Below are 111,719 nucleotides of genomic sequence, written 5' to 3'. Positions count from 1 at the left end.
GGCCGAGGTGCTCGGCGGTGGCGATGTCGGCCTTGTGGACGCCCTCGGGGCCCTGGTCGTTGTGGGTCTGGGCGGCGGCGCCGGAGAAGAAGCCGAGGCGGTTGAGGTCGTTCTCCGAGGCGTCGGTGGTGTTCCAGCCGGGCTTGAGGCCCAGGTTCACCCAGGTCATGCCGTGCTGGCCGGCGAGGGTCTGGAAGAACTGCAGGGTGTGCAGCTTGTCGCCGCTCTTGGAGCCGGAGTTGGTGAAGCCGGCGGCGAGCTTGTCCAGCCAGGCGTCGGAGAACCAGCGCTTCGAGGAGGCCTCGGCGAACTGGTGGAAGGCGCCGGAGGCGGTGCCCATGTAGGTCGGGGAACCGAAGACGATCGCGTCGGAGGCGTCGAGCAGCTCCCACTGGGCGTCGGTGATTCCGTCGACGTTGATCACGTGGACGGTGGCGCCCGTGTCGGCGGCACCCGCGCGGACGGCCTCGGCCAGGACGGCGGTGTGGCCGTAGCCGGAGTGGTAGGCGATGGAGACGACGGGGGTGGTCACAAGGGGCTCCTCGGTCGAACGGGTCAGCAGGGCAACGACCAGAAGTAGAGCACTAACTTTTGGAAAGCGCAAGCGTTCGGTTAGCGCCCTCATGGCAGTAAGCGCTGCGCGGGAGTACGGTGGGGGGCATGACTGACGACCTCGCCTACGACGTGTTCGCGCGCGCCTGCCCTTCGCGCGGCACGCTGGAACACGTGACGGGCCGCTGGGGCAGCCTGACGCTGACCGCCCTCCACGAGGGGACGTTCCGCTTCAACGAGCTGCGTCGCAAGGTCGACGGCGTGAGCGAGAAGATGCTGTCGCAGACCCTGCACGCCCTGGAGCGCGACGGTCTGGTCCACCGCGAGGCGCAGCCCACAAACCCGCCCCGGGTCGAGTACCGCCTCACCTCGCTCGGCCGCGAGATCGCCGACCACCTCATCGGCCTGATCCACCTGCTCGAAGGGCGCATGTCCCAGGTCGAGGCCGCCCGCGAGGACTACGACGCCCAGCGCGCGGCCACCCCGACCGCCTGACCCCCCGGCTGCTCAGCCGCTCGTCAGGCCGTCGCGCGCGGCGGGCGCTGGCAGCGCGGGCAGAAGTAGCTGGAGCGGTTCATCCAGGCGCGGCGGCGCATCGGCGTCCCGCAGCGGTGACAGGGCTCGTCCTCGCGCCCGTAGGCGTCGAGGGAGCGGTCGAAGTAGCCGGACTCGCCGTTGACGTTCACGTACAGGCTGTCGAAGCTGGTGCCGCCGACGGCGAGCGCCGCGTTCATCACGTCCCTGACGTGCCCGAGGAGCTCGGCCGAGCGCGGCCGGGTGAGGGTCGCGGTGGGCCGGTCGTAGTGCAGCCGGGACCGCCAGAGCGCCTCGTCCGCGTAGATGTTGCCGACGCCGCTGATCAGCGACTGGTCGAGGAGCGCGCGCTTCACGGTCGTACGGCGCAGCCGCAGCGCCGCATGGAAGGCGGCGTCGTCGAACTCGGGGTCCAGCGGGTCGCGGGCGATGTGCCCGATGACGTCGGGCAGCCCGTCGGGGGTCTGGTCGTGGAGCGAGAGCCCGCCGAAGGTGCGCTGGTCGACGAAGCGGAGCTCGGTGCCGGCCGAGTCGTCGAAGCGGACCCTGATGCGCAGGTGCTTCTCGTCCGGGGCGTCCTCCGGCTGCACGAGCAGCTGACCGCTCATGCCGAGGTGCCCGAGCACGGAGGTGCCGGTGCCGGCCAGCGGCACCCAGAGGTACTTGCCGCGCCGCTTCGCGACCTCGAACCGCTGCCCCGTCAGCCGGGCCGCGAAATCCGCCCCGCCCGCCGGATGCCGTCGTACGGCCCTGGGGTGCAGCACCTCGACCCCGGCCACGGTCCGCCCGGCGACCCAGCGCTCCAGACCGCGCCGTACGACCTCGACCTCGGGCAGCTCGGGCACGGGACTCCTCCGGAGGGGGTGCTGGGATGGTGCCGCCAGCCTACCGGCCCGGCAAGGTCCGGAAACGGCTCCGCCCGCCCCCGGTGGAGGCGGGCGGGAGGACTCCGCTGAAGGAGTGCGGGGGCCGCGGTCAGGCGGTGGCCGGGGTGACCCCGTCCTTCTCCTGCTCGCCGGCGGTGCCGGCATCGGCCGCGGCCTTCGCCGCCGCCAGGCGCTCGTCCGCCGCCGCGCGGATCTCACGCCACGCGGACTCGGCGGCCTGCTGCTCCGCTTCCTTCTTGCTGCGGCCGGTGCCGGTGCCGTACGAGACACCACCGACGCGGGCGGCAGCAGTGAAGACCTTCTCGTGGTCCGGGCCCTCTTCGGAGACGAGGTACTCCGGCACACCCAGGCCCTCGGCCGCGGTGAGCTCCTGGAGACTGGTCTTCCAGTCCAGGCCGGCACCGAGGTTCGAGGACTTCTCGATCAGCGGGTCGAAGAGCCGGTGCACCAGCTCGGACGCCGCTTCGAGACCCTGGTCGAGATAGACCGCGCCGATCACCGCTTCGAGGGTGTCGGCGAGAATGGACGCCTTGTCCCGGCCGCCCGTGCCCTCTTCGCCCCGGCCGAGCCGGATGAAGGAGCCGAGTTCGAGGCCGCGACCGACCTCCGCAAGCGCACGCGAGTTGACCACCGCGGCCCGCAGTTTGGCCAGCTGGCCTTCCGGCAGGTCGGGATGGGTGCGGTACAGCGTGTCGGTGACCACCAGGCCGAGCACCGAGTCCCCGAGGAACTCGAGCCGCTCGTTGGTGGGCAGACCGCCGTTCTCGTACGCGTACGAGCGGTGCGTCAGCGCACGCACCAGAAGGGCGGACTCGAGCTGATACCCGAGCCGCCCTTCCAGAAGCGTGTGGGACGAGGCTGCGCTGATGTTCTCAGACATCGTGCCTCTCACCAGCCTCAGACCGAGAGGACCTGGCGCTTGTTGTAGGTGCCGCAGCTCGGGCACGCGATGTGCTGCAGCTTCGGCTCCTGGCAACGCTCACACGAAACCAGGGTGGGGACCGCAGCCTTCCACTGCGACCGGCGGTGGCGCGTGTTGCTGCGCGACATCTTCCGCTTCGGAACAGCCACGGCTACTTCTCCTGCTTCTCGGCGGCGCTTCGGACGTCCCCGTCAGAGGCTTTGCCGCTCATGTTGTCCTTCTCATCGGTTCCCAGCGAACCGGCGAGTCCCTGCAATGCCGCCCAACGGATGTCGACGGCGTCATGGTGGTGGTCCGGGTTCTCGTTCAGGTTGGCTCCGCATTCGGAACACAGACCCGCACAGTCCTCCCGGCACACCGGCTGCATCGGCAGTGCGAGCACCACCGCATCACGCAGCAAGGGTTCGAGGTCGAACATGCCGTCCTCGAGGGGGATCATGTCCTCGTCGTCCTCGGCTTCGTCGTCCGCGGCCGCCTTGGAGCGGCCCCGGTCGTCGGAGTCGGGGTACGAGAACATCTCCTGGAAGTCCACGTCGAGCTCGAGCTCGACGGGCTCCAGACACCTTACGCACTCCCCCTCGGCCGATGCACGGGCGGTGCCTGTGACAAGCACCCCTTCCATGACCGACTCAAGACGGAGATCGATTTCCACCGGAGAGCCCTCGGGCACTCCGATGACCCCTTCGACGCCGAAGGCGGCGGAACCACCGGGCGCCTCGACCGAACGCGAGATCCGCTGGAGGGCACCAGGACGCCGCCCCAGCTCGTGCGTGTCGAACACGAGGGGGTTGCGGTGGTCGAGGCGCGTGCTCAGGGCTCTTCCTGCTTTCGGATCGTACGAATCGTGAGGGGGGCTGCCGGACGTGGGCAGCAGAGATCGCGGAATACGCGCGACCGAAGAGCCAGGATACTGGACGCTTCGCTCAGGGCCCAATCCGGGGCTAGTGCCCCTGTTCGTACCGGCGCAGCTGCTCCAGGTCGATCATGCTCGTGTCGAAGAAGCTGGTCTCGTCGAGCGCGGCGGCCTGCTGCGGCTGGGCCTGGGGGACGTACGCCTGCTGCTCGTAGCCGTACTGACCCTGGTACGCGTAGGGGTCGGGCTGCTGCTGGTACGCGTAGGGGTCCTGCTGCTGATAGCCGTACCCGGGGTCCTGCTGCGGCTGCTGCTGGTAGGCGTAGGGGTCCTGCTGGGCGGCGACCGGGGCGGGGGTCTGCGGGGGGAGCTGCGCGGGGATCTGCGGCTGCGGGTCGGCGAGCTCGGCGAGGCCCGCCAGGTAGTCGGCGTCGCTGGTGTGCACCGCGCCGCCGAGACCGTCCTGGGCGGCCATGTGCTCGCCGAGGTCGTCGGTGGCGATCCGGCCGTGCAGCTTCTGCCGGCCCCGGCCGACCGCCTCCAGGGTCTTGCTGAGCACCGCCTCGAACGCGCCGAGCTTGGCGTCCACGTACTCGTCGGCCCGCTGGATCAGGGTCTGCGGGTCGGCGCTGTACTCGGGGGCGTCCTCGTCCGGGTAGCCGTCCTGGTCGAGGCCCGGGCCGCGGCCGAGGAGCTTCTCGCGGCCGCGGTCGACGGAGCCGATGGTCTTGTTGAGGACGACCTCGAAGTTGGCGAGCTTGGAGTCGACGTAGTCGTCGGCCTCGGCGCGGACCTCCTCGGCCTCCCGGCGGGCCTCGGCGAGGATCCGGTCGGCCTCCTCCTGCGACTGCCGGGCGACCTGGGTGTCGGAGACGATCGAGCCGCGCTCGGCGTGAGCGGCCTCGATGATCCGGTCGGCCTCCTGGCGGGCCTGCTCGACCACCTGCTCGCGGCCGCCGATCAGCTCCTGCGCCTGGGCGAGGGAGCCCGGCAGGGCGTCCCGCACCTCTTCGAGCAGGGCGAGCAGCTCGGCCCGGTTGACCACGCAGGATGCCGACATGGGCATGGAGCGGGCGCCCTGCACGGTCGCGACGATCTGGTCGAGCTTCTTCTGCACGTCCACCGGTGCTCGCCACTCTCTACAGCTGGATGGAGACGGACGGGACGACTTTAAGGGCAGTCGGCTCCCGTCCGACACCAGGTGACGGAGCGTCAGCGGTGGTGGCCGCGTGTCACTTCGGCGCCTACCGCTGCGCGAGCCGCTCGGTCAGCCGGGGGAGGACGGTCGGCGGGACCAGGTGGGAGACGTCGCCGCCCCAGGCCGCGACCTCCTTGACCAGCGAGGAGGAGAGGAAGCTGTACGTCGGGTTGGTGGGGACGAACAGCGTCTCCACGCCCGTGAGGCCGTTGTTCATCTGGGCCATCTGCAGCTCGTAGTCGAAGTCGCTGACGGCGCGCAGGCCCTTGACGATGGCGGGGATGTCGCGCTGCTTGCAGAAGTCGACGAGGAGGCCGTGGAAGGACTCCACCTCGACGTTGCCGAAGTCGGCGGTGACCTCGCGGATCAGCTCGATCCGCTCGTCGACCGTGAAGAGGCCCTTCTTCGACTGGTTGATCATCACCGCGACGTGCACGACGTCGTACAGCTTGGAGGCGCGGGCGATGATGTCGAGATGTCCGTTGGTGATGGGGTCGAATGACCCCGGACAGACGGCGCGGCGCAACGTGGGTCCCTCGCTCTCCGGTCCGGTCATCGTGCGTCTTCGCACGTAGAGGCGGCGCGACCGTACCAAAACGTTCCCTCGCCGTAGCGACGGGACCGCAGGGGTGCGAAGCCGGCCGGCCAGCCGAATTCACCGCCTCTGGTGCTGCGCTCCACGGTGACGAGGGCATCCTCGCTCAGCCAGCCCCCAGAGCGCAGTGTGAGGAGAATCTCGCGGAGATCGGCGTCCTCGACGGCGTACGGCGGGTCGAGGAAGACCAGGTCGTACGGCTCGGCGGGGGCGGGTCCCGTCACGATCTGTTCGGCCTTGCCGGTACGGAGTTCGGCGCCGGGCAGGCCGAGCGAGGCGATGTTCTCGCGGACCGTCTTCGCGGCGCGGGGCTCGGCCTCGACGAGGAGGGCGTGGGCGGCGCCGCGGGAGAGCGCTTCGAGGCCGACGGCGCCTGAGCCCGCGTACAGGTCGGCGACCCGGGCTCCGTCGAGGCCGTGGAACGCCTCCCAGGTGGAGAAGAGGCCTTCCCGTGCCCGGTCGGAGGTGGGGCGGGTGCCGTTGCCTGGCGGCACGGCCAGGCGGCGCCCGCCGGCCGTGCCGGCGATCACGCGGGTCATCGGTGTCCTCGTCCTGCGTCGTTGTCCTGTACCTGTTGCGTGCGCAACAGCTACCAGGATAGGGCGGCCGCTCTCGCTCAGCCCTTCTCCAGGTACTCCTCCCGTTCCTCGCTGAGCAGGGCGTCGAGCGCGGTGCGCAGCCCCGGGTGGGCGGTGAGGTCGGGGTCGGCGAGGACGAGGCCGGTGGCCTCCTCGCGGGCGGCGGTGATGACCTCCTCGTCGTCGATGACGGTGAGCATCCGCAGCGAGGAGCGGACGCCGGACTGGGCCTGTCCGAGGACGTCTCCCTCGCGCCGCTGTTCGAGGTCGATGCGGGAGAGCTCGAAGCCGTCGAGGGTGGCGGCGACCGCGTTGAGCCGCTGTCGGGCGGGGCTGGCCTCGGGCATCTCGCTGACGAGCAGGCAGAGCCCGGCGGCGGAGCCGCGGCCGACGCGGCCGCGGAGCTGGTGGAGCTGGGAGACGCCGAAGCGGTCGGCGTCCATGATCACCATGGCGGTGGCGTTCGGCACGTTGACGCCGACCTCGATGACGGTGGTGGCGACGAGGACGTCGAGATCGCCGGCGGCGAAGCGGCGCATGACGTCGTCCTTGTCGTCGGGGTGCATCCGGCCGTGCAGGACGGCGATCCGCAGCCCGGCGAGCGGGCCCTTGCCGAGCTGTTCGGCGACCTCGAGGACGGCGAGCGGCGGGCGCTTCTCGGCCTCGTCCTCGGCGGAGGCCTTGGACTTCTTCTTCTGGTCCTCCTCGTCGCCGATGCGCGGGCAGACCACGTACGCCTGGTGCCCGTTCCCGACCTCCTCGCGGACCCGTTCCCAGGCGCGGGCGAGGAAGTGCGGTTTGTCGGCGGCGGGGACGACATGGCTGGCGATCGGCGAGCGGCCGGCGGGCAGCTGGTCGAGGACGGAGGTCTCCAGGTCGCCGAAGACGGTCATGGCGACCGTGCGCGGGATGGGCGTGGCGGTCATCACCAGGAGGTGCGGCGGCTGCTTGCCCTTCCCCCGCAGGGCGTCGCGCTGTTCGACGCCGAACCGGTGCTGCTCGTCGACGACGACCAGGCCCAGGTCGTGGAACTGGACCTTGTCCTCGATCAGCGCGTGCGTCCCGATGACGAGCCCGGCCTCGCCGGTGACCAGGTCGAGCAGGGCCTGCCGGCGGGCGGCCGTCCCCATGGAGCCGGTGAGCAGCACCACCTTGGTGGCCCGCTCGGCGCCGCCCAGCATCCCTCCCTCGGCGAGCTCGCCCATCATCTCGGTGACCGAGCGGTGGTGCTGCTGGGCGAGGACCTCGGTGGGCGCGAGCATCGCGGCCTGCCCCCCGGCGTCGACGACGGCGAGCATGGCGCGCAGGGCCACCATCGTCTTGCCGCTGCCGACCTCGCCCTGGAGGAGGCGGTGCATGGGGTGGTCGGTGGCGAGGTCGTCGAAGATCTCCCGGGAGACCTTCCGCTGGCCTTCGGTGAGGGTGAAGGGGAGCTTGGCGTCGAAGGCGGCGAGGATGCCGTCGGGGGTGGGGCGGCGGGGGACGGCGGGGAGCTGGGTGTCGGCGTGGCGGCGGCGGGCGAGGGCGACCTGGAGGACGAAGGCCTCGTCCCACTTGAGGCGTTCGCGGGCGTCGGCGATGTCGGCCTTGGTGCGGGGGCGGTGGATCTTCCGCAGGGCGTCGGGCAGGTCGGTGAGGCCGCGGCCCTCGCGCAGGGCGGGCGGGAGGGGGTCGACGGCGTCGCCTGCGCTGGGCAGGACGGCGTCGACGGCCTTGGCGATCTTCCAGGACTCCAGTTTGGTGGTGGCCGGGTAGATCGGCAGGAGGGCCCCGGCCCAGCTGCCGATGCTGTCGGCGGCCTCCTCGCCGTCGGCGCGGAGGAGTTCGTACGCGGGGTGGGCGAGCTGGAGGCGCCGGTTGAAGAGCGACACCTTGCCGGCGAACATCGCGCGGGTGCCGGGCAGCAGGTCCTTGTGCGGCTTGTGGACGCCCTTGCCGAAGAAGACCAGTTGCAGCCGGCCGCTGCCGTCGGTGATGGTCACTTCGAGGCGCTGGCCGCGCCCCTTGGAGCCGTTGAAGGTGAGCACACGGGCGTCCGCGACCTGGGCGACCACCGTGACGTGCTCGTCGAGCGGCAGGTCGGCGAGGGTGGTCAGCTCCCCGCGCTCGGCGTACCGGCGGGGGTAGTGGTGGAGCAGGTCGCCGATGGTGTGCAGGTCGAGCGCCTCGGCCATCACCTTGGCGGTGGCGGGACCGAGGGCCTTCTTGAGTGGTTCGTCGAGCGCGGGCACGCGTTCCATTCCACACCAAGGGACCGACACTCGCGGCGAAGGCTGTGGACAACCGCCCGGAACGGGCCCTATTCCACCCCGATGAGCAGCGGCGGTGCCCCCGCGCCCGCGTGGTACGTGGTGGTGTCGACGGCCAGGTAGCCGCGGCGGACGTGCCGTTCCAGGTCGGGGGCGAGGTCCGGCGGGGTGTCGTCGGCGACGACGAGGGTGACGAGTTCGCCGCCTGCCGAGAGCATCCGGTCGAGGACGGTGCGGGCGGTCTCGGTGAGGTCGGTGCCGATGACGGCGACGTCGCCCTCGATGAGGCCGAGGACATCGCCGGCCTGGCAGACGCCGGCCGAGGTGAAGGACTGGCGTTCGGCGACGGCGAGTTCGGCGTAGCGGGTGGCTCCGGCGGCGGCGGTCATGGCGACGACGTCCTCGTCGAAGCGCCGGTCGGGTTCGTGGACGGCGAGGGCGGCGATGCCCTGGACGGCGGCCCGGGTGGGGATGAGGGCGACGCGGATGCCTTCGGCCCTGGCGCGTTCGGCGGCGGCCGCGGCGGTCTGCCGCAGCTCGGTGTCGTTGGGCAGCAGGACCACCTCGCGCGCGTGGGCCCGCCTGATGGCGTCGACGAGTTCGTCTCCGGCGGGCTGTTCGCCGGGCCGGGTCTGGACGGTGGTCGCGCCGGCCTCGGCGCAGAGTCCGGCGAGGCCCTCGCCGGGGACGACGGCGACGACGGCCCGCTGGGCGCGTTCGCCGCGTCCGGTGGCCGCGGCGCTGTCGGCGGCGAAGTGGGTGATGCGGATCCGGTGCGGCCGGCCGGCCTCGACGCCGGCCTCGACGGCGGCGCCCGCGTCGTCGACGTGCACGTGGACGTTCCAGAGCCCGTCGCCGCCGACGACGACCAGGGACTCCCCCAGGGCGTCGAGTCGCCCGCGGAGCAGCTCCACGGCGCTGTCGTCGGCCTCCAGGAGGTAGATCACCTCGTAGGCGGGTCCGCCGTCGCCGGTCTCGCACTCCTCGCCGGGGTGGGGCGCGGCGGGGCGGCGGGGGGCGGTGGCGGGGTCGGGCGGGGTCTGGCCGGTGACGGTCTCCAGGAGGGCGCCGAGGACGGTCACGAGGCCCCGTCCGCCGGCGTCCACGACTCCGGCGCGTTCGAGCACGGCCAGTTGCCCGGGGGTGGCGGTCAGCGCGGTCCTGGCGCCCTCGTAGGCGTTCCTGGCCACCTCCACGAGCGGGCCGCCGGTGGCGCAGGCCCCTGCGGCGGCGGCCGCGACGGTGAGGATGGTGCCCTCGACGGGGTGGGCGACGGCCTGGCGGGCCGAGGTGGCGGCCTCGGCGAGGGCGCGGGCGAGGTGATCACCGTCACATCCCTCGGCGAGGACGCCGGCCATGCCGCGGAGCAGCTGGGAGAGGATGGTCCCGGAGTTGCCGCGGGCGCCGAGCAGGGCGCCGTGGGCCATGGCCCGTACGGTCTCGGCGGTGTCGGGCGCGGAGGCGGCGAAGACCGCTTCGACGGCCTGATGGGCGGCTTCCGCCGTCAGGTAGAGGTTGGTGCCGGTGTCCCCGTCGGCGACCGGGTAGACGTTGATCGCGTCGATGTCCTCGCGCTCCCGGCCGAGGGCGTCCAGGGCCCGTGCGCACCAGGTCCTGAGCGCTTCCGCGTCGAGCTCGACGAGCTCCTCGAAAGGGGGAAGGGCTCGCGACAACGGGGGTCCTCCTTCTGCGGTGAGCTCACCGCAGGGTAGACCCGGGGTGTCCGGCCCGTGACCTGGGCCCGGGGCGAGGTCGGCGGAGACCATGGTAGTTTCGTTCCACCGAGGCAGGCGTTGTATGCTGCTTCGGTTGCCCGGTCCACGCCGGGCCGTTCCCCGGCAAGCCACTTCAGACTCCTGATTCCGGTGCGCCGGATTTCACTGTAATTCTGAAGTCTTTGGAGTGACCCGTGGCTGCCAACTGCGACGTCTGCGGCAAGGGGCCGGGCTTCGGCAACAACATTTCGCACTCGCACCGCCGTACGTCCCGTCGCTGGAACCCGAACATCCAGCGCGTGCGTGCCGTGGTCGGTCGGACGCCGAAGCGGCTCAACGTCTGCACCTCGTGCATCAAGGCCGGCAAGGTCTCGCGCTAATTGCGGCGCGAGTTCTGTCGTAGCGCAGCCCCTGCGGTTGCCTTGAAAGGTCGGTTCACCTAGGTGAACCGACCTTTTGCCTTTCCTGGGGCGGTCACTCGGGGCCCGTACGCGACTACGCGTACGGGCCCTCGCGCGTTCAGGTCCTGAAGCGCCAGCCGTGGTCCACCGGGCCGATGCCGGTGCCGAGCGAGAAGCCCGCGGCGATGGCCCCGGTCACGTACCCCTTCGCCTGCCGTACGGCCTCCGGCACGCTCAGCCCCTTCGCGAGCCCGGACGCGATGGCCGAGGCGAGCGTGCAGCCGGTGCCGTGGGTGTGGCGGTTGTCGTGCCGGGGGGCGCGGAGCCAGTACTCCTCGGTGCCGTCGGTGAGCAGGTCGACGGCCTCGCCCGGCCCCGTGGGCAGGTGCCCGCCCTTGATGAGGGCCCATTCCGGTCCGTACGACAGGATCGCCTCGGCCGCGATCCGCATGTCGGACTCGTGGACGACGTGGACCTCCGTGAGCTGCGCCACTTCGTCGAGGTTGGGCGTGGCGACGGTCGCCGTCGGGAGCAGCTTCGTCCGGACGGAGTCGAGGGCCGAGGCGGCGAGCAGCGGGTCGCCGTGCTTGGAGACGCCGACGGGGTCGACGACCACCGGCGCGTCCGTGCCGGCGAGGAGCTCGGCGACGGTCTCGACGAGCGCGGCGGAGGAGAGCATCCCGGTCTTCACGGCCTGGACGCCGATGTCGTCGACGACCGCCCGGTACTGGGCCCGTACGGCCTCCTCCGGCAGCTCCCACGCGCCCTGGACGCCCCGCGAGTTCTGCGCGGTGACGGCGGTGAGCACGCTCATGCCGTGGACGCCGAGGGCGAGCATCGTCTTCAGGTCCGCCTGGATGCCGGCGCCGCCGCCGGAATCGGATCCGGCGACGGTCAGCACCAGCGGAGGGGTCACTCGGTCTCCCCGAAGTGGTCCCAGCCGCCCGCGCTGTGCCAGGGCGCCCCGTCGACGGTGACCTGGGGCAGCGCCGAGGGGTTGAGGACCTCGCCGATGACCTTCCAGCGGGCCGGGAGCTTCACGTCGGGCGGGAAGGTGGCCACGATGGCGTGGTCCTCTCCCCCGGTGAGCACCCACTGCATGGGGTCGACGCCGACGGCCTGGCCGATGTCGTTCATCTGCGTGGGGATGTCGATGAGGCCGGAGCGCAGGTCGATGCGGACCTTGCTGGCCTCGGCGATGTGACCGAGGTCGGCGATGAGGCCGTCGCTGACGTCGCACATGGCGGTGGCGCCGAGTCCGGCGGCCGCGGGGCCCGCGTGGTACGGCGGTTCGGGCCTGCGGTGGGCCTCGACGAAGGCGCGCGGGGACCGGAAGCCGCGGGAGAGGACCGCGTATCCGGCGGCGGACCAGCCGAGCCAGCCGGTGTAGGCGACGACGTCGCCGGGCTGGGCGCCGCCCCGGGTGACCGGGTCGTGGTTGCGCAGATCGCCGAGCGCGGTGATGGAGACCATGATCGTGTCGCCGCGCACGACGTCGCCGCCGACCACCGCGGCGCCCGCGACCTGACATTCGTCGCGCAGTCCGTCCATGAGTTCGGTGGCCCAGGTGACGGGGAGTTCGGCGGGTACGACGAGGCCGAGGAGGAGCGCGGTGGGGACCGCGCCCATGGCGGCGATGTCGGCGAGGTTCTGCGCGGCGGCCTTGCGGCCGACGTCGTACGCCGTCGACCAGTCGCGGCGGAAGTGACGTCCTTCGAGGAGGATGTCCGTGCTGGCCACCACGCGCCGGTCGGGGGCGGAGACGACCGCGGCGTCGTCGCCGGGCCCGATCCGCACCGCCGGGGTGGAGGTGAGCCGGGACGTGAGCTCCCTGATGAGCCCGAACTCGCCCAGTTCTCCGACTGTGCCCTTCACCGCGTCTCACCTCGTGTCTTCGTGCCGGCCGGCGGGCGGGGGCGCGTCCGTGCGCGCCGCGGGTCGCGGGCCGTCACCGTGCTGGGTACCGTCAAGTAGACCGTCAACTTCTGTCCTGCGTGCGCCACGCCCCGGGTGCCCCGGGACGCGCGGGTCTCCCCGCGGCCCGCGGCGACGCGGTACCGTGGCGTCCCTTTCTCCCACAAGATCCTCGTGGTCGCCCTGGAGGTTCCGTGGTTCAGGCGTACATCCTCATCCAGACCGAGGTGGGCAAGGCGTCGACCGTCGCCGACACCATCTCCAAGATCCCGGGGGTGCTCCAGGCGGAAGACGTGACCGGTCCGTACGACGTCATCGTGCGCGCGCAGGCGGACACGGTCGACGAGCTCGGCCGCATGGTGGTCGCCAAGGTCCAGCAAGTGGACGGCATCACGCGCACCCTCACCTGCCCGGTCGTTCATCTGTAGCCCCCGTCTACCCTTGGCCGGTGATGTCTGCCCACCGGCCCTTCGGCCTGCCCGCCGCCGCGTCGGCCGCCGTACTGCTGCTGGCCGTCGCCGGCTGCTCCTCGACGGGCGCCGCGGCGTCCGTCGAGGTTCCCAGCCCCCCGGTGGCGGAGGCCGCCCTCTGCCAGGCCTTGGCGAAGGAGCTTCCCGACACCGTGGCGGGGCTGGCGCGGAGTGATCCGGAGCCCGGTTCCGAGCTGACCGCCGGGTGGGGTGACGGAGCGATCGTACTGCGCTGCGGGGTCCCCCGGCCCGAAAAGATGAGCGACCCGAAGTCACAGGCCGTCTCGGCGAACGGCGTCCGCTGGATGCTGGAGGTCACCGAGGGCGGCGGCCCCCGTTTCACCTCGGTGTACCGCAGGACCTATGTCGAGGTCAGCCTCGACGAGCGGTACGCGCACGATGTCGGCCCGCTCACGGATCTGGCCGCCCCCGTGGCCAGGACGATCCCCTGCGCCCTGGACCCGGAGTGCGGCTGAGCCGCACTCCGGTCCGCGTGCTCCGCCGGTTCTAGCGCAGGCCGGTGGAGCGGGTCAGCGCGGCCTGGATGAGCCGGTCGACGAGCTCGGGGTAGCTCACGCCGCTCTCCTGCCACATGCGCGGGTACATGGAGATCGGGGTGAAGCCCGGCATGGTGTTGATCTCGTTGATGACGAACTCGCCGTCCTCGGTGAGGAAGAAGTCGGCGCGGACCAGGCCCTCGCAGGACACCGCCTCGTAGGCGGCGACGGCCAGGCGCTGGACCTCGGCGGTGGCCTCGTCCCCGATCGGGGCGGGCACGATGCCGGAGGCCGAGTCGATGTACTTGGCCTCGAAGTCGTAGAAGTCGTGGTCGGTGACCGGCGGGATCTCGGCGGGCACGCTGGCGCGCGGGCCGTCCTCGAACTCCAGGACGCCGCACTCGATCTCGCGGCCGCGCAGCAGCGACTCGACGAGGATCTTGGGGTCGTGGCGGCGGGCCTCCTCGACGGCCTCGTCCAGGCCCGAGAGGTCGTCGACCTTGGTGATGCCCATCGAGGAGCCGCCGCGGGCCGGCTTCACGAAGAGCGGCCAGCCGTGCTCGGCGGCGAACTCGACGATCTTCTTGCGGGCGGCTGCCGGGTTCTGCTCCCACTCGCGCGGCCGGATGACCTCGTAGGGGCCGACCGGAAGGCCGAAGGAGACGAAGACCCGCTTCATGTACTCCTTGTCCTGGCCGACGGCGGAGGCGAGGACGCCCGCGCCGACGTAGGGGACGCCGGAGAGCTCCAGGAGGCCCTGGAGGGTGCCGTCCTCGCCGTACGGGCCGTGGAGCATGGGGAAGACCACGTCGACCTCGCCGAGGGCCTTCGGCACGGCGCCGGGCTCGCTGAGGACGACCTCGCGGTTGGCGGGGTCGACGGAGAGGACGACGCCGCCCTCCTCGGACTCGGCCAGGTCGGCGACGTTCGGCAGGGTCCGGTCGGCGATGGCCATGCGCTCGGGGGCGTCGGCGGTGAGCGCCCAGCGCCCGTCCGTCGTGATGCCGATGGGCAGCACGTCGTACTTGTCCCGGTCGATGGCGCTCAGGACGGCGCCCGCCGTGACGACGGAGATGGCGTGCTCGGAGCTGCGTCCGCCGAAGACGACGGCCACGCGCGGCTTGCGGGGGCTCTGGGTGTTCTCGCTCATATCGCGATGAGCGTACCTTGCGGTGCCCGAACTCCTGAGCGCCCCGCTGCCGCCTTGCGCGTACGGGTCAACCGGGCCGGCTCAGCGGCGTTCGGGCTTGGCCGAGCGCGACATCAGTTCCTTGAGGGCGACGATCGGCGGCTTGCCGTCGTGGACGATGGAGACGACGGTCTCGGTGATCGGCATGTCGACGCCGTGGCGGCGGCCGAGGTCGAGCACCGACTCGCAGGACTTGACGCCCTCGGCGGTCTGCTTGGTGGCCGCGATGGTCTCCTGGAGGGTCATCCCGCGGCCGAGGTTGGTGCCGAAGGTGTTGTTCCGGGAGAGCGGCGAGGAGCAGGTGGCGACGAGGTCGCCGAGGCCGGCGAGACCGGAGAAGGTCAGCGGGTCGGCGCCCATGGCGAGGCCGAGGCGGGTGGTCTCGGCGAGGCCGCGGGTGATGAGCGTGGCCTTGGAGTTGTCACCGAGGCCCATGCCGTTGGCGATGCCGACGGCGAGGCCGATGACGTTCTTGACGGCGCCGCCGAGTTCGCAGCCCACCACGTCGGTGTTGGTGTACGGGCGGAAGTACGGGGTCATGCAGGCGGCCTGGAGCCGCTGGGCGACCGTCTCGTCGACGCAGGCGGCGACGGCGGCGGCGGGCTGCCTGGCGGCGATCTCCTTGGCCAGGTTGGGGCCGGTGAGGACGGCCACGCGCTCGGCGGGCACGTCCGCGACCTCGGTGATGACCTCGCTCATCCGCTTCGCGGTGCCGAGTTCGACGCCCTTCATGAGGGAGACGAGGACGGTGTCCGGGGCGAGCATCGGCTTCCAGGCCGCGAGGTTGCCGCGCAGGGTCTGGGAGGGGACGACGAGGACGGTGAAGTCGGCGTCGCCGGCGGCCTCGGCCGGGTCGGCGGTGGCGGTGATGGACGCGGGGAGTTCGACGCCCGGCAGGTAGTCCGGATTGGTCCGGGTGGCGTTGATCTCCTTGGCGAGTTCGGCGCGGCGGCCCCAGAGGCTCACCTCGCAGCCCGCGTCGGCGAGCACCATGGCGAAGGCGGTGCCCCAGGATCCGTTGCCGAAGACGGCTGCCTTGGTCACTTGGTGCCCTCCCCGGCGGCCTTGCGCCGCTGTTCAAGGCGGGCCCTGCGGTGGTCGTACGGCTCGGCGGGCGCCTGCTCGCCGCGGACCTCCTCCAGGAGGGCGGTGATGGCGGCCATGATGACCTCGGTGGCCTCGCGGAGCACCTCGGGCGTCGGTTCGAGGCCGTCGAAGCGGGAGAGGTCGACGGGCGGACCGGCCTGCACGATCAGCGTCTTGCGGGGGAACAGGCGGAGCTTGTTCTCCTTGGCGTACGGCGGCATCGCGAGGTTGGCGCCCCACTGGGCCACCGGGATGACGGGGGCCTTGGTGAGCAGCGCGACGCGGGCGGCGCCGGTCTTGCCGGCCATGGGCCACATGTCGGGGTCGCGGGTGAGGGTGCCCTCCGGGTAGAAGGCGACGCACTCGCCCCGCTCGATGGCGTCGACGGCGGCGCGGAAGGCGTCCAGCGCGTTGGTGGTCTCGCGGTAGACGGGGATCTGGCCGGTGTTGCGGAGCATGGTGGCGACGAAGCCGCCCTTGAACAGGCCCGCCTTGGCGAGGAAGCGCGGCACGCGCCCGGTGTTGTACTGGTAATGCGCGTACGACAGCGGGTCCAGGTACGAGTTGTGGTTGACGGCGGTGATGAATCCGCCGTCGGCCGGGATGTGCTCCGTGCCGCGCCAGTCCCTCTTGAACAGAACCACCAGGGGGGGTTTGGCGATGACCGCCGCGAGGCGGTACCAGAAGCCGATTCTGCGGCGGGGCACTCGGACACCTTTCTCCGGGACTGGCTGGCAGGGGGTCAAGTGTCGCCCCGTGCTCCTGGTCTGTCGAGTGACACCGTACGCCCCGGGGCCCCCGGCGGACCGCGTGGGCGGGACAGAATGGGCCCCGATGAACACGGATACGGACGACGACTGGTCGCTGGTCGTACCTCTGAAGCCCCTTGCCCTGGCGAAGAGCAGACTGGCAGCGGCGGCGGGAGCCCGGTTACGCCCCCGGCTCGCGCTGGCGTTCGCCGAGGACACCGTGGGCGCGGTGCTGAACTGCGCGCGCGTACGGGATGTGGTGGTCGTCACGGACGATCCCGCGGCCGGTGCGGCGCTCGCGGCCCTGGGGGCGCGGATCGTGCCGGACCTCCCGGCGGCGGGGCTCAACGCGGCGCTCGCGCACGGGGTCCGCGCGGTACGGGCCGGGCGGCCGCACGCGCGCGTGGCGGCGCTCAACGCGGATCTGCCGGCGCTGCGGCCCGCGGAGCTGGCCCGGGTCCTGGACGCGGCCCGGAATTTTCCGCGGGCATTTCTCGCGGATGCCGCCGAAATAGGTACGACATTCCTCTCGGCGGGTCCCGGGGTGGAATTGGAACCGGCTTTCGGTGGCGCGTCGAGGCTGCGGCATTTGTCTTCGGGAGCGGTGGAAATCCGGCTGGCCGGGGTGGATTCCGTACGCCGGGACGTGGACACCGGGGAGGATCTCGCGGAAGCCGGGGCGCTGGGGCTCGGTCCGCGGACGGCCGCCCGGTGGCTGCCGGTGGCCGGATAGGCTGCGGTCCATGCAGGCGACCGCGTTCACGTACGACCCCGAGACCCGCAGCGGCAGTGTGCTGCTCGACGACGGCACCCCCGTGGAGTTCGGGGCGGAGGCCTTCGAGGCGGGCGGCCTGCTGCTGCTCCGGCCCGGCCAGCGGGTGCGGATCGAGACGGAGCCGGGCACTTCGGGGGCCGGGTCGCGGATCACGCTGGTGACGCTGCAGACCTTCTGACCGGCGGCTTCCGGCGCGCTTGGGGCGCTTCGACGCGCCGCGGGCCGGGCTCCCTGAGGGAAGCCCGGCCCGGCGGATGTGTACCGCTCGTCGTTACTTCTTGGCGGCGGCCTTCTTGGCGGTCGTCTTGCGCGCCGTCGTCTTCTTGGCGGGCGCCTTCGTCGCCGTGGCCTTCTTGGCCGCCGGCGCGGTCTTCTTCGCCGCGGCCTTGGTGACCTTCTTGGCAGCGGCCGTGGTGGCCTTCTTGGCCGGGGTCGCCTTCTTGGCGGCGGCCGTGGTGGCCTTCTTCGCCGGGGTCGCCTTCTTGGCGGCCGCCGTGGTGGTGGCCTTCTTCGCCGGCGTCGCCTTCTTGGCGGCCGCCGTCGTGGCCTTCTTGACCGGGGTCGCCTTCTTCGCGGCGGCCTTCTTGGCGGTGGTGGCCTTCTTCGCGGCGGCCTTCTTCACCGTCGCGGAGGCGCCACCGGTCAGGCTGCCCTTGGGGGCCTTCTTGACGGAGACCTCGCCGCCCTTGGGGAGCTTCTTCGAGCCGCTGACCAGGTCCTTGAAGCCCTGACCTGCACGGAAGCGCGGGACGGAGGTCTTCTTGACCCGCACGCGCTCACCCGTCTGGGGGTTGCGGGCGTAGCGGGCCGGACGGTCGACCTTCTCGAACGAGCCGAAGCCCGTCACGGAGACCCGGTCACCCGCGACCACGGCACGCACGATGGCGTCGAGCACGTGGTCGACGGCTTCGGCGGCCTGCTGGCGACCGCCCATCTTGTCGGCAATCGCTTCTACGAGCTGCGCCTTGTTCACGTCTTCCCCTTCGGAGACATTGCCAGAACGAAAGTGTTCAAGCTTTTTCGCACGTTAGGCATGTATATACCGCAAATCAAACACGAAACGGTCTAATCACCCTAGTGCCGCAACGCGGAAGACCCGCTGCGGAGTTCCTGGTGTCAGTCGTCCTCTGGGAATCGGCCCTCGTCGAGGTCCTTCATCAACCGGTCCAGACGCGTGGCCGCGTCCTTGAGATCGTGCTTCGCCGCGGCCGTCACGACCAGCAGCTTCCGGGACAGCGCCATCCTTACGCCCTCCGGGACTTGCAGTGAGCGCACCCTTGTGTGCGCTTCTTTCAATCGGGCGGCGACTGCCTCGTAGAGCTCGAGTTGGCTGTCGCGTTCCATGCACCGATTGTGCCATCTAGGGCGAGTTGTCGCCCGACAGGGTCCCAACAAGCGACTGCGCCCCCCACCGAGAGGTGGGGGGCGCAGTCTTGGAAAAGCGCTGCTCAGACCGTAATTGTACGGGGCTTGAAGGACGGCCTGGCCGCCTCGTAAGCCGCGATGTCCGCTTCGTTCTGAAGGGTGAGGCTGATGTCGTCGAGGCCGTTCAGCAGACGCCAGCGGGCGTTCTCGTCGAGCTCGAAGTCCGCGTCGATCCCGGCGGCGAGGACCTTGCGGGCCTCCAGGTCGACGGTGATCTCGGCGGTCGGGTCGGCCTCGGTCAGCTCCCAGAGCGCGTCCACCGTCTCCTGCGGCAGGACGACCGTCAGCAGGCCGTTCTTCAGCGAGTTGCCGCGGAAGATGTCGGCGAAGCGGGCGGAGATGACCGCCTGGAAGCCGTAGTTCTGGAGCGCCCAGACGGCGTGCTCACGGGAGGAGCCGGTGCCGAAGTCGGGGCCGGCGACCAGGACCGAGGCGCCCTGCCGCTCGGGGCGGTTGAGGACGAACTCGGAGTCCTTGCGCCAGGCCTCGAAGAGGCCGTCCTCGAAGCCGTCGCGGGTGACCTTCTTCAGCCAGTGCGCCGGGATGATCTGGTCGGTGTCGACGTTGCTGCGGCGCAGCGGGACGGCCCGGCCGGTGTGCGTGGTGAAAGCTTCCATGGTTCCTCAGACCCCCGCGGTGGTGGCGACGTCGGACAGATCGGCCGGGGAGGCCAGGTGGCCCAGGACGGCGGTGGCGGCGGCGACCTGGGGGGAGACCAGGTGGGTGCGGCCGCCCTTGCCCTGCCGGCCCTCGAAGTTGCGGTTCGAGGTGGACGCGGAGCGCTCGCCGGGGGCCAGTTGGTCGGGGTTCATGCCCAGGCACATCGAGCAGCCCGCGTGCCGCCATTCGGCGCCGGCCTCCTTGAAGACCTTGTCCAGGCCCTCCTCGACGGCCTGCAGGGCGACCCGGACCGAGCCCGGGACGACCAGCATGCGGACGCCGTCGGCGACCTGGCGGCCCTTGAGCAGGTCCGCGGCGTTGCGCAGGTCCTCGATGCGGCCGTTGGTGCAGGAGCCTACGAAGACGGTGTCGACCTTGATGTCGCGCAGCGGCTGTCCGGCGGTCAACCCCATGTACTCCAGGGCCTTTTCGGCGGCCAGGCGCTCCGAGGCGTCTTCGTACGAAGCCGGGTCGGGGACGTTCGCCGAAAGCGGCGCGCCCTGGCCGGGGTTGGTGCCCCAGGTGACGAACGGCGCCAGCGAGGGACCGTCGATGACGACCTCGGCGTCGAAGACGGCGTCCTCGTCGGACTTGAGGGTCTTCCAGTACGCGACGGCGGCGTCCCAGTCCTCGCCCTCGGGGGCGTGGGCACGGCCCTTCAGGTAGGCGAAGGTGGTCTCGTCGGGGGCGATCATGCCCGCGCGGGCGCCGGCCTCGATCGACATGTTGCAGATGGTCATCCGGGCCTCCATCGAGAGCTTCTCGATGGCGGAGCCGCGGTACTCCAGGATGTAGCCCTGGCCGCCGCCGGTGCCGATCTTGGCGATGATCGCCAGGATCAGGTCCTTCGCGGTGACGTCCTCGGGCAGCTCGCCGTCGACCGTGATGGCCATGGTCTTGGGGCGGGCCAGCGGCAGCGTCTGGGTGGCGAGCACGTGCTCGACCTGGCTGGTGCCGATGCCGAACGCCAGCGCGCCGAAGGCGCCGTGCGTGGAGGTGTGCGAGTCGCCGCAGACCACGGTGGTGCCGGGCTGGGTCAGGCCCAGCTGCGGTCCCACGACGTGGACGACGCCCTGCTCGACGTCACCCAGCGGGTGCAGCCGGACGCCGAACTCGGCACAGTTCTTCCGCAGGGTCTCCAGCTGCGCGCGGGAGACCGGGTCGGCGATCGGCTTGTCGATGTCGAGGGTCGGGGTGTTGTGGTCCTCGGTCGCGATGGTGAGGTCCAGCCGCCGCACCTGCCGGCCGTTCTGGCGGAGGCCGTCGAAGGCCTGCGGGCTGGTCACCTCGTGCAGCAGGTGCAGATCGATGAAGAGGAGGTCGGGCTCGCCCTCGGCGCGCCGGACGACATGGTCGTCCCAGACCTTCTCCGCGAGTGTCCTACCCATCGCTTTCCCTCCGGCCGACGTCTACGCCGGCACAACTAGAGACCCGTTTCGCGGGCCGTTGTGCGGCCGCCTCACCAGAGTGACGGGTTCCTCGGAAAATTGAACTTGCGTTTCACAGAGTGAGACGCGAATATCGTTGCATGGACAACTCTAGCGGCGTAGGCGTTCTCGACAAGGCAGCCCTTGTCCTGAGCGCCCTGGAGTCCGGTCCGGCCACCCTCGCAGGACTGGTCGCGGCGACGGGACTCGCACGACCCACGGCTCATCGTCTCGCCGTGGCACTGGAACACCACCGGATGGTGGCGCGTGACATGCAGGGCCGGTTCATCCTCGGACCGCGCCTCTCGGAGCTCGCGGCCGCGGCCGGCGAGGACCGCCTGCTCGCGACCGCAGGCCCGGTCCTCACGCATCTGCGCGACGTCACCGGCGAGAGCGCCCAGCTCTACCGCCGGCAGGGCGACATGCGCATCTGCGTGGCGGCGGCCGAGCGGCTCTCGGGCCTGCGGGACACCGTCCCGGTCGGCTCGACGCTGACCATGAAGGCCGGCTCCTCCGCGCAGATCCTGATGGCCTGGGAGGAGCCCGAGCGGCTGCACCGCGGCCTCCAGGGCGCCCGCTTCACCGCGACGGCCCTGTCGGGCGTACGGCGCCGCGGCTGGGCCCAGTCGATCGGTGAGCGGGAGCCGGGCGTCGCGTCCGTCTCCGCGCCCGTACGGGGCCCCTCGAACCGCGTGGTGGCCGCCGTGTCGGTCTCGGGTCCGATCGAGCGCCTGACGCGCCACCCGGGCCGTATGCACGCCCAGGCGGTCATCGACGCCGCCGCCCGTCTCTCCGAGGCGCTCCGCCGCAACGGCTGACCGTCTCCGTCCCTCTGTTCGTCCCGGCCCACCGCTTCAACGCCGCAGCGGTGGGCCGGAGTTGTGTCGGCGGTCGGCCCGCAGGCACCGAACAGCGAAGAAGCCCTCCCCCGAAGGGAAGGGCTTCTTCGATCGAGTACCCCCGACCGGATTCGAACCGGCGCTACCGCCTTGAGAGGGCGGCGTGCTAGGCCGCTACACAACGGGGGCTTTGGATCTCACGTTGCCGTGGATCCGAGCTGGTCTACCTGGACTCGAACCAAGACTAACTGAACCAGAATCAGTCGTGCTGCCAATTACACCATAGACCAATACGTGGTTAGACCAGCGTCGTACCCCCGACCGGATTCGAACCGGCGCTACCGCCTTGAGAGGGCGGCGTGCTAGGCCGCTACACAACGGGGGCCCTAGCGATCCTGCATCGAGTTCACCGGGTGCGACCCAGGTGATCCCGCGGGAAGGATCTGTACCCCCGACCGGATTCGAACCGGCGCTACCGCCTTGAGAGGGCGGCGTGCTAGGCCGCTACACAACGGGGGCTTTGTGGATGCCATCCACGGTTTGCAGATGAAGCTCTGCGAGCTGGCCTACCTGGACTCGAACCAAGACTAACTGAACCAGAATCAGTCGTGCTGCCAATTACACCATAGGCCACCGGAACGTGATCACTTCGGGAAGGGATCTTGCTCGGCTTGCGCTTCCGGAGCTTTCCGGCCTTTCGGCCCGTGCCCCTCGGCGCAGAAAGAACATTACCCGAAGGTGGACGGTGCTCCAAAACGCGTATCCGCACGCAGCGCCGCGGGCAGCTGGCGGAGGTCCGTGATCCGGTTCAGCTCGGGCCGGCCGCCGGTGTCCGAGCGGTCCAGCCAGACGCCCAGGAGCCCGGCCTCCGTGGCCCCCCGCGCGTCGATGTCGGGCTGGTCGCCGACGTACGCCACCTGGTGCGGGGGCAGGTCGAGGGCGGTGCAGGCGGCGTGGAAGGCCTCGGCGGCGGGCTTGGCGACACCGAGCTCGGCGGCGCACAGGACGGCCTCGAAACGGTCGCGCACGCCGAGCGCCCGGAGCTTGGGCTCCTGGGCGTGGATGCTGGAGTTGGACAGCACGGCGTGACGGTAGTCACCCGCGAGCAGGTCCAGGACGGGCAGGGCGTCGGGGAACAGCTCCCAGGCGGCCTCGTAGTGGACGACGTAGCGGCCGAACCAGTCGTCGGCGCCGGCGGCCGAGAGTCCCGGGGTCCCGAGGAAGTCGCGGACCCGGGCCCGGCGCTGGTCCTCGAAGGTGCCGCCCTCGGTCTCGAAGCGGCGCCAGTGCAGGACCGTGAGCTCCTTCCAGCGCCGCAGGGCGTGGTCCACGGAGTCGTACCCGTCGAGGAGCCCCTCGGCCGTCAGGTGCCCGCGCATCCCGGCACGGTCGGCGCCCTCGTAGTCGAAGATCGTGTCGTCCACGTCCCAGAGGACCGCCCGGATGCTCATGACCCGACCGTACCGCCGCTCCCCCGGCCCGCGCGGTCTCTTTTCGACCGGCGGCCGGATACGCCCGTGGGGGCGGCGGCCGGGGGTACCGGTCGCCGCCCCCACGGGGCGCAGGGCGTGGCTCAGCCGGCGAGCTTCGCCAGGGCCGCGTCGATGCGGGTCAGGGTCTTCTCCTTGCCCAGGATCTCCAGGGACTCGAAGAGGGGCAGACCGACCGTGCGGCCGGTGACCGCGACGCGGACCGGGGCCTGCGCCTTGCCGAGCTTGAGGCCGTGGGCCTCGCCGGCGGTCAGGACGGCGTTCTTGAGCGACTCCGGGTCGTTCCAGTCGGCGTCCACGAGCTTCTCGCGGGCCGTGGTGAGCAGGGCCGCGGGCTCGCCCTTCATGCCCTTGTCCCACGAGGCCTGGTCGAAGACCGGCTCGGCGAGGAAGAGGAAGTCGACGTTGTCCGTGATGTCCGAGAGGACGGTCAGGCGGGTCTGGGCGTGCGGCGCGATGGCCTCCCAGGCGGCCCGGTCGAAGTCCTCGGGCGCCCAGGGGGCGTGCGGGGCCTTGAGCCAGGGCTCGCAGGCCTCGGCGAAGGCCTTCACGTCGAGCTTGCGGATGTGGTCGGCGTTGATCGACTCGGCCTTCTTGAGGTCGAAGCGCGCCGGGTTGGAGTTCACGTCGGCGATGTCGAACTTCGCGACCATGTCCTCGATCGAGAAGACGTCCTGGTCGGCGGAGAAGGACCAGCCGAGGAGCGACAGGTAGTTCAGCAGGCCCTCGGGGAGGAAGCCGCGCTCCCGGTAGAGGTTGAGGGAGGCCTGCGGGTCGCGCTTGGAGAGCTTCTTGTTGCCCTCGCCCATCACGTACGGCAGGTGGCCGAACTGCGGGATCTCCTTGGCGACGCCCAGCTCGATCAGCGCCTTGTACAGCGCGATCTGGCGCGGGGTGGAGGAGAGCAGGTCCTCGCCGCGCAGGACGTGGGTGATCTCCATCAGGGCGTCGTCGACCGGGTTCACCAGGGTGTACAGCGGGGCGCCGTTGGCGCGCACGATGCCGTAGTCGGTGACGTTCTCCGGCTGGACGGTGATCTCGCCGCGGACCAGGTCGGTGAAGGTGGTCGCCTCGTCCGGCATCCGGAAGCGGACGATGTGGCTGCGGCCCTCGGCCTCGTACGCCTGCTTCTGCTCCTCGGTGAGGTCGCGGCAGTGGCCGTCGTAGCCGGAGGCGCGGCCGGCGGCGCGGGCGGCCTCGCGGCGCTCGTCGAGCTCCTCGGCGGTGCAGTAGCAGGGGTACGCGTAGCGACCGGCGATCAGCTTGTCGGCGACGTCCTTGTAGATGTCCATCCGCTGCGACTGGCGGTACGGCGCGTGCGGGCCGCCGATCTCGGGGCCCTCGTCCCAGGTGAAGCCGAGCCAGCGCATCGAGTCGAGCAGCTGCTGGTACGACTCCTCCGAGTCGCGGGCAGCGTCGGTGTCCTCGATGCGGAAGACGAACGTGCCCTCGTTGTGCCGGGCGAAGGCCCAGTTGAAGAGAGCGGTGCGGACCAGGCCCACGTGGGGGTTGCCGGTCGGCGAGGGACAGAAACGGACGCGGGGGGGTGCCCCCTGCTCGAGCGAAGTCGAGAGCTTGGGGGAGTTCGCGTTAGCCACGCTTGATCACCTTATTGGTGAGAGTGCCGATGCCTTCGATGGTGACGGCGACCTCGTCGCCGACGTTGAGGGGGCCGACCCCGGCGGGGGTGCCGGTGAGGATGACGTCTCCGGGGAGCAGCGTCATGGCCTCGGTGATGTGGACGACCAGGTCCTCGATGGAGCGGATCATGTCGCTCGTCCGACCCAGCTGGCGCTGTTCGCCGTTGACCGTGGCCTGGATGGCGAGGTCGCTCGGGTCGAGGTCGGTCTCCACCCAGGGGCCGAGGGGGCAGGAGGTGTCGAAGCCCTTGGCGCGGGCCCACTGCTTCTCGCGCTGCTGTGCGTCGCGGGCGGTGACGTCGTTGGCGCAGGTGTAGCCGAAGATGACGTCCTTGACGCGCTCGCGGGGCACCTCGCGGCACATGCGGCCGATGACCACGGCCAGTTCGGCCTCGTGGTGCAGCTCGTTGGAGAAGGAGGGGTACTCGATGGCGTCGCCGGAGCCGATCACCGAGGTGGTGGGCTTGAAGAAGGCGACGGGGACGTCGGGGACCTCGTTGCCGAGTTCGGCGGCGTGCTCCGCGTAGTTGCGGCCGATGGCCACGACCTTGTTGGGGAGCACGGGCGGCAGGAGCCGTACCTTGCTCAGCGGGACCTTGGTGCCGCTGAGCTCGAAGTCGGTGTACGGAATGCCCTTGATGATGTCCAGGACGAGGCCGCCGGACTCGACGGATCCCTCGCCCTCGACCGCGCCGAAGGCCACATTGCCGTCGATGGAGAATCTGGCGATGCGCACGAGTGCTGTCGCCCCTCACTTGCTACTGGCTGGAGTCTGACGCTCCAGGCTAACGCGGCGCGGGGGCGGCCGACCGGCGATATCACCGGCGTGAATGGGGTGGGCGGGGCGACGGGCCCGGACGGGTCAGCGGGTGGCGCTGGCGTAGGGCTGGGGCTGGTACGGGGCCGGGGGCTGCATGAGGATGGTGCGGCGGGGGTTGGCCGTGTTGCCCGGCAGTTCGACCGCGTACTCCGGCTGGGCGCCCCGGCCGAGCTGTGCGGCGTCCTCGAGGTGGGCGAGGGTGGAGCGGCGGGGGTTGGCCGTGGTGCGGAGCGTCGTGGTGTTCATGCGGTGATCAGCCCTTGTTCCGGGACGGGCGCCCGTGCGGGCGCGAAGGGGGGTAAAGCGTCAGGCTAAACATGGGATTCCCTTCGAATGCATGGCTGAGACATCGATTCGGGTGTGAGTTTGCTCACCACCTGCACCATATTCCGGGCATTACGGGCAGTCGCGGGTGGTCACGGAAAGGGACATTCCGCCACTGAATGCTCTATTCCGCTCCTGATCATGCCGACTGGGACACAGGGAGGCGGCGAAGCATTCGATGCGAAAAGTCCGAATCCTCCGTGATCATCTTCTACATCGGGTGACACATCGTGCACAGGTTGTCATTCCCCCCACGGTGCGACACGCGGCCCTTGTTGGAGATCCGGCACTGTGCTGGAATTCCACGCACCGCCGCGGGTTCACAAGCCGGCGCGCAGGGGGCGCAACAGCGCCGGCCGAGTGGCGGGGAAGGGGGAACTGCGCCGGTCACCGATGACCACCTGGGATGCGACACGTATCCCGACGACGCCGACACCGTCCGCTCCGTTCACCCGGAAGGACGCCTGGTCAAAAGGTTGCGACGCTAGTGCAGGGACGTTTCAAGAGGGATTCGGGGTCTCCCCAGGCCCGCCAGAGCCGAGCGGAAGCTCAGGCGGAGCAGGAACCGCGCGCCGGGACCGACCGCGGTCCCTCGGCCCCGCACACCCCGAACCAGGGTCAGGGACCGTCCGGCGACGGCGCTGACGCGGGCCGGCGTGTGAACGGCAAGGCCGCCGCCGAACAGCCCGCCGCGCCCGCCAAGCCCCGTTCCGAGAACGAGGTCGGCCCGCGAATAGCCCTGCGCAACTGGCGCATCTCCACGCGCCTCGTGGCCCTCCTCACCCTCCCCGTGGTGGCGGCGACCACCCTGGGCGGCATCCGCATCAGCGAGTCGCTCCAGGACATGGAGCAGCTCGACCACATGCAGCTGCTCACCAAGCTGACCCGTGAGGCCACCGACCTCGCGCAGGCGCTGCAGTCCGAGCGCGACCTCTCCGCGGGCCCGCTGGCCAACGGCCGCCCGGTCAGCGACTACCAGGTCGCCAACCCGCGCCGGAAGACGGACCGCGAGTACAAGGCCTTCCTCGACGCCACCGAGGACATCCCGACCACCGAGGGCGACGAGGCGCTGCGGAGCATCCGCCAGAACGTCAGCCAGATCGCCTCCCAGGTCATCCAGCTCAACACGATCCGCGGCAACGCCTACAAGAAGGGCGTCGCCCACTCGGTGACGGTCGAGGCGTACAGCCGTCTGATCCGCTCGCTGCTCAGCCTCTCCCAGGACATGGCGCAGGCGACCAGCAACCCGGAGATGATCAAGCGGACCCGCGCGCTCGCCGCGTTCTCGTCCGCCAAGGAGTACGCCTCCATCCAGCAGGCGATCATCGCCGCCGCGCTCCCGCCGAACGACAAGAAGGCCGGCCGCATCGAGCCCGGTGACCGGCTGTACGCCGACGCCGCGCTCAACAGTGAGGGCGTCGAGTTCAAGTCGTTCCAGGCGATCTACGAGTCCACCGGTGGCGATGCCGCCGAGCGGACCGCGTCCCTCACCGGCGCCAACCCGTCGATCGTCGCCGCCGACAAGTACGCCGAGCGCGTGCTGAACGCCGACGACGCCATGCCGGGCGGCACCCGTCGTGGTCACCTGAACTTCACCGACGAGTACGGCATCAAGATCAACGCCATGAACGTCATCGAGGACGGCCTCCTCGGCGACATGGAGACGATGGCCCGTGAGCTGCGGCAGGAATCGCAGCGCGACGCCATCATCAACGGTGCGCTGATCCTCCTCGTCCTCGGCGTCTCGCTCATCGGCGCCTTCGTCGTGGCCCGGTCCATGATCCGCTCGCTGCGCCGGCTCCAGGACACCGCGACCAAGGTCGCCCAGGACCGGCTGCCCGAGCTCGTCAAGCAGCTCTCCGAGTCCGACCCGCAGGACGTCGACACCACCGTCGAGTCCGTCGGTGTGCACTCCCGGGACGAGATCGGCCAGGTGGCCGCGGCCTTCGACGACGTGCACCGCGAGGCCGTGCGTCTCGCCGCCGAGCAGGCCCTCCTCCGGGGCAACGTCAACGCGATGTTCACCAACCTCTCGCGCCGCTCCCAGGGCCTCATCCAGCGTCAGCTGTCGCTCATCTCCGAACTGGAGTCGCGCGAGGCCGACCCGGACCAGCTCTCCTCGCTCTTCAAGCTCGACCACCTCGCGACCCGTATGCGCCGGAACGGCGAGAACCTCCTCGTCCTCGCCGGTGAAGAGCCCGGCCGCCGCTGGACCCGCCCGGTCCCGCTGGTCGACGTCCTCCGTGCCGCCGCCTCCGAGGTGGAGCAGTACGAGCGCATCGAACTGGCCGCGGTCCCGGCGACCGAGGTCGCCGGCCGGGTCGTCAACGACCTCGTGCACCTCCTCGCCGAGCTGCTTGAGAACGCCACCTCGTTCTCCTCGCCGCAGACGAAGGTCCGGGTCACCGGTCACGCGCTGCCCGACGGCCGGGTGCTCGTCGAGATCCACGACACCGGCATCGGCCTCTCCCCCGAGGACCTCGCCGCGATCAACGAGCGGCTCGCCTCGCCGCCCACCGTGGACGTCTCGGTCTCCCGCCGCATGGGTCTGTTCGTGGTCGGCCGCCTGTCCCTGCGACACGGCATCCGCATCCAGCTGCGCCCGTCCGACTCGGGCGGCACCACCGCGCTCGTCATGCTCCCGGTCGACGTCGCCCAGGGCGGCAAGAAGCCGATGCCCAAGCCGGGCGCCGGCGGCCAGGGCGCGATGCCGCAGGGTGCCGCGGCCCCCGGCGGCCGTCTCCCCGGCGGTCCCGGTGCGGCCGGTGGCCCCGCCGGTGGACGTCCGGGCGGTCCCGGCGGCGCGCCCGCGGGCCGTATCGGTGCCGCCGCCGCGCGCGGCCAGGTCGGTGCGAGCGGTCCCCGGGCCGCGCTGCCCGGCCGTGACGGCGCCCCGCAGGGGGCCCCGCAGGCGCGCACCCCGCAGCCGCAGAACGCCCAGCTCGACCAGACCGGCCAGCTGCCGCAGGTCCCGCAGGCTCCGCAGAACCCGGACGCGCTGCGCCCGGGCCCCGGCGCCGGCGGTCTCATCGGCGGCGCGGCGAGCGCCATCCCGTCCCGCACGGACGTCTGGGGCAACCAGGGCAACCAGGGTGTCCAGGGCGGGCAGAACGGCCACCAGGCCGGTCCCGGCGCGCCGCAGCACGCCCCGCAGGGCCAGGCCCCGCAGCCCGGCCAGCCCGGTTACGACTTCCCGCGCGCCGAGCTGCCGGGCGGCAACCCGCAGCCGCAGCGCCCGCAGGCCGCGAGCTGGGGCAACGACCCGGCGCAGCAGCCGGTCCGGCGCCCGCAGCAGGAGATGTCGCCGCTGGACGCCCCGCGCGGCCACGACGACCCGGAGGCGGCCGGCCTGTTCGGCGCTCCCGCGGCCCCGCAGGGCCCCGGCTCCACCGGCCAGTTCCCGCGCCCCGACTTCGGAGCGCAGCAGGCGGCCCCGCAGGCCCCGCAGCAGGGTCACCAGCAGGCCCCGCAGGCGTACCAGGGCGGTGTGCAGGACCCGGCGTCGACGGCGCAGTTCCCGCGCCCCGACTACAACGCCCCCCAGGGCCCGGGCTCCACCGGCCAGTTCGCCCGCCCGGACTACGACGCGCCGCAGGGCCCCGGCTCCACCGGCCAGTTCCCGCGTCCGGACTTCGGGGCGCAGCAGGGTCAGCAGGCCCCGCAGCCGCAGGCTCCGCAGGCGTACCAGGGCGGCCAGCAGCAGCAGTTCGGCCGGCAGCCCTACGTACCGCAGGCGCAGCAGGCCCCGCAGGCTCCGGCTCCGCAGCAGCCGCAGGCCCCGGCTCCGCGCCAGCGGACCGGCGGCGACTTCGGCGCCCCGCGTCCGGCGGGCGAGCCCGGCCGGCAGCAGCCGCAGCAGCCCGCGCTCCAGCAGCCGCGCCGTCCGGAGGCGCTGCCGCCGGCCGGTTCGGGTGACGGCCGTACCCCGCTCTACGACACGCTGGAGACCAACTGGTTCCAGCAGGAGCAGGCGCAGCAGGCCCAGCAGCAGGCGCAGGCGGACCTGACGCAGACGACGCAGACCCCGGTCGTCGCGCAGCCGTCCGCTCCGGTGCCCGGCGACGGCGGCCGGCAGAACGGCGGGGCCGCCTGGCGGACCTCGCCCAACGACGAGCTGGTGCGCCAGGCCGAGCGGGTGCGCAAGCCCGCGGCCGGCGGCGTCACCACCTCCGGCCTCCCCCGGCGCGTGCCGAAGGCCAACCTCGTACCCGGGACCGCGCAGGAGCAGGCCCACACGGCCGGCCCTCAGGTCTCGCGTGCACCCGACGACGTCCGCGGCCGGCTGACCAATCTGCGCCGCGGCATCCAGCAGGGCCGACAGGCGAACAACTCGACCACGGGTAGCTTCCACCTCGGTCCGAACCATCAGCAGGAGCGTTAGTTGAACGCGATGAGCCAGGCGGCGCAGAATCTGAACTGGTTGATCACCAACTTCGTGGACAACACCCCCGGGGTGTCCCACACGGTGGTGGTCTCCGCCGACGGACTCCTGCTGGCCATGTCGGAAGGATTCCCCCGCGACCGCGCCGACCAGCTGGCGGCGGTCGCATCCGGACTGACCTCGCTGACCGCGGGCGCGTCCCGGATCTTCGAGGGCGGACCCGTCGCCCAGACCGTGGTGGAGATGGAGCGCGGCTTCCTCTTCCTCATGTCGGTCTCCGACGGTTCCTCGCTGGCCGTACTCGCCCACCCCGAGTGCGACATCGGCCTCGTGGGCTACGAGATGGCGCTGCTGGTCGACCGGGCCGGCAGCGTGCTCACCCCGGATCTCCGCGCGGAGCTCCAGGGCAGCCTGCTCCACTAGCAGGTCCACCACCCCGGACAGCCATCCACAACGACCGACCGACAGGGCGGTGCGCCCCTCCGCGCCGCCCTCGTCACCGTTCACCGTCCGGCCGCCCCACCCGGCCCCCCACCGGCCCCATCAGACGGCAGAGAGTTTGCTGTCACGCCCGGAGGATTCATGACCCCGCCCCCCGCCTCTCACGATCCGTACGGCGCCTCAGTCGACGAGTACGGGCATGAGGGCGACCAGCCGCTGGTGCGTCCTTACGCGATGACCGGCGGCCGGACCCGGCCGCGCTACCAGCTCGCCATCGAGGCGCTGGTCAGCACCACGGCCGACCCGGCGCACCTCGCCACGCTGCTGCCCGAGCACCAGCGGATCTGCCACCTGTGCCGTGAGGTCAAGTCGGTCGCCGAGGTGTCGGCCCTCCTCTCGATGCCGCTCGGCGTCGCGAGGATCCTCGTCGCCGACCTGGCGGAGGCCGGCATGGTGGCCATCCACCAGCCGGGCAACGGAGAGACCGGCGGCACGCCGGACGTGACTCTGCTCGAAAGGGTGCTCAGTGGACTTCGCAAGCTCTAGCGGTGGCGCGGCCCGGTCGACCACCAGCGCGAAGATCGTGGTGGCGGGTGGCTTCGGCGTGGGCAAGACCACGTTCGTCGGCGCCGTCTCGGAGATCAACCCGCTGCGTACCGAGGCCGTGATGACGTCCGCTTCGGCGGGCATCGACGACCTCACGCACACCGGTGGGAAGACGACCACCACGGTGGCGATGGACTTCGGCCGCATCACGCTCGACCAGGACCTGATCCTGTACCTCTTCGGTACGCCGGGTCAGGACCGCTTCTGGTTCATGTGGGACGACCTGGTCCGCGGCGCCATCGGCGCCGTCGTCCTGGTCGACACCCGGCGTCTCGCCGACTGCTTCCCGGCCGTCGACTACTTCGAGAACTCGGGCCTCCCGTTCGTCATCGCCCTCAACGGCTTCGACGGACACCAGCCGTACCAGCCGGAGGAGGTCCGCGAGGCCCTCCAGATCGGCCCGGACACCCCCATCATCACCACCGACGCCCGCCACCGCGCGGACGCCAAGAGCGCGCTCATCACGCTCGTCGAGCACGCCCTCATGGCGCGGCTCAAGTAGCACGGCGGGGAACGACCGGCCGGGGCCCCTGTCATATGCCCCTGCCAGGGCGGTCTGTGTCCTTCGACACGGCCGCCCTCGCGTTCATAACATTTCGACAGAGAATTGGGGCGCTGCGGACACCCGACGCATCCGACCGGTGTCACTGCGCTCACCTGAGCCCCGCCATTTGGCGGGGCTCGCTCTTTATGCCCGTTTTACGTGAGGCCTGGACCACTGAAAGGGGCTTCGTCCCACTGTTTGGAACGGACCCCCTTCACGTGCTGCAATTCATGAACTCCCGAGTAGTACGGCCCTGAACGAAACACCGGCACAACGTAGGTGCCGACGCCGAGAGGTTGTTGGTCGAGTGAGGCGCAGCAAGGAAAGCTCCGCGGAGCAGGAGGCGCGGGGCAACTTCACCCCGCCGTCGCGCGCGGCGATGTCGCCCGCGGACGTTCCCGTGACGCCGCCGCCGGCCGCGGCCGCCGCCAAGGGCAGCTCCAGCAAGCTCTCGCCCCGCAACTGGCGGGTGCCGACCAGGCTGAACGCGATCCTCCTCATACCCGTGCTCGTCGGCCTCGTCATGGGCGGCTTCCAGGTCAAGGGGTCGATCCACACCTGGCAGGAGGCGCAGGACGCCGAGAAGACGGCCCTCATCGTGAGGGCCGCCTCGGAGTACAGCACCGCCCTGCTCAACGAGCGCGACCTCACCGCCGCCCCGCTGCTCGCCGCGAAGTCCGCGGAGGACCGCAAGAGCGACGAGGTGACGCAGGCGTACGCCGCCACCGACGCCGCCCGCGCCAAGTTCGACGAGGCCGCCAGGAACCTGCCCTCGGGCCAGGGTCTCGAGCGCCGTCTGCAGCTGTTCAAGGACGAGGAGCCCAAGCTCGACGCGCTCCGCAAGGCCGCGTACACGCGCTCCCTCGACCCGGTGAACACCCAGCTCGGGTACACCGGCGTCCAGCACTACCTCACCGAGTTCTCCAACGAGCTCGGCCTCGGCACCGGCAACGTCACCAGCTACGGCCGCAGCGTCTACGCCATCCAGCTGGCCAAGGGCGCCGAGTCGCTCCAGCGCTCCATCGGCACCCAGCTCCTGGTCCGGCCCAGCCGCCAGGAGGCCGTCTTCGCCCAGCAGTCGGTGGCGTTCAACTCGTACAACTACCTGGAGCAGATCGCCCTCGGCGAGTTCAGCTCCGGCGGTATGCCCGAGGACGTCGCGCTGCTCAAGAAGGTCATGGCCGGCAAGGCCGCCGAGGGCGCCAAGCAGATGCAGGCCGCCGGCGTCGACCTGCCCAAGGGCAAGGACGGCTCCGTCTACTCGGGCGTCGCCTCCGCCATCGGCACCGCCAAGGACCCCGAGGGCCTGACTGCCCTGAAGCCCAAGGGCATCACGGCCGAGACCTGGATGGCCGTCGCCACCGCCAAGTTCGACGGCTACAGCGAGGTCGAGAAGGCGCTCGTCGACAAGGCCGTGGCCGAGGCCGCGCGGATCTCCGACGAGTCCAAGACGGACGCCTGGGTCAACGGCGGCATCGTCGTCATCGCCCTGCTCGCCGCCTTCATCCTGGCCGGCATGATGGCCCGCCAGATGAGCCGCTCGATGCGCGAGCTGCGCACCGCCGCCTTCGGCATCGCCGAGCAGCGCCTGCCGATGCTCGTCGACCAGCTGTCCCGTACCGAGCCCGGCCGGGTCGACACCCGCGTCCAGCCCATCCCGATCGACTCCCAGGACGAGATCGGCGAGGTCGCCCGCGCCTTCGACCAGGTCCACCGCGAGGCCGTCCGGCTCGCCGCCGAGCAGGCCATGCTCCGGGGCAACGTCAACGCGATCTTCACCAACCTCTCGCGCCGCAACCAGTCGCTGATCGAGGGCCAGCTGACCCTCATCACCGACCTGGAGAACAACGAGGCCGACCCGGACCAGCTGGAGAACCTCTTCAAGCTGGACCACCTGGCGACCCGTATGCGCCGCAACGGCGAGAACCTCCTCGTCCTCGCCGGCGAGGAGCCCGGCCGCCGCTGGGACCAGCCGGTCCCGCTGGTCGACGTCATGCGCGCCGCCTCCTCCGAGGTGGAGCAGTACGAGCGCATCGAGCTGGCCGGTGTCCCGGAGGCCGAGATCCACGGCCAGGCCGTGACCGACCTCGTGCACCTGCTCGCCGAGCTCCTGGAGAACGCCACCACGTTCTCCTCCCCGCAGACCAAGGTCCGCGTCACCGCGACCCGTCTCCCCGACGGCCGCGTCATGGTCGAGATCCACGACAAGGGCATCGGCCTCACCGCCGAGGACTTCGCGGACATCAACCACAAGCTGGCCAACCCGCCGACCGTGGACGCCGCGGTCTCCCAGCGCATGGGCCTCTTCGTGGTCGGCCGGCTCGCCGACCGGCACGGCATCCGGGTCCAGCTGCGCCCCTCGGGCGAGCAGGCCGGGACGACCTCGCTCGTCATGCTGCCGGACGCCATCACCCACGGTGGCGGCGGCGAGCAGCCGCTCCAGGACGACTTCACCGTCTCGCAGATCATTCCGCAGCAGCAGCAGAACGCCTTCGAGGCCCCGGCCCCGCAGGCGATGCTGACCGCCGCCGACCTCGGTTTCGACGACTCGCGCTACGAGCAGCCGGCCGACGACGAGCGCGAGCTCGACCCGGTCAACCGCTCGCTGAACCGCGAGGGCCGCCGTGCCGCCCTCGGCGCCCAGGCGCAGGCCGGCGACCGCCCGCTGTTCCGCGACGAGACGGAGCCGGCCGACGAGTACGGCCAGGCCCCGCAGGCCCCGCAGGCCCCGGAGTACGGCCAGGAGTACGCGCAGCAGGCCCCGGAGTACGCCGCTGAGCAGTACCCCGCCGAGCAGTACCCGTCGGAGCAGTACCCGGCCGAGCAGTACGGCCAGGAGTACACCGACGCCTACGCCCCGCAGGACGGCTACGCGTACCCCCAGCAGGGTTACGAGGCCTACCCGCAGCAGGGCTATGCGGAAGCTTCGTACGAGGCCCCGGAATCCGAACACCAGCAGTACGGGAACGCGTTCGACCCCCAGCCCCACCAGGCAGAGTGGCCGGAACAGAGCGCTTACCAGAGCGGCTACGGCCAGGAGTACGGAGCGGATGCGGAATCTGCTCCGAGCGCTCCCGAACAGGCCCACGACCGCGTAGGCTTCGACCGTCCGGGACCGGCTCCCAGCCCCGCCCCGGACGCCGGCCACGCGCTGACCGACGCCGGTCTGCCGCGCCGCGGCAGCGTCGCCCCGCAGACCCAGCAGGTCCCGCGGCAGGCGGAGCAGCAGGCGCCGCAGCAGCCGAAGCCCGCGCAGCCGGAACAGCGGCAGACCGCCGAGGGTTCCGACGAGTGGCGCTCGGCCAACGACGAGCGCTGGCAGCGGGCCGGGAAGCTCAAGGACCCGAAGGCGGGCGGAGTCACCTCCTCCGGTCTCCCCCGGCGGGTCCCGAAGGCCAACCTGGTCGAGGGCACGGCGGAGCAGACGCCGCAGGGCGGCCCCCAGGTCTCCCGCGCTCCCGAGGACGTCCGGGGCAGGTTGAGCAACCTGCGCCGGGGCGTCCAGCAGGGACGCAGCGCGGGAACGGACACGAACGGATCGGGCCTCGGCCCGGGCAGTACCTACAACCAGGAGCGTTAGTGTGAGCATGAGCCAGGCGGCGCAGAATCTGAACTGGTTGATCACCAACTTCGTGGACAACACCCCCGGGGTGTCCCACACGGTGGTGGTCTCCGCCGACGGACTCCTGCTGGCGATGTCCGAGGGGTTCCCCCGCGACCGCGCCGACCAGCTGGCGGCCGTCGCATCCGGACTGACCTCGCTGACCGCGGGCGCGTCCCGGATCTTCGAGGGCGGAGCGGTCAACCAGACCGTCGTGGAGATGGAGCGCGGCTTCCTCTTCATCATGTCGATCTCGGACGGTTCCTCGCTGGCCGTACTCGCCCACCCCGAGGCCGACATCGGTCTCGTGGGCTACGAGATGGCCCTGCTCGTGGACCGCGCGGGCACCGTCCTGACTCCTGACCTCCGGGCGGAGCTTCAGGGAAGTCTTCTCAACTAACAGACAGACAGTGCGTTTCGCGCCACCGCACCGTAGGGTGCGGTGGCGCGGCTCCAAGGGACATGGACCGCGAGGCAGTCGGAGGAGGAGACGTGGGAACACCACCGGGCGCGAGCCCCTACAACGGTTATGACGCGCACCAGGCGCCGCTGGGCGACACCGCGCAGAACCGGTTCAACTTTCCCTCCACCCCGAGCAGACAGGGCGTACCGCAGCCCTACGCCCAGCCCCAGTCCCCGGCGGCGGGCTCGCCGAGCGTCTCGCGCGGACCGTCCGCCGCGGGCGGTTCGAGCGGGCACAACCCGCTCGTGCGCCCCTATGCGATGACCGGCGGCCGGACCCGGCCGCGCTACCAGCTCGCCATCGAGGCGCTGGTCAGCACGACGGCCGATCCGGCCCGGCTGCAGGGGCAGTTGCCCGAGCACCAGCGGATCTGCCGGCTGTGCTTCGAGATCAAGTCGGTCGCGGAGATCTCGGCCCTTCTCTCCATTCCCCTCGGCGTCGCCCGAATCCTCGTCGCCGACCTGGCCGAGGCCGGACTCGTCGCCATCCACCAGCCGGGCGGCGACGAGGCCGCCGGCGGTCAGCCAGACGTGACACTGCTCGAAAGGGTGCTCAGTGGACTTCGCAAGCTCTAGCGGCGGCGCGGCCCGTTCAACCACCAGCGCGAAGATCGTGGTGGCGGGTGGCTTCGGCGTGGGCAAGACCACGTTCGTCGGCGCCGTCTCGGAGATCAACCCGCTGCGTACCGAAGCCGTCATGACGTCCGCGTCCGCGGGCATCGACGACCTCACGCACACCGGCGACAAGACGACGACGACTGTCGCCATGGACTTCGGCCGCATCACCCTGGACCAGGACCTGATCCTGTACCTCTTCGGTACGCCGGGTCAGGACCGCTTCTGGTTCATGTGGGACGACCTGGTCCGCGGCGCCATCGGCGCCGTCGTCCTGGTCGACACCCGGCGTCTCGCCGACTGCTTCCCCGCGGTCGACTACTTCGAGAACTCGGGCCTCCCGTTCGTCATCGCCCTCAACGGCTTCGACGGACACCAGCCGTACCAGCCGGAGGAGGTCCGCGAGGCCCTCCAGATCGGCCCGGACACCCCCATCATCACCACCGACGCCCGCCACCGCGCGGACGCCAAGAGCGCGCTCATCACGCTCGTCGAGCACGCCCTCATGGCCCGCCTGCGGTAGTCCCTGACGGTCGTACGACGAAGGCCCCGCACCGATCACGGTGCGGGGCCTTCGTCATGGACCGCTGGACCGATGGACCGATGGACCGCCGGTGACCGAAGGGCCCCGCACCGGTGTCGGTGCGGGGCCCTTCGGGATGCTGCTCTGTCAGCGCCAGCTGTGCGGGGCGCGGAAGCCGGGCTCGCGCTCCAGGCGGCGCCAGCCGGCGGTGGAGCGGGCGTGGTGGGCCTCCGGGGCGGGCTGGGAGGCGGCGCGGGCGAGCAGCACCGCCGTGATGGCGGCGAGCTCCTCGGGGTCGGCGTGGCCCTTCTCGACACGGAGAAGGTTGGCAGGACTGGTCACTTGGCTGACTCCTCCTACTGAGGCGGGTTGCCGTGCTTGCGCGACGGCAGGTCGGCGTGCTTGGTGCGGAGCATCGCGAGGGACCGGATGAGCACCTGGCGGGTGTCGGCGGGGTCGATGACGTCATCGACCAGGCCGCGCTCCGCCGCGTAGTACGGGTGCATCAGCTCGGCCTTGTACTCCTTGACCATGCGGGCGCGCATGGCTTCGGGGTCCTCGGCTTCGGCGATCTGCTTGCGGAAGATCACGTTGGCGGCGCCCTCGGCGCCCATGACCGCGATTTCGTTGGTGGGCCAGGCGTACGTCAGGTCGGCGCCGATGGACTGGGAGTCCATGACGATGTAGGCGCCGCCGTAGGCCTTGCGCAGGATCAGGCTGATCCGCGGGACGGTCGCGTTGCAGTACGCGTAGAGCAGCTTCGCGCCGTGGCGGATGATTCCACCGTGCTCCTGGTCGACGCCCGGCAGGAAGCCGGGTACGTCCAGAAGGGTGATGATCGGGATATTGAAGGCGTCGCACATCTGTACGAAGCGGGCCGCCTTCTCGGAGGCCTCGATGTCGAGGACGCCGGCGAGCGACTGGGGCTGGTTGGCGACGATGCCGACGACCTGGCCGTCGAGCCGGGCCAGGGCACAGATGATGTTCCGGGCCCAGCGCTCGTGGATCTCCAGGTAGTCGCCGTCGTCGACGAGCTCCTCGATGACCTTGTGCATGTCGTACGGGCGGTTGCCGTCGGCGGGCACCAGGTCGAGCAGCACGTCCGAGCGGCGGTCGGCCGGGTCCTCGGAGGCGACGGTCGGCGGGTTCTCGCGGTTGTTCTGCGGGAGCATCGACAGGAGGTACCGGACCTCCGCGATGCAGGTCTCCTCGTCGTCGTACGCGAAGTGCGCGACGCCGCTGGTGCCGGCGTGGACGTCGGCGCCGCCGAGGCCGTTCTGGGTGATCTCCTCGCCGGTGACCGCCTTGACGACGTCCGGTCCGGTGATGAACATCTGCGAGGTCTCGCGGACCATGAAGACGAAGTCCGTGAGGGCCGGGCTGTAGGCCGCGCCGCCGGCGCACGGGCCGAGCATCACCGAGATCTGCGGGATGACGCCCGAGGCCCTGGTGTTGCGCTGGAAGATGCCGCCGTAGCCGGCGAGGGCGGAGACGCCCTCCTGGATACGGGCGCCGGCGCCGTCGTTCAGGGAGACCAGCGGGGCACCGGCCGCGATGGCCATGTCCATGATCTTGTGGATCTTGGTGGCGTGGGCCTCGCCGAGGGCGCCGCCGAAGATCCGGAAGTCGTGCGCGTAGACGAAGACCGTGCGGCCGTCGACCGTGCCCCAGCCGGTGATGACACCGTCGGTGTACGGCTTCTTGGCCTCGAGGCCGAAGCCCTGGGCGCGGTGCCGGCGCAGCTGCTCGACCTCGTTGAAGGAACCAGGGTCGAGCAGCAGCTCGATGCGCTCGCGCGCGGTCAGCTTGCCCTTGGCGTGCTGGGCCTCGGTGGCGCGGTCACTCGGGCCGCGGAGCGCCTGCTCGCGCAGGACGTGCAGCTCGGCCACTCGGCCACGGGCGTCAGCGGGCTCGCTCGGGATCTGGTCCACAACGGTCATGTACCGACCCTACGAAGTCACCCAAGAAAACTCCGCCGTCGACTCCGTACAGTCTCCCGTGTCGAATCCTGGTGGGGCTGGACAGAACCATCACCCGCCCCGGCCGAGTCGACAGCCAGGCACCCCCTGTGTTTGTAGGGGTTCCACATAGACGGGGAAAAGGAAGGCGGTCACCCCCCGGTGACCGGGAGAGCGACCGCCTGACCTTAACGCCTTCCGGGCGCCGGGGGGGGCTCAGTCCGCGCAGTGGAAGCGCGCGTTCCCCCAGTCGGCGTGGTCGTTGCCGTTCCCGTCGCCGCCGTCGTCGGCCACGAGCTCGACGTAGGAGGCGCCGGTGACGTCGGCGGTGAGCGCCCAGGCGGTGTCGGTGGCCTTGAGGACGGGGGACTTCACCTTCTCCGTGCCGTCGGCGAGGACGGCGAAGCGCACGCTGCCGCGGCTGGTCTGGACGTCGTCGACGCCGACCTCAGCGGTGAACGAGGTGCACCGGCCGCCCAGGTAGTAGCGGATCCGGGCGGGGGCGTGGCTGCCGAGGCCCTTGGCGTACGTCACTCCCCCGATGCGCAGCGGGGAGCCGTCGCCGGTGCCGGTCTCGCCGTTGGAGAGGTCGCGCTCGACGGGTCCCCAGCCGTTGGTGGCCGAGGTCCAGTCCAGGTCACTGGCCCAGCTGTCGGCGGTCGGCGGCGGGGGCAGGGTGCGGACGGTGGTGGCGGCGGTCAGCTTCCGGGGGCCGTCGCCGGCCGCGTACGTGACGGTCGCGCCCAGCTCGTACGGCCGGTAGGCGGCGTCCACCGGCGGGGTGACCCGCCAGGTGGCGGTGGTGGTGGCGCCGGGGGCGACCGTGTCGAGGGCGACGGGCGCGGCCGGCTCGGCGGTCCAGCCCTCGGGCAGGGTCAGCGTGGCCCGGGCGCCTTCGACGGTGGCGGTCTCGTCGTTGCCGAAGGTGGCGGTGACGGTGTTGGCGCGGCCCGGTTCCAGGGTCTCGGGCGCGGTCAGGCCGAGGGTGCCGCAGGCGGCGCGTTCGGTGGCCGGGCCGAGGTCGGTGACGGTGAAGCGGTCGAGTACGAAGTCGGCGCCTTCGGGGGCGTCGTCCCGCTTGCGCAGCCCGGTCCAGGTGTCGCCGCAGCCCGCGGTGACGGTCTCGGAGAAGTGCCCGGTAGTGCGCTGCTGCCCGATCGGGGTGGCGCGGGTCTCGACGGGCGCCCCCGGGCCGTGCGTGCGGTCGTAGCCGGTGATCCACTCGTACGCGCCCGCGTGGCTCGACTGGTAGTCGAACTCGACGCGGTAGCTGCGGCCGTCCTTCATGGGGACGGTCCAGGGCGCGGTCCGGTAGACGAGGCCGCTGTTCTCGTCGTGCGACTTGAGGGACTCGGCGCCGCCGATGACGTCGTCGACGAGCTTCCCGTTCCAGCCGGCCTGGGTGTAGGGGGCGTGGAGCTGGGCGATGTGGGTGCGCGGGTCGGTGGTGCCGCCGGCGTCGCCCTTGAGGAAGGGCCCCCAGCCCTGGTCGACGGCCTCGAAGTCCTCGTAGACGAGGGCTCCGGCCTTCGTGGCGGGGTCGTCGGCGACGATCCGGACGTCGTCGATCCGGACGGCGGCGTCGCTGCCCCGCGCGGCCTCGACCTTGAGCTCGGTGCTCACGGGCGCGGTGAAGGTGACCTTGGCGCGCTGGAGGCGGGTGCCGTTCCAGTCGGACGCGGCGACCCGGTCCTCCAGGGCGGAGCGCTCCACGGTGACGGCGGCGCCGCCGATGGAGAGCGTGGTCGGCCTGGTCTTGCCCGGCTCGACCTCGATCAGGGCCGAGGCGGTGTAGCGGGTGCCGGGTGTGAGGCCGGTGATCCGCTGGCGTACGGAGGCGGTGGCGGCGCCGGTGAGCTTCGCGCTGTGACGGCCCTGGTCGTCGGTGTCGCGGACGACGGTGCCGGTCCTGGTCCAGGAGCTCAGGCGCGCGTCGTTGAAGCCGGGGTCCTTGACCGGGGTGCCCTGGCCCCAGCGGGGCGCGGGCTGCTCGGGCGCCCGGTCCGGGTAGAGGACGTACGGCTGTCCGGCGGCGGCGTCCAGGGTGACGTGCCCGTTCACGGGCCGTACGGTGCCGGTCTTCACCCGGCCGTTGTCGGTGAGCTTGTAGACGGTGTACGAGCCGGTGCCGGGTACCTCCCAACTCGTCGTGCCGCCGGACTTGTTGTAGTGGTAGAGCTTCTTGCCGCCGTCCCAGGGGAGCAGGTAGTTCTCGCCGTCGAGGACCTTGCGGCCGTCCTGGCGGAAGGTGCGGCGGCCGTTCTCGACGGTGCCGCGGACGCCGCCGGTGAAGGTGAGGTCGTTGCCGTTCCAGCGGGTGATCTTCCGCTGCTGGAGGTACTTGGCGGGGAGGTTGCGCTGCCAGATGTTGGCGGTGAAGGCGTTCCAGTCGGTCTCGCCGGTCCAGCCCTCGAAGTCGACGAGGGCGGTCTGGCCGAGGACGGGGTGGTTGTTCCAGACGTCCTTCTCGCCGTTGCGGATGAAGCGGACGATCTGGCTGTTGAGGCCCTTGTTGGTGGCGCCGCCGTAGTCGAGGTCGTTGGCCCAGTGGGACCAGAGGGAGGCGCGTTCGAACTTCTCGGACCATTCGGTGGCGACGTTCCAGCCCTGTGCCTGGACGGCCTGCAGGGTCTTGTCGGCGATCCAGCCGTGCGTGTAGTAGACGTCGATGTAGAGGGTCGAGAGGTTCGGGCCGGTCTCGTCGCGGAGCTGCTGGAAGCGGCGGGCGAGGTCGCCGCTGTTCACGTCCCTGCGCTGGTCGATGTAGTAGCTCTGGTTGAGCCAGTTCCAGCCGGGCTTGGTCTTGTCGACGAGGGTCTCGCTGAAGTTCTTCGCCTCGGGGTAGGACTCGGTGGCGTTCACGTGGACGCCGAAGTCGGCGCCCCACTTCCCGCCCTCCCTGAGCAGGGTGTTGAGGTCGGCGAGGCCGCCGGCCCGCTTGTTGTAGTTGCCGCCGTAGTCGGGGTGGGCGGAGTCGTGGCCCTCGGAGCCGTACCCCTTGAGCAGGGCGAACTGGCCGAGTCCGTCGGTGGAGAGCGAGATCCGCTTGACGTCGTCGAGGGTGCGCAGGAAGGGGTGGGTGGCCTGCGAGGCGAAGTTGAACGGGATGTGGGCGACGACCCGGCCGGGGGTCTGGTCGCTGCCGGGGGCCTTGATCCCGATCGTGCGGAAGGCGAGGGCGCCGTCCTGCCAGTCGGTGGTGCCGTCGGCGTTGGCGTCGGGGGTGACGACGACCTTGGCCCAGGGCAGGTGGTCGCCGCTCTCGGGGCTCGGGGCGCCGGCTCCGCGGTAGGTCCACTGGCCGGACCAGACGCCGACGCGGGTCTCGGTGCCGCTCCTGCGGGCCTGGTGCCAGAAGCGGGCGCCGTCGCGGGCGGAGGCTCCGGAGGGCTTGTCGTAGCTGGAGTTGGACTCGACGGCGGCGGCGAGCCGGCCGGTGCTGACGATCGCGTAGCTCGCGCCGACCGGGTTCGCCTCGGCGGCGGTGGCGTCGGTGACCTGGGCGAAGACGTCGGCGGTGCGGGTGGAGTCCGGGTCGAGCCGGGTGAAGGCGGTGGCGGCGCCGCCGTCCGCCGAGCCGACGGAGACCAGGTCGTGGCCGGGGATGTCGAGGGTGCCGACCCGGAAGGCCTCGGTGTCGCGGACCGCGGTCACCCGGAAGGTGGTGGTACGGCCCGTCACGCCCAGGGTGGCGTCGATCTCGACGCCGGGCAGGTCGGGGAAGGTGAGCGTGTACGCGGCGGACGCGGCCGTCAGGACCGGGGCGCCCTTGGCCTGGACGGCGTGGGCGGTGCCGTTGAGCACCACCTGGGTGACCGGGGCCGTACTGCCGAGGAGGCGGGCACCGGTCGCGCGGTCGGTGTACGAGAGGACGCGGGGGAAGTCCTCGGCGACGGCGACGGAGAGTGCGGTCGAGCCGATGACGGCGGACGCGGCGGCGGTGGCCGCGGCCGGGGCGGCGGAGGTCCCGGTGGGGTCGGCGAGGGCGGGCCCGGACAGGGCGAGCACGGTCGCGGAGGCCGCCGCGAGCGCGCAGGCCGCGCGGAGTCTGGAGGAGAGGGGGAGGGACATGCGGACCAGTCAGCCGCGCCCCGGGCGGCACCGTCAACGAGATCGCGCGATGCGGAGCCCTCCAGTCCAAGAACCCCCTTCGGTTAGTCCAAGTGACCGCCGAAGGGGGCTTCTTGAGGACCGCGGAGGGTCAGCAGCCGCCGCAGTTGTAGAAGGTCACGTCCCAGTGGTTGCCCTCGTCGGCGTAGACGTTGCCGGCGCCGGACTTCCACTGCGGGGCGCCGTCACCGCGGAGGCCGATGTAGCTGAACGTGTTCTTGACGTAGTTCGTGACGCAGGTGCCCTTGGCGAAGTCCAGCTTGTAGCCGTTCCAGTGCGAGTAGGTGCCGCTCGCGTGGCCGGTCTCGGTGCCGCCCGTGATGTTCAGGGCGCAGCCGCTGGCGCTCTTGAGGGTCTGGGCGCCCTGGGCGGTGGCGAGGTTGAGCTGCTCGAAGGACGTGCAGGTGGGGTTGTTCCGGTCGGAGCAGCCGCCGGAGGACGACCAGGTGATGCCGGAGGACCGGAACATCGAGGTCGCGGTCGCGTGGCTGATCTTGGTGACCGCGTGGGCGTCGGTGGCGGCGGAGAGTGCGCCGAATCCGGGGGCGAAGAGTGCGCCCAGGACCAGGGCGACCGCGGTGAGGACGGAGCGGAGCTTCACGGGAATGCCTCCTGCTGGTGACCGTGACGGATGGGGACGGCTGTGCAGGTGGTGCTCGTCGCGCAGGGGAGATGGTGCCGTAGTTCTACGCGCGTCCGCCAGAGGGCCTCGGCGTCGTTCCGGCGCCGTCCGGGTGAACGTTTCCCGGAGATGTTGAAAGTTGAACGGAATAGGGTTACAGTCGTTCTCGTTGAAGGTTCAACAAACACCGACAAGGAGCACGTCATGGGTCTCTTCAGCCGCAAGAACAACGAGTCCGCCACCGCCGTCGCCACCCTCCCGGTCGACCCGGCCCTGGCCGCCCTGACCGGCGAGTACACCATCGACCCGGCCCACAGCAGCATCGGCTTCACGGTCCGCCACGCGATGGTCACCAACGTCCGCGGCACCTTCGCCGAGCACGAGGGCGCGCTGAAGCTCGACGGCTCGAACCCCGGCGCCTCCACCGCCTCCATCGACGTCAAGATCGCCTCCATCGACACCGGCATCGGCGACCGTGACGGCCACCTGCGCAGCGGCGACTTCTTCGACGCCGAGCAGTTCCCGCTGATGAGCTTCCGCTCCACGGAGGCCGCGCAGCTGGGCGGCGACAAGTACCGGGTCACCGGCGACCTGACCATCAAGGACGTCACCAAGCCGCTCTCCATCGACCTGGAGTTCAACGGCACCGCCACCGACGTTTACGGCAACGAGCGCGTCGGCTTCGAGGGCTCCGCCGAGATCCTGCGCTCCGACTGGGGCCTCACCTGGAACGCGGCCCTGGAGACCGGTGGCGTCATGGTCAGCGACAAGGTCAAGCTGAACTTCGACATCTCCGCGATCAAGAACGCCGCCTGACCCCGGAACCCCCTCCTCCGGACACACGAGCGCGCCCGCCCTCCGCAGCAGCGGAAGGCGGGCGCTCGGCGTTTCCGGGCGCGGCCGGGCCCGTCGGCTCGGCCCCGGCCGGCTCAGGCGGCCTTGGCGGCGGCCTCGACGACGGCCGGGATCAGGCGGTCGTTCTCGGCCGCGCCCGGACCGGCCATGAAGCCGAAGCGGCGGCGGGTGTAGCTGTACGCGAGGCCGGTCCCCGGATCGGCGAAGGCCTGGGAGCCGGGGGCGCCGCTGTGTCCGACGGCGGCCGGGGTGAGCGAGGGGTGGCGGGTGGCCAGCGGGACGAAACCGAGGCCGAAGGCGTTGTCCCCGCCGGTCACCAGGTCGATGCCCCGGGAGTGGACCCGGGCGAACTCGGCGAGGGTGCCGGGCGTGAGCAGCGGGGGCCGGCCGTCGAGCTCGCCCGCGATCGCCGCGTACATCCGGGAGAGGCCGCGCGCGGTGCCGACGCCGCCGCCGGAGAGCGGCGCCTTCTCCCGGACGGCCCGGGAGTTGCCGTATCCCGGGTTGTCGAACGGCGGGTCGGCGTGGAGGTTGAAGGAGATGGCCATGAGGCTGTCGGGGGCGATCGGGTTCGCCGCGAGGAAGGCCTGCTCGACCGGGGTGGGGAGCAGTGGAAGGGCGGTACGGAAGCGGGGTTCGAGCTCCTCCGGGAGGCCGAGGTGGTAGTCGATCCCGTACGGGGCGCGGACCCGCTCCTCGTAGATCTCCTGGATCGTGCGGCCGGTGGCCCGCAGGACCACCTCGCCGACCAGGGCGCCGATGACCAGGGCGTGGTAGCCGTGGCCGGTGCCGGGCTCCCAGAAGGGGCGCTGGCCCGCGAGCCGGGCGGCGATCAGGCGGTCGTCGGCGAGCTCCTCCATCGAGAAGCCGCCGTCCACGCCGATCACGCCCGAGCGGTGGGCGAGCAGTTCCCTGAGTGTGAGCCCGCCCTTGCCCTCGGCGGCGAACTCGGGCCACCAGGAGGCCACCGTCCGGTCCAGGTCGAGGACGCCGTCCTGGACGAGGAGCGCGGCGACCAGGGCCATGGCCCCCTTGGACGAGGAGTAGAGGGCGAGCAGCGAGTCCCCGTCGACGCCGTCGCCGCCCCAGAGGTCGACCACGAGCCGGCCGTGGTGGTGGACGGCGAGCTGCGCGCCGCCGTCCCTTGCCTCGCCTGCGGCGATCCCGGCGAAGACCTCCCGTACGGACTCGAATCCGGGCTCCACCGTGCCGTGGACGTCGGTCATGGACGTGTCCCCCTGTGTGTCGCTGTCATTGTCACGTTCCGGGGGAAGAACCATCGGGCGCGTGATTTCCTTCCCGCGGGCCCGAGTTCGCGGCGGGCCGGCCCGCTCGCGAAAGAGCAGGTCAACGCCGTTGTCAGTGGCGGGGGCTAGCGTCGGCGGCATGGAAATCCGTATCGACAGCGGCGTGTTGACCGATGCCGTGGCCTGGGCCGCGCGCGTCCTGCCGGCCCGATCCCCGATGCCGGTGCTCGGCGGGCTGCTCCTGGAGGCGGTGGGCGGCCGGCTGTGGGTCTCGGGGCTCGACCACGAGGCCTCGGCACGGATCGAGGTGGAGGCCGACACGGCCGTGGAGGGCCGGGTGCTCGTCCTTGGGCGGCGCCTCGTCGACATCTGCAAGGTGCTCCCCCGCGGGCAGGCGGAGCTCGCCGTGGAGGGCGCCCGGCTCGCGGTGACCTCCGGGGACGCCCGCTTCGGCCTCTCGCTGCTGCCGCTCGACGACTATCCCGCCGCGCCCGCGCTGCCCGAGGTGCGGGGCCTGGTCGACGGCGACGCGTTCGCCACCGCGGTCTCCCAGGTGGCCGTGGCGGCGGGCCGGGACGACGCGCTGCCGGTGCTCACCGGGATACGGCTCGCCCTGGACGGTACGACCCTGACGCTCGCGGCCACCGACCGCTACCGGTACGCGGTGCGGACCCTGGAGTGGGAGCCCGGGGCCGGGGTGCCCGCGGAGGCCGCCGACGTGGTGGTCCCGGCCCGCCGGCTGACCGAGATCGCCCGCTCGCTCGCCGGCGCGGGTCCGGCCCGCCTGGCGCTGGATCCCGGCTCGATCGGCTTCGAGAGCACCGGGACGCGCACCACCACCCGGCTGCTCGACGGGCGGCTCCCCCGCCACGACAAGCTCTTCGCCCTGGGCGAGCACGCCCTCGCGGTCACCGGACGCGTGCCGCTGACGGAGGCCGTCCGGCGGGTCGCGGTCGTCGCCGAGGGCGACGGCCCGGTCCAGCTGGGCTTCTCCGCCCAGGGCCTGCACCTCCAGGCGGGGTACGAGGACGATGTGGCCTCCCAGCACGTGCCCGCCACGCTGGCCGGGGCGGAGTCCCTGACGGTCGCCTTCAACCCGGGCTATCTGATGGACGCGCTGGGCTCCCTCGAAGGCCCCGAGGTCCACTTCCACCTCCTGGGGCCCGGCCAGCGCGCCCTGCTCACCAACGGCCCGGAGGCGACCCACCGTCACCTGCTGATGTCGGTGAAGCCGCTGGTCTGAGCCGGTTCCGGGGCTTGGCGCGATAGGGGGGTTCGACACAGATCAGGCCGTGGACGTCCAAGGGCTCGGCGGGGGTGGTGCTCGGGGCGGTGACGTCGTCGCTGGGCGCGGTGGTGCTGTTCTGCACGGTGGGGCGACCTTTCGGTGTGCTCCGGCGGTGCGGGCTGCGCCGCCGCGAGCACTGTCACGGATCACCGTTCGTGCCGTCGCGTTTACTCAACGCGTTCAACGCGCGGGATCCGGCCGCCGGTTCCGCGGTCAGAATCCGCCACCGCCGTCGAATCCACCGCCCCCGCCGAAGTCGCCGCCTCCGCCGAAGTCGCCGCCGCCGAAGCCGCCCGAGTCGCCGCCGAAGTCACCGGCGCCGAAGTCGCCGCCCTGGAAGTCTCCGCCGCCGTATTCGGAGGCGTACGCGGGGGTGGCGAGCATGGAGCCGAGCATGGTGCCGACGAGCAGGCCGGGGAGCATGCCGCCGCCGAAGTAGCCGCCGGCCCAGGGGCCGTAGGCGGGGCCCGCCTCCCAGTAGGGGCGGCGGCCCGCGTCGGTCTCGACGGTGCGGGCGAGCGGGTCGAGGCCGTCGTCGAGGCGGGCCGCGTCGGCGGAGCAGACCGGGACCTGGCGGGGTGCGCCGCCGGCCGGGGTCCAGGTGCGGTCGGTGGCGGCGGGGCCGTGGCGCGGGTCGAAGAAGCAGGGCGGCCGGCGCTCGGGCAGCGGCCGGGCCTCGCGGCGGGCGGCGAGGACGGCGAGGGAGTAGCGGCCGTCCTCCAGGGCCTGGGTGACGCCCCGGACGTCATGGGGGCGGGCGGCGGCGGCCATGCGGGTCTTGGCCGTGTCGTAGGAGTCGAGGGCGCGCTCGTAGTCGGCGCGCATGGCGTCGTCGGCGCCGGCCTCGGCCGGGTGGAAGTCGAGGCGCTCCAGCTCCTCGCCGAAGGCGGTGATGTCCTCGTCGACGACGACCCGGAGCCGGTCGAGGGCCGCCCGCTCCTCGGCCTCCTTGCGGAGCCGGTTGCGGCGGACGACGGCGTAGCCGCCCGCGCCGCCGGCCACGACGACCGCGCCGAGGATGGCGAGCCCGGCGACCGGGACCCCGGAGTCCTCGCCGACGGAGCCCCAGGAGGCGGGGGCGGAGCCGCGCAGGGCGGGCAGCGCCTGGTCGACGAAGGCGTTCAGTTCGGTGGCGGCGTCGGCGCCGGGCTGCCGTACGGAGGTGACGAGGTTCTGGACGGCGGCCGGGGACATCACGGCCGGGTCGACGCCCGCGTCGAAGCGGTCGCCGAGCCGTACGGCGTAGAGCCCGGCGACGCCGGTCTGGGCCCGCAGGTTGTCGATGAGGCCCTTGGGCGGGAACTGCGCGTTCGCCGGCAGCACGGCCACGAACAGCGGCTTGTCCGCGTCCTTGATCTTCTGCGCGAGGGACTTGGCGTCGGCCGTGGAGAGCTGTCCGGCGGCGCCCGGGTCGACGTAGACGGGGCCCTGTCTCAGGGCGGCGGCGGCGTCGGGCACGCCCGTGGCCCTGGCGCCCGCGAGGGGTGCCAGGACCAGGAGCAGCAGCAGTACGAGCCCGCCGAGGGCGGACCCGGCGGAAAGCGCCCTGGTCCTCATGGTTCGAAACTACCCGAACAGGACCAAACGGAACATGGCGGGACTATTCTCCCGCCGGACTGCGGCCGGACTATTCGGCGGGTTCGATCCCGGCCCGGAGCAGTCCGTAGGTGAAGGCGTCCTCCAGGGCCTGCCAGGAGGCGGCGATGACGTTCTCGCCGACGCCGACGGTGGACCACTCGGCGTTGCCGTCGCTGGTGGTGACCAGGACCCGGGTCGTGGACTCGGTGCCGTGGCGGCCCTCCAGGATGCGGACCTTGTAGTCGACCAGCTCGAACTTGGCCAGCGGCGGGTACATCCGCTCCAGGGCCACCCGCATCGCCCGGTCCAGGGCGTTGACGGGGCCGTTGCCCTCGGCGGTGGCGACGATCCGCTCGCCCTTGGCCCAGAGCTTCACGGTGGCCTCGTTGGCGTGGGTGCCGTCGGGGCGGTCCTCGACGATCGCGCGCCAGGACTCCGTACGGAAGTAGCGGCGGGCCCGGCCTTCGGCCTCCTCGCGGAGAAGGAGTTCGAAGGAGGCGTCGGCGGCCTCGTAGGTGTAGCCCTGGAGCTCGCGCTCCTTGACCCGCTCGACGACCCGGCCGACCAGTTCGCGGTCGCCGCCCAGGTCGACGCCGAGCTCCTTGCCCTTGAGCTCGATGGAGGCGCGGCCGGCCATGTCGGAGACCAGCATCCGCATGGTGTTGCCGACCAGCTCGGGGTCGATGTGCTGGTAGAGGTCGGGGTCCACCTTGATCGCCGAGGCGTGCAGGCCGGCCTTGTGGGCGAAGGCCGAGACGCCGACGTAGGGCTGGTGGGTGGAGGGGGTGAGGTTGACGACCTCGGCGATGGCGTGCGAGATCCGGGTCATCTCGGCGAGCGCGCCGTCGGGCAGGACCTTCTTGCCGTACTTGAGCTCCAGGGCCGCGACGACGGGGAAGAGGTTGGCGTTGCCGACCCGCTCGCCGTAGCCGTTGGCGGTGCACTGGACGTGGGTGGCGCCCGCGTCGACGGCGGCGAGGGTGTTGGCGACGGCGCAGCCGGTGTCGTCCTGGGCGTGGATGCCGAGGCGGGCGCCGGTGTCGGCGATGACGGTGGCGACGACGGCCTGGATCTGGGCGGGGAGCATGCCGCCGTTGGTGTCGCAGAGGATGACGACGTCGGCGCCGGCCTCGTGCGCGGCGCGGACGACGGCCTTGGCGTAGTCGGGGTTGGCCTTGTAGCCGTCGAAGAAGTGCTCGCAGTCGACGAAGACGCGGCGGCCCTGGGAGGTCAGGAAGGCGACGGTGTCGCGGACCATCTCCAGGTTCTCGTCGAGCGTGGTGCGCAGCGCCAGCTCGACGTGCCGGTCGTGGGACTTGGCGACCAGCGTGATGACCGGGGCGCCGGAGTCGAGGAGCGCCTTGACCTGGGGGTCCTCGGCGGCCTTGCCGCCGGCCCTGCGGGTGGCGCCGAAGGCGACGAGCTGCGCGTGCCGGAAGGTGATCTCCTGCTGGGCGCGGGCGAAGAACTCCGTGTCGCGCGGGTTGGCGCCCGGCCAGCCGCCCTCGATGAAGCCCACGCCGAAGTCGTCGAGGTGTCGCGCGATGGTCAGCTTGTCCGCGACGGTGAGGTTGATGCCTTCACGCTGTGCCCCGTCGCGCAGCGTCGTGTCGAAGACATGGAAGCTGTCGTCGACGTGGCGGTCGTCGAGGCGCGAGCTCTCGCCGTTCTCCGTGGTCATGACTGTGATGGCTCCTGTCGGATGTGGCTCCGGAAGGTCTGGATCCACTTGCCCCCATTCTCACGCGTCGTCCGTTTCCGGCGTGGGTGGGGCCGGAAAACGAAAAAACCCCTCGCGGGTGCGAGAGGTCTGCGCGCGGGTCTGGGGCACGGTGTCCACCGCCGCGGGGGTTGTTCCGCGATTCAGTGGCCACTGCGGACCGGCGCGCCGCTGCCGATAATCATCGTGGTAGCAAGCACGCCGGAAGTCTGACACAGCCGGGCGTTCGGCGGGACGGTGGTCTCACGATACGGGCAGTCCGTCGCGCCGCTGCCCCGGCACCTCGCCGCCGTCCGCCCCGACCCGCCCCAGGTCGATGTCCCGGGTCTCGCGCATCGCCAGGTAGACGACCAGGGAGACGGCCGCGCAGCCGGCCACGTACCAGGAGAAGCCGGACTCGACGCCGGCGTCCTTGAACCAGAGGGCCACGTACTCGGCCGTGCCGCCGAAGAGGGCGTTGGCGATCGCGTACGGCAGGGCGACGCCGAGGGCGCGGATGCCGGTGGGGAAGAGCTCGGCCTTCACGCACGCGTTGATGGAGGTGTAGCCGGTGACGACGAGCAGGGCGAGCAGCGAGAGGCCGAGGGCCGGCCAGAAGGAGCCCGCGTGCTTCAGCATCGCCAGGATCGGCACGGTGAGCAGCGTGGAGCCGACGGCGAAGGTGACGAGGAGGGGGCGGCGGCCGATCCGGTCGGAGAGCGCGCCGGCGAGCGGCTGGAGGCAGGCGAAGACGATCAGCGCGCAGAAGGAGACCAGGGTCGCGGTCTGCTTGGGCAGTCCTGCGGAGTTCGACAGGTACTTGGTGAGGTAGGTGGTGTACGTGTAGTAGGCCACGGTCCCGCCCATGGTGAGCGCCACCACGAGGAAGGCCTCGCGCCGGTGCGCCCAGAGCGCCCTGAGGGTGCCCTGCCGGCCGGGCGCGACGCCGTCGCCCGCGGTCTCCTCGTACACCTCGGTCTCCAGCATGGTGCGGCGCAGGTAGAAGACGACGGCCGCGCCGAGGGCGCCGATGACGAAGGGGATGCGCCAGCCCCAGGCGTGCAGGGAATCGGCGGACAGGGTGTGCTGGAGGACGAGCAGCAGGCCGAGGCCGAGGACCTGGCCCGCGGTCATCGACACGTACTGGAAGCTGGAGGCGAAGCCGCGGTGGCGCGGGGCCGAGGCCTCGGTGAGGTAGGTGGCGCTGGCCGCGTACTCGCCGCCGACGGAGAGGCCCTGGAGGAGGCGGGCGACGAGCAGGACGGCGGCCCCGCCGTAGCCGGCCACGGCGTAGGTCGGCGCGACGGCGATGAGCAGCGCCGAGGCCGACATCAGGGTGACGGTGAGGGTGAGCGCGGCCTTGCGGCCCTTGCGGTCGCCGACCCGGCCGAGCAGCCAGCCGCCGACCGGGCGCATGAAGAAGCCGACGGCGAAGATGCCGGCGGTGTTCATGAGCTTGGCGGTGTCGTCGCCCTCGGGGAAGAAGGCCCCCGCGAAGTAGGTCGCGAAGCTCGCGTAGACGAACCAGTCGAACCACTCGACCATGTTGCCCGCCGAGCCGACCCAGATCTTCTTCCAGTGCTCTCGTCCCATGGACCGGAACCGTGCCGGAGGCGGCCGGGCCTCAACAAGGGTGCAGCACGCAACGATCGGGAGTACTTGCGTGCCTAAAGATCACGGAATCAGGGTTTCGGCGAAGAACTCCCGCACGTGGTCGAGGACTTGCCCCCGCCCGGTGCCCGGGATGCCGACGGCGACGTGCACGCTGAAGCCGTCGAGCAACGCCCTGGTCCGGGTGGCGTACCGGTCCGGGTCGACGGCCCGGAACTCGCCCCGCGAGATCCCTTCGGCGAGGATCGCCACCAGGTCCCGGTGCCAGGCCCCCTCGATGGCGGCCTGCCGGGCCCTGGCGTCCTCGTCGGCGTTCTGCGAGCGGTTCCACACTTCGAGCCAGAGCGTCCAGTGCGGGTCGCGCGGCCCGTCGGGCACGTACACGTCGACGTACCCGTCGAGCCGCTCGCGCGCGCTGCCCGGCCGGGACAGCAGCGCGCTCCGCTCGGCGCCGAGCCGCCCCTCGCTCCACTCCAGAGTCCGCAGCAGCAGCTCGTCCTTGGTGCCGAAGTAGTAGAGCAGGTGCCCGCTGCTCATCCCCACCTGCCGGCCGAGCCCGGCCATGGTCAGCCCGTCGAGGCCCCGCTCGGCGATGGTGTCCATCGCCGCCGCGAGGACGTCCTCGCGGGGCGGCGCGGCCTGGTTCCGGCGGCGGGGGTGGGGCGGGGACGGGTTGCTGCTCTGACTCACTCGTACGTTCTACCTCATGGTCCGCCCGGGTCAGACCTTCGGCTGCTGCTGGGTGATGCAGTGGATGCCGCCGCCGCCGGCGAAGATCGTGCGGGCGTCGACCAGGGTCACCGTGCGCTCGGGGAAGAGGCGGCGGAAGATCTCCGCGGCGACCTCGTCGTGCGGGTCGTCGAAGGCGCAGAGGACGACGCCGTCGTTGCACAGGTAGTGGTTGATGTACGAGTAGTCGACCCAGTCGCCCTCCTCGTCCTTGAGGACGGTCGGGGCCGGGACCTCGATGACCTCCAGGGGGCGGCCCTGGGCGTCGGTCTGGCGGCGCAGGAGCTCCACGTAGGTCCGGGAGCGCTCGAAGTCGGGGTGGGCCGGGTCCTGCTGGCTGTGCACGAGGACGGTGCCGGGGCGGGCGAACGCGGCGACGATGTCGACGTGGCCCTGGGTGCCGAAGAGGCCGTAGTCGCCGGCGAGGCCGTGCGGGAGCCAGATCGCCTTGGTCGTGCCGAGCTTGGCGTGGATCTCGGCCTCGACCTTCTCGCGGGTCCAGTCGGGGTTGCGGCCGTAGCCGAGCTGGACGGTGTCGGTGAGCAGGACGGTGCCCTCGCCGTCGACGTGGATCGCGCCGCCCTCGTTCACCAGCGGCGACGGCAGTACGCGGACTCCCGCCGCGTCCGCGACATGGCGGGCGATCTTGGAGTCGTGCTCCCAGCGGGCCCAGTCCTGGCCGCCCCAGCCGTTGAACACCCAGTCCACGGCGGCCAGTTCGGTGCCGTCGGTGACGAAGGTGGGACCGATGTCCCGCATCCAGGCGTCGTCGAGCTCGCGCTCGACCAGCTCGATCTCCGGGCCGAGGAGCGCGGCGGCCGACTCGGCGTCGCCGGGGGCGACCACCATCGTCACCGGTTCGAAGGCGCGGACGGCCCGGGCCACGGACGCCCAGGCGGCGCGCGCCTCGGCGAGCTCCTCCTCGTTGGTGAAGGTGGGATTGGTGCTGGGCCAGGCCATCCAGGTGCGCTCGTGCGGCATCCACTCGGCGGGCATGCGGAAGGTCATGAGGTGTCCTAAGGAGGGTCAGAGGAAGGAGAGGCGGTTCAGGGAGATCGAGTCGGCCGGTGCGGGGCGGACCGGCCGTGGGGAAGGTCCGGCGTACGGTCTCGCCGGCCCTTCCCCCTCCCCCGCGCGTCGCGGGAGGTGACCCCGATCGCACCGAGGCCGTTCGCGGAAGGACGCGGCGGCCGGCTCGGCGGCGCCGAAGAGCGGCAGCTGTCGCGCTCGGTGGGGGTCAGTCGCACGTCCGTACACCTCCTGTTTGAGCGACACTCTAAATGCTCAGAAGCTGAGTGCCAAGCATTGACGTGGCCGACCGGCATGAGTCACATTGAGCGGCACTCTAAATATGGCCCGCCAGCCCCCGCAGGGAGTCCTCATGCCGATAGAACAGCGCGGAGTCGACACCATCCCCGAGGCCGAACGCACCAGCGGCCCCCGCGACCTCGTGTCGATCCTGCTCGGATCCAACCTCTGCCTGGGGGTGATCGTCTTCGGCTGGCTGCCGGTCTCCTTCGGGCTCGGCTTCTGGGCCTCGGTGACCTCCGTCGTCACCGGCACCCTCGTCGGGGTCGCCGTCACCGCCCCGCTCGCGCTCGTGTCCCTCCGCACCGCGACCAACCTCTCCACCTCGTCCGGCGCCTTCTTCGGCGTCCGCGGCCGGCTCGTCGGCTCGGTGGTCGGCCTGCTGCTCTCGCTCGGCTACACCGCCCTGACGCTGTGGATCGGCGGGGACGTCATGGTGGGCGCACTCGCCCGGCTCGTCGGCCTGCCGACCGGCGGCGCCGCGCACGCCACCGTCTACGCCCTGCTCGCCGCCTGCACGGTGGTCGCCGCGGTGTACGGCTACCGACTGCTGCTCCGGCTCAGCAAGGCGCTCGCGATCGGCATGACCCTGCTCCTGGCCGTCGGAATCGCCGCCTACGCCGGGGACTTCACCACCGCGGCCGTACCGGACACCCCGTACCTGCTCGGCTCGTTCTGGCCGACCTGGCTGCTCTCCGCCGTCGCGGCCGGACTCAGCGGACCGGTCGCCTTCATCACCCTGCTCGGCGACTACACCCGGTACGTCTCCCCCGAGCGCCACAGCCCCAAGACGGTCTGGCGGGCCACCTGTCTCGGCCTGCTCGTCGGCCTCCTGGTCCCCCAGCTCTTCGGCACCTTCACCGCGCTCGCCGCCCGCGGCGGCCTCGACTACGCCGGCCCGCTCGTCGCCGCCTCGCCCGTCTGGTACCTGATCCCGCTGCTGATCGCCGCCACCGCCGGCTCGGTCGGCAACGCCGGTCTGATGCTCTACTCGATGGGCCTCGACCTGGACGCCATCCTGCCGCGGGCCACCCGCGCGCACGCCACCCTCGTGGTCGCCGCGGTGGCGACGGCCTTCGTCTTCCTCGGCCACTTCGCCTCGGACGCGCAGACCGCGATGACCTCCTTCGTCCTGCTGCTCACCGCGATCGGCACCCCGTGGGCCGTCATCACCCTGATCGGGCACGCGCGGTGCGGCGGGAACTACGACCCGGAGGCGCTCCAGGTCTTCAACAACCGCTCGCGCGGCGGGATCTACTGGTTCTCCGGCGGCTGGCACCCGCGCGCCACCGCCTCCTGGGCGATCGGCGCCGCCGTCGGCCTCGCCGCGGTCTCGACGCCCCTCTACGAGGGGCCGCTGCTCGCCCTCACCGGCGGGATCGACTGCAGCTTCGTCCTCTCGGGTCTCGTCGGCGGCGCGCTGTACGCCGCCCTGACGCCGAAGAGGGCCCCCGCGACCGAAGAGCCGGTCGCGGAAGCCCTCGCTGCCACGGAGTAGCGACTAGCCGAGCTGGTGCATCCAGCCGTGGACGTCCTCGGCCTTGCCGGTCTGGATGGCCAGGAGCGCCTCACGGAGCTTCATCGTGACCTCGCCGGGCTCGCCGCCCGACTGCTGCCACTCGCCCCGGGCGGACTTGACCGTGCCGACCGGGGTGATGACGGCGGCGGTGCCGCAGGCGAAGACCTCGGTGAGCGTGCCGTTCTCGGAGTCGGCCTGCCACTGGTCGATGGAGACGCGGGCCTCCTCGACCTCGTAGCCGAGGTCCGCGGCGAGCCGGAGGAGGGAGTCGCGGGTGATGCCCTCCAGGATCGAGCCGGTGAGGGCCGGGGTGACGATCTTGTTGCCGTACACGAAGTACAGGTTCATCCCGCCGAGTTCCTCGACCCACTTGTGCTCGACCGCGTCGAGGTAGCAGACCTGGTCGCAGCCCTTGGCCGCCGCCTCGGCCTGCGCGAGCAGGGAGGCCGCGTAGTTGCCGCCGGTCTTGGCGTCGCCCATGCCGCCCGGGACGGCGCGGACGCGGTCCTCGGAGGCCCAGATGGAGACAGGCTTCACGCCGCCCGGGAAGTACGGGCCGGCCGGGGAGGCGATGACCACGAAGAGGTACTCGTTGGCCGGACGGACGCCGAGGCCGACCTCGGTCGCGATCATGAACGGGCGCAGGTAGAGCGAGGACTCGCCGCCGTGCTCCGGAACCCATGCCTCGTCGTGCCGGACGAGGACGTCACAGGCCTCGACGAAGGTCTCGACCGGCAGCTCGGGCATGCCGAGGCGGTGCGCCGAGCGCTGGAAGCGGCGGGCGTTGGCGTCCGGACGGAAGGTGGCGACCGAGCCGTCGGGGCGGCGGTAGGCCTTCAGGCCCTCGAAGATCTCCTGCGCGTAGTGCAGGACGTTCGTGGCCGGGTCCAGGGAGAGCGGGCCGTACGGGACGAGCTGGGCGTCGTGCCAGCCGCGGCCCTCGGTCCACCGGATGGTGACCATGTGGTCGGTGAAGTGGCGGCCGAATCCCGGGCTGGTCAGGATCGCCTCGCGCTCCGCGGCGGACAGCGGGCTGGAGGAGGGCTTGAGCTCGATCGTGGGCGTCGTCATGAGTGCGTGTCCTTCACCGGTTGTGTGGGGCGGACCGCGCTCACGCCTCAGTGGTCGGCGTCCCGGGTACTGGGACGTCCGAGCATGCCCGCATGCCGCGGCCCCACGTTCGATTATCGCTCGTGGGGGCCGGTGCACGAAACGGGTGAACACGGTCCAGGGTTCGATGGTGGCACCCTGCGGCCGCACAGGTACAGCCGCCGGGCGCTGAGGCGACCCGGCGGCTGCTGTCGTACGTCAGTAGGCGCGGGTCAGCTCGCTACTCGCGCGGCGAGCGCGTCGCCGATCTCGTCCGTCGTACGGACGGTCGCGCCCCGCTCGGTGAGGTCGGCCGTGACGGCCTCCTCGACCCGGGCGGCCTCGGCCTCGTAGCCGAGGTGGCGCAGCAGGAGGGCGACGGAGAGGACGGTGGCCGTGGGGTCGGCCTTGCCCTGGCCCGCGATGTCCGGCGCGGAGCCGTGCACCGGCTCGAACATGGACGGGAAGTCGCCGCTCGGGTTGATGTTGCCCGAGGCGGCGACGCCGATGCCGCCGGAGACGGCAGCGGCGAGGTCGGTGATGATGTCGCCGAAGAGGTTGTCGGTGACGATCACGTCGAAGCGGGCCGGGTCGGTGACGAGGAAGATCGTCGCGGCGTCGACGTGCAGGTAGTCGGTGGTGACCTCGGGGAACTCCTGGGCGACACGGTTGAAAGTGTCGGTCCAGAGGTGACCGGCGAAGGTCAGCACGTTGTTCTTGTGGACCAGCGTCAGCTTCTTGCGCGGACGGGCCTGGGCGCGGGCGAAGGCGTCCCGGACCACGCGCTCGACACCGAAGGCGGTGTTGACCGAGACCTCGGTGGCGACCTCGTGCGGGGTGCCCTTGCGGATGGTGCCCCCGTTGCCCGTGTACGGACCCTCGGTGCCCTCGCGGACCACGACGAAGTCGATCGCGGGCTGCCCGGCGAGCGGGGTGGCCACGCCGGGGAGCAGCTTCGACGGACGCAGGTTCACGTGGTGGTCGAAGGCGAAGCGGAGCTTCAGCAGGAAGCCGCGCTCCAGGACGCCGGACGGCACCGACGGGTCGCCGATGGCACCGAGCAGGATGGCGTCGTGCTTCTTGAGGGAGTCGAGATCGGCGTCGGTGAGGGTCTCACCGGTGGCGTGGTAGCGCCTGGCGCCGAAGTCGTACTCCTCGGTCTCCAGCTTCACGTCCTGGGGAAGGACGGCCGAGAGGACCTTGAGGCCCTGGGCCACGACCTCCTGGCCGATGCCGTCGCCGGGGATGACTGCGAGATTGATGCTGTGAGACATGTCGGCACCCTACTCTTCGTCCCATCGTCTGACACGTTCCGTCCGCCATGTGGACGAAGGGACAGTCGGACGGGAGCGTGACAAGGGCCGGTCAGTGCCCGGTGGAGCCGCCGTTGTCACGGCGGTCGAGGGCGCGCTGGAGGGCGGCCGCGGCGTTCTGGCGGGCCTCGTCGCTGGGACGGCTGGCGGAGTGGCGGACGCGGCGGGCGGTCTGAACTGCCATGAGGGATCGACTCCTTGAGATCAATTGGTGATCCGGAACGTGCGGAGATCAGCTTGTGATCGAAGGCGCCGGAAGGGGCGGTGAGCGCCGCCGCAGGGGTTGCCTGCACAGGGCATCGCGCTCTCGACCGCCATTCGCTGATGAAGCGAGACGTTCGGCTCCTACAAAGCTAGGCCAGGCCGCCGCATCTGTCTCCACAATTACTCGGACTTCCTACTATCTGAGACGGCGATCCGACCGAACGGCCGCGCGGACCACCGATCAGAGCCCGCGCCGACCCGGACCGGAGCGGGCGACTCCCTGGTCAGAGCCCGCGCAGCTCCCTGATCAGGGCGCGTACGGCGAGGGAGCGGGCCAGCTCCGGGGTGGTGACGTAACCCACCGAGCGGGTGGGGCGCTCCGCGCCGAGATCGGTGATCTGCACCGAGGGCGGTGCTCCGATCAGGGACAGCTCCGGCATCACCGCCATCCCGAAACCACTGCTCACCATCGAGAGCACCGCTCCGTCGTCCTCCGCCTCCACCGTCGCCGGCGGCAGCCACTCCTGGGCCGCCCACCACTCCCGGGTGTACGAGGTGCAGTTCTCCATCCAGTCGACCAGCGGCAGCGTGCGCGGCGCCGGATGACCGGCCGGATGCACCAGCGCGTACCCCTCCTCCACCAGGACCCCGCCGACCAGGTCCGGCGGCACGGGCGAGCCGGTCCCGATCGTCGCGATGCCGATGTCGGCCCGCCCGTCGAGCACTTCACCCGCCGTGCCGCGCCCCACCTCCCGTACGATCCGCACCTCGGGCGCGACCTCCGGGTGCCGGGCGGTCAGCCGCTCCAGGGCCCGGGGCAGCAGATGCAGGGCGGCGCTGCGGAAGGCCGCGATCCGCAGCGGTCCGGCCGGGGAGCCCGGCCCCGCGGCCCCGGCCCGCACCTCGGAGGCCATCACCTCCAGGAGCCGCAGCACCCGCCGGGCGTGCCCGATGGCCCGCTCACCGGCCTCGGTCGGGGTCGCCCCGTTCCGGCCGCGGTCGAAGAGGACGGCGCGGAGCTTGCCCTCGGTCGTCCGGACGGAGTGGGAGACGGCCGACTGGGTCATGCCGAGCACCACGGCGGCGGCCGAGAAGCCGCCCTCGCTCCCGACGGCGACGAGGACACGCAGCTCGCGCGGCGCGAGATCGGTCATGGGGGCTCCCACCTCGAAGTATGAACGGCATTCATGGATCGGTCCGTTCCATGAGAGGAACCCTCTGCCCGGCGCCCGGATTCCTTCCTACGGTCTCCCCCATGACGAACGCCACCATGATCACCGTCCAGCAGACCGCCCGCCCCGACGGCTTCCCCACCCCCGGCGACTTCGCCTTCGTCGAGTCCCCGGTCCCCGCGCCCGAGCCGGGCACCGCGCTCGTCGAGAACCTCCAGTGGTCCGTCGACCCGTACCACCGCGAGGCCATGGACGAGGACGTCCTGTGGACCCTGAACTCGCCCATGGAGGGCCGCACCCTGGGCCGGGTGCTCGAATCCCGCGACCCGGCGCTGCGCCCCGGCGACCTCGTCCTGCACCGCAAGGGCTGGCGGACCCACTCCCTGGTCTCCCGCGGCGAGGTCCGCCCGGTCCCCGACTTCGGCCCCGGCGTCCCGCTCGCCGCCCATCTGAGCCTGCTCGGCGGTACGGGCCTGTCGGCCTATGTGGGCCTGACCCGGATCGCCCGGCTCCAGCCGGGCGAGGACCTCTTCGTCTCGGCGGCCGCCGGCGGGGTGGGCACCGCGGCCGGCCGGATCGCCCGGCTGCTCGGCGCGGGCCGTCTGGTCGGCAGCGCGGGCTCGGCCCGCAAGGTCGCCTACCTGACGGAGGAGGTCGGCTTCGACACGGCCTTCGACTACCACGAGGGACCCGTCGCCGAGCTGCTCGCGAAGGCCGCGCCGGAGGGTCTCGACGCCGTCCTCGACGGGGTGGGCGGGGTGCACCTGGAGGCGTCGATCGCCTCGCTGCGCGAGTACGGCCGGATCGCCTGGGTCGGCGCGGTCGCCCAGTACCACTCGCTCTCCACTCCCCCGCCGGCCCCGCGCAACCTCTTCGACCTGGTCGGCAAGAGCATCCGCCTGGAGGGCTTCCTGGTGCGCGATCACATGGACGCGCAGGAGGAGCTGTACGACCTCGTCGTGCCGCGGCTGCGCAGCGGGGAACTGCCGCTGGACACCACGGAGGTGAGGGGCTTCGAGAACATCGTGGACGCGTTCCTGCGGATGCTGCGCGGCGAGAACATCGGCAAGATGCTGGTCACCGCCTGACATTCGATCCCTATCTAGATTGCATTCCTACCTAGGTAGTGCTGAGATGGACCCATGGCCACAGACCGCAGATCCAGCTGGCTCAAGGGAGTCCTCGACCTGCTCGTCCTCTCCTGCCTGACCGGCGGGGAGAGCTACGGGTACGAGATCGCCAAGGCGCTCGCCGAGGCGGGCCTCGGCGAGATCAAGGGCGGGACGCTCTATCCCGTACTGAACCGCCTTGAGCAGGCCGGCCTGGTCGAGGCCGAGTTCCGCGCCGCCGAGCGCGGGCCCGGGCGCCGCTACTACCGCCTCACCGACGTGGGCCGCACCCGGCTCACGGAGGAGGGCGCGGCCTGGACGGAGTTCCACCGGGCCGTACGGACGCAACTGCACGCAGGGGGAACCGCACCATGACCACCGACACGTACTTCGCCGAGCTGACCGAGGCACTGCGCACCGCCGGCGTGCCCGAGGAGCAGATCGCGCGGACCACCGACGAACTGCGCGGACACCTCGCGGAGACGGGGACCTCGCCGGAGGACGAGTTCGGGCCGGCCGCCCGGTTCGCGGAAGGGCTCGGCGGCCTCGCCCCGGCCCCCGGGGAACCGGACGAGGCGGCGGAGCGCTGGACGTGGACCGCCGACCTCTTCAACGACCGCAAGATGCTGGCCGTCCACGGCGACCAGGGCTGGGAGGTCGAATCGCTCGACGCGGTCGGCAGGTTCGTCTGCCGCCGGGCCCCCGGCGTCGCCCTCGCCTGGGAGTACCGCCGCGAGGTGATCAAGGGCGGGCGGCGCGCCCGGGTCCTGGCCGAACTGGAGCCCGAGGGCTGGGAGCTGTTCGGCGAGTGGCTGGTGTACGGCTACTTCAAGCGCCCCAAGGCCGCGACCGACGGCCCCGCCGGGGCCCGGACTTCCCTCCCCGCGACCCCCAGCAAGTGGCTGTTCCTGAGCCGCCGCGCCAAGGCCCTGCTCGCCGTCTGGTTCGTCCTCGCCTCCCTCGCCTACGTCACCGTCGGCCTGCCCGGGTACGCGGTGGCCTTCATCGCCCTCGGCGGCGCGGTCGCGGCCGTCTACACGGCGAAGCTGGAGACGGAACGCGGACAGGTGGAGGCCGCGCGCGAGGAGGCCGCGCGCGAGGAGTGAGCCCCTCCCCGGGGGCAACCCCCACCCCCTAACCCTTAAAAGCACGTTGACAGGTTACGAGTCGATCCGCTTGAATCGACTCGTAACCAGTGACACGCCGATAAGGGGTTAGAACGATGTCCGTGCTGCCGACCCACCACCGCACCGTCACCGTCCGGGGCCACGAGATCGCCTACCGCGAGGCCGGCCCGGTCGACGCCCCCGTGCTCCTGCTGCTGCACGGCTTCCCGACCAGCTCGCACATGTTCCGCGACCTGATCCCGGCCCTCGCCGACCGGTACCGGCTGATCGCCCCCGACCACCTGGGCTTCGGCCGCAGCGCCGCCCCCTCGGCCACCGAGTTCGACTACACCTTCGCCGAACTCGCCGCCCTCACCGCCGAGTTCACCGAGGCCCTCGCCCTCGACCGGTTCGCGCTCTACATCCAGGACTACGGCGCCCCGATCGGCCTCCGCCTCGCCCTCGCCCACCCCGAGCGGATCACGGCGATCGTCACCCAGAACGGCAACGCCTACGAGGAGGGCCTCGGCGCCGAGGCCTGGGCCCCCGTCCTCGCCCTCATCGAGAACCGCACCCCCGAGACCGAGGAGCCGGTCCGCGCCATCCGCTCCCTCGACGGCATCAAGTGGCAGTACGAGACCGGCGTCCCCGCCGGCTACCGCGACCGCCTCAGCCCCGACGCCTGGCACCACGACGCCGCCCTCATGGCCCGCCCCGGCCAGGACGACATCCAGCTCGGCCTCATCGCCGACTACGGCACCAACTTCGCCCTCTACCCCGCCTTCCAGGAGTACTTCCGCTCCTCCCGCGTCCCCCTCCTCGCCGTCTGGGGCGAAGGCGACCAGATCTTCGTCCCCGCCGGCGCCGAAGCCTTCCGCCGCGACCTCCCCGACGCCGAGATCCACCTCCTCCCCACCGGCCACTTCGCCCTGGAAACCCACGCCCCGGCCGTCGCCGAGCTCATCGGCGACTTCCTGGCCCGGCGCGTCGCGAAGGGGCACGCCGGGGCGGGGGAATGAGAACCGCCCCCGTCCTCAGTTGGGGGACCGAGGAAGGGGGCGGTGTCAGGGGCCTCCAGGAGGCAGGGAGCCTCTGGGAGGCGGGGGGCGTCAGCCCATGTGGGGGTAGCCGTACTCGGTCGGCGGGACCAGCGTCTCCTTGATGGCGCGGGTCAGCGTCCAGCGCATCAGGTTCTGCGGGGCGCCGGCCTTGTCGTTGGTGCCCGAGGCACGGCCGCCGCCGAAGGGCTGCTGGCCGACGACGGCACCGGTCGACTTGTCGTTGATGTAGAAGTTGCCCGCGGCGAAGCGGAGCTTCTCCATCGTGTACGCGGCGGCGGCGCGGTCGCCGGAGATGACCGAGCCGGTGAGGGCGTAGTCCGAGACCGACTCCATCTGGGTCAGCATCTCGTCGTACTTGTCGTCCTCGTAGACCAGGACGGCCAGGATCGGGCCGAAGTACTCGGCCTTGAAGACCTCGTTCTCCGGGTCGGTGCACGCGATGACGGTCGGGCGGACGAAGTAGCCCACCGAGTCGTCGTAGGTGCCACCGGCGATGATCGTGCAGCTCGGGTCGGCCGCGGCACGGTCGATCGCCGCCTTGTTCTTGGCGAACGAGCGGTCGTCGATGACGGCGCCGATGAAGTTCGACAGGTCGGTGACGTCACCCATGGTGATGCCGTCGACCTCGGCCGCGAACTCCTCCTTGAAGCCGTCGTTCCAGATGGACGCCGGGATGTACGCGCGCGAGGACGCGGAACACTTCTGGCCCTGGAACTCGAAGGAGCCGCGGGTCAGCGCGGTCTTCAGGATCGCGCGGTCGGCGCTGGGGTGCGCGACGACGAAGTCCTTGCCGCCGGTCTCGCCGACGATCCGCGGGTAGGAGCGGTACTTCTCGATGTTGGTGCCGACCGTCTTCCACAGGTGCTGGAAGGTCCGGGTCGAGCCGGTGAAGTGGATGCCGGCCAGGTCGCGGTGGTTCAGGGCCACCTCGGAGACGGCGATGCCGTCACCGGTCACCAGGTTGATGACGCCCTTCGGCAGGCCGGCCTCCTCCAGGAGCTCCATGAGGAGCACGGCGGAGTGGGTCTGCGTCGGGGACGGCTTCCAGACCACCACGTTGCCCATGAGGGCGGGGGCGGTGGGCAGGTTGCCGGCGATGGCCGTGAAGTTGAACGGCGTGATCGCGTAGACGAAGCCCTCGAGCGGGCGGTGGTCCAGACGGTTCCACACACCCGGGGAGTTCGCCGGCGGCTGCTCGGCGAGGATCTGGCGGGCGTACGCCACGTTGAAGCGCCAGAAGTCGACGAGCTCGCACGGGGTGTCGATCTCGGCCTGCTGGGCGGTCTTCGACTGGCCGAGCATGGTGGACGCGGCCAGCGTCTCGCGCCACGGGCCGGCCAGCAGCTCGGCGGCGCGCAGGATGATCGCGGCACGGTCGTCGAAGGACATCGCGCGCCAGGCCGGGGCCGCGGCCAGGGCCGCGTCGATCGCGTCCTGGGCGTCCTGCTCGGTGGCGCCGCGGAAGGTGCCGATGACGGCCGCGTGGTTGTGCGGCTGGACGACCTTGAACTCCTCGCCGCCGCCGAGGCGCTTCACGCCGCCGATGGTCATCGGCAGCTCGCGCGGGTTCTCGGCCAGCTCCTTGAGCTTGACCTCAAGACGGAGGCGCTCGGCAGAACCGGGGGCGTAGCTGTGCACCGGCTCGTTGACCGGAGCGGGGACCTGGGTGACAGCGTCCATGAGTCTCGTAACTCCTTGTGAGAGGTGGGCTCAGCCCTTGGTGAGGATGGAGCGGACGAAGAACAGCAGGTTGGCCGGCTTCTCCGCGAGGCGGCGCATGAAGTAGCCGTACCAGTCGGTGCCGTAGGCGGTGTAGACGCGCATGCGGTGGCCCTCGGCGGCGAGGCGGTTCTGCTCCTCGCTGCGGATGCCGTACAGCATCTGGAACTCGTACTCGTCCAGCTTGCGCCCGGCGCGGCGGGCCAGCTCCTGGCCGATGGAGATCAGGCGCGGGTCGTGCGAGCCGATCATCGGGTAGCCCTCGCCGTCCATGAGGATCTTCATGATCCGGACGTACGCCTTGTCGATCTCGGGCTTGTCCTGGATGGCGACGGAGGCGGGCTCCTTGTAGGCACCCTTCACGATCCGGACGCGGGAGCCGTTCGCGGCGAGGCGGCGGGCGTCGTCCTCGGTGCGGAAGAGGTAGGCCTGGATGACGCAGCCGGTCTGCGGGAAGTCCTTCCGCAGCTCCTCGTGGATGGCGAACATCGAGTCGAGGGTGGTGTGGTCCTCGGCGTCCAGGGTGACGGTGGTGCCGATCTCGGCGGCGGCCTCGACGACCGGGCGCACGTTCGCGAGGGCCAGCTCGTGGCCGTTCTCGAGCGACTGGCCGAACATCGACAGCTTCACGGACATCTCGGCGCGCTCGCCGAGGCCCAGCTCCTTGAGGCGGCCGATGAGCTCCAGGTAGGCGTCCCGGGCGGCGTACGACTGCTCGACGGTGGTGATGTCCTCGCCGACGACGTCGAGGGTGACCTCCAGGCCGCGGTCGCTCAGCTCGGAGACGATCGGGACGACGTCGTCGACCGTCTCGCCGGCGATGAAGCGGGCGACGACCTGCTTGGTCCCGGGGGCGGCCGACACGAGACGGCGCATCTTGTCGCTGCGCGACGCGGCGAGGATCACGGGACCCAGCACGGGGCACCTCCAGAAAGGCAGAAGTAGAAACGGGGCCGTACCAGGATCAAAGCAACGAACCGGGAACAGCACGGAGAACCACCGTGAAACCTATGGATCGCTCCGATCCTCTGCCATCGACAGCTGTCACGCATCCGTGCGCGGCGCCTCATACACATGTCTGAAGGGGTGCGAGAATGGTGCCGTGAAGGGCGATTACCAAGAACTGGTCGACGAGATCTCCGCGCTCCTCGGCGCCCCGGCGACGCTGGAGAACCGCGACTTCGGACTGATCGCCTTCGGGGCGCACGACAGCGACGACGACACCGCGATGGACCCCGTCCGCACCCGCTCGATCCTGACCCGGAAGTCGACGCCGGCGGTCCGCGCCTGGTTCGAGGGCTTCGGCATCACCCGCGCCACCGGCCCGGTCCGCATCCCCGCCGCCCCGGACGCGGGGGTCTTCCGGGACCGCATCTGTCTTCCGGTACGCCATCGGGGGGTCGTCCTCGGGTACGTCTGGCTGCTCGACGCCGAGCCCGGCCCCTCGCCCGAGCGGCTGGCCGCCGCGATGGACGTCGCCGCCCGCATCGGCGACCTCCTCGCCGACGAGGAGCGGGCGGGCGCCGACCTCTCCCGCGAGTTCGTCGCGGTGCTGACCGCCGGGCGCGGCTGGCAGAGCGACATGGCCGTCGCGGCCCTCCGGGCTGCCCTCGGCCCCAGCGCGGACGGCCTCCACACGGTCGTCTGCGTGACCCCCTGGCAGGGCGAGGCCCCCTCGATCCGCGCCGTCCCCGGGGCGGCGGCGGTCGCCACCCTCCCGGAGAGCGAGTCCCTCGCCGTTCTCGTACGGCTGCGCACGGCCGAGGACCTCTCCCCCGCCCACACCGCCGCCGAGCGGCTCCGCGGCGGCACCCCGGCCGGTATCGCGACCCCCCGCCGGGGCCTCACGGACCTCCCGGCGGCCTGGCGCGAGGCCAGCACCTCGGCCCGTGCCGCCACCGCGCAGCCCTCGCTTGGCCCGGTCGCGGAGTGGGCCCGGATCGGCCCGTACCGGCTGCTCGCGGCGCTCTACCACCCCGAGATCGACCCGGCCGTGGCGCCGCTGCTGGCCCCCGTCCACGCCGAACTGGCCCGCACCGCCGAGGTGTTCCTCGACAACGCCGGCCAGGCGGGCCGCACGGCCGCGGCCCTCGGCATCCACCGCCAGACCCTCTACTACCGCCTCTCCCGGGTCGAGCAGCTCACCGGCCTCGACCTCGACGACGGCGAGGACCGCCTCCTCCTCCACATGTCCCTGAAGTCGGCCAAGCTGTAGGCGGATCCGCCCGGAGGACGGCCGGCACGCCGGCACTTCGGCCGGGAGGTAGTCCTTCCGGCCGAGGGGTTCTCAGGGAGATGTCCGGGCCGGTCCCCGATACCCCCGGGCGACCGGGCGCCCTACCGTCGTCAGTGGGTGACCGGAGCAGGTGAGGGGGCGTCATGAAGGCGTGGGTGCAGGACCGTTACGGATCGGCGGACGTGCTGGAGTTCGCGGAGGTCGAGAGGCCCGTGCCGCGCGCGGGCGAGGTGCTCGTCCGCGTCCACGCGGCCGCCGTGAACGCGGCGGACTGGCACCTGATGCGGGGCGATCCGTACGTGGCCCGGCTCGCCCTCGGCCTGCGAAGACCGAAGGAGCGGATCCGGGGCAGGGACTTCGCGGGCCGCGTCGAGGCCGTGGGCCCCGGGGTGGCCGGTCTGCGCCCCGGCGACGAGGTCTTCGGGGAGGCCCCCGGGACCTTCGCCGAGTACGTCTGCGCCCGGGAGGCGGCGACCGAGCGCAAGCCCGCCGGGCTGACCTTCGAGCAGGCGGCGGCGCTACCGCTCGCGGGCAACACCGCCCTGATGGGACTGCGGGATCTGGGGAAGATCCGGCCGGGCCTGAAGGTCCTCGTCAACGGCGCTTCGGGCGGGGTCGGGACCTTCGCCACGCAGCTCGCGAAGGCGTTCGGCGCCGAGGTGACGGGGGTGTGCAGCGCCCGGAACGCCCAGCTGGTCCTGGGCCTGGGCGCCGACCGGGTGATCGACTACTCCCGGGAGGACTTCACCACCGGCCAGGACCGCTACGACCTGGTCCTGGACCTGGTGGGCAACCGCTCCCTCGGCGAGCTCCGCCGGGTCCTCTCCCCCACCGGCGTGGTCGTCCTCTCCGGCGGCGGCGTCTTCGAGGGCGGCAGCGTCTTCGGGCCGATGGGACTGATCCTCCAGGGGCAGCTGCGCTCCCTGTTCTCCGGCGGGCGGATCCGCGTCCTCACGGCCGTGCCCTCCCGGGAGAACCTGGCGGCGCTGCGCGAGTTCGCCGAGGACGGTCGCGTCACCCCGGTGATCGAGCGGACCTATCCGCTGGCCGAGGCGGCGCGGGCCCTCCGGTACGTCGAGGAGGAGCACGCCCGCGCGAAGGTGGTCCTCAGCTGTCCTCCCCCATCAGGACCTTGAGCCCGGCGGTGAGGTCGTCGGCGGTCGGCGCGGTCTCCGGGTCGACCATCCACTGGATCATCACGCCGGTGGCGAGCGCCTGACAGAGGAGTCCCGCGACCCGGGCCTTCTCGGGGTCGGCCTCGGGGTCGAGGCCGAGGAAGCCCTCGGCCATGCCGAGCCGGCCCTCGCGCTGCGGCTCCTTGATGGCGTCCCGCAGCTTCTCGTCGTCGTCGAGGCGGGTGACGATCTCGGTCTGGAGCTTCCAGACCTGCCGGCTCGCCTCGGCCGCGCCGATGACCTGCTCCCAGACGGCGTGGAAGCGGGCGTACGGGTCGGCCGGCAGCTCCCGCTTCTCCTCGCCGGAGCCGGCGGGGCCGACCCGCTGCCCCCACTCCTCGGTGAGGGCGAGGAAGGCCTGCTGGAGCAGGGCGTCCTTGGAGCCGTAGTGGTAGCCGATGGAGGCGAGGTTGGTGCCGGACGCGGCGACGATGTCGCGCGCCGTGGTCCGCCCGTACCCCTTCTCCAGGAGGCAGCGCTTGGCACCGTCGAGCAGGTCTTCCTTGTGTCCCATGACAGCACTGTACCCGGCCGATAGACAATCGTGTAAGACGTCTGTCTATCGACCGGGTACGGGTACCGATCAGGGGCCGTGCGTCAGATCAGGTTGACCGAACGGGCCGAGGCGGCGCCGATCTCCTGCGCGATCTCCGCGATCACCGGCGCCGGGACCGTGTCGTCCACGGTGAGCACGACGAGGGCCTCGCCGCCCTCCTCCGCGCGCGCCACCTGCATCCCGGCGATGTTCAGACCGGCCTCGCCGAGGATCCGGCCGACCGTGCCGACGACACCCGGGCGGTCCTCGTAGCGCAGCACGATCATGTGGTCGGCGAGCGCCAGGTCCACGTCGTACTCGCCGACGGCGACGATCTTCTGGAGGTGCTTGGGGCCGGCCAGCGTGCCGGAGACCGCGACCTCCTCGCCGTTCGCCAGCGTGCCGCGCACGGTGACGACGTTGCGGTGGTCGGGCGACTCGGAGCTGGTCGTCAGGCGCACCTCGACACCGCGCTCCTGCGCGAACAGCGGGGCGTTGACGTACGAGACGGTCTCGTCGACGACGTCCTCGAACACGCCCTTGAGCGCGGAGAGTTCGAGCACCTTCACGTCGTGCTGGGTGATCTCGCCGTAGACCTCGACGTCGAGACGGGCCGCGACCTCGCCGGCGAGCGCGGTGAAGATCCGGCCGAGCTTCTCGGCCAGCGGCAGACCGGGCTTCACGTCCTCGGCGATAACACCGCCCTGGACGTTGACCGCGTCCGGGACCAGCTCGCCCGCGAGCGCCAGGCGCACCGACTTGGCGACGGCGATGCCGGCCTTCTCCTGGGCCTCGTCCGTGGAGGCGCCGAGGTGCGGGGTGCAGACGACCTGGTCGAGCTCGAAGAGCGGGGAGTCCGTGCAGGGCTCCTTCGCGTACACGTCGAGACCGGCACCGGCGACCCGGCCCTCCTTGAGGGCGGTGTACAGCGCGGCCTCGTCGACGATCCCGCCGCGCGCGGCGTTGACGATGCGGACCGAGGGCTTGACCTTGTGCAGCGCCTCGTCGCCGATGAGACCGATGGTCTCCGGGGTCTTCGGCAGGTGGACGGTGATGAAGTCGGCGACCTCCAGGAGCTCGTCCAGGGCCAGCAGCTTCACCCCCATCTGGGCGGCGCGGGCGGGCTGCACGTAGGGGTCGTACGCGACGATCTTCATGCCGAAGGCCGACATGCGCTGGGCGACCAGGACGCCGATGCGGCCGAGGCCGACGACACCGAGCGTCTTCTCGCTCAGCTCGACGCCCGTGTACTTGTTGCGCTTCCACTCGCCGTTCTTCAGCGCGGTGTTGGCCTGCGGGATGTTGCGCGCGGTGGCGACCAGCAGACCGCACGCGAGCTCGGCGGCGGTGACGATGTTGGAGGTCGGGGCGTTCACGACCATGACGCCGGCCTTGGTGGCGGCGGAGACGTCGACGTTGTCCAGTCCGACACCGGCACGGGCGACGACACGGAGCTTGTTCGCGGCGGCGAGGGCCTCGGCGTCGACCTTGGTCGCGGACCGGACCAGGATCGCGTCCACGTCCGCGATGGCGGGGATCAGCTCGGCGCGGTCCGCGCCGTTGCAGTGCCGGATCTCGAAGTCCGGGCCCAGCGCGTCGACGGTGGCGGGCGACAGCTCTTCAGCGATGAGTACGACAGGTTTCGAGCTCACGTGAGTCCTCACAGGTCCAGTGCGGACGGCCGTCCCGACGGCCGCAGGCGGTGGAGGGGGCTTGCCGCGTGAAAGCGCACGACGCTGTGGGCCTGACGCGTATGTTGTTGAGAAGTGTAGTGGTGCGTCGGCGCACTTCATGCGCCTCGTTGGAAGGATCACCCGTCCGTGGTTGGACGGGGTGTCCAACGATGTGGCGAGGGGCCGGACACACTGTCCGCCCCCCCGCCGAAGGCTTACGCCTCCTCGTCGTTCACCCAGCTCATGAGCTTCCGCAGCTCCTTGCCGGTGGTCTCCAGGAGGTGGTTCTCGTCCTGGGTCTTGTACTCGTTGTACTTCTTCAGGCCGCCGTGGTACTCGGCCATCCACTCCTTGGCGAAGGTGCCGTCCTGGATCTCCGCGAGGACCTTCTTCATCTCCGCCTTGGTGGCGTCGGTGATGATCCGCGGGCCGGTGACGTAGTCGCCCCACTCGGCGGTCTCGGAGACCGACCAGCGCATCTTCTCCAGGCCGCCCTCGTACATGAGGTCGACGATGAGCTTCAGCTCGTGGAGGCACTCGAAGTACGCGATCTCCGGCTGGTAGCCGGCCTCGGTCAGGGTCTCGAAGCCCGCCTTGACCAGCGCCGCGGTGCCACCACAGAGGACGGCCTGCTCACCGAACAGGTCGGTCTCCGTCTCCTCCTTGAAGGTGGTCTTGATGACGCCGGCGCGGGTGCCGCCGATGCCCTTGGCGTACGAGAGCGCCAGCGCGAAGGCGTTGCCGGTCGCGTCCTGCTCGACGGCGGCGATGCACGGAACGCCGCGGCCCTCCTCGTACTGACGGCGGACCAGGTGGCCCGGGCCCTTCGGGGCGACCAGGGCGACGTCGATGCCCGCGGGGACCTCGATGAAGCCGTAGCGGACGTTGAGGCCGTGGCCGAAGAAGAGCGCGTCGCCCTCCTTCAGGTTGTCCTTGATGGACTCCTCGTAGACCTTGGCCTGGATCGGGTCCGGGGTCAGGATCATGATGAGGTCGGCCTCGGCCGCGGCCTCGGCGACGGACACGACGCGCAGGCCCTGCTCCTCGGCCTTGGCCTTGGACTTCGAACCCTCCTGGAGACCGACGCGGACGTCGACACCGGAGTCACGGAGCGACAGCGCGTGGGCGTGGCCCTGGCTGCCGTAGCCGATCACCGCGACCTTGCGGCCCTGGATGATGGACAGGTCGGCATCGTCGTCGTAGAACAGCTCGGCCACTGGAAATCTCCTTGAGGTGCTGGTGTTGCGTCCCACCGTACGGCGGGGAGCGCGAGGAAAGTTTTCGGGTCTCGTCAGTCGGACCGCCGGGTGGACCGGCGGTCGGCCTCCGATGACTCTCAGGCGCTGCGGTCGAGGGCCCGCAGGGACCGGTCCGTGATGGACCGGGAACCACGCCCTATGGCGATCGTGCCGGACTGCACGAGCTCCTTGATGCCGAACTGCTCCAGCATCTTGAGCATCGCTTCGAGCTTGTCACTCGAACCGGTGGCTTCGATGGTGACCGCCTCGGGCGAGACGTCCACGGTCTTGGCGCGGAACAGCTGGACGATCTCGACGATCTGGGAGCGGGTCTCGTTGTCGGCGCGGACCTTCACCAGGACGAGCTCGCGCTGGATCGCAGCGCTGGGCTCGAGTTCGACGATCTTCAGGACGTTGACCAGCTTGTTGAGCTGCTTGGTCACCTGCTCGAGGGGCAGGTCCTCGACATTGACCACGATGGTGATGCGGGAGATGTCGGGGTGTTCGGTGACACCGACGGCGAGCGAGTCGATGTTGAAGCCTCGGCGGGAGAACAGCGCGGCGATCCTGGCGAGGATGCCGGGCGTGTTCTCGACGAGAACGGAGAGCGTGTGCTTGGTGGACATGTCTGGGTCTCTTCCTTTTCGCTCTGCTCGCTCAGTCGTCTTCGCCGTCGCCGAAGTCGGGGCGGACGCCCCGCGCGGCCATGACCTCGTCGTTGGAGGTGCCGGCGGCGACCATCGGCCAGACCTGGGCGTCCTCGTGGACGATGAAGTCGATCACGACCGGGCGGTCGTTGATGGCGTTGGCCTCGGCGATGACCTTGTCCAGGTCGGCCGGGTCCTCACAGCGCAGGGCGACACAGCCCATGGCCTCGGAGAGCTTGACGAAGTCGGGGACACGGGTGCCCTTGTTCGCCTGGACGTCGTCCGGGCCGGAGTGCAGGACGGTGTTCGAGTAGCGCTGGTTGTAGAAGAGGGTCTGCCACTGGCGGACCATGCCGAGGGCGCCGTTGTTGATGATGGCGACCTTGATCGGGATGTTGTTCAGGGCGCAGGTGGTGAGCTCCTGATTGGTCATCTGGAAGCAGCCGTCGCCGTCGATGGCCCAGACCGGGCGGTCCGGCAGGCCGGCCTTGGCACCCATCGCGGCGGGGACCGCGTACCCCATCGTGCCGAGGCCGCCCGAGTTCAGCCAGGTCGCCGGCTGCTCGTAGTCGATGAAGTGGGCGGCCCACATCTGGTGCTGGCCGACGCCCGCGGTGAAGATCGTGCCCTCGGGGGCGAGCTGACCGATGCGCTGGATGACCTGCTGCGGCGAGAGGCTGCCGTCCTCCGGCAGGTCGTAGCCGAGCGGGTAGGTCTCGCGCCAGCGGCTCAGGTCGCTCCACCAGGCGGCGTAGTCGCCCTTGTTGCCCTCGTTGTGCTCGGCCTGAACGGCCTGGATCAGGTCGGCGATGACCTCGCGGGCGTCACCGACGATCGGGACGTCGGCGGCGCGGTTCTTGCCGATCTCGGCCGGGTCGATGTCCGCGTGGACGATCTTGGCGTACGGGGCGAAGCTGTCGAGCTTGCCGGTGACGCGGTCGTCGAAGCGGGCACCGAGGGCGACGATCAGGTCGGCCTTCTGCAGCGCGGTGACGGCCGTGACCGAGCCGTGCATGCCGGGCATGCCGACGTGCAGCGGGTGGCTGTCGGGGAAGGCGCCGAGGGCCATCAGGGTGGTGGTGACCGGGGCGCCGGTCAGCTCGGCCAGGATCTTCAGCTCGGCGGTCGCGCCGGCCTTGATGACACCGCCGCCGACGTACAGGATCGGGCGCTTCGCGGCGGAGATCAGCTTCGCGGCCTCGCGGATCTGCTTGGCGTGCGGCTTGGTCACCGGGCGGTAGCCGGGCAGGTCGGTCTGCGGCGGCCAGCTGAAGGTGGTCTTCGCCTGGAGCGCGTCCTTGGCGATGTCGACCAGAACCGGGCCGGGGCGGCCGGAGGCGGCGATGTGGAAGGCCTCGGCGATCGTCCGCGGGATGTCGTCGGCCTTGGTGACCAGGAAGTTGTGCTTGGTGATCGGCATCGTGATGCCGCAGATGTCCGCCTCCTGGAAGGCGTCCGTGCCGATGGCCTTGGAAGCGACCTGACCGGTGATCGCGACGAGCGGGACGGAGTCCATGTACGCGTCGGCGATCGGGGTGACGAGGTTGGTCGCCCCCGGACCCGAGGTCGCCATGCAGACGCCGACCTTGCCGGTCGCCTGGGCGTAGCCGGTGGCGGCGTGGCCCGCGCCCTGCTCGTGGCGGACCAGGATGTGGCGCACCTTCTCCGAGTCCATCATCGGGTCATAGGCCGGGAGGATGCAGCCGCCGGGGATGCCGAAGACGGTGTCGGCGCCCACTTCCTCGAGAGAGCGAATGAGGGACTGCGCACCCGTGACGTGCTCGACGGTGGTGGCGGGCTGCGCGCCGCCGCGGGGGCGCGGCTGCGGATGGTGCCCGGTGGCCTGGTCGCTCATCAGCATCTCTTCTCGAAGCAGAGGGTTTTTGCGGGGTGTTTTGCGCGGGTTTGCATCGGCTTTGGAGTGGGCCGGTGCAACAAAAAACCCCTCGTGCCGTGAGGCAAGCGAGGGGAGCGCGTCGGGTGCGTTCTCAGCGGGGCCTACGGGGGCCCTGCCTCAGCCGACGCGCTTTCCAAGTACGAGAATTCGGGTGCGCATGGCACTGACCCTCCCTCTCGGCCCTCACCACTGTCAAGTGGGTGGGACGGGCGTCTCAGTATTTGAGCGGATCGGGGGACGATTTCCGGCCGGTACGGGGACCCCGCCGGGCAGCGGGTACTCGTCCCGCACGAGGGCCCTGCGCAGCCGGTACTCGTCCAGCGGGCCCGAGAAGGCCATGCCCTGGGCGTGGCCGCAACCCATCGCACGCAGGGCGACGACCTGCTCCGGCACGTCGACGCCGTCGGCGATGGTCTGCATCCCGAGCTCGCCGGCGATGCCGAGCACGCCCCGCGTGATCTTGCGGAGCCGCGCGGACTCGACGACGCCCTCGACGAGTCCCCGGTCCAGCTTCAGTATGTCGACCGGAAGCCGCCGCAGGGCGTTGATCGCCACGTGTCCGCTGCCGAATCCGTCGAGCGCGATCCGCACCCCGAGCCTGCGCAGGGTCACCAGACGCTGTTCGAGCTCTTCGAGCGGGGTCCTCGCGTCGCTGTCGGCGAGCTCGATGATCAGCGAGCCGGACGGCAGCCCGTGCCGGGTCAGCAGGGACTCGACCGAGCCGAGCGGCACCGAGCGGTCCAGGAGGCGGCGGGCGGAGAGCCGGATGCAGACCGGGGTCAGGTGGCCGATCCCGGCCCGCTCGGCGGCCTGCTCGACGGCCTCCTCTAGGAGCCAGCGGCCGAGCTCGGCGGTGCGCTCCCCGTCGTCGGTGACCCGGAGGTACTCGGCCGGGGTGAAGAGGATGCCCTGGGTGGAGCGCCAGCGCGCCTGGGCGCTGACGGCGGTGATCCGCCCGGTGGCGAGGTCGACGACCGGCTGGTGGAGCAGGGCGAACTCGCCGTCGTGGAGTGCGGAGCGCAGTCGGGCGGCCAGCTCGGTGCGGCGGACGACCTCGGCCTGCATCTGGGGCGCGTAGAGCTCGACGCGGTCCTTGCCGGCGGCCTTGGCGCGGTACATCGCCAGGTCGGCGTTGCGCAGGAGGTCGCCTGCCTCGATGCCGGGCTCGGCGAAGGCGACGCCGATGGAGGCGGCGACCCGCACTTCGTTGCCGCCGTCGACGCGGTACGGCTGGGAGAGCGTGAGCCGGAGCCGGTCGGCGATCTCCTGGACCTGGTTGCGGCGGGCGGCCTGGTCGCGTCCGCCGTCGCCGAGGATGAGGGCGGCGAACTCGTCGCCGCCGAGCCGGGCGGCCGTGTCCCCGGCCCGTACCGAGTCGTGGAGGCGGCGGGCGGCCTGGACAAGGAGGTCGTCGCCGGCCTGGTGGCCGAGGCGGTCGTTGACCGCCTTGAAGCCGTCGAGGTCGATGAAGAGCACGGCCGTGCCGGGGTCGGAGGAGCGGCGGCCGCCGAGCGCCTGCCGGACCCGCCGGGTGAACAGCGCGCGGTTGGGCAGGTCGGTGAGCGGGTCGTGCTCCGCGTTGTGCTGCAACTGGGCCTGGAGCCGTACGCGTTCGGTCACGTCCCGGCTGTTGAAGATCAGGCCGCCCTGGTGCCGGTTGACGGTCGACTCCACGTTGAGCCACTCGCCGCGGCCGGAGCGGAAGCGGCACTCGATCCGGGTGGTGGGCTCCTCGGCGGGCGAGACGGCGAGGAAGCGCCGGACCTCGTGGACGACGGCGCCGAGGTCCTCGGGGTGGATGAGGGAGGCCAGTTCGGAGCCGATGAGGTCGTCGGCCTCGCGCCCGTACACCCCGGTCGCGGCCGGGCTGACGTAGCGCAGTATCCCGGTCGGCGCGGCGATCATGATGACGTCGCTGGAGCCCTGCACGAGTGACCTGAAGTGGTTCTCCTTCTGGGCCAGTTCGTGGGTGAGCGCGATGTTGTCGAGGAGCATGATGCCCTGGCGCACGACGAGGGCCAGGACCACGGTGCAGCCGGTCAGGACGACGACCTTGTCGACCCGGCGCCCCTCCACGACGTTGTACAGGATGCCGAGGGTGCAGACCGCCGCGGCGAGGTACGGCGTGAGGGCGGCGAGCGAGCCCGCGACGGGACGGCTGTGCAGCAGCGGGCCCCGCGCGGGCACGGCGCTGTCGGGCAGCCGGCGCACGCCCCAGGGCGCGTAGGCCAGGAGCAGCGAGCCCGCGAACCAGCCGGCGTCGAGCAGCTGGCCCGAGGCGTAGTTCTCGCGGAGCAGCGGCGAGGTGAACAGGGCGTCGCACAGCACCGTCAGGGCCAGCGCGGCGATGGCGGTGTTGGTCGCCGATCTGTTCGCCTGCGAGCGCCGGAAGTGCAGCACCAGGACCATGCTGACGAGCACGATGTCGAGCAGCGGGTACGCGAGCGACAGCGCGGCCTGGGCGACGGGCTCGCCCTCGAAGTGGGCCGTGCGGGCGAGGGCCAGGCTCCAGGAGAGCGTGAGCAGCGAGCCCCCGATGAGCCAGGCGTCGAGCCCCAGGCACACCCAGCCGGCCCGGGTGACGGGCTTCTTGGCGAGGACGAGGAGGCCGACGATGGCGGGCGGAGCGAAGAGTAAGAAGAAGAGGTCGGCGACGGAGGAGTCCGGCACCTCGGCGCGGAGCACCACCTCGTACCAGCCCCACACCGCGTTGCCCGAGGCGGCCATGAACGAGGAGAAGGCGAAGAGCAGCCAGGCGGGGCGCGCGGTGCCGTGGTGGGCGCGCCCGTAGAGGAAGCAGGAGACCGCGGCGGTGAGCGCGGCGGCACTGAGCCCGAAGTCGCCCATGAACAGCGCGAGCCGCGGCGAGCCCCAGCCGAGCGAGGCGCCCGTCGTGTAGCCCGCGCAGATCAGGCCCAGGGCGATCTGGGCGAGGACGGAGCCGACGCCGGGGCGCCCGGGGTCGGGGTGCCCGGAGCCGCCGCCACCGCCGACGGGACGGCGGGTGATGACCGCCCCGGGGGCGCTCACCGGGTCCTCCGGCGGCGCACCACCGCATCCTGCCGCTTCGTGCGGGCGCGCCGACGGCTCGTCGAAGCTCCCGGGGGCGTGCCCGTCGCAGTCGCCGGGACCCGCGTCCGGGAGCGGGGCGCCGTGGCTCTCGCCGCCGCGCCCGGCTCCCGTGTGCGGTCCGGTGCCGGGCGGTCCGTCGGCGTGGGGCGCGCGGTGCGGCGCGGCCTGGTCCGGTACCGATCGTGCGAGGCCGGTGGCGAGGCGTGGAAGGCTTGCCGACGGCGGCGTCGCCGCGTCGGATCGTCGGTCTTTCGGCCGTGCTTCACCCGTCGCCCCCCTCGGAATCTGATGACCCGTCACTTCGCTCCCCAGCGTCAGCCCTTACTCGACGCAGTCCCCCGCCCCCGGACGATACACCAGGACCGTCACTCAGGGACAGGGTCGCAGTACTCTCAGTGACGACCAGGGGGCTTGCGCGCGGCGCGTGTCGGGGGCGCGCTTCACCCGTCCGGCCCCCTCGGGGCCGGTGCCGCTCAGTCGGTGGTGAGGATGACGTTGACCGGCTCCTCACCTGCGGCGAACCGCCGCAGCTGCCCGGCGATCAGTCGCTTCGCACGCGGCATGAAGGCCGAAGTGGAACCTCCCACATGGGGACTGATCAGCACACCGGGAGCGTGCCACAAGGGGTGCCCGGCGGGCAGCGGTTCCGGGTCGGTGACATCCAGTGCCGCCGTGACGCGGCCGCTCTCGACCTCCTTGAGCAGCGCGGCCGTGTCGACGACCGGCCCCCGGGCCACGTTCACCAGGAGCGCCCCGTCCTTCATCCGCGCCAGGAAGCCGGCGTCGGCGAGGTGGTGCGTGTCGGGCGTGAGCGGAGTGGAGAGGACGACCACGTCCGCCTCGGGCAGCAGCGCCGGCAGGTCCGCGAGGGCGTGGACCTGGCCGCGCTCCGTGGTGCGCGCGGAGCGTGCGACGCGCGCCACCCGCGCGCACTCGAAGGGCGCGAGCCGGTCCTCGATGGCGGCGCCGATCGACCCGTACCCCACGATCAGGACGGACTTGTCGGCGAGGGCCGGGTAGAAGCCGGCCCGCCACTCCTCGGCGTCCTGGCCCCGCACGAACCCGGGGATGCCGCGCAGCGAGGCGAGGATCAGCGCCAGCGTGAGCTCGGCCGTGCTGGCCTCGTGGACGCCCTTCGCGTTGCACAGCGCGACGCCCGGCGGCAGCAGCCCGAGGCCGGGTGTGACGTGATCGATACCCGCGGACAGGGTCTGCACCACCCGGACCGAGGTCATCGCGGCCAGTGGCCGTACGGCGATCTCCGACCCCTTCATGTACGGCACCACGTAGAAGGCGCAGCGCGCCGGATCGGCCGGGAACTCGGGCCCGCCGTCCCAGAAGCGGTAGTTCAGGCCCGACGCGCCCGGAGCGGGGAGTCCCTCGATCTCGTCCGCGGGAACCGGAAGCCACACGTCGGCGGCCGTCTCTTCGAATCTCATGACCGGGAGGCTATGCGAAGAATCCCGCGCGCCATTGGTTACTTTGGGGGACGGCACAGGGAGGGGTACCGGCAGGTGGAGCGCAGGACTATCGGGGCGACGGCGCTCGACGTGGGTGCGATCGGCCTGGGGTGCATGCCGATGAGCTGGGCGTACAGCCGTTCGCAACAGCGGGGAGACCGCTCGCTGCGGACCGTGCACACGGCACTCGACGCCGGGGTGAGCCTGCTCGACACCGCCGACATGTACGGGCCGTTCACCAACGAGCTGCTGGTGGGGCGGGTGTTGAAGGAGCGTCGGGCGGAGGTCTTCGTCTCGACGAAGGTCGGACTGCTCGTCGGCGACGGCGGCGGGCGGCGGCACGTGGTCGCCAACGGCAGGCCGGGATACGTGCGTCGGGCCTGCGACGCCTCGCTGCGCCGGCTCCAGACCGATGTGATCGACCTCTACCAGCTGCACCGCGCCGACCCCGAGGTGCCGGTCGAGGAGACCTGGGGCGCCATGGCCGACCTCGTGTCGGCCGGCAAGGTGCGGGCGCTCGGTCTGTGCGCCGTCGGCGCCAGGTCGGCCCGCCGGGGCGCGGCGGGTGCGGGCCGTGACGGGTACGAGGGAACGATCCGCCAACTGGAGCGGATCCAGCAGGTGTTCCCGGTGGCGGCGGTCGAGGCCGAGCTGTCGGTGTGGTCGCAGGAGGCGCTGGCCCGACTGCTGCCGTGGTGCACGGCACGGGGTGTCGGCTTCCTCGCGGCGATGCCGCTGGGGAACGGTTTCCTCACCGGGACGCTGACCCCAGGCGGCGGCTTCGAACCGGACGATCCGCGCGCCCGCCACCCCCGCTTCACGGCCGAGATGATGGCCGCGAACCAGCCGCTCGTGGCCGGGCTGCGGCGGGTCGCCGCACGCCACGGGGCGGACGTCACCCCGGCGCAGGTGGCGCTGGCGTGGGTGCTCGGCCGCGGCGCGCACGTCGTGCCGGTGCCGGGAGCGAAGCGCGAGCGGTGGGTGGTGGAGAACGCGCGGGCGGGCGGGCTGCGGCTGACGTCCGGCGACCTGGCGGAGATCGCCGCGCTTCCGGCGCCGCGGGGCTCCTGGGACTGAACTTCACGGTGTCCGGCGGAGGCCGGGAACCTGATCGGGTCGAGCGGTGTATCAAGAGTGAAGGGATGCCGCTCGACTCGTCGAAGGGGGACCGGACCATGAGCCGTCCTGCTGTCGTGAAAGCCCTGTGGGGCGCCGCCGTGCTGGTCCTGGTCGCCGGCTGCTCCTCCGGAAGTACCGGGGAACGGCCGGGTTCGGCTCCGCCGACGCCGCCCACCGCGTCGGCCCCCGCGCCCCCCTCGTCCGCCCGCGACGGGCGGGTGACGGTGGCCGGGACGCTCACCGAGGGCCTCAAGTCGCCCTGGGGCCTCGCCGAGCTGCCCGGCGGCGACCTGCTCGTCTCCTCGCGGGACGAGCGGACGATCACCCGGGTGGACGGACGGACCGGCGCGAAGACCGTGCTCGGCGAGGTCCCGGGGGTCGTCCCGGGCGGCGAGGGCGGGCTCCTCGGTCTCGCGGTCCGGGACGGCTGGGTGTACGCGTATCTGACGGCCGCCGATGACAACCGTGTGGTGCGCATGCGGTACGGCGGCGGGGACGGCGACCGGCTCGGCGCGCCGCAGCCGGTGCTCACCGGCATTCCGAAGGGCGTCGTGCACAACGGCGGGCGGATCGCGTTCGGCCCGGACGGCATGCTGTACGCGGGGACGGGTGAGACGGGACGGACGGGCCTCGCCCAGGACCGGTCCTCGCTCGGCGGGAAGATCCTGCGCATGACCCCGGAGGGCAGACCGGCGCCGGGCAATCCCTTCCCCGGTTCGGTGGTCTACACCTACGGCCACCGCAATGTGCAGGGAATCGCCTGGGACGCCGAAGGGCGCCTGTGGGCGGCCGAGTTCGGGCAGAACACCTGGGACGAGCTGAACCTGATCGAGCCCGGCCGCAACTACGGCTGGCCGGAGGCCGAGGGGCAGGCCGGACGCACCGGGTTCACCGACCCGGTGGCCCAGTGGCCGACCTCGGAGGCCTCCCCGAGCGGCATCGCCTACGCGCGGGGCGCGATCTGGATGGCCGCGCTCAGAGGCGAGCGGCTGTGGCGCGTGCCGCTGTCCGGGCCGAAGCGCTCGGGGGATCCGGAGGCCTACCTGACCGGCGAGTACGGGCGGCTGCGCACGGTGGTCGCGGCGGGCGGCGACCGCCTCTGGCTGGTGACCAGCGAGACCGACACCCGGGGCACGCCCGAGGCCGGCGACGACCGGATCCTCCGACTGGAGGTGAAGTGACGTGAGGTGACGTGAGGTGACGTGACGTGACGTGAGGTGACGGGGGCAGGGCGCGTCAGCGGTCTCCGAGGGTCGGGTCGAGGAGGTGGAGGCGGTGGGCGAGGGCGGCGGCCTCGCCACGGCCGGAGACGCCGAGCTTGGCGAGGATGTTGGAGACGTGGACGCTCGCCGTCTTGGGTGAGATGAACAGCTCCTCGGCGATCTGACGGTTGGTGCGGCCGGCCGCGACCAGCCGCAGGACGTCCTGCTCGCGGGGGGTGAGGCCGAAGGTGTCGTCCTCCGGCTGCTCCGGGGCCGGGGCCTGCTTCTCGGGGGCGAGGGAGAGGCGGGCGCGGGCGGCGAGGAGTTCGGTGTCCTCGCGGAGCGGGCGGGCGCCGAGGCGGACGGCCGTGGCGTGGGCCTCGCGCAGCAGGGCCGCGGCCTCCTCGCGGTGGCCGCCCTCGACGAGCAGGGCGTCGGCGAGGCGGTGCCGGGCGCGGGCCAGGTCGTGCGGGCGTTCGAGCGGCTCGAAGGCGGCGACGACCTCGGCCCAGCGGGCGGCGGTGTCCCGTCCCTCGGCGCGGGCGAGCTCCTCGGAGACGTGCCGGGAGTAGGCCTCCCAGACGGGGGCCGGGGTGGCCAGGCCGCGGACGCAGCGGCGGACCACGTCGAGCGCGGCCGCGCGGCCCTCGTCGGCGGCGGGCAGTCCGCGGCTGTCGGCCTCGGCGGTGACGGCGGTGCGGAGGAGCGGCCAGCCGTAGCGGTGGGTGCCGGGCGGGAAGCCGGTCTCCGCGGTGGCGGCGAGCCGGGCCCGGACGTCCGCGAGGCGTCCCTCGGCCGCGGCGGCGGCGACCTCGGCCTGGGTCACGGGCAGGGTGTACTGCGGGATCGGGTCGGCGGTGCCGTAGCGCTTGCGGGCCTCGGCGACGTGCTCGACGGCCTTGGCGGGCTCGCCGCGGAAGGTGGCGAGGTGGGCGAGCTGGAGGTGGGCGGTGCCGCCGGGCTTGGTGGTGCTCGCGCCGGAGCGGAGCAGCCGTTCGGCCTCCTCCTTGCTGCGGTCCCATTCGCCGAGCGAGAGGAGCGATTCGGCGAGGTTGGCGCGGATCCAGCCCGCGCTGTCGACGAGGCCGCGGGAGCGGGCCATCTCGATGCCGGTGGTGGCGATCTCCACGGCCTCGCGGGAGCGGCCGAGCGCCTCCATGGAGGAGGAGAGGTTGACGTGGGCGCGGGCGGCCTCGTGGAACTGGCCGAGGGCCATGGTCCGTTCGCGGGCCTGGTGCATCGCGGCGAGGCCGTTCTCGGTGTCGCCGGCCGAGACCATGATGGTGCCGAGGGTGATCCGGGCGTTCAGCTCGATGGGTTCGGCCTTGACGAACCGGGCGTACTCGACGGCGCGTTCGGCGGCGGCGAGGGCTTCGGGGCCGGGGTTGCGGAGCATGCCCCAGCCGGCCGCGCCGACCAGGACGGTGGCGTGGACGGCGGACGGCGGGAGGCCCTTGACCAGTTCCTGGGCGCGGGCGATCTCCGGCCAGCCGTCGCCGCGGCCGAGGTTGGACTGGAGCCTGGCCATCTCGGTCCAGAACCAGGCGGCGCGCAGCGGGTCGTGCTCGTCGGTGTCGAGGAGCCGGAGCGCGGTGCGGCAGATCTTCGCGGCCCGCTCCCGCTCTCCGCTGAGGCGGGCGGCGACGGCGGCCTCGGCGAGCAGGTCGAGGTAGCGCAGCGAGGTGGTCTCGGGGTCGCAGCCGCAGGCGGGGTAGGCGTCGGCGTAGTCGATGGGGCGCAGCGAGTCGCGCGTCTCGGCGGGGGCCTTCTCCCACAGCTCCATGGCCCGTTCGAGGAGGCCGAGCTGTTCGGCGTAGGCGTGGCGCTTGCGGGTGGCGACCGAGGCGGCGAGGACGGCGGGGAGGGCCTTGGCCGGGTCGTGTGCGTGGTACCAGTAGGTCGCGAGGCGGGTGGCGAGCTCTTCGGCGCGGACGAGCGTGGGGTCGGCTTCGAGGACCTCGGCGTAGCGCCGGTTGAGGCGGGAGCGTTCGCCGGGGAGCAGGTCGTCGCTGACGGCCTCGCGGACCAGGGAGTGGCGGAAGCGGTAGGCGTCGCCGTCCGGGACGGCGAGCAGGATGTTGGCGCCGACGCAGGCCCGGAGGGCCTCGATGAGTTCGTCCTCGGTGAGCCGGGCGACGGCGGCGAGCAGGCCGTACTCGACGGTGGAGCCGCCTTCGGCGACGATCCTGGCGACCCGCTGGGCGTCCTCGGGGAGGGTCTCGAACCGGACGAGGAGGAGGTCGCGCAGGGAGTCGCTGAGGTGGCCGACGGCGCAGCCCGCCTCGTGGGAGACGACGAGTTCCTCGACGAAGAAGGCGTTGCCGTCGGAGCGTTCGAAGACCTCTTCGACGAGGCCGGGGTCGGGTTCGGCGGCGAGGATTCCGGTGAGCTGGCGGTGCACCTCGGCGCGGGTGAAGCGGGCGAGTTCGACGCGGCGGATGGTGCGGAGCCGGTCGAGTTCGGCGAGGAGGGGGCGCAGCGGGTGGCGGCGGTGGATGTCGTCGGCGCGGTAGCTGGCGACGACCACGATCCGGCCGCGGCGCAGGGTGCGCAGGAGGTAGGTGAGCAGGTGGCGGGTGGAGGTGTCGGCCCAGTGCAGGTCTTCGAGGACGAGCACGATCGTACGGTCGGCGGCGAGCCGTTCCAGGAGCCGTACGGTCAGCTCGAAGAGGCGGCCGGTGGAGTCTTCGTCGGAGGGCTCGTGGCTGCCGGGGTCGCCCAGTTCGGGCAGCAGGCGGGCGAGTTCGCCCTGCTGGCCTTCGGCGGCGGCGGTCAGTTCCTCGGGCAGTTTGCGGCGGAGCGCGCGCAGGGCGGCGGCGAAGGGTGCGAAGGGCAGTCCGTCGGCTCCGAGTTCGACGCAGCCGCCGACGGCGACGACGGCACCCCGGTCGCAGGCGGTGTCGAGGAACTCCTCGATGAGCCGTGTCTTTCCGACGCCCGCCTCACCGCCGATGAGCAGGGCCTGGGGCTCTCCCGCGGTCGCGCGGGAGAGCGCCTCGGTGAGGGCGGTGAGTTCGCCGGCGCGGCCGACGAAGACGGGGCTGACTGACCTGGTCTCCACGGCGCCGAGCATCGCACAGCCATGCGCGTTGTCGCTCATACGGGGGTCACGCGGCCCGGACGAAGCGGCCGCGTTCCCCGCCGTTCACCTGCCCCTCCGTGCCGTGGTGCCCGTGCCGGCGGCCGAAGAGGCGCAGACCCCGGTGGGCGCCGGTGGCCTCGGCGGCCTGGTGCGAGAGGCGCTCGGCGGCGGCCTGGCGGAGGAGCTCGGCGTGGTTCATGCGCTGGAGTTCGTACTCGAACATGGTGTGCTCCCTGGTTCTTCCCGGTTTCGGTATCGCTCCTTGCGATGCCTCTACTTTCGTTTCCCAGCGGGTGCGGCGGCATCGGGCGAGTGCCGCATGTTCGGCGTACGGGGGGCCTTAGACGGTGCCCAGGGGGGCCTTAGGGCGTCTGAGGACGTGCTCAGGAGCCGGCGGTCGGGAGGCTCAGGAAGAGGTCGAAGTAGGTACCGACCGACAGGAGCAGCCCGAGGCCGCCCAGGACGGCGCCCGCGACGGCGACCGCGCGGACCCAGCCGGGGCGCCGGGGCAGGGTGAGGACGACGACCGCGACGATCAGCGCGAGCAGGGCGAAGAGGCCGTTCACCACCGCGGTGGTGTGCCAGGCGTCGCCGTAGATCTCGGAGATCTGCTGGGCCGGGGAGCCGCTCTGGGAGGTGTTGATCTGCCCGATGAGCGTCTCGCGCTCGGAGGCGACCTTGCCGGTCCACGTGCCGGTGAGCGCGACGGCGCCGAGGGCGGCGGAGACCACCGCGCCGGCGCCGGCGCCGATGCCGGTGGTCTCGGGGGCCTGCGCCGACAGGTCCGCCTCGTCGTCGAGCCCGTCCTCGTCGAGCTCGTCGAGCTCGTCGAGCTCGTCGGCGAGGTCGTCGCGCTCGTCCTGCGGACCGGCGGCGGCGTCCAGGTCGCGCTCCGCCGCCCCGGGCGCCTCGTCGCCGGCGGGCGAGGTCTTCTCTTCGGTCTTCTCGGTCGTCTTGATGTCCATGCGGCGCACGCTAGGGGGCCCACATGAGAGCGGCCTTAAGAAGCGGCCGCCGCCTTCGCCGCGCGCCATTCGGGGGCGAGGACGGCCCAGACCTCGGTGTCGGCGCGGGTGCCGCGGTAGAGGTAGTTCTCCCGCAGGACGCCGTCCCGCGTCATGCCGAGGCGGCGGGCGACGGCGATGCTCGGCTCGTTCGCCGAGGAGGCGAGCCATTCGACGCGGTGGATCCCGCGCTCCTCGATCGCCCAGTCGATGATGACCCGGCAGGCCCGGGTGATCAGGCCCTTCCCGGCGGCCGAGGGCTCCAGCCAGCAGCCGGCCTCGGCGGTGCCGTTCTCGAGGTCGAAGAGCCGGAAGAGGACGCCGCCGACGAGGGTGCCGTCGCTCCAGATGCCGTAGAGGCGCCCGGTGTCGTTCGCGGCCTTGTCGGCGTACGAGCGGAGGTAGGCGCGGGCGGAGTCGAGGTCGGCGACGTAGTCGGGGAGGGCGATGTGCCGTCCGATGAACTCCCGGCCCCGGTCCATGTGGGCGAGGAGCTCCTCGGCCTGCCAGGGCTCCAGGGGCCGCAGCTCGGCGCCGTCGTCACCCAGCGATATCGCGAACATCCTCGTTCCTCTCCTCCACGGCCTGGGCCGTCACGCGCTGTACGGGGATCTTCGCACGGGCGTCGGCGGCCTCGCGGCACTCGGGCGGCTCGATGCTGATCCTCGGCATGATCCGGTCGAGCCACTTCGGCAGCCACCAGTTCGCCCCGCCGAGCAGGTGCATGAGCGCGGGGACGAGGAGGGTGCGCAGGACGAAGGCGTCGAGGGCGACGGCCGCGGCGAGCGCGATCCCGAACATGGCGATGACCCGGTCGCCGGAGAGGACGAAGGCGAGGAAGACGGAGATCATGATGACGGCCGCGGAGTTGATCACCCGGCTGGTCTCGGCGAGCCCGACCCGGACCGCTCGCCGGTTGTCGCCGGTCTCCAGCCATTCCTCGTACATCCGGCTGACCAGGAAGACCTGGTAGTCCATGGAGAGGCCGAAGAGGACCGAGACCATGATCACGGGCAGGAAGGGCTCGATGGGTCCCGCGCTGCCGAGGCCGAGGAGTTCGCTCCCCCAGCCCCATTGGAAGATCGCCACGACGATGCCGAAGGCGGCGGCGACGGCCGCCACGTTCATGGCCGCGGCCTTGAGCGGGATGCCGAGGGAGCGGAAGGCGAGCAGCAGGAGGACGCAGCCCAGGGCGATGACGACGCCGACGAAGAGCGGCAGCTTGCCGATGATGATCTCGGCGAAGTCGTCGTAGGAGGCGGTGACGCCGCCGACGTGCACCTGGAGGGAGGTGCCGGCCTCGGCCTCGGGCAGGACGTCCTGGCGGAGCCGGTCGACGAGCTCGCTGGTGGCCTTGGACTGGGGCGAGGAGTCGGGGACGACGGTGAGGAAGGCGGTGTCGCCGGAGCCGTTGTAGGTGACCGGGGAGACGGAGGCGACCCCGCGGGTGGCGGAGAGCGTGGCCGGCAGCCGGTCGAGGGCGACCCGGTCGTCGGCGCCGTCGAGCCCGGCGACGAGGGTGAGGGGTCCGTTGACGCCCGGCCCGAAGCCGTCGGCCAGCAGGTCGTACGCCTGCCGGGTGGTCGCGGTGGCCGGGTTGTTGCCCTGGTCGGAGGTGCCCAGGTGGAGCGAGAGGGTGGGCAGCGCGAGGACGCCCATGACGACGACGGCGACGGCCCCGAGGAGCTTGGGGTGCCGCTCGACGAAGGCGGACCAGCGGGCCGCGAAGCCGGTGGGCAGCTCGGGCTGCGGCCCGTGCTCGGCGAGCGTCCGCCGTTCGCGCCGGGACAGCGCCCGCGCCCCGATGAGGGAGAGCAGGGCGGGCAGCAGGGTGACGGAGGCGGCGACCGTGAGGACGACGGTGAGGGAGGCGGCGATGGCGACGCCGTTGAGGAAGCCGAGCCGCAGGATCAGCATGCCGAGCAGCGCGATGCAGACGGTGGCCCCGGCGAAGACGACGGCGCGGCCGGTGGTGGCGACGGCGGTCTCGGCCGCCTCGGCGACGGAGCGGCCCCGTTTGAGGCCTCTGCGGTGCCGGGTCACGATGAAGAGGGCGTAGTCGATGCCGACGCCGAGGCCGACGAGCATGCCCAGCATGGGGGCGAAGTCGGCGACGGTCATCAGATGGCCGAGGAGCACGATCCCGGAGTAGGCGATGCCGACGCTGACGAGCGCGGTCGCGATGGGGAGCGCGGACGCGGCGAGCGAGCCGAAGGCGAGGAAGAGGACGACGGCCGCGACGGCGACGCCGACGATCTCGGCGACGTGCCCGCCGGGCGCCTCGGTGAGGGCGACGGCGCTGCCGCCGAGCTCGACCTGGAGTCCGTCCTCCTCGGCCGCTTTCGCCGTGTCGACGAGGGCGCGGGCCTGGGCCTCGGGGATGTCGTCGGCCTGCTCGTCGAAGGTGACGGTGGCGTAGGCGGTGTGGCCGTCCTCGCTGATCTGGCCGGTGGTGTTCCCGTACGGGGAGGTGACGGCGGCGACGCCGGGGAGCGCCGCGGCCTTGTCCAGCATCGCGGTCATGCGCTGCTCGACGGCGTCGGCGCGGACGCTGCCGCGGTCGGTGTGCCAGACGATGGTGTCGCTGTCGCCGCCAAGGCCGTGGAAGCCCCGCTCCAGGAGGGCGGTGGCGCGGCCGGACTCGGTCCCGGGGACCTCGTAGTCGTTGGAGTACGCGCTGCCGGCGAGGATCGCTCCCGTGCCGACCCCGCCGAGCGCGAGGAGCCACAGGAGGACGACGACGAGACGGTGCCGGATGCACCATCGGGCGATGGCTGCCAAAGGACGTGCTCCCTGGGTGGTTCTTGGATCTTGCACGGGGAACAGCCCGAGAAGAACGCATGACCTACGTGCGCCCACTCTTACAGCCAAACGTGATCGTTTGTCCCATTCGTGTCGATGCTCACAGCCGTGCGCGGGGGTCGGGGACCGAGGTCCCGGGACCCCCGCCCGGGCGGGTGCGGAGGCCGGGGACCGAAGCCCCTGGCCCCCGCGCCCGTCAGGGGAGTCATCCCGAGACGCTGGGACGCCCGTTCTCGATGTGTCCCATCAGCCGGCGGCGGAAGCCGTCGGGCGCGGTCACCTCGATGTCGTACCACCCGTGGGCGTCGGCGGCCGAGTGCACGACGGTACGGGTCTTCCCGGGCTTCACGGTGACGGTCCGCGTCCAGTCGGCGAGGTCGTCCTCGTCGACGTACCCGATCGGCCTGACGGTGAAGGCGACCGGCTCCGTGCCCGTGTTCCGTACGGTGAGGTGCAGGTCGCGGTCGTGGTGATCGATGCGGGAGGCCACCTCGGCGCCACCGGCCGCGGGGCCCTCGAACTCGCGGCGGAAGCCGTTCGGGCCGGTGATCGTGAAGCGGTAACGATCACCCGGAACGGGGACCGTCCACTCCGCCGTCCCCCTGACGTCCCGGTGCTGCGGGACGGCGAACTCGCCCGCGTACGGATAGAGGGCGAAGTGCGCGCTCGCCTTCCCCTTGTTGCCGAGGGTGACGCTCACCCGGCCGGCGCCGGTCGTGGCGGAGGCGTCCGGCTGGTACGGCAGCGGGCGGGCCGGGCGGACACCCGGCTCCTGCTCCGGCATCCGCTGCACGGCCGGGGGCTGCGGCCGCCAGCGGCCGGTGAACGGCGGGATCGGCCCCGGCCGGTCGACCGGCGGCTGCCTGCGGCCCCGCTTGAAGTCGAACGCGGAGGTGAGGTCGCCGGTGACGGCCCGGCGCCAGGGCGTGATGTTCGGCTCCTGGATGCCGGTGAGCCGCTCCAGGAAGCGGATCACCGAGGTGTGGTCGAAGGTCTCGGAGCAGACGTAGCCGCCGACCGACCACGGCGAGACGACCAGCAGCGGGACCCGGATGCCGAGGCCGGTGGGCTGCCCCTTCCAGCGCTCGTCGGTGTTGTCGGCGGGCGGGACCGGCGGCGGCACGTGGTCGAAGAAGCCGTCGTTCTCGTCGTAGTTGATCAGGACGACGGTGTGGCGCCACACGTCCGGGTGCGAGCCGAGGGCGTCGAGCACCTTGTAGACGAGGGTGGCGGAGGCGACCGGCGAGGAGGAGCCGGGGTGCTCGGAGTCGACCGCCGAGGGGACGAGGTAGGAGACCTCGGGGAGCGTGCCGGCGGCGACGTCGGCGCGGAAGGCGTCGGCGAGGGTGCCGGACTCGACACGGCGGAGGCCGCGCTCGAAGAGGGAGCGCTCGGCCGCGGTCAGTCCGGCGACGCCCTCCTCCAGGAGGCCGAGGAGCCTGGCCCGCTCGGTGGTGTCGTCCGTGTCGCGCACGGCGGCGTAGAACGACTCCATGTAGGTGTGCCCGCCGGTCCCGGCGAGCGCCTTGCGGGCGATCTTCTTGAAGGTGGTGAAGAACTCGATGTTGTTGTCGGTGAAGTTCTCCCACTCGGTGTACGTCTTCCAGCTCCGCCCGGCCGCTTCGAGCCGCTCGGCGTAGGTGGGCCAGCCGTAGCCGGGGTGGGTGCCCTCGGCGTAGGCGGCGTTGGTGACGGCCCGGCTGCCGTCGGCCTCGAAGCCGGTCCAGCCGGACCAGAGGTGGTTGCGGTTGGGGCTCGTCGAGGTGTGGATGGACGAGTGGTAGGCGTCGCAGATGGTGAAGGTGTCGGCGAGCTCGTAGTGCAGGGGGATGTCCTGCCGGTCGTAGTACGCCATGGTGGCGGCGGTCTTCGCCGAGACCCAGCCGTCCATCCAGCCGCCGTGCCAGGCCTTGCCGCCGCCGCCCCAGGAGTGGTCGAGGTCCCCGATGTACTGGAGGTCCTTGCGCTGGGTCTCGGCGGCGCCGCGGATCGGGAAGGGCAGCACGGTACGGCCGAGCGCGGCCGGCTGCTCGAAGACCGGCCTGCCCGAGGGCAGCTCGACGGCGTTGCGGTCGCCGAAGCCGCGGACCCCGCGGAGCGTGCCGAAGTAGTGATCGAAGGAACGGTTCTCCTGCATCAGGACCACCACGTGCCGGACCGCCGCCATCCCCCCGGCCGGGGGCTCCGCGGCCATCGCGGCCTGCAGCGACGGCGGCAGCAGCGATCCCGCCGCGGCGGCGCCCAGCGCGCCTCCGCCCAGCGCGAGCAGCCTTCTGCGGGACATCTCGGATGACAAGACCGACCTCCAGTCGACGGCCAATGGTTCGCCTTCGAGCCATTGCTTGGTACGCCGGGGACGCTAGTGATCCGGAATGACGCCGAGAAGACCCGACAGGGGCGCGACGGTGAACGTCCGACAGAACTCGACGGGGCCGGGCCACGGAACGGCCGGGGCGCCGCGGCGGCGGGGCCGCAGCCGGCAACGGTCAAGGTGACGCGGCGGGAGAACCGGTCACGTCACCGTGGGAGTCACGCAGTGGCCCGGGCCGTCCGGAAGGACGCGCTTCTCCGCGTACATGTCGACCGCGGACCCCTTGGCCGCCTGGCCCGCCCTCCAGCGCCCCTCGGCGAAGAGCGGGTGGAGACGGCCGTCGCGCGGCGCCGCGCAGTCGTGGTTGCCGACCTCGCTCGCGTAGGAGCCCAGGACGAGCTTCCCGCCCCTCGACGTGAACGTCATCTGACGCCGTACGGCGATCCGGGCCACCTCGGGAACGCCCGGGAGCACCTCGTGGCGCACGTCGGCCCGCACCAGCGGGTAGACGAAGGTGTAGTCGGCGCGCACGACCAGTTCGCCCGCCTTCGAGACCTCGTAGTCCATCGTGCCCCGCGTCCTGATGCCGCTCTCGTCCAGGTACACCTCCTCGGGGTCGAAGCGGGTGACCATGTCCTTCCGCACGGCGTCGTCGACTCCGCGCGGGTCAAGCAGGGCGAGAGCCGGTACGGGCTCGGCGCCGAGCAGGGTCCGCTCCGAGACGCCGGTCTCGGTGAGCAGCGTCTTCACGTCCCCGAGCACGGCGTCGATCTGCCGCGCCGTGAACCCTCCGGCCGGCACGGCCCCTTCGCCGTAGATCCCGTCGGCTCCCTCCGCCCAGCCGGTCGCGGGCGAGTTCCGGAACGGCATGTCGACCGAATACGGCCATTCCAGGGGCCAGATCTCCTCGCGCATCGTCGCCGCGCCGAACGGCTCGTAGGGGGGCCGCTCTCCCGTCACGTCCGCCAGCCAGACCCCGAGACCGCCGAGGGCCAGCACCCCGGCCCCGGCCGCCAGCGCGATCTTGCGGCGCCGTATCGTCCGGTCGCGCCGCAGCGCCGCCTCACGCCCCGGATCGCCGGCCTGCGCGCGGAGCCTGGAGACGTAATCCGCCGGTTCCAGTGACATGTTCCGTTTCCCTCCCCTGCCCGCCGGATCCGGCGGAGCGGAACGGAGTTTCCCATAGGGCGGCGCGGGCCGTCATCGTGGATTCCCTTCGCCGGCCGGCGGCACCCGGATCCCCCGCACAGGCATTCCAGTTTACGAAGCGCGCATTCGGGAAGCCGGGGGCGCGTCAATTCTCGGGAAATGCGCCGCAATTGCGCCGGGCAGCGCTCCGTTGCCCGGAAGCGGAATCCGCCCCTACTCTCGAATCAAGCTGCTCGGCGATGGGTTGGGGTGGAAATGAGGCTTCGACTGATTTCTCTGCACTGCACGACGACGGAGGACGACCACGGCGAGGACGAACAGCGCCTGCTGGTCAACGGGGTTCAGGTCTGGGGCGCGGAATCGCCCGGACTGAACAACGGCGACACGGCGGATCTCTCCGCCGTGCCCCTCATCGAGTTCGGCACACGAGCCCGTGTCGAACTCTTCGACGACGATTCCCCGGACGACGACGACCTTCTCGGCGTCTTTTACGCCGGCCGCTCCCACGTCGGCCAAGGAGAACTGGAGTACAAGTTCACCGAGGACGACGCCGACTACACCCTGACCTACGAGGTACTCGCCTAGGACCCGTTCACGGGCGATGGGGCGGCGCGGCTTTCCCGAGGAGGGCCGCGCCGGCTGCCCGGGCTCCGGGAATCGGCCATTCCTGATGGAGCGTTAGATTCCTCCGCCGGTCGGCTGCCAGCATGTCCGGGTCATCGAACCCTCACTCTGGAGGACTCGTGAACACCCGGCAGATCGCACGATCGCTCGTCCGTCCGGCCCTCGCGCTCGCCGCCGCCACGGCCCTGGTCCTGGGCTCCGGCGCGACCGGCTCGGCCACGGAGGAGCGGGCCCCGGCCCGCGCCTCCGCCAGGTACGTCGTACCGGGCGGCACCGTCGCCACACCGGTCCCCCGGCCCGGCGTCGACCCCAAGTCCGTCGCGCCGCTCGGGATCAACGCGTTCGGATGGATCAGGAACTACAACTCCGGCCTCTGCCTCGCCGTCCCCGGCGGCAGCCAGGCGCCCGCCGCGCAGCTGAACCAGTTCGGGTGCGGCAGCTGGGCCGACCACTACTGGGAGGTCCGCTACGAGGGCGACGGGCGCGGTGAGCGCTGGTACTCGGTCCGGAACAAGAACAGCGGCATGTGCCTGTCGGTCGACGCCGCCGGCACGGCCGACTTCGTCCGGGCCACGCAGTACCCCTGCGGCCTGTACGTGGACCAGTTCTGGGCGCTCCGCTACGACAGCGCCAAGCAGGCCAACCAGTTCGTGAACTGGAACAGCGGCAAGTGCCTGGCCGTCCTGGACGGCAGCAAGAACTCCACGGCCCCGGTGATCCAGTACACCTGCGGTGGCCAGCTCGACCACTACTGGCGCTGACGGGGGGGGCGGAACGACGACGGCGGTGCCCCGGGCCGAGGCCCGGCGCACCGCCGTCGCAAGCGGAGCCCGAGGGGATCAGCCCTCGCTGACGCCCAGCTTCTCCAGGATCAGGTCCTTGACCTTCGCCGCGTCCGCCTGGCCACGGGTGGCCTTCATGACCGCGCCGACCAGCGCGCCGACCGCGGCGACCTTGCCGCCGCGGATCTTGTCGGCGATGGCGGCGTTGCCCGCGATGGCCTCGTCGACGGCCGTGCCGAGCGCGCCGTCGTCGGAGACGACCTTCAGACCGCGCTTCTCGACGACCTCGTCCGGGGTGCCCTCGCCGGCGAGGACGCCCTCGATGACCTGACGGGCCAGCTTGTCGTTGAGGTCACCGGAGGCGACCAGGGCCGAGACCCGGGCCACGTCGGCCGGGGTGATGGCCAGCTCCTCCAGGGACACGCCCTGCTCGTTGGCGTTGCGGGCGAGCTCGCCCATCCACCACTTGCGGGCCGAGGCCGCGTCCGCGCCCGCCTCGATCGTGGCGACGATCGAGTCGACCGCGCCCGCGTTGAGGATGGCCTGCATCTCGACCTCGGACACGCCCCACTCCTCGCGGAGCCGGTTGCGGCGCACGCGAGGCAGCTCGGGGAGGCCCTTGCGGAGCTCCTCGACCCACTCGCGGGCCGGGGCGACCGGGACGAGGTCGGGCTCCGGGAAGTACCGGTAGTCCTCGGCGTTGTCCTTGATGCGGCCGGAGGTGGTGGAGCCGTCGTCCTCGTGGAAGTGACGGGTCTCCTGCACGATCGTGCCACCGGCGGTGAGCACGGCCGCGTGCCGCTGGATCTCGAAGCGCGCCGCGCGCTCCACGGAGCGGAGCGAGTTGACGTTCTTCGTCTCCGAGCGGGTGCCGAAGGTCTTGGTGCCGTTCGGGCGCAGCGACAGGTTCACGTCGCAGCGCATCTGGCCCTTGTCCATGCGCGCCTCGGAGACGCCCAGGGCGCGGATCAGCTCGCGCAGCTCGGCGACGTACGCCTTGGCGACCTCGGGGGCCCGCTCGCCCGCGCCCTCGATCGGCTTGGTGACGATCTCGATGAGCGGGATGCCGGCGCGGTTGTAGTCGAGCAGCGAGTGCGAGGCACCGTGGATGCGGCCGGTCGCGCCACCGATGTGGGTGGACTTGCCGGTGTCCTCCTCCATGTGGGCGCGCTCGATCTCCACGCGGAAGATCTCGCCGTCCTCCAGCTGGACGTCCAGGTAGCCGTTGAAGGCGATGGGCTCGTCGTACTGGGAGGTCTGGAAGTTCTTCGGCATGTCCGGATAGAAGTAGTTCTTCCGGGCGAAGCGGCACCACTCGGCGATCTCGCAGTTCAGCGCGAGGCCGATCTTGATGGCGGACTCGACGCCGATCGCGTTGACGACCGGGAGCGAGCCGGGCAGGCCGAGGCAGGTCGGGCAGGTCTGCGAGTTCGCGTCCGCGCCCAGCTCGGTCGAGCAGCCGCAGAACATCTTCGTCTTGGTGCCCAGCTCGACATGGACCTCAAGGCCCATGACGGGGTCGAACGCCGCGAGGGCCGCGTCGTACGACAGCAGTTCAGTGACAGTCACGGTGAGAATTCCCTCTGATGCCTTCGGCCTCAGCCGAACAGGACGTCGTCGTCACCGATGCGCTTGAGCTCGCGCACGAGGAGAGCGACGCCGGTGGCGATGGCGGCGGCGGACACGACGGCGTCGAGCAGCTTGAGCGTGTCGTGCTCGCTACGGGCCGCACGGCCCCGCTTGACCACGCCAAGCAGGCCGAACGCGGTGGTGCCGATGGACAGGTACGTGCCGGTCTTGGACTTCTTGAAGCCCTTGGCCTTCTGCAGTGCACTGGTACTCACAGCGACGGAGCCTCCTCGAGCAGCGGGTGCCCCCACTTTTCCACGAAGGCGGCCTCGACGGCGGCGCCGACCTTGTACAGCCGGTCGTCCTTCATGGCGGGAGCGATGATCTGCAGGCCGACCGGCAGACCGTCCTCGGGCGCCAGGCCGCAGGGCAGCGACATGGCGGCGTTGCCGGCCAGGTTGGTCGGGATGGTGCACAGGTCCGCGAGGTACATCGCCATCGGGTCGTCGGCGCGCTCGCCGATCGGGAAGGCGGTGGTCGGCGTGGTCGGCGACACGATGACGTCGACCTGCTCGAACGCGGCCTCGAACTCCCGGGTGATGAGGGTGCGGACCTTCTGGGCCGAGCCGTAGTACGCGTCGTAGTAGCCGGAGCTCAGCGCGTACGTACCGAGGATGATGCGGCGCTTGACCTCGTCGCCGAAGCCGGCCTCACGGGTGAGGGCGGTGACCTCCTCGGCGGACCGCGTGCCGTCGTCGCCGACCCGCAGGCCGTAGCGCATGGCGTCGAAGCGGGCCAGGTTCGAGGAGCACTCGGACGGCGCGATCAGGTAGTACGCCGAGAGGGCGAGGTCGAAGGTCGGGCAGTCCAGCTCGACGATCTCGGCGCCCAGCGACTTCAGCAGCTCGACGGACTCGTCGAAGCGCTGCACGACACCGGCCTGGTAGCCCTCGCCGCGGAACTGCTTGACGACACCGACGCGCATGCCGGCGACCGAGCCGTTGCGCGCGGCCTCGACGACCGGCGGGACCGGGGCGTCGATGGAGGTCGAGTCGAGCGGGTCGTGCCCGGCGATCGCCTCGTGCAGGAGGGCCGCGTCCAGGACCGTACGGGCGCAGGGGCCGCCCTGGTCGAGGGAGGACGAGAAGGCCACCATGCCGTAGCGGGAGACACCGCCGTAGGTCGGCTTGACGCCGACGGTGCCGGTGACGGCGGCGGGCTGGCGGATGGAACCGCCGGTGTCCGTGCCGATCGCGAGCGGGGCCTCGTACGCGGCGAGCGCGGCCGAGGAGCCACCGCCGGAGCCGCCGGGGATCCGGGTCAGGTCCCAGGGGTTGCCCGTCGGGCCGTACGCGCTGTTCTCCGTGGAGGAGCCCATCGCGAACTCGTCCATGTTGGTCTTGCCGAGGATGACGACGTCGGCGGCCTTGAGGTTCTTGACCAGGGTCGCGTCGTACGGCGGGATCCAGCCCTCCAGCATCTTCGAACCCACGGTCGTCGGAATGCCGACCGTGGTGAAGATGTCCTTGAGGGCGAGCGGGACGCCGGCCAGCGGGCCGAGCTTCTCGCCGCGGGCGCGCTTCTCGTCGACGGCGCGCGCCTGCGCGAGGGCGCCCTCGCGGTCGACGTGCAGGAAGGCGTGGACCTTCTCGTCGACGGCGTCGATACGGGCGAGGTGGGCCTCGGTGACCTCGACGGCGGTGAGCTCGCCGGCGGCGATCTTCCCGGCGATCTCGGCGGCCGTGAGCTTGATGATGTTGTCCGTCATGACTTCTTAGTCCTCCCCCAGGATCTGCGGCACCTTGAAACGCTGCTGCTCCTGGGCCGGGGCGCCGGAGAGCGCCTGCTCGGGGGTGAGCGACGGACGGACCTCGTCCGCGCGCATGACATTGGTCAGCGGCAGCGGGTGGGAGGTCGGCGGTACGTCTTGGTCGGCGACCTCGGCGACGCGGGCGACCGCGCCGATGATGTCGTCGAGCTGACCGGCGAAGTGGTCGAGTTCTTCGCTGCGCAGCTCCAGACGCGCCAGCCGTGCGAGGTGGGCGACCTCCTCGCGCGTGATGCCAGGCATGCGGATCCTCACGGGGTGAGCTTGATGGTGTTGGCCCAATCCTATGGGGCCGGTGGCTCTGCCCGTGAAACGGTTTGCCCCCGGAGGGGCCGGGTCACTGCACGACCTGGCCGGAGGGCTGGTCCAGATCGACGGGTTCGGCCATGTCGGCGGGGCGCCGCCAGCCGTGCTCGCCGCGGGCGAGGAGCCAGGCGGTGGCCTCCACGGGGGGCATGGCGGCGGCGACGAGCCAGCCCTGGACGGCGTCGCAGCCCAGGTCACGGAGGCGTTCCCAGGTCTCGTCGTCCTCGACGCCCTCGGCGACCACGAGGAGGCCGAGCGAGTGGGCGAGGTCGACGGTGCAGCGGACGATCTCGGCGTCCTCGGTGTCGACGGCGAGCCGGGCGACGAAGGAGCGGTCGATCTTCAGTTCGCTGACGGGCAGCCGCCGCAGGTGGACGAGGGAGGAGTAGCCGGTGCCGAAGTCGTCGAGGGACATCTTGACGCCGTGGCCGGTGAGGCCGTTGAGCGTGTCGGCGGCCCGCTGCGGGTCCTCCAGGAGCACGTGCTCCGTTATCTCCAGCTGGAGCGCGCCGGCCGGGACGCCGTGGCGGGCGAGCCGGGCGGCGACGGCGCCGGCGAAGCCGGGGGTGTGGACGTCGCGCGGCGAGACGTTCACGGCGACCGGGACGTTGAGCCCCTGGGCGCGCCAGCGGGCGACCTGGGCGAGCGCGGTCTCCAGGACGTACTCGGTGAGGTGCGGCATCAGGCCGGAGGACTCGGCGATGGCGATGAACTCGTCCGGCGGGACCTTGCCGCGCTCGGGGTGGACCCAGCGGACGAGGGCTTCGAGGCCGGCGACCTGGCCGTCGAAGCGGACCTTGGGCTGGTAGTGGAGTTCGACCTCGCCGGCGTCGAGGGCGCGGCGGAGGTCGCCGAGCAGGCCGAGCCGGTCGGGGGTGTTGGAGTCGCGCTTGGACTCGTAGACCTCGACGCCGGTGCGGTCGCGCTTGGCCTGGTACATGGCGACGTCGGCGCGGCGGAGCAGGCCTTCGGCGTCGAGGGCGTGGTCGGGGAAGACGGCGACGCCGGCGCTGGCCTCCAGGACGAGGGTGAGGCCGTCGAGGTCGAGCGGGGAGGAGAGCTCGGCGACGAGGTGGCGGGCGACCCGCTGGGCGCTGGTGGTGGAGTCGGCGGTGGGCAGCAGGACGGCGAACTCGTCGCCGCCGAGTCGGGCGGCCTCGGCGCCGCGGGGCAGCGCGAGGCGGAGCCGTTCGGCGATCTGGAGGAGCAGCCGGTCGCCGGCGAGGTGGCCGAGGGTGTCGTTGACCGACCGGAAGCGGTCGAGGTCGATGAGGACGAGGGCGGCGCGGGCGCCTTCGCCTTCGGCCTCCTCCAGGGCGGTCCAGGCCCGCTCCAGGAGCCACTGGCGGTTGGGGAGCCCGGTGAGCGGGTCGCGGAGCTGTTCCTCGGCGCGGGCCCGGGCGATCCAGAGGGTGGAGTCGAGGGCGATGAGGGGGACGGCGAAGAGCGGCAGCAGGACGGGCCGGGTGGCGGCGACGACGCAGATCAGCGGGGCGATGCCGAGCAGGGCGACGGCGACGAGGCCCTGTCGCAGGAGGGCGCTGCGGGCGGCGGTGGGCAGGCCCCGGCCCAGCGGGGCGAGGGTGTACCACAGGAGGAGCCGGGTCACCACGAGGTAGGTGCCGGCGGCGAGGACGACTTCCGGGAGGTCCCCGATCGTCCAGTCGAGGGGCTGCCAGGGTTCCGCGACGGTCGGTACGTCTCCGAAGAGGCCGAGGACGAGGGCGGCGGCGGCCACGCCGAGGACGTCGGCGGCGCCGTGCAGCACGCCCTGGCGCCAGCGGTGCCGGCGGGCGGCTCCGACGAGGGCGACGACGGTCAGCGAGACGAGGCCGGCGGGCACCCAGCCGTAGAGCAGGAGGACGGCGAGGGTGAGGGCGGCGCCGGAGCCGGTGCCGCCCCACCAGCGGTCGCGGCCGAGGGCGACCAGGTGGCCGACGATCAGTCCGGCGAGGACGGCGAGGGACCAGCCGGTGACCCCGCCGGGGAAGAGTCCGTGGCCGGTGCTCAGGGCTTGCTGGAGCCCGGCGACGAGTACGACGGCGGCGATGACCACCACGGCTGCGGGCAGCCGGGAGGTGAAGCCCGGGGTGACCGCACGGCCTTGTGGCCGTGGGACCGGGGCGGCGCTCTCGGTCGGTTCCATTCCCGTCCCTCTCACAGGCGGCGGTGCCGTCGGGTGTGCGCGGGGCCGCGGTGGCGCGGCCGTCCGTCGTCCGGTCGGCGCGCGGCGGGGCAGAGCCCCCGGGCGGCCGTGCGGGACGAGACGCACGGTCACCACCCTAGGCCGCCGAGGGCTCCGACGGGCAGCGCTCTCCTTCTCTTGCCCGAATGCGACCCGGCCACCCGTAACGATCTGGTATGCGCCGAACGGGTGGCCTTCCGCGGGGTGGCTGACGGTTACCCGGGGACCGGGACCGCGGCCTCCCGAGCCGCCTCGGGCCCCTGTTCGAGCAGGACGGAGAAGCCTTCCTCGTCCAGAACCGGAACCTTCAGCTGCATCGCCTTGTCGTACTTCGAACCAGGGTTTTCACCGACCACCACGAAGTCGGTCTTCTTCGAAACGGAACCGGTCACCTTCGCTCCGAGGCCCTGGAGGGACTCTTTTGCGCCATCCCTGGTGAACCGCTGCAGGGTGCCGGTCACCACGACCGTCAGCCCCTCCAGCGGACGCGGTCCCTCGTCCTCGCCGGCGCCCTCGTCCTCCAGGGTGACCCCGGCGGCGCGCCACTTGCGCACGATCTCGCGGTGCCATTCCTCGGAGAACCACTGCTTCACGGCGGCCGCGATGATCCCGCCGACGCCGTCGACGGCCGCCAGCTCCTCCTCGCTCGCCTGCTCGATCCGCTCGAGGGAGCGGAACTCGCGGGCCAGCGCCTCGGCCGCGACCGGCCCCACGTGCCGGATCGACAGGCCGTTGATGAACCGCGCCAGCGGCCGGGTCTTGGCCGCCGCGATGTTCTCCAGCATCGACAGGGCGTTCTTCTTCGGCTCGCCCTTCTGGTTGGCGAAGACCGTGACGATCTTCTCCTCGCCGGTCTTCGGGTCGCGCTTGGGCAACCCGCTGTCCGCGTCGAGGACGTACGCCTTGATCGGCAGCAGCTGCTCGATGGTGAGGTCGAAGAGGTCGCCCTCGTCCACCAGCGGCGGCTCGGCCGGCTCCAGCGGGCGGGTGAGCGCCGCCGCGGCGACCGCGCCGAAGTTCTCGATGTCCAGGCACTGGCGCCCGGCGAGGAAGAAGAGACGCTCACGCAGCTGGGCCGGGCAGGTCCGGGCGTTCGGGCAGCGGAGGTCGATGTCGCCCTCCTTCATCGGCTTCAGCGGCGTGTCGCACTCCGGGCACGTCGCCGGCATCACGAACTCCCGCTCGGTGCCGTCCCGCAGGTCGGCGACCGGGCCGAGGATCTCCGGAATGACGTCGCCGGCCTTGCGCAGCACGACCGTGTCACCGATCAGCACGCCCTTGGCCTTCACCACCTCCTGGTTGTGGAGGGTGGCGAACTCGACCTCGGAGCCGGCGACCGTGACCGGCTCCACCTGCGCGTACGGCGTGACGCGGCCGGTGCGGCCGACGCCGACCTTGATGTCGACCAGCTTGGTGTTGACCTCTTCCGGCGCGTACTTCCAGGCGATCGCCCAGCGCGGCGCGCGGGCCGTGGAGCCGAGCCGGCCCTGGAGCGCGATCTCGTCGAGCTTGACGACGACGCCGTCGATCTCGTGCTCCACCGAGTGACGGTTCTCGCCGAAGTACGCGATGAACTCGCGCACGCCGTCGAGCGAGTCGACCACCTTGTTGTGCCGGGCGGTCGGCAGGCCCCACTCGTGCAGCAGCCCGTACGTCTCCGAGAGCCGCGTGATGTCGAAGCCCTCGCGGGCGCCGATGCCGTGCACCACCATGTGCAGCGGGCGGGAGGCGGTGACCTTGGGGTCCTTCTGACGGAGCGAACCCGCCGCCGCGTTGCGCGGATTGGCGAAGGGCTTGTCGCCGGCCTCCACCAGGCGGGCGTTGAGCGCCTCGAAGGCCTCCATCGGGAAGTAGACCTCGCCGCGGATCTCCACGAGCTCGGGGATCCGCTCCCCGCGCAGCCGGTCCGGGATGTCGGCGATCGTCCGCACGTTGGGCGTGATGTCCTCGCCGGTGCGGCCGTCGCCGCGGGTGGCGGCCCGGGTCAGCCGCCCGTGCTCGTACGTGAGGTTGACCGCGAGGCCGTCGACCTTCAGCTCGCACAGGTAGTGGAAGTCGGGGGTCCCGACGTCTCGTCCGACCCGCTCGGCCCAGGTGGCCAGCTCCTCGTCGTCGAAGGCGTTGTCCAGGGAGAGCATGCGCTCCCTGTGCTCGACGGAGGTGAACTCCGTCTCGTACTGCCCCGCGACCTTCTGCGTCGGCGAATCCGGCGTGCGCAGCTCCGGATACTCCTCCTCCAGCGCTTCGAGCGCCCGCAGGAGCTTGTCGAACTCGCCGTCGCTGATGACCGGCTGGTCCTTCACGTAGTACCGGAAGCGGTGCTCCTCGACCTGCTCGGCGAGGTCGGCGTGCTTCTCCCGTGCCTCGGCGGGCAGGGCCCCCTGTTCGACTGCCACCTTCGTCCGTCCTCCCGTACCTCGAAACCCGGTCACTCTGGGTTGTCCGCGAGCGATCTCGCCGCCCTGGCGCAGTGGGCGAGCGCCGCCCGGGCGTACGCGGGCGACGCGCCCGCGAGCCCGCACGTCGGGGTGACGACCACGGACTCGGCGAGAGTCCCCGGATTCAGCCCCAGCCTGCGCCACAGCGTCCTGACACCCATGACGCTACCGCCCGGGTCCGACAATGCCGTGTCGGTGGACGGCACCACACCGGCGAACAGCTTCGTGCCGGCCTCCACCGCCTCGCCGATCGGCTCCTCGTCACGTTCGGTGAGCAGCCCGAAGTCGAACGACACCCCGGCCACCCCCGCCCTCCGCAACAGCCCGAACGGCACGTCGGGCGCGCAGGAATGGACGACGACGGGCCCGTCGTGGACCGCGATCACGTCCCGCAGCGCGCTCTCGACGACCTGCCGGTCGACGGCCCGGTACGTCCGGTACCGGCTGGCGGTACGGACCTGGCCGCGCAGCACCGCCGTCAGCGACGGCTCGTCCAGCTGCAGCACGAGGCGCGCCCCGGGGACCCGCTTGGCCAGCTCGGCGAGGTGACCGCGGAGCCCCTCGGCGAGCGAGCCGACGAGGTCACGGCAGGCGCCCGCGTCGGCGAGCGCCGCCTCTCCCCCGCGCAGCTCAAGGGCGGCCGCGAGCGTCCACGGGCCGACCGCCTGGACCTTGAGCGGCCCCTCGTACCCCTGGGTGAACTCCTCCAGGGCGTCGAGGTCCTCTCCGAGCCAGGAGCGGGCGCGCTTGGTGTCGCGGCCCGGGCGGTCGCTGATCCGCCAGCCGCTCGGCTCCACGTGCGCGTACAGCTCGACCAGCATCCCGATCGTCCGCCCGATCATGTCGGCGCCGGGCCCCCGCGCGGGCAGCTCCGCCAGGAACGGGAAGTCCTCGAACGACCCGGTGACCGTCTTGGCCGCCTCGCGCGCGTCGCCGCCGGGCATGGACCCGACGCCGGTCGCCGGGCCCCAGAGCTTGATGTCGTCGGCCACGGTCAGCGTCCCGGGCGGACGGTGAGGTCGTTGATCTCGGCGTCGCGCGGAAGGTCGATCGCCGTCAGGATCGCCGTCGCGACCGACTCGGGGTCGATCCACTTCGAGGCGTCGTACTCCTTGCCCTCCTGCTGGTGCACCTTCGCCTGCATGGGGCTCGCGGTCCGGCCCGGGTACACCGAGGTCACCCGGACCCCGTTGGCGTGCTCCTCGTGGCGCAGGGAGTCGGCGAGGGCCTTCAGGCCGTGCTTGGAGGCGGCGTACGCGCTCCACTCGGCGTGCGCGTTGAGCCCGGCGCCGGAGTTCACGAAGACGACGTGCCCCTTCGACAGGCGCAGTTGGGGCAGGAGGTGCCGGGTCAGCTCGGCCGGCGCGATCAGGTTCACGTTCAGCTGCGCGTGCCAGGTCTTAGGGGTGAGCTCGCCGACCGGGCCGAGGTCGACGATGCCCGCGATGTGCAGCAGGCTGTCGACCCGCTCGGGCAGGCTCTGGTGCGAGAAGGCCCAGGAGAGCCGGTCCGGGTCGGCCAGGTCGCCGACGAGCGTCCGCGCCCCGGGGAACCGGGCCGCGAGCTCCTTGGCGCGGCCGGCGTCGCGCGCGTGCAGCACGAGGTCGTCCCCGCGCGCGTGGAGGCGGCGCGCGACGGCCGCGCCGATGCCGGAACCGGCTCCGGTGATCACATGAGTACCCATGGGCACCATGCTCGCATCAGCGGAGGCCGACACCCGCCTCCAGGTGGGCGAGGGCGCCGGGGCCGTCCTCGGCGAAGACGACGAGGTCGGCGAGGGGCAGCGGCAGGAAGCCCTCGTCCTCCATGCGCTGGAGCTGGGTCCTGAGTCCGTCGTAGAAGCCCGCCGTGTTGAGCAGGACGACCGGCTTGGTGTGCTTGCCGTGCTTCCTGAGCTCCAGGACCTCGGTGGCCTCGTCGAGGGTGCCGGTCCCGCCGACCATGACGACGATCGCGTCGGACTTGGCGAGCAGGAGCGCCTTGCGCTGGGCCAGGTCGTCGGCGATGACCATCTCGTCGGCGCCGGGGCGGGCCTTGTGGGCGAGGAAGTCGACGGAGACGCCGACGAGACGGCCGCCCGCCTCCTGGACGCCGTCCGCCACGACCTTCATCAGGCCGGTGTCGGAGCCGCCCCACACGAGGGTGTGGCCGGCCTTGCCGAGCAGGGCGGCGAACTCGCGCGCCGGGCCCGTGTAGCGCTCGTCGAGGTCGGCCGCGGAGAGGAAGACGCAGATGTTCATGGGCTCCACCGTAGGCGGTCGCGGAAAAAGTCCGCCGGGCGGCGATGAGTTCTCGCGACGGCCCCGGTCTGCCCTGCCATGGACGAGGTGAGCAGGGGTCGGGTCGTGTCGCGGGACGGCACGGAGATCGCGTACGAGAGGTACGGGCACGGCGGAGGCACGGACGGGCGTCCGCTCGTGCTGGTGGGCGGGCCGCCCGGCACGGGCGGGAGCGGGCGGGCGCTCGCCGGGCTGCTCGCCCGGCGCTTCCCCGTCCTCACGTACGAGCGGCGCGGGCCGGCCGCCGTCGAGCGCGAGATCGAGGACCTGGCCGCCGTCCTGGAGGCCGCGGGGCCCGGTGCGGCCGTGCACGGCACCGAGACGGGCGGCGCGCTGGCCCTGGCGGGCGCGGCCGCCGGGCTCCCGGTCGGCGCGGTGTCGGTGTACGAGCCCGAGCCGCTCGCGGACGCGCTCGTCACCTCGGTCCACGCGCGCGTGCTCGTCGTCGACGGTGGCGCGAGCCCCGCCGCGACCCGCCACGCGGCCCGCGCCCTGACGGCCGCCCTCCCCCGCGCCCGGCACCGTACGCTCACGGGCCAGACGCACGAGGTGGCCCCGCACGTGCTCGCTCCGGTCCTGGAGGAGTTCCTCCGGGAGCTCCCGGAGGACCAGGGCGTCTAGGCGGTGGTGGCCGTCGGGGTGCGGCGTACGGTCGCGGCGATGGTCGCCGAGCCCACCACGCGGGTGCCGTCGTAGAGGACGATGGCCTGGCCGGGGGCGACGCCGCGGACGGGGGCGTCGAAGGTGACCTTGAGTTCGCCGTCCTCCATGAGGGCGTCGACCGGGGTCTCGTCGCCGTGGGCGCGGAGCTGGGCGGTGTAGCGGCCGGGGCCGGCGGGGGCGGTGCCGCACCAGCGGGGCTTGATGGCGGTGAGGGCGGTGACGTCGAGGGCCTCGGCGGGGCCGACCGTGACGGTGTTGTTCACGGGCGAGATGTCGAGGACGTACCGGGGCTTGCCGTCGGCGGCCGGGTGGCCGATGCGCAGGCCCTTGCGCTGGCCGATGGTGAAGCCGTACGCGCCCTCGTGGCTGCCGATCTTCGTGCCCGACTCGTCGACGATGTCGCCCTCCGCCTTGCCGAGGCGGGAGGCGAGGAAGCCCTGGGTGTCGCCGTCGGCGATGAAGCAGATGTCGTGGCTGTCGGGCTTCTTCGCGACCGCGAGCCCGCGCCGCTCGGCCTCCGCCCGGATCTCGTCCTTGGTGGTGAGGGTGTCGCCCAGCGGGAACATCGCGTGCGCCAGCTGCTTCTCGTCGAGCACCCCGAGGACGTACGACTGGTCCTTGGCCATGTCCGAGGCGCGGTGCAGCTCGCGGGTGCCGTCGTCGTTGAGGACGACGGTGGCGTAGTGGCCGGTGCAGACGGCGTCGAAGCCCAGCGCGAGCGCCTTGTCGAGCAGCGCCGCGAACTTGATCTTCTCGTTGCAGCGCAGGCAGGGGTTGGGCGTGCGGCCGGCCTCGTACTCCGCGACGAAGTCGTCGACGACGTCCTCGCGGAAACGTTCGGCCAGGTCCCACACGTAGAACGGGATGCCGATCACGTCGGCCGCCCGGCGCGCGTCGCGCGAGTCCTCGATCGTGCAGCAGCCGCGGGCTCCGGTGCGGAAGGACTGCGGGTTCGCGGAGAGGGCGAGGTGCACGCCGGTGACGTCGTGGCCCGCCTCTGCGGCACGGGCGGCGGCGACGGCGGAGTCCACTCCGCCCGACATGGCGGCGAGGACGCGAAGGGGGCGCGGGGGCGGAGTCTGAGTCATAGCCCTACCAGGGTACGGGGCGCCGGGAACCACGGGCGCGTGAGTAAGCGTTCTCGGTGGCATGGGGAGCAAGGACACAGGGCCGGACGCGTCCGGCAAGCGGGTGGGACGACGGGCCGTGCTGCTCGGCGGCGGCGCCACCGTCATCGGCGTCGCCGCCCTCGCCCGCGACGACCTCGCGCGCTTCTGGTGGCGGCTGCCCGGCATGGAGAAGAAGCGGGTCGAGGGCGAGCTCGACCACAAGGGCGCCGAATGGACGGCGGCCGCCCGCGCCAACTGGCGCCGTGCCGACCGCCCCGACGACTACCGCGTCGACCGTGTCGTCATCCACGTCGTCCAGGGCAGCTACTCCGGCGCCCTCAAGGTCTTCAAGAACCCCGCGCACGGCGCCGCGACCCACTACGTCGTCCGCAAGGACGGCCACGTCGCCCAGATGATCCGCGAGCTCGACGTCGCCTTCCACGCCGGCAACCGCGACATGAACGAGCGCAGCATCGGCATCGAGCACGAGGGCTTCGTCGACCGCCCCCAGGACTTCACCCCCGCCATGTACGCGGGCTCCGCCCGGCTCACCGCCGACATATGCGCCCGCCACCGCATACCCGTCGACCGCGAGCACATCATCGGTCACGTCGAGGTCGAGGGCACCGACCACACCGATCCGGGGCCGCACTGGGACTGGGACCGGTACATGAAGCTGGTGCGGGAGGCGGCCGGGAAGGCCGCGTGAGGGGCGGGCGTCAGGTGAGGCCGGCGGTCCTCGCGCGTTCCACCGCGGGGCCGATCGCCTCGGCCACCGCGGCCACGTCCTCCTTCGTGGAGGTGTGACCGAGCGAGAAGCGCAGGGTGCCGCGGGCGAGGTCCGGGTCGGTGCCGGTGGCGAGGAGGACATGGCTGGGCTGGGCGATGCCCGCGGTGCAGGCCGAGCCCGTCGAGCAGGCGATGCCGGCCGCGTCGAGCAGCAGGAGCAGGGAGTCGCCCTCGCAGCCGGGGAAGGTGAAGTGGGCGTTCGCGGGAAGCCGCTCGACCGGGTCGCCGCCGAGGATCGCGTCCGGCACGACCGCACGCACGGCCGCCACCAGCTCGTCCCGCAGCGCGCCGACCTCACGGGCGAACTCCGCCCGCCGCTCGGTGGCGAGCCCGGCCGCCACCGCGAACGCCGCGACCGCCGGCACGTCGAGCGTGCCCGAGCGCACGTGCCGCTCCTGGCCTCCGCCGTGCAGGACGGGTACGGGGCTGTGGTCACGGCCCAGGAGCAGCGCCCCGATCCCGTAAGGGCCGCCGATCTTGTGCCCCGACACCGTCATCGCGGCCAGTCCCGAGGCCGCGAAGTCGACCGGGACCTGGCCGACGGCCTGCACGGCGTCCGCGTGCAGCGGAACGCCGAACTCGGCGGCCACGTCGGCGAGTTCACGGACCGGCATGACCGTGCCGATCTCGTTGTTGGCCCACATGACCGTCGCCAGGGCCACCGAGTCGGGATCGCGCGCGATCGCCTCGCGCAGGGCGTCCGGGTGCACCCGGCCGTGCCGGTCGACCGGCAGGTACTCGACGTCGGCGCCCTCGTGCGTCGCGAGCCAGTCGACGGCGTCGAGCACGGCGTGGTGCTCCACCGGGCTGGCGAGGACGCGGGTACGCCGGGCGTCCGCCGCCCTCCGCGACCAGTACAGGCCCTTCACGGCGAGGTTGTCCGCCTCGGTGCCGCCCGAGGTGAACACCACCTCGCTCGGCCGCGCCCCGAGGGCCGCCGCGAGCATCTCCCGCCCTTCCTCGACGGTCCGCCTGGCCCGTCGGCCGGGGGCGTGCAGAGACGAGGCGTTGCCCGTGACGGCGAGCTGGGCGGTCATCGCCTCGATCGCCTCGGGCAGCATCGGCGTGGTCGCGGCGTGGTCGAGGTAAGCCATGGTGCGTTGATTCTACGAGCCCCCGCACCCGCCTCCCGCGCGCGGCCCTCGCCCGGCGGGGCTCCGGGTCAGGAGCGGGGGGCCCGGGCCAGCTGGCGGGACTGGGCCACGAGGCGGCCGGCGGTGTCCCAGACCTCGGCGTCCTCTTCGAGGAAGCCGCCGGCGAGGTTGCGGGTGGTGATGGAGACGCGGAGGGGGCCGGGGGCGGGGCGGCAGCGGATGTGGGTGGTGAGCTCGACGGTGGGGGTCCAGCCCGTGAGGCCCAGCTCGAAGGAGGTGGGCGGGAGGGCGTCGACCGTCAGGAGCAGGGACAGCGCGTCGGGCTCGCGGCCGTCCGCCAGGCCGAACCAGGCCCGCATCTCGCCCTTGCCGGACGGCGCGCCGACCGCCCAGCCCACGCAGGACGGGTCGAGCCGCAGGTCGAGGCGGTCCGCGATGGCCGAGGATCCGGGGATCCGCGGGGCCGGGTTGTCCGCCGCGCTGAAGCAGTTCTCGATCGCCGCCATCGCCGGAGGGGTCGCCGTGGTGCGGACGTCGTCCGGGAGGGCGCCGAGGTCTCCGTACGAGGCGAGGACGCGGATGCGCTCCACCTCGGTGCCGTCCTCGGCGTACTGGAAGAGCGAGGCCTGCCCGGTCGAGAGCGACCGGCCGGTGCGGACCGTCTCCGTGCGGATCACCGCGGGACCCGGCACGGACGGCGTCAGGTAGTGCGCCGAGATCGTGAACGGGTCCGGGTGCGGGAGGTGGTCGCCGAGGGCGCGGCCGAGCAGGGCGAGGAGGTAGCCGCCGTTGACGGCGTGGATGATCGTCCAGCCGGCGGAGAGGTCGGCGTCGTAGACGCCGGGCTCCCGGAGGACGACGGCGGTGTCGCGGTCGAACTCGCTCGTCGCGGTCGCGGCGGCGGGCGCCTCGGGGTTCGCTTCGATGCTCGCTTCGGTGCTCGTGCTCATGGAATCGACGGTACCGCAGGTAATTACTGAGCGGTAGCTTTTTCTGGTTCCTCGCGGGCGGACGAACGGCGGTTCCAGGCGCGCGGCGCGCGCCAGTGGTAGCGCATCGCCAGGAGGCGGAGCGCGAAGGCCGTGAGGACGGCGGTGCCGCTGGTGAAGGCGTTCAGCATGTCGAAACGGATGCACAGCACCACCATCGTGGCGCCCACGATCGCCGGCACCGCGTACAGGTCCCGGTCCCAGCGGAGCAGCGACGGCACCTCGTTCGCCAGCACGTCACGCAGCACACCGCCGCCGACGGCCGTCGCCAGGCCGAGCGCCGCGGAGGACGTCAGGCCGAGCCCGTAGTCGTACGCCTTCGTCGTACCGGTCACGCAGAAGAGGCCGAGGCCCGCCGCGTCGAAGACGTTCACCGCGGTCTGCGTGCGTTCGACCTCCGGGTGCAGGAAGAACACCAGGACCGTCGCGATCAACGGCATCAGGAAGTACCCCAGATCCGTGAACGCGGCCGGTGGCACCGCGCCGATGATCAGGTCCCGGAACAGACCGCCGCCGAGGGCGGTGACCTCCGCGAGGACGGCGATGCCGAAGACGTCGAAGTTCTTGCGGACCGCGAGCAGGGCGCCGGAGATGGCGAAGACGAAGATGCCGATGAGGTCCAGGGCGTGCTGGACGTCAGGGCTGAACAGATCGTGGAGCACGCGCCCATTGTCCCGGTTGTCCCACCCGGGCACGCCAGAGGCCCCCGACGCCGTGGGGCAGCGGGGGCCTCAGGGGGTTTACGCCTTGGGCGTGTCGTCCTCGGCGGCGGCCTCGGAGACGGCTGCCTCGGGCTCGGCGGCCGCAGCCTCCGGCTCGGAGGCGGCTGCCTCGGGCTCGGCGGCCGCGACCTCGGGCTCGGAGGCGGTTGCCTCGGGCTCGGGGTCGGACTCGGTCGCCACCGGCTCCGGGGCGGGCTCGGAGGCCGGAGCCTTCGTGATCGTCACGTCCACGGACTCCCGGGCCGCGGGGATCGTGGCGCCGGAGGCGTTCTCCGGGTGGTGGCAGGCGACGCGCTGGCCGGGGCGGAGCTCGACGAGCGGGGGCTCCTGGGTGCGGCAGAGGTCGGTGGCCTTCCAGCAGCGGGTGTGGAAACGGCAGCCGGGGGGCGGGGCGATCGGCGAAGGGACGTCGCCGGTGAGGAGGATGCGCTCGTTCTTGGCGCCGCGGCGGCGGGGGTCCGGGATGGGGACCGCCGACAGGAGGGCGCGGGTGTACGGGTGCATCGGGTTCTCGTACAGCGACTTGCGGTCCGCGAGCTCGACGATCTTGCCGAGGTACATGACGGCGATGCGGTCCGAGACGTGCCGGATGACCGAGAGGTCGTGGGCGATGATCACGTACGTGAGGCCGAGCTCCTGCTGGAGGTCGTCCAGGAGGTTGACCACCTGCGCCTGGATGGAGACGTCCAGGGCGGAGACGGGCTCGTCCGCGATGACGAGCTTCGGCTTGAGGGCGAGCGCGCGGGCGATGCCGATGCGCTGGCGCTGGCCGCCGGAGAACTCGTGCGGGTAGCGGTTGTAGTGCTCGGGGTTGAGGCCCACCAGGCCGAGCAGCCGCTGGACCTCCTTCTTCACGCCGCCCTCGGGCTCGACGCCCTGGAGCTTGAAGGGCGCGGAGACGATCGAGCCGACCGTGTGGCGCGGGTTCAGCGAGCCGTACGGGTCCTGGAAGATCATCTGGATGTCCCGGCGGAACGGCCGCATGCCCGCGACGCCGAGGTGGGAGATGTCCTTGCCCTGGAACTCGACGGTGCCGTCGGTGGGTTCGAGGAGACGGGTGATCAGCCGGCCCATCGTGGACTTGCCGCAGCCGGACTCGCCGACGACGCCGAGGGTCTCACCGGGGTAGACCTCGAAGTCGAGCCCGTCGACCGCCTTGACCGCACCGGTCTGGCGCTGGAGAAGCCCCTTCCTGATGGGGAAGTGCTTCTTCAGGCCGCTGACCCTGAGCAGGGGTTCCGTAGTGTCGCTCACAGTTTCGGCGCAATCTCTTCGGTCCAGATGCGGGTGCGCTCCTCCTGCGGCATGTGGCAGGCCGAGTAGTGGCGCTCTCCGGCCAGGGCCAGCTCGGGCCGCTGGGTGCGGGTGATGCCGCCCTTGGGGACGTCCGCGTACGGGCAGCGGGGGTTGAAGGCGCAGCCGCTCGGGATGTTGATGAGGCTGGGCGGGTTGCCCTTGACCGGAATGAGCCGGTCGGTCTGGTCGCGGTCGATCCTCGGCATCGAGCCGAGCAGGCCCCAGGTGTAGGGGTGCTGCGGCTCGTAGAAGACGGACTCGGCCGGGCCGCGCTCGACGCAGCGCCCGCCGTACATCACGAGGATGTCGTCGGCGAGCTCGGCGACGACGCCGAGGTCGTGGGTGATGATGACGACCGCGGAGCCGAACTCCTTCTGGAGGTCCCGCATCAGGTCCAGGATCTGGGCCTGGACCGTCACGTCGAGCGCCGTGGTGGGCTCGTCGGCGATGAGCAGCTCGGGGTTGTTGACGAGCGCCATGGCGATCATGGCGCGCTGGCGCATGCCGCCGGAGAACTCGTGCGGGTAGTTGTCGAACCGCTTGGCGGGCTCGGGGATGCCGACCCGGTCGAGGAGTTCGACGGCCCGGCGGCGCGCGGTCTTCTTGTCCACCTTGTGGTGGACGCGGTACGCCTCCACGATCTGGTGGCCGACCGTGTAGTACGGGTGCATCGCGGACAGCGGGTCCTGGAAGATCATCGCCATCTCGCGGCCGCGCATCCTGCGGACCTCTTCCGGGTCGCCGGAGAGGAGCTCGCGGCCGTTGAGCCAGATCTCGCCGGAGATCTTCGCCTTCTGGCGGCCGTACTGGCCGACCGTGTGGAGGCCCATGATGCCGAGCGAGGTGACCGACTTGCCGGAGCCGGACTCGCCGACGATGCCGAGGGTCTTGCCCTTCTCCAGCTGGAAGCTGAGGCCGTCGACCGACTTGACCAGACCGTCGTCGGTCGGGAAGTGGATCTTCAGGTCGCGCACGTCGAGGAAGGCGTCGGAGGGTGCGGAGCCGGTGGCGACGGCCTCGCCGACCGCCGCGCCCGTCTTCGTCAGCTTGTCCGTCATGCGAGCCTCACTCGGGGGTCGATCACCGCGTACAGCAGGTCCACCACGAGGTTCGCGATGACGACGCACGCGGCGGTGATGAGGGTGACGGCCAGGATCAGCGGCAGGTCGCGCTCGCTGACGCCCCGAATGGCCAGGGCGCCGAGGCCGTGGAGGCTGAACGCGGTCTCCGTCAGGATCGCGCCGCCGACGAGGGCGCCGAGGTCCATGCCGAAGATGGTCAGGATCGGGGTCATGGTGGAGCGCATCGCGTGCTTGCCGAGCACGACGGGCTCCGGCAGACCCTTGGCCCGGGCGGTGCGGATGTAGTCCTCGCCGAGGACCTCCAGCATGGTGGCGCGGGTGAGCCGCGCGTACATCGCCGCGTACAGGAAGGCGAGGGTGACCCAGGGCAACAGCAGGCCGCCGAACCAGCTGCCGAAGGAGTCGGAGATCGGCGTGTACGAGGCGTTGAGCCAGCCCAGCTGGGTGCGGAAGACGAGCATCGCCAGCATGGCGGTGAAGAAGATGGGGAGCGAGACGCCGGCCAGCGCGGTGATCATCGCCGCGCGGTCGATGATCGTGCCCCGCTTGAGCGCGGAGACCACGCCCGTGGAGACACCGAACACCAGCCACAGCACGGCGGCGCCGATGACCATGGAGAGGGTGACCGGGAAGGCCTCGACCAGCATCGACCAGACGTCCTGCTCACTGCGGAACGAGTAGCCGAAGCACGGCGCGGCACAGTGGATCGTGTCGCCGCCGCCGGTGTAGTCCCGGCCGACGAAGATGCCGGAGACGAAGTGCCAGAACTGCACCAGGAGCGGCTCGTCCAGGCCCAGCTTCTGCCGGACGGCCTCGATGGAAGCCGGATCCGCCTGCTTGCCGACGAACATCGCGGCAGGGTCGCTGCCGGTCATCTTGGGGATGAGGAAGAAGATGCTGAGCGTCACGAACGTGACGACGAGCAGCATCACGACGACTGCGAAGAGCCGTCGGACTATGTATGCAAGCATGCGGTCGGCCGGTCGGGGGGGGGGGGGGGGGGGGGGGGGGCCCCGGCCCCCCCCCCCCCCCCCCCCCCCCCTCCTTGCCCGGGGAGGGGGGGGGGGGAGGGGGGAGAAGGGGGGGGACGCTGGGAGAACCAA

Annotated in this window: 99 protein-coding genes and 5 tRNA genes (1 of these 104 only partly in view); 30 read left to right on the top strand and 74 right to left on the bottom strand. The window is 71.7% G+C overall.

Annotated elements, in window-relative coordinates; all coding sequences use genetic code 11:
• A protein-coding gene (locus ACZ7G1_RS12140) for a flavodoxin family protein (RefSeq protein ID WP_470872039.1) crosses the window boundary here: on the bottom strand, positions 1 to 532 show its 5' portion. The gene continues 53 nt to the left of window position 1, outside the view; the window shows 532 of its 585 coding nt (coding positions 1-532); it begins with the start codon at positions 530 to 532; its stop codon lies beyond the left edge, outside the window.
• Positions 533 to 660: 128 nt separating this feature from the next.
• On the opposite strand from ACZ7G1_RS12140, the gene ACZ7G1_RS12135 reads away from it, so the two are divergent.
• On the top strand, positions 661 to 1,047 hold the full coding sequence (locus tag ACZ7G1_RS12135) for a winged helix-turn-helix transcriptional regulator (RefSeq protein WP_470872041.1): 387 nt from the start codon (positions 661 to 663) through the stop codon (positions 1,045 to 1,047).
• A gap of 23 nt (positions 1,048 to 1,070) precedes the next feature.
• Here ACZ7G1_RS12135 and mutM read toward each other — a convergent pair whose 3' ends face one another.
• From mutM to ACZ7G1_RS12090, 9 genes are all read right to left on the bottom strand, one after another.
• Positions 1,071 to 1,931, bottom strand: coding sequence for a bifunctional DNA-formamidopyrimidine glycosylase/DNA-(apurinic or apyrimidinic site) lyase (gene mutM / locus ACZ7G1_RS12130; protein WP_470872042.1), 861 nt, complete (start codon positions 1,929 to 1,931; stop codon positions 1,071 to 1,073).
• 130 nt (positions 1,932 to 2,061) lie between these two features.
• Positions 2,062 to 2,853 (bottom strand): ribonuclease III, encoded by a 792-nt coding sequence (gene rnc / locus ACZ7G1_RS12125; protein ID WP_470872043.1) that lies wholly within the window; start codon positions 2,851 to 2,853, stop codon positions 2,062 to 2,064.
• A 17-nt stretch (positions 2,854 to 2,870) separates the two neighbouring features.
• Positions 2,871 to 3,044: a 50S ribosomal protein L32 gene (rpmF, locus tag ACZ7G1_RS12120; RefSeq protein WP_015036448.1), complete on the bottom strand. Its 174-nt coding sequence runs from the start codon at positions 3,042 to 3,044 to the stop codon at positions 2,871 to 2,873.
• Between the two features lie 2 nt (positions 3,045 to 3,046).
• A complete protein-coding gene (locus ACZ7G1_RS12115) occupies positions 3,047 to 3,709 on the bottom strand; it encodes a YceD family protein (RefSeq protein WP_470872757.1) in 663 nt (220 codons plus the stop codon).
• Positions 3,710 to 3,836: 127 nt separating this feature from the next.
• The gene (locus ACZ7G1_RS12110; RefSeq protein ID WP_470872044.1) at positions 3,837 to 4,871 is read right to left on the bottom strand and encodes an ATP synthase F0 subunit B; all 1,035 of its coding nucleotides are present in this window, start codon (positions 4,869 to 4,871) and stop codon (positions 3,837 to 3,839) included.
• Positions 4,872 to 4,992: 121 nt separating this feature from the next.
• On the bottom strand, positions 4,993 to 5,472 hold the full coding sequence (coaD, locus tag ACZ7G1_RS12105) for a pantetheine-phosphate adenylyltransferase (protein WP_362565739.1): 480 nt from the start codon (positions 5,470 to 5,472) through the stop codon (positions 4,993 to 4,995).
• Between the two features lie 26 nt (positions 5,473 to 5,498).
• Positions 5,499 to 6,080 (bottom strand): 16S rRNA (guanine(966)-N(2))-methyltransferase RsmD, encoded by a 582-nt coding sequence (gene rsmD / locus ACZ7G1_RS12100; protein ID WP_470872045.1) that lies wholly within the window; start codon positions 6,078 to 6,080, stop codon positions 5,499 to 5,501.
• A 77-nt stretch (positions 6,081 to 6,157) separates the two neighbouring features.
• The gene (recG, locus tag ACZ7G1_RS12095; RefSeq protein WP_470872047.1) at positions 6,158 to 8,359 is read right to left on the bottom strand and encodes an ATP-dependent DNA helicase RecG; all 2,202 of its coding nucleotides are present in this window, start codon (positions 8,357 to 8,359) and stop codon (positions 6,158 to 6,160) included.
• A 59-nt stretch (positions 8,360 to 8,418) separates the two neighbouring features.
• Positions 8,419 to 10,041 (bottom strand): DAK2 domain-containing protein, encoded by a 1,623-nt coding sequence (locus ACZ7G1_RS12090; protein WP_470872048.1) that lies wholly within the window; start codon positions 10,039 to 10,041, stop codon positions 8,419 to 8,421.
• Positions 10,042 to 10,277: 236 nt separating this feature from the next.
• On the opposite strand from ACZ7G1_RS12090, the gene rpmB reads away from it, so the two are divergent.
• A complete protein-coding gene (gene rpmB, locus ACZ7G1_RS12085) occupies positions 10,278 to 10,463 on the top strand; it encodes a 50S ribosomal protein L28 (protein WP_003957616.1) in 186 nt (61 codons plus the stop codon).
• A 139-nt stretch (positions 10,464 to 10,602) separates the two neighbouring features.
• On the opposite strand, the gene thiD is transcribed toward rpmB, so the two are convergent.
• Both thiD and ACZ7G1_RS12075 read right to left on the bottom strand, forming a co-directional pair.
• On the bottom strand, positions 10,603 to 11,400 hold the full coding sequence (gene thiD, locus ACZ7G1_RS12080; protein WP_470872049.1) for a bifunctional hydroxymethylpyrimidine kinase/phosphomethylpyrimidine kinase: 798 nt from the start codon (positions 11,398 to 11,400) through the stop codon (positions 10,603 to 10,605).
• Positions 11,397 to 12,359 carry a thiamine-phosphate kinase gene (locus ACZ7G1_RS12075; protein ID WP_366308282.1) on the bottom strand — a complete coding sequence of 321 codons (963 nt, stop codon included), beginning with the start codon at positions 12,357 to 12,359 and terminating at the stop codon, positions 11,397 to 11,399. The genes thiD and ACZ7G1_RS12075 overlap by 4 nt, the downstream gene beginning before the upstream one ends.
• Positions 12,360 to 12,592: 233 nt before the next feature.
• On the opposite strand from ACZ7G1_RS12075, the gene ACZ7G1_RS12070 reads away from it, so the two are divergent.
• Both ACZ7G1_RS12070 and ACZ7G1_RS12065 read left to right on the top strand, forming a co-directional pair.
• Positions 12,593 to 12,826, top strand: a complete 234-nt coding sequence (locus ACZ7G1_RS12070) for an Lrp/AsnC family transcriptional regulator (protein WP_015036438.1) — start codon at positions 12,593 to 12,595, stop codon at positions 12,824 to 12,826.
• Positions 12,827 to 12,849: 23 nt separating this feature from the next.
• Positions 12,850 to 13,344: a DUF3515 domain-containing protein gene (locus ACZ7G1_RS12065; RefSeq protein ID WP_471204085.1), complete on the top strand. Its 495-nt coding sequence runs from the start codon at positions 12,850 to 12,852 to the stop codon at positions 13,342 to 13,344.
• A 31-nt stretch (positions 13,345 to 13,375) separates the two neighbouring features.
• On the opposite strand, the gene ACZ7G1_RS12060 is transcribed toward ACZ7G1_RS12065, so the two are convergent.
• From ACZ7G1_RS12060 to ACZ7G1_RS12050, 3 genes are all read right to left on the bottom strand, one after another.
• Entirely contained in the window at positions 13,376 to 14,515 is a 1,140-nt protein-coding gene (locus ACZ7G1_RS12060) for a D-alanine--D-alanine ligase family protein (RefSeq protein WP_470872052.1), read from the bottom strand.
• An 81-nt stretch (positions 14,516 to 14,596) separates the two neighbouring features.
• Positions 14,597 to 15,598 (bottom strand): NAD(P)H-dependent glycerol-3-phosphate dehydrogenase, encoded by a 1,002-nt coding sequence (locus ACZ7G1_RS12055; RefSeq protein ID WP_470872053.1) that lies wholly within the window; start codon positions 15,596 to 15,598, stop codon positions 14,597 to 14,599.
• On the bottom strand, positions 15,595 to 16,347 hold the full coding sequence (locus ACZ7G1_RS12050) for a lysophospholipid acyltransferase family protein (protein ID WP_470872054.1): 753 nt from the start codon (positions 16,345 to 16,347) through the stop codon (positions 15,595 to 15,597). The genes ACZ7G1_RS12055 and ACZ7G1_RS12050 overlap by 4 nt, the downstream gene beginning before the upstream one ends.
• A gap of 127 nt (positions 16,348 to 16,474) precedes the next feature.
• Between ACZ7G1_RS12050 and cofC the strand changes: the two genes are divergently transcribed.
• Positions 16,475 to 17,122: a 2-phospho-L-lactate guanylyltransferase gene (gene cofC / locus ACZ7G1_RS12045; RefSeq protein ID WP_470872055.1), complete on the top strand. Its 648-nt coding sequence runs from the start codon at positions 16,475 to 16,477 to the stop codon at positions 17,120 to 17,122.
• A gap of 10 nt (positions 17,123 to 17,132) precedes the next feature.
• Positions 17,133 to 17,342: a hypothetical protein gene (locus ACZ7G1_RS12040; protein WP_367824174.1), complete on the top strand. Its 210-nt coding sequence runs from the start codon at positions 17,133 to 17,135 to the stop codon at positions 17,340 to 17,342.
• Between the two features lie 93 nt (positions 17,343 to 17,435).
• On the opposite strand, the gene ACZ7G1_RS12035 is transcribed toward ACZ7G1_RS12040, so the two are convergent.
• The 4 genes from ACZ7G1_RS12035 to leuC form a co-directional block, all read right to left on the bottom strand.
• Entirely contained in the window at positions 17,436 to 18,137 is a 702-nt protein-coding gene (locus ACZ7G1_RS12035; RefSeq protein WP_470872057.1) for an HU family DNA-binding protein, read from the bottom strand.
• Positions 18,138 to 18,280: 143 nt separating this feature from the next.
• Positions 18,281 to 18,508, bottom strand: a complete 228-nt coding sequence (locus ACZ7G1_RS12030) for an SCO5555 family protein (protein ID WP_015036430.1) — start codon at positions 18,506 to 18,508, stop codon at positions 18,281 to 18,283.
• Between the two features lie 104 nt (positions 18,509 to 18,612).
• A complete protein-coding gene (leuD, locus tag ACZ7G1_RS12025; RefSeq protein WP_376436292.1) occupies positions 18,613 to 19,206 on the bottom strand; it encodes a 3-isopropylmalate dehydratase small subunit in 594 nt (197 codons plus the stop codon).
• 6 nt (positions 19,207 to 19,212) lie between these two features.
• Entirely contained in the window at positions 19,213 to 20,637 is a 1,425-nt protein-coding gene (gene leuC, locus ACZ7G1_RS12020) for a 3-isopropylmalate dehydratase large subunit (protein WP_376436289.1), read from the bottom strand.
• Positions 20,638 to 20,777: 140 nt separating this feature from the next.
• Between leuC and ndgR the strand changes: the two genes are divergently transcribed.
• Positions 20,778 to 21,494 carry an IclR family transcriptional regulator NdgR gene (gene ndgR, locus ACZ7G1_RS12015; RefSeq protein WP_017235973.1) on the top strand — a complete coding sequence of 239 codons (717 nt, stop codon included), beginning with the start codon at positions 20,778 to 20,780 and terminating at the stop codon, positions 21,492 to 21,494.
• Between the two features lie 137 nt (positions 21,495 to 21,631).
• On the opposite strand, the gene ACZ7G1_RS12010 is transcribed toward ndgR, so the two are convergent.
• The 9 genes from ACZ7G1_RS12010 to ACZ7G1_RS11970 all read right to left on the bottom strand — a co-directional run bounded on the left by ACZ7G1_RS12010 (position 21,632) and on the right by ACZ7G1_RS11970 (position 25,711).
• A tRNA-Glu gene (locus ACZ7G1_RS12010) sits at positions 21,632 to 21,704 on the bottom strand.
• 29 nt (positions 21,705 to 21,733) lie between these two features.
• Positions 21,734 to 21,805: transfer RNA gene (locus ACZ7G1_RS12005), tRNA-Gln, on the bottom strand.
• A 22-nt stretch (positions 21,806 to 21,827) separates the two neighbouring features.
• Positions 21,828 to 21,900 (bottom strand) — tRNA-Glu (locus ACZ7G1_RS12000).
• A gap of 61 nt (positions 21,901 to 21,961) precedes the next feature.
• A tRNA-Glu gene (locus tag ACZ7G1_RS11995) sits at positions 21,962 to 22,034 on the bottom strand.
• A 42-nt stretch (positions 22,035 to 22,076) separates the two neighbouring features.
• A tRNA-Gln gene (locus ACZ7G1_RS11990) sits at positions 22,077 to 22,148 on the bottom strand.
• 95 nt (positions 22,149 to 22,243) lie between these two features.
• Positions 22,244 to 22,966 (bottom strand): HAD family hydrolase, encoded by a 723-nt coding sequence (locus ACZ7G1_RS11985; RefSeq protein ID WP_470872058.1) that lies wholly within the window; start codon positions 22,964 to 22,966, stop codon positions 22,244 to 22,246.
• Positions 22,967 to 23,088: 122 nt separating this feature from the next.
• Positions 23,089 to 24,603 carry a glutamate--tRNA ligase gene (gltX, locus tag ACZ7G1_RS11980; protein WP_470872059.1) on the bottom strand — a complete coding sequence of 505 codons (1,515 nt, stop codon included), beginning with the start codon at positions 24,601 to 24,603 and terminating at the stop codon, positions 23,089 to 23,091.
• Positions 24,596 to 25,381 carry a fumarylacetoacetate hydrolase family protein gene (locus ACZ7G1_RS11975; protein WP_470872060.1) on the bottom strand — a complete coding sequence of 262 codons (786 nt, stop codon included), beginning with the start codon at positions 25,379 to 25,381 and terminating at the stop codon, positions 24,596 to 24,598. Before ACZ7G1_RS11975 ends, gltX begins: the two co-directional genes overlap by 8 nt.
• Before the next feature lie 126 nt (positions 25,382 to 25,507).
• The gene (locus tag ACZ7G1_RS11970; RefSeq protein WP_470872062.1) at positions 25,508 to 25,711 is read right to left on the bottom strand and encodes a hypothetical protein; all 204 of its coding nucleotides are present in this window, start codon (positions 25,709 to 25,711) and stop codon (positions 25,508 to 25,510) included.
• Positions 25,712 to 26,276: 565 nt separating this feature from the next.
• Here ACZ7G1_RS11970 and ACZ7G1_RS11965 point away from each other — a divergent pair.
• The 8 genes from ACZ7G1_RS11965 (at position 26,277) to ACZ7G1_RS11930 (ending at position 36,962) form a co-directional block, all read left to right on the top strand.
• A complete protein-coding gene (locus tag ACZ7G1_RS11965) occupies positions 26,277 to 30,170 on the top strand; it encodes a sensor histidine kinase (protein WP_470872064.1) in 3,894 nt (1,297 codons plus the stop codon).
• Between the two features lie 9 nt (positions 30,171 to 30,179).
• Positions 30,180 to 30,593: a roadblock/LC7 domain-containing protein gene (locus ACZ7G1_RS11960; RefSeq protein WP_030496942.1), complete on the top strand. Its 414-nt coding sequence runs from the start codon at positions 30,180 to 30,182 to the stop codon at positions 30,591 to 30,593.
• A 159-nt stretch (positions 30,594 to 30,752) separates the two neighbouring features.
• The gene (locus tag ACZ7G1_RS11955) at positions 30,753 to 31,157 is read left to right on the top strand and encodes a DUF742 domain-containing protein (protein ID WP_017235980.1); all 405 of its coding nucleotides are present in this window, start codon (positions 30,753 to 30,755) and stop codon (positions 31,155 to 31,157) included.
• Complete coding sequence (locus ACZ7G1_RS11950; RefSeq protein WP_150265733.1) at positions 31,138 to 31,719, top strand: GTP-binding protein; 582 nt, start codon at positions 31,138 to 31,140, stop codon at positions 31,717 to 31,719. The genes ACZ7G1_RS11955 and ACZ7G1_RS11950 overlap by 20 nt, the downstream gene beginning before the upstream one ends.
• Positions 31,720 to 32,068: 349 nt before the next feature.
• The gene (locus tag ACZ7G1_RS11945) at positions 32,069 to 35,341 is read left to right on the top strand and encodes a sensor histidine kinase (RefSeq protein WP_470872067.1); all 3,273 of its coding nucleotides are present in this window, start codon (positions 32,069 to 32,071) and stop codon (positions 35,339 to 35,341) included.
• Between the two features lie 7 nt (positions 35,342 to 35,348).
• Positions 35,349 to 35,762: a roadblock/LC7 domain-containing protein gene (locus ACZ7G1_RS11940; protein WP_026057603.1), complete on the top strand. Its 414-nt coding sequence runs from the start codon at positions 35,349 to 35,351 to the stop codon at positions 35,760 to 35,762.
• 92 nt (positions 35,763 to 35,854) lie between these two features.
• A complete protein-coding gene (locus ACZ7G1_RS11935; protein ID WP_470872068.1) occupies positions 35,855 to 36,400 on the top strand; it encodes a DUF742 domain-containing protein in 546 nt (181 codons plus the stop codon).
• Positions 36,381 to 36,962, top strand: coding sequence for a GTP-binding protein (locus tag ACZ7G1_RS11930; RefSeq protein WP_017235983.1), 582 nt, complete (start codon positions 36,381 to 36,383; stop codon positions 36,960 to 36,962). The genes ACZ7G1_RS11935 and ACZ7G1_RS11930 overlap by 20 nt, the downstream gene beginning before the upstream one ends.
• A 147-nt stretch (positions 36,963 to 37,109) precedes the next feature.
• On the opposite strand, the gene ACZ7G1_RS11925 is transcribed toward ACZ7G1_RS11930, so the two are convergent.
• The 4 genes from ACZ7G1_RS11925 to ACZ7G1_RS11910 form a co-directional block, all read right to left on the bottom strand.
• Positions 37,110 to 37,304 (bottom strand): acyl-CoA carboxylase subunit epsilon, encoded by a 195-nt coding sequence (locus ACZ7G1_RS11925; RefSeq protein ID WP_470872070.1) that lies wholly within the window; start codon positions 37,302 to 37,304, stop codon positions 37,110 to 37,112.
• Between the two features lie 14 nt (positions 37,305 to 37,318).
• On the bottom strand, positions 37,319 to 38,902 hold the full coding sequence (locus ACZ7G1_RS11920; protein WP_470872072.1) for an acyl-CoA carboxylase subunit beta: 1,584 nt from the start codon (positions 38,900 to 38,902) through the stop codon (positions 37,319 to 37,321).
• 234 nt (positions 38,903 to 39,136) lie between these two features.
• Positions 39,137 to 42,991 (bottom strand): endo-alpha-N-acetylgalactosaminidase family protein, encoded by a 3,855-nt coding sequence (locus tag ACZ7G1_RS11915; RefSeq protein WP_470872073.1) that lies wholly within the window; start codon positions 42,989 to 42,991, stop codon positions 39,137 to 39,139.
• Between the two features lie 130 nt (positions 42,992 to 43,121).
• Positions 43,122 to 43,631, bottom strand: coding sequence for a hypothetical protein (locus tag ACZ7G1_RS11910; protein WP_470872075.1), 510 nt, complete (start codon positions 43,629 to 43,631; stop codon positions 43,122 to 43,124).
• A gap of 225 nt (positions 43,632 to 43,856) precedes the next feature.
• Between ACZ7G1_RS11910 and ACZ7G1_RS11905 the strand changes: the two genes are divergently transcribed.
• Positions 43,857 to 44,468 (top strand): YceI family protein, encoded by a 612-nt coding sequence (locus tag ACZ7G1_RS11905; RefSeq protein ID WP_470872076.1) that lies wholly within the window; start codon positions 43,857 to 43,859, stop codon positions 44,466 to 44,468.
• 113 nt (positions 44,469 to 44,581) lie between these two features.
• On the opposite strand, the gene ACZ7G1_RS11900 is transcribed toward ACZ7G1_RS11905, so the two are convergent.
• Complete coding sequence (locus ACZ7G1_RS11900) at positions 44,582 to 45,733, bottom strand: serine hydrolase domain-containing protein (protein WP_470872078.1); 1,152 nt, start codon at positions 45,731 to 45,733, stop codon at positions 44,582 to 44,584.
• Between the two features lie 160 nt (positions 45,734 to 45,893).
• On the opposite strand from ACZ7G1_RS11900, the gene dnaN reads away from it, so the two are divergent.
• Positions 45,894 to 46,997: a DNA polymerase III subunit beta gene (gene dnaN / locus ACZ7G1_RS11895; protein ID WP_470872080.1), complete on the top strand. Its 1,104-nt coding sequence runs from the start codon at positions 45,894 to 45,896 to the stop codon at positions 46,995 to 46,997.
• Between the two features lie 258 nt (positions 46,998 to 47,255).
• Here the strand turns inward: dnaN and ACZ7G1_RS11890 are convergent, their stop codons facing one another.
• The 5 genes from ACZ7G1_RS11890 to ACZ7G1_RS11870 form a co-directional block, all read right to left on the bottom strand.
• Positions 47,256 to 48,599 carry a hypothetical protein gene (locus ACZ7G1_RS11890; protein WP_470872081.1) on the bottom strand — a complete coding sequence of 448 codons (1,344 nt, stop codon included), beginning with the start codon at positions 48,597 to 48,599 and terminating at the stop codon, positions 47,256 to 47,258.
• Positions 48,600 to 48,669: 70 nt separating this feature from the next.
• Positions 48,670 to 50,301 carry a citramalate synthase gene (gene cimA / locus ACZ7G1_RS11885; RefSeq protein ID WP_470872083.1) on the bottom strand — a complete coding sequence of 544 codons (1,632 nt, stop codon included), beginning with the start codon at positions 50,299 to 50,301 and terminating at the stop codon, positions 48,670 to 48,672.
• A gap of 282 nt (positions 50,302 to 50,583) precedes the next feature.
• Positions 50,584 to 51,912 (bottom strand): MFS transporter, encoded by a 1,329-nt coding sequence (locus ACZ7G1_RS11880; protein WP_470872084.1) that lies wholly within the window; start codon positions 51,910 to 51,912, stop codon positions 50,584 to 50,586.
• A gap of 81 nt (positions 51,913 to 51,993) precedes the next feature.
• A complete protein-coding gene (locus ACZ7G1_RS11875) occupies positions 51,994 to 52,533 on the bottom strand; it encodes a TetR/AcrR family transcriptional regulator (protein ID WP_470872761.1) in 540 nt (179 codons plus the stop codon).
• Positions 52,534 to 52,650: 117 nt separating this feature from the next.
• Entirely contained in the window at positions 52,651 to 53,667 is a 1,017-nt protein-coding gene (locus tag ACZ7G1_RS11870) for an agmatine deiminase family protein (RefSeq protein WP_470872085.1), read from the bottom strand.
• A 373-nt stretch (positions 53,668 to 54,040) separates the two neighbouring features.
• On the opposite strand from ACZ7G1_RS11870, the gene ACZ7G1_RS11865 reads away from it, so the two are divergent.
• Positions 54,041 to 55,465, top strand: coding sequence for a cytosine permease (locus ACZ7G1_RS11865; RefSeq protein ID WP_470872087.1), 1,425 nt, complete (start codon positions 54,041 to 54,043; stop codon positions 55,463 to 55,465).
• Positions 55,466 to 55,468: 3 nt separating this feature from the next.
• On the opposite strand, the gene ACZ7G1_RS11860 is transcribed toward ACZ7G1_RS11865, so the two are convergent.
• From ACZ7G1_RS11860 to ACZ7G1_RS11845, 4 genes are all read right to left on the bottom strand, one after another.
• Positions 55,469 to 56,557 (bottom strand): branched-chain amino acid aminotransferase, encoded by a 1,089-nt coding sequence (locus tag ACZ7G1_RS11860; RefSeq protein ID WP_470872088.1) that lies wholly within the window; start codon positions 56,555 to 56,557, stop codon positions 55,469 to 55,471.
• A 251-nt stretch (positions 56,558 to 56,808) separates the two neighbouring features.
• A complete protein-coding gene (locus ACZ7G1_RS11855; protein WP_470872090.1) occupies positions 56,809 to 57,849 on the bottom strand; it encodes a 3-isopropylmalate dehydrogenase in 1,041 nt (346 codons plus the stop codon).
• A 91-nt stretch (positions 57,850 to 57,940) separates the two neighbouring features.
• A complete protein-coding gene (locus ACZ7G1_RS11850; RefSeq protein WP_470872092.1) occupies positions 57,941 to 58,072 on the bottom strand; it encodes a hypothetical protein in 132 nt (43 codons plus the stop codon).
• 304 nt (positions 58,073 to 58,376) lie between these two features.
• Complete coding sequence (locus ACZ7G1_RS11845; RefSeq protein ID WP_470872094.1) at positions 58,377 to 59,246, bottom strand: LysR family transcriptional regulator; 870 nt, start codon at positions 59,244 to 59,246, stop codon at positions 58,377 to 58,379.
• A 101-nt stretch (positions 59,247 to 59,347) separates the two neighbouring features.
• On the opposite strand from ACZ7G1_RS11845, the gene ACZ7G1_RS11840 reads away from it, so the two are divergent.
• The 4 genes from ACZ7G1_RS11840 to ACZ7G1_RS11825 all read left to right on the top strand — a co-directional run bounded on the left by ACZ7G1_RS11840 (position 59,348) and on the right by ACZ7G1_RS11825 (position 62,498).
• The gene (locus ACZ7G1_RS11840) at positions 59,348 to 60,352 is read left to right on the top strand and encodes a zinc-binding dehydrogenase (protein ID WP_470872096.1); all 1,005 of its coding nucleotides are present in this window, start codon (positions 59,348 to 59,350) and stop codon (positions 60,350 to 60,352) included.
• Between the two features lie 54 nt (positions 60,353 to 60,406).
• Entirely contained in the window at positions 60,407 to 60,748 is a 342-nt protein-coding gene (locus ACZ7G1_RS11835; RefSeq protein ID WP_470872098.1) for a PadR family transcriptional regulator, read from the top strand.
• A complete protein-coding gene (locus tag ACZ7G1_RS11830) occupies positions 60,745 to 61,479 on the top strand; it encodes a hypothetical protein (protein ID WP_470872100.1) in 735 nt (244 codons plus the stop codon). The genes ACZ7G1_RS11835 and ACZ7G1_RS11830 overlap by 4 nt, the downstream gene beginning before the upstream one ends.
• Positions 61,480 to 61,595: 116 nt before the next feature.
• On the top strand, positions 61,596 to 62,498 hold the full coding sequence (locus ACZ7G1_RS11825; protein WP_470872102.1) for an alpha/beta fold hydrolase: 903 nt from the start codon (positions 61,596 to 61,598) through the stop codon (positions 62,496 to 62,498).
• A 90-nt stretch (positions 62,499 to 62,588) separates the two neighbouring features.
• On the opposite strand, the gene pruA is transcribed toward ACZ7G1_RS11825, so the two are convergent.
• On the bottom strand, positions 62,589 to 64,220 hold the full coding sequence (gene pruA, locus ACZ7G1_RS11820) for an L-glutamate gamma-semialdehyde dehydrogenase (RefSeq protein ID WP_470872103.1): 1,632 nt from the start codon (positions 64,218 to 64,220) through the stop codon (positions 62,589 to 62,591).
• A 30-nt stretch (positions 64,221 to 64,250) separates the two neighbouring features.
• The gene (locus tag ACZ7G1_RS11815; protein WP_470872104.1) at positions 64,251 to 65,177 is read right to left on the bottom strand and encodes a proline dehydrogenase family protein; all 927 of its coding nucleotides are present in this window, start codon (positions 65,175 to 65,177) and stop codon (positions 64,251 to 64,253) included.
• 184 nt (positions 65,178 to 65,361) lie between these two features.
• Between ACZ7G1_RS11815 and ACZ7G1_RS11810 the strand changes: the two genes are divergently transcribed.
• Positions 65,362 to 66,474: a PucR family transcriptional regulator gene (locus ACZ7G1_RS11810; RefSeq protein ID WP_470872105.1), complete on the top strand. Its 1,113-nt coding sequence runs from the start codon at positions 65,362 to 65,364 to the stop codon at positions 66,472 to 66,474.
• Between the two features lie 164 nt (positions 66,475 to 66,638).
• Complete coding sequence (locus ACZ7G1_RS11805; protein ID WP_470872107.1) at positions 66,639 to 67,631, top strand: NAD(P)-dependent alcohol dehydrogenase; 993 nt, start codon at positions 66,639 to 66,641, stop codon at positions 67,629 to 67,631.
• Here ACZ7G1_RS11805 and ACZ7G1_RS11800 read toward each other — a convergent pair.
• The 7 genes from ACZ7G1_RS11800 to ACZ7G1_RS11770 form a co-directional block, all read right to left on the bottom strand.
• On the bottom strand, positions 67,603 to 68,184 hold the full coding sequence (locus ACZ7G1_RS11800) for a TetR/AcrR family transcriptional regulator (RefSeq protein ID WP_470872109.1): 582 nt from the start codon (positions 68,182 to 68,184) through the stop codon (positions 67,603 to 67,605). The two genes, ACZ7G1_RS11805 and ACZ7G1_RS11800, sit on opposite strands and share 29 nt — an antisense overlap.
• Before the next feature lie 83 nt (positions 68,185 to 68,267).
• Complete coding sequence (serA, locus tag ACZ7G1_RS11795; protein ID WP_470872111.1) at positions 68,268 to 69,857, bottom strand: phosphoglycerate dehydrogenase; 1,590 nt, start codon at positions 69,855 to 69,857, stop codon at positions 68,268 to 68,270.
• Positions 69,858 to 70,093: 236 nt separating this feature from the next.
• On the bottom strand, positions 70,094 to 71,095 hold the full coding sequence (gene ilvC, locus ACZ7G1_RS11790; protein ID WP_150265792.1) for a ketol-acid reductoisomerase: 1,002 nt from the start codon (positions 71,093 to 71,095) through the stop codon (positions 70,094 to 70,096).
• A gap of 119 nt (positions 71,096 to 71,214) precedes the next feature.
• Positions 71,215 to 71,742 carry an acetolactate synthase small subunit gene (gene ilvN, locus ACZ7G1_RS11785; protein WP_015036373.1) on the bottom strand — a complete coding sequence of 176 codons (528 nt, stop codon included), beginning with the start codon at positions 71,740 to 71,742 and terminating at the stop codon, positions 71,215 to 71,217.
• A gap of 31 nt (positions 71,743 to 71,773) precedes the next feature.
• Positions 71,774 to 73,624 (bottom strand): acetolactate synthase large subunit, encoded by a 1,851-nt coding sequence (locus tag ACZ7G1_RS11780; RefSeq protein WP_470872113.1) that lies wholly within the window; start codon positions 73,622 to 73,624, stop codon positions 71,774 to 71,776.
• Positions 73,625 to 73,852: 228 nt separating this feature from the next.
• Positions 73,853 to 76,690, bottom strand: coding sequence for a putative bifunctional diguanylate cyclase/phosphodiesterase (locus ACZ7G1_RS11775; protein WP_470872115.1), 2,838 nt, complete (start codon positions 76,688 to 76,690; stop codon positions 73,853 to 73,855).
• A gap of 515 nt (positions 76,691 to 77,205) precedes the next feature.
• Positions 77,206 to 78,144: a 2-hydroxyacid dehydrogenase gene (locus tag ACZ7G1_RS11770; RefSeq protein WP_470872763.1), complete on the bottom strand. Its 939-nt coding sequence runs from the start codon at positions 78,142 to 78,144 to the stop codon at positions 77,206 to 77,208.
• Positions 78,145 to 78,246: 102 nt separating this feature from the next.
• Here ACZ7G1_RS11770 and ACZ7G1_RS11765 point away from each other — a divergent pair, with 102 nt between their 5' ends.
• Positions 78,247 to 79,269: an aldo/keto reductase gene (locus tag ACZ7G1_RS11765; RefSeq protein ID WP_470872116.1), complete on the top strand. Its 1,023-nt coding sequence runs from the start codon at positions 78,247 to 78,249 to the stop codon at positions 79,267 to 79,269.
• Positions 79,270 to 79,367: 98 nt separating this feature from the next.
• Positions 79,368 to 80,492, top strand: a complete 1,125-nt coding sequence (locus ACZ7G1_RS11760) for a PQQ-dependent sugar dehydrogenase (RefSeq protein ID WP_470872118.1) — start codon at positions 79,368 to 79,370, stop codon at positions 80,490 to 80,492.
• Between the two features lie 55 nt (positions 80,493 to 80,547).
• Here the strand turns inward: ACZ7G1_RS11760 and ACZ7G1_RS11755 are convergent, their stop codons facing one another.
• The 7 genes from ACZ7G1_RS11755 to ACZ7G1_RS11725 all read right to left on the bottom strand — a co-directional run bounded on the left by ACZ7G1_RS11755 (position 80,548) and on the right by ACZ7G1_RS11725 (position 90,840).
• A complete protein-coding gene (locus tag ACZ7G1_RS11755; protein WP_470872120.1) occupies positions 80,548 to 83,613 on the bottom strand; it encodes a helix-turn-helix transcriptional regulator in 3,066 nt (1,021 codons plus the stop codon).
• Positions 83,614 to 83,620: 7 nt separating this feature from the next.
• Positions 83,621 to 83,818: a hypothetical protein gene (locus ACZ7G1_RS11750; RefSeq protein WP_470872121.1), complete on the bottom strand. Its 198-nt coding sequence runs from the start codon at positions 83,816 to 83,818 to the stop codon at positions 83,621 to 83,623.
• A gap of 160 nt (positions 83,819 to 83,978) precedes the next feature.
• Entirely contained in the window at positions 83,979 to 84,560 is a 582-nt protein-coding gene (locus tag ACZ7G1_RS11745) for a hypothetical protein (protein ID WP_470872123.1), read from the bottom strand.
• 35 nt (positions 84,561 to 84,595) lie between these two features.
• On the bottom strand, positions 84,596 to 85,162 hold the full coding sequence (locus tag ACZ7G1_RS11740) for a GNAT family N-acetyltransferase (RefSeq protein WP_470872125.1): 567 nt from the start codon (positions 85,160 to 85,162) through the stop codon (positions 84,596 to 84,598).
• Entirely contained in the window at positions 85,140 to 87,380 is a 2,241-nt protein-coding gene (locus tag ACZ7G1_RS11735; protein WP_470872127.1) for an MMPL family transporter, read from the bottom strand. The genes ACZ7G1_RS11740 and ACZ7G1_RS11735 overlap by 23 nt, the downstream gene beginning before the upstream one ends.
• 226 nt (positions 87,381 to 87,606) lie before the next feature.
• Entirely contained in the window at positions 87,607 to 89,697 is a 2,091-nt protein-coding gene (locus ACZ7G1_RS11730) for a phosphocholine-specific phospholipase C (RefSeq protein WP_470872129.1), read from the bottom strand.
• Between the two features lie 216 nt (positions 89,698 to 89,913).
• Complete coding sequence (locus ACZ7G1_RS11725) at positions 89,914 to 90,840, bottom strand: hypothetical protein (protein ID WP_470872131.1); 927 nt, start codon at positions 90,838 to 90,840, stop codon at positions 89,914 to 89,916.
• A 276-nt stretch (positions 90,841 to 91,116) separates the two neighbouring features.
• On the opposite strand from ACZ7G1_RS11725, the gene ACZ7G1_RS11720 reads away from it, so the two are divergent.
• Positions 91,117 to 91,446: a hypothetical protein gene (locus ACZ7G1_RS11720; protein WP_470872133.1), complete on the top strand. Its 330-nt coding sequence runs from the start codon at positions 91,117 to 91,119 to the stop codon at positions 91,444 to 91,446.
• A gap of 158 nt (positions 91,447 to 91,604) precedes the next feature.
• The gene (locus tag ACZ7G1_RS11715) at positions 91,605 to 92,246 is read left to right on the top strand and encodes an RICIN domain-containing protein (RefSeq protein ID WP_470872135.1); all 642 of its coding nucleotides are present in this window, start codon (positions 91,605 to 91,607) and stop codon (positions 92,244 to 92,246) included.
• Positions 92,247 to 92,324: 78 nt separating this feature from the next.
• Here ACZ7G1_RS11715 and gatB read toward each other — a convergent pair whose 3' ends face one another.
• The 9 genes from gatB to ACZ7G1_RS11670 all read right to left on the bottom strand — a co-directional run bounded on the left by gatB (position 92,325) and on the right by ACZ7G1_RS11670 (position 102,833).
• The gene (gatB, locus tag ACZ7G1_RS11710) at positions 92,325 to 93,836 is read right to left on the bottom strand and encodes an Asp-tRNA(Asn)/Glu-tRNA(Gln) amidotransferase subunit GatB (protein ID WP_470872137.1); all 1,512 of its coding nucleotides are present in this window, start codon (positions 93,834 to 93,836) and stop codon (positions 92,325 to 92,327) included.
• A 29-nt stretch (positions 93,837 to 93,865) separates the two neighbouring features.
• Positions 93,866 to 94,111, bottom strand: a complete 246-nt coding sequence (locus ACZ7G1_RS11705; protein WP_267045990.1) for a hypothetical protein — start codon at positions 94,109 to 94,111, stop codon at positions 93,866 to 93,868.
• A complete protein-coding gene (gene gatA / locus ACZ7G1_RS11700; protein ID WP_470872139.1) occupies positions 94,108 to 95,604 on the bottom strand; it encodes an Asp-tRNA(Asn)/Glu-tRNA(Gln) amidotransferase subunit GatA in 1,497 nt (498 codons plus the stop codon). Before gatA ends, ACZ7G1_RS11705 begins: the two co-directional genes overlap by 4 nt.
• Positions 95,605 to 95,610: 6 nt before the next feature.
• Complete coding sequence (gene gatC / locus ACZ7G1_RS11695; protein ID WP_360812591.1) at positions 95,611 to 95,907, bottom strand: Asp-tRNA(Asn)/Glu-tRNA(Gln) amidotransferase subunit GatC; 297 nt, start codon at positions 95,905 to 95,907, stop codon at positions 95,611 to 95,613.
• Between the two features lie 94 nt (positions 95,908 to 96,001).
• Positions 96,002 to 98,116 (bottom strand): putative bifunctional diguanylate cyclase/phosphodiesterase, encoded by a 2,115-nt coding sequence (locus tag ACZ7G1_RS11690; RefSeq protein ID WP_470872141.1) that lies wholly within the window; start codon positions 98,114 to 98,116, stop codon positions 96,002 to 96,004.
• 254 nt (positions 98,117 to 98,370) lie between these two features.
• Positions 98,371 to 100,551 (bottom strand): NAD-dependent DNA ligase LigA, encoded by a 2,181-nt coding sequence (gene ligA / locus ACZ7G1_RS11685; protein ID WP_470872143.1) that lies wholly within the window; start codon positions 100,549 to 100,551, stop codon positions 98,371 to 98,373.
• A 32-nt stretch (positions 100,552 to 100,583) separates the two neighbouring features.
• Positions 100,584 to 101,585, bottom strand: a complete 1,002-nt coding sequence (locus ACZ7G1_RS11680) for a methionine synthase (RefSeq protein WP_470872145.1) — start codon at positions 101,583 to 101,585, stop codon at positions 100,584 to 100,586.
• Positions 101,586 to 101,587: 2 nt separating this feature from the next.
• Positions 101,588 to 102,286, bottom strand: a complete 699-nt coding sequence (locus ACZ7G1_RS11675) for an SDR family oxidoreductase (protein WP_470872147.1) — start codon at positions 102,284 to 102,286, stop codon at positions 101,588 to 101,590.
• Between the two features lie 7 nt (positions 102,287 to 102,293).
• Positions 102,294 to 102,833 carry an LOG family protein gene (locus ACZ7G1_RS11670; RefSeq protein ID WP_470872149.1) on the bottom strand — a complete coding sequence of 180 codons (540 nt, stop codon included), beginning with the start codon at positions 102,831 to 102,833 and terminating at the stop codon, positions 102,294 to 102,296.
• Between the two features lie 78 nt (positions 102,834 to 102,911).
• Between ACZ7G1_RS11670 and ACZ7G1_RS11665 the strand changes: the two genes are divergently transcribed.
• Entirely contained in the window at positions 102,912 to 103,493 is a 582-nt protein-coding gene (locus tag ACZ7G1_RS11665; RefSeq protein ID WP_470872151.1) for an alpha/beta fold hydrolase, read from the top strand.
• Here ACZ7G1_RS11665 and mnmA read toward each other — a convergent pair.
• Complete coding sequence (gene mnmA / locus ACZ7G1_RS11660) at positions 103,490 to 104,623, bottom strand: tRNA 2-thiouridine(34) synthase MnmA (RefSeq protein ID WP_470872152.1); 1,134 nt, start codon at positions 104,621 to 104,623, stop codon at positions 103,490 to 103,492. The genes ACZ7G1_RS11665 and mnmA overlap by 4 nt on opposite strands.
• 61 nt (positions 104,624 to 104,684) lie before the next feature.
• Here mnmA and ACZ7G1_RS11655 point away from each other — a divergent pair, with 61 nt between their 5' ends.
• Positions 104,685 to 105,353, top strand: a complete 669-nt coding sequence (locus ACZ7G1_RS11655) for an N-acetylmuramoyl-L-alanine amidase (RefSeq protein ID WP_470872154.1) — start codon at positions 104,685 to 104,687, stop codon at positions 105,351 to 105,353.
• Between the two features lie 10 nt (positions 105,354 to 105,363).
• Here the strand turns inward: ACZ7G1_RS11655 and ACZ7G1_RS11650 are convergent, their stop codons facing one another.
• From ACZ7G1_RS11650 to ACZ7G1_RS11625, 6 genes are all read right to left on the bottom strand, one after another.
• Positions 105,364 to 106,527, bottom strand: a complete 1,164-nt coding sequence (locus ACZ7G1_RS11650; protein ID WP_470872155.1) for a cysteine desulfurase family protein — start codon at positions 106,525 to 106,527, stop codon at positions 105,364 to 105,366.
• 68 nt (positions 106,528 to 106,595) lie between these two features.
• The gene (locus ACZ7G1_RS11645; RefSeq protein ID WP_470872156.1) at positions 106,596 to 107,477 is read right to left on the bottom strand and encodes a thioesterase family protein; all 882 of its coding nucleotides are present in this window, start codon (positions 107,475 to 107,477) and stop codon (positions 106,596 to 106,598) included.
• Between the two features lie 23 nt (positions 107,478 to 107,500).
• Positions 107,501 to 108,178, bottom strand: a complete 678-nt coding sequence (locus ACZ7G1_RS11640; protein ID WP_470872158.1) for a trimeric intracellular cation channel family protein — start codon at positions 108,176 to 108,178, stop codon at positions 107,501 to 107,503.
• A gap of 78 nt (positions 108,179 to 108,256) precedes the next feature.
• Entirely contained in the window at positions 108,257 to 109,492 is a 1,236-nt protein-coding gene (locus tag ACZ7G1_RS11635) for an ABC transporter ATP-binding protein (protein WP_470872160.1), read from the bottom strand.
• A complete protein-coding gene (locus ACZ7G1_RS11630; RefSeq protein WP_470872162.1) occupies positions 109,489 to 110,592 on the bottom strand; it encodes an ABC transporter ATP-binding protein in 1,104 nt (367 codons plus the stop codon). Before ACZ7G1_RS11630 ends, ACZ7G1_RS11635 begins: the two co-directional genes overlap by 4 nt.
• On the bottom strand, positions 110,589 to 111,587 hold the full coding sequence (locus tag ACZ7G1_RS11625; RefSeq protein ID WP_470872164.1) for an ABC transporter permease: 999 nt from the start codon (positions 111,585 to 111,587) through the stop codon (positions 110,589 to 110,591). The genes ACZ7G1_RS11630 and ACZ7G1_RS11625 overlap by 4 nt, the downstream gene beginning before the upstream one ends.
• Positions 111,588 to 111,719 lie beyond the last annotated feature (132 nt).

The organism is Streptomyces sp. NPDC037273, assembly GCF_055603625.1.
Note: the sequence above shows the minus strand (reverse complement) of the source record. Positions and strands in the feature narration are given on the sequence as shown.

What these genes read in the sequence shown, in the direction of transcription:
- ACZ7G1_RS12135 (WP_470872041.1), top strand. Translation starts at nt 661, where the DNA reads ATGACTGACGACCTCGCCTACGACGTGTTCGCGCGCGCCTGCCCTTCG.
- rnc (WP_470872043.1), bottom strand. Translation starts at nt 2,853, where the DNA reads ATGTCTGAGAACATCAGCGCAGCCTCGTCCCACACGCTTCTGGAAGGG.
- rsmD (WP_470872045.1), bottom strand. Translation starts at nt 6,080, where the DNA reads ATGACCCGCGTGATCGCCGGCACGGCCGGCGGGCGCCGCCTGGCCGTG.
- recG (WP_470872047.1), bottom strand. Translation starts at nt 8,359, where the DNA reads ATGGAACGCGTGCCCGCGCTCGACGAACCACTCAAGAAGGCCCTCGGT.
- ACZ7G1_RS12065 (WP_471204085.1), top strand. Translation starts at nt 12,850, where the DNA reads ATGTCTGCCCACCGGCCCTTCGGCCTGCCCGCCGCCGCGTCGGCCGCC.
- ACZ7G1_RS12060 (WP_470872052.1), bottom strand. Translation starts at nt 14,515, where the DNA reads ATGAGCGAGAACACCCAGAGCCCCCGCAAGCCGCGCGTGGCCGTCGTC.
- cofC (WP_470872055.1), top strand. Translation starts at nt 16,475, where the DNA reads ATGAACACGGATACGGACGACGACTGGTCGCTGGTCGTACCTCTGAAG.
- ACZ7G1_RS12040 (WP_367824174.1), top strand. Translation starts at nt 17,133, where the DNA reads ATGCAGGCGACCGCGTTCACGTACGACCCCGAGACCCGCAGCGGCAGT.
- ACZ7G1_RS12030 (WP_015036430.1), bottom strand. Translation starts at nt 18,508, where the DNA reads ATGGAACGCGACAGCCAACTCGAGCTCTACGAGGCAGTCGCCGCCCGA.
- leuD (WP_376436292.1), bottom strand. Translation starts at nt 19,206, where the DNA reads ATGGAAGCTTTCACCACGCACACCGGCCGGGCCGTCCCGCTGCGCCGC.
- leuC (WP_376436289.1), bottom strand. Translation starts at nt 20,637, where the DNA reads ATGGGTAGGACACTCGCGGAGAAGGTCTGGGACGACCATGTCGTCCGG.
- ndgR (WP_017235973.1), top strand. Translation starts at nt 20,778, where the DNA reads ATGGACAACTCTAGCGGCGTAGGCGTTCTCGACAAGGCAGCCCTTGTC.
- ACZ7G1_RS11985 (WP_470872058.1), bottom strand. Translation starts at nt 22,966, where the DNA reads ATGAGCATCCGGGCGGTCCTCTGGGACGTGGACGACACGATCTTCGAC.
- ACZ7G1_RS11970 (WP_470872062.1), bottom strand. Translation starts at nt 25,711, where the DNA reads ATGAACACCACGACGCTCCGCACCACGGCCAACCCCCGCCGCTCCACC.
- ACZ7G1_RS11960 (WP_030496942.1), top strand. Translation starts at nt 30,180, where the DNA reads ATGAGCCAGGCGGCGCAGAATCTGAACTGGTTGATCACCAACTTCGTG.
- ACZ7G1_RS11955 (WP_017235980.1), top strand. Translation starts at nt 30,753, where the DNA reads ATGACCCCGCCCCCCGCCTCTCACGATCCGTACGGCGCCTCAGTCGAC.
- ACZ7G1_RS11940 (WP_026057603.1), top strand. Translation starts at nt 35,349, where the DNA reads ATGAGCCAGGCGGCGCAGAATCTGAACTGGTTGATCACCAACTTCGTG.
- ACZ7G1_RS11920 (WP_470872072.1), bottom strand. Translation starts at nt 38,902, where the DNA reads ATGACCGTTGTGGACCAGATCCCGAGCGAGCCCGCTGACGCCCGTGGC.
- ACZ7G1_RS11915 (WP_470872073.1), bottom strand. Translation starts at nt 42,991, where the DNA reads ATGTCCCTCCCCCTCTCCTCCAGACTCCGCGCGGCCTGCGCGCTCGCG.
- ACZ7G1_RS11905 (WP_470872076.1), top strand. Translation starts at nt 43,857, where the DNA reads ATGGGTCTCTTCAGCCGCAAGAACAACGAGTCCGCCACCGCCGTCGCC.
- ACZ7G1_RS11900 (WP_470872078.1), bottom strand. Translation starts at nt 45,733, where the DNA reads ATGACCGACGTCCACGGCACGGTGGAGCCCGGATTCGAGTCCGTACGG.
- dnaN (WP_470872080.1), top strand. Translation starts at nt 45,894, where the DNA reads ATGGAAATCCGTATCGACAGCGGCGTGTTGACCGATGCCGTGGCCTGG.
- ACZ7G1_RS11890 (WP_470872081.1), bottom strand. Translation starts at nt 48,599, where the DNA reads ATGAGGACCAGGGCGCTTTCCGCCGGGTCCGCCCTCGGCGGGCTCGTA.
- cimA (WP_470872083.1), bottom strand. Translation starts at nt 50,301, where the DNA reads ATGACCACGGAGAACGGCGAGAGCTCGCGCCTCGACGACCGCCACGTC.
- ACZ7G1_RS11880 (WP_470872084.1), bottom strand. Translation starts at nt 51,912, where the DNA reads ATGGGACGAGAGCACTGGAAGAAGATCTGGGTCGGCTCGGCGGGCAAC.
- ACZ7G1_RS11875 (WP_470872761.1), bottom strand. Translation starts at nt 52,533, where the DNA reads ATGGACACCATCGCCGAGCGGGGCCTCGACGGGCTGACCATGGCCGGG.
- ACZ7G1_RS11870 (WP_470872085.1), bottom strand. Translation starts at nt 53,667, where the DNA reads ATGACCTTCCGCATGCCCGCCGAGTGGATGCCGCACGAGCGCACCTGG.
- ACZ7G1_RS11865 (WP_470872087.1), top strand. Translation starts at nt 54,041, where the DNA reads ATGCCGATAGAACAGCGCGGAGTCGACACCATCCCCGAGGCCGAACGC.
- ACZ7G1_RS11860 (WP_470872088.1), bottom strand. Translation starts at nt 56,557, where the DNA reads ATGACGACGCCCACGATCGAGCTCAAGCCCTCCTCCAGCCCGCTGTCC.
- ACZ7G1_RS11855 (WP_470872090.1), bottom strand. Translation starts at nt 57,849, where the DNA reads ATGTCTCACAGCATCAATCTCGCAGTCATCCCCGGCGACGGCATCGGC.
- ACZ7G1_RS11850 (WP_470872092.1), bottom strand. Translation starts at nt 58,072, where the DNA reads ATGGCAGTTCAGACCGCCCGCCGCGTCCGCCACTCCGCCAGCCGTCCC.
- ACZ7G1_RS11845 (WP_470872094.1), bottom strand. Translation starts at nt 59,246, where the DNA reads ATGACCGATCTCGCGCCGCGCGAGCTGCGTGTCCTCGTCGCCGTCGGG.
- ACZ7G1_RS11840 (WP_470872096.1), top strand. Translation starts at nt 59,348, where the DNA reads ATGACGAACGCCACCATGATCACCGTCCAGCAGACCGCCCGCCCCGAC.
- ACZ7G1_RS11835 (WP_470872098.1), top strand. Translation starts at nt 60,407, where the DNA reads ATGGCCACAGACCGCAGATCCAGCTGGCTCAAGGGAGTCCTCGACCTG.
- ACZ7G1_RS11830 (WP_470872100.1), top strand. Translation starts at nt 60,745, where the DNA reads ATGACCACCGACACGTACTTCGCCGAGCTGACCGAGGCACTGCGCACC.
- ACZ7G1_RS11825 (WP_470872102.1), top strand. Translation starts at nt 61,596, where the DNA reads ATGTCCGTGCTGCCGACCCACCACCGCACCGTCACCGTCCGGGGCCAC.
- pruA (WP_470872103.1), bottom strand. Translation starts at nt 64,220, where the DNA reads ATGGACGCTGTCACCCAGGTCCCCGCTCCGGTCAACGAGCCGGTGCAC.
- ACZ7G1_RS11805 (WP_470872107.1), top strand. Translation starts at nt 66,639, where the DNA reads ATGAAGGCGTGGGTGCAGGACCGTTACGGATCGGCGGACGTGCTGGAG.
- ACZ7G1_RS11800 (WP_470872109.1), bottom strand. Translation starts at nt 68,184, where the DNA reads ATGGGACACAAGGAAGACCTGCTCGACGGTGCCAAGCGCTGCCTCCTG.
- ilvN (WP_015036373.1), bottom strand. Translation starts at nt 71,742, where the DNA reads ATGTCCACCAAGCACACGCTCTCCGTTCTCGTCGAGAACACGCCCGGC.
- ACZ7G1_RS11780 (WP_470872113.1), bottom strand. Translation starts at nt 73,624, where the DNA reads ATGCTGATGAGCGACCAGGCCACCGGGCACCATCCGCAGCCGCGCCCC.
- ACZ7G1_RS11760 (WP_470872118.1), top strand. Translation starts at nt 79,368, where the DNA reads ATGAGCCGTCCTGCTGTCGTGAAAGCCCTGTGGGGCGCCGCCGTGCTG.
- ACZ7G1_RS11755 (WP_470872120.1), bottom strand. Translation starts at nt 83,613, where the DNA reads ATGAGCGACAACGCGCATGGCTGTGCGATGCTCGGCGCCGTGGAGACC.
- ACZ7G1_RS11750 (WP_470872121.1), bottom strand. Translation starts at nt 83,818, where the DNA reads ATGTTCGAGTACGAACTCCAGCGCATGAACCACGCCGAGCTCCTCCGC.
- ACZ7G1_RS11745 (WP_470872123.1), bottom strand. Translation starts at nt 84,560, where the DNA reads ATGGACATCAAGACGACCGAGAAGACCGAAGAGAAGACCTCGCCCGCC.
- ACZ7G1_RS11740 (WP_470872125.1), bottom strand. Translation starts at nt 85,162, where the DNA reads ATGTTCGCGATATCGCTGGGTGACGACGGCGCCGAGCTGCGGCCCCTG.
- ACZ7G1_RS11725 (WP_470872131.1), bottom strand. Translation starts at nt 90,840, where the DNA reads ATGTCACTGGAACCGGCGGATTACGTCTCCAGGCTCCGCGCGCAGGCC.
- ACZ7G1_RS11720 (WP_470872133.1), top strand. Translation starts at nt 91,117, where the DNA reads ATGAGGCTTCGACTGATTTCTCTGCACTGCACGACGACGGAGGACGAC.
- gatA (WP_470872139.1), bottom strand. Translation starts at nt 95,604, where the DNA reads ATGACGGACAACATCATCAAGCTCACGGCCGCCGAGATCGCCGGGAAG.
- gatC (WP_360812591.1), bottom strand. Translation starts at nt 95,907, where the DNA reads ATGCCTGGCATCACGCGCGAGGAGGTCGCCCACCTCGCACGGCTGGCG.
- ACZ7G1_RS11690 (WP_470872141.1), bottom strand. Translation starts at nt 98,116, where the DNA reads ATGGAACCGACCGAGAGCGCCGCCCCGGTCCCACGGCCACAAGGCCGT.
- ACZ7G1_RS11675 (WP_470872147.1), bottom strand. Translation starts at nt 102,286, where the DNA reads ATGGTGCCCATGGGTACTCATGTGATCACCGGAGCCGGTTCCGGCATC.
- ACZ7G1_RS11670 (WP_470872149.1), bottom strand. Translation starts at nt 102,833, where the DNA reads ATGAACATCTGCGTCTTCCTCTCCGCGGCCGACCTCGACGAGCGCTAC.
- ACZ7G1_RS11665 (WP_470872151.1), top strand. Translation starts at nt 102,912, where the DNA reads ATGGACGAGGTGAGCAGGGGTCGGGTCGTGTCGCGGGACGGCACGGAG.
- mnmA (WP_470872152.1), bottom strand. Translation starts at nt 104,623, where the DNA reads ATGACTCAGACTCCGCCCCCGCGCCCCCTTCGCGTCCTCGCCGCCATG.
- ACZ7G1_RS11655 (WP_470872154.1), top strand. Translation starts at nt 104,685, where the DNA reads ATGGGGAGCAAGGACACAGGGCCGGACGCGTCCGGCAAGCGGGTGGGA.
- ACZ7G1_RS11650 (WP_470872155.1), bottom strand. Translation starts at nt 106,527, where the DNA reads ATGGCTTACCTCGACCACGCCGCGACCACGCCGATGCTGCCCGAGGCG.
- ACZ7G1_RS11645 (WP_470872156.1), bottom strand. Translation starts at nt 107,477, where the DNA reads ATGAGCACGAGCACCGAAGCGAGCATCGAAGCGAACCCCGAGGCGCCC.
- ACZ7G1_RS11630 (WP_470872162.1), bottom strand. Translation starts at nt 110,592, where the DNA reads ATGACGGACAAGCTGACGAAGACGGGCGCGGCGGTCGGCGAGGCCGTC.
- ACZ7G1_RS11625 (WP_470872164.1), bottom strand. Translation starts at nt 111,587, where the DNA reads ATGCTTGCATACATAGTCCGACGGCTCTTCGCAGTCGTCGTGATGCTG.